The sequence below is a fragment of the Hylemonella sp. GW821-FHT12C09 genome (assembly GCF_058807395.1).
In genome coordinates this window covers 382123-493738 of sequence record NZ_JBXAQQ010000001.1, presented here as the reverse complement: position 1 = coordinate 493738, position 111616 = coordinate 382123, and the positions used below count along the sequence as shown (strand labels likewise).

Annotated in this window: 106 protein-coding genes and 1 pseudogene (2 of these 107 running past the window's edge); 41 read left to right on the top strand and 66 right to left on the bottom strand. The window is 67.0% G+C overall.

Translation table 11 applies throughout. The features are described 5' to 3' along the window. From AC1RRP_RS02465 to AC1RRP_RS02445, 5 genes are all read right to left on the bottom strand, one after another. A protein-coding gene (locus tag AC1RRP_RS02465; RefSeq protein WP_493032906.1) for an SPOR domain-containing protein crosses the window boundary here: on the bottom strand, positions 1-379 show its beginning. The gene continues 2270 nt to the left of window position 1, outside the view; 379 of the gene's 2649 nt are visible here — the first part of the coding sequence; the start codon lies at positions 377-379; its stop codon lies beyond the left edge, outside the window. A 74-nt stretch (positions 380-453) separates the two neighbouring features. Next, a complete protein-coding gene (locus tag AC1RRP_RS02460; RefSeq protein ID WP_493032904.1) occupies positions 454-1803 on the bottom strand; it encodes a cytochrome c3 family protein in 1350 nt (449 codons plus the stop codon). Positions 1804-1819: 16 nt separating this feature from the next. Then, entirely contained in the window at positions 1820-3646 is a 1827-nt protein-coding gene (locus AC1RRP_RS02455; protein ID WP_493032902.1) for a cytochrome c3 family protein, read from the bottom strand. A gap of 54 nt (positions 3647-3700) precedes the next feature. Further along, complete coding sequence (locus AC1RRP_RS02450) at positions 3701-4600, bottom strand: hypothetical protein (RefSeq protein ID WP_493032900.1); 900 nt, start codon at positions 4598-4600, stop codon at positions 3701-3703. A 218-nt stretch (positions 4601-4818) separates the two neighbouring features. Beyond that, the gene (locus AC1RRP_RS02445; RefSeq protein WP_493032899.1) at positions 4819-4989 is read right to left on the bottom strand and encodes a hypothetical protein; all 171 of its coding nucleotides are present in this window, start codon (positions 4987-4989) and stop codon (positions 4819-4821) included. Positions 4990-5104: 115 nt separating this feature from the next. On the opposite strand from AC1RRP_RS02445, the gene AC1RRP_RS02440 reads away from it, so the two are divergent. The 3 genes from AC1RRP_RS02440 to AC1RRP_RS02430 all read left to right on the top strand — a co-directional run bounded on the left by AC1RRP_RS02440 (position 5105) and on the right by AC1RRP_RS02430 (position 8961). Beyond that, positions 5105-6568, top strand: coding sequence for a phosphomannomutase/phosphoglucomutase (locus AC1RRP_RS02440; RefSeq protein WP_493032897.1), 1464 nt, complete (start codon positions 5105-5107; stop codon positions 6566-6568). A gap of 105 nt (positions 6569-6673) precedes the next feature. Continuing rightward, the gene (waaC, locus tag AC1RRP_RS02435) at positions 6674-7687 is read left to right on the top strand and encodes a lipopolysaccharide heptosyltransferase I (protein ID WP_493032895.1); all 1014 of its coding nucleotides are present in this window, start codon (positions 6674-6676) and stop codon (positions 7685-7687) included. After that, positions 7687-8961, top strand: a complete 1275-nt coding sequence (locus AC1RRP_RS02430) for a 3-deoxy-D-manno-octulosonic acid transferase (protein WP_493032893.1) — start codon at positions 7687-7689, stop codon at positions 8959-8961. The genes waaC and AC1RRP_RS02430 overlap by 1 nt, the downstream gene beginning before the upstream one ends. Here the strand turns inward: AC1RRP_RS02430 and AC1RRP_RS02425 are convergent. The 6 genes from AC1RRP_RS02425 to AC1RRP_RS02400 are packed head-to-tail and all read right to left on the bottom strand — an operon-like array spanning position 8949 to position 16451. Beyond that, positions 8949-10328: a TolC family outer membrane protein gene (locus AC1RRP_RS02425; protein ID WP_493032891.1), complete on the bottom strand. Its 1380-nt coding sequence runs from the start codon at positions 10326-10328 to the stop codon at positions 8949-8951. The genes AC1RRP_RS02430 and AC1RRP_RS02425 overlap by 13 nt on opposite strands. A 43-nt stretch (positions 10329-10371) precedes the next feature. Then, on the bottom strand, positions 10372-10716 hold the full coding sequence (locus tag AC1RRP_RS02420) for a rhodanese-like domain-containing protein (RefSeq protein WP_493032889.1): 345 nt from the start codon (positions 10714-10716) through the stop codon (positions 10372-10374). 23 nt (positions 10717-10739) lie between these two features. Further along, a complete protein-coding gene (locus AC1RRP_RS02415; protein ID WP_493032887.1) occupies positions 10740-11405 on the bottom strand; it encodes a protein-L-isoaspartate O-methyltransferase family protein in 666 nt (221 codons plus the stop codon). 42 nt (positions 11406-11447) lie between these two features. Beyond that, complete coding sequence (locus AC1RRP_RS02410) at positions 11448-14594, bottom strand: efflux RND transporter permease subunit (protein WP_493032885.1); 3147 nt, start codon at positions 14592-14594, stop codon at positions 11448-11450. 3 nt (positions 14595-14597) lie between these two features. Next, positions 14598-15752: an efflux RND transporter periplasmic adaptor subunit gene (locus AC1RRP_RS02405; RefSeq protein WP_493032883.1), complete on the bottom strand. Its 1155-nt coding sequence runs from the start codon at positions 15750-15752 to the stop codon at positions 14598-14600. Between the two features lie 6 nt (positions 15753-15758). Next, positions 15759-16451 (bottom strand): TetR/AcrR family transcriptional regulator, encoded by a 693-nt coding sequence (locus AC1RRP_RS02400; protein ID WP_493032881.1) that lies wholly within the window; start codon positions 16449-16451, stop codon positions 15759-15761. A 173-nt stretch (positions 16452-16624) separates the two neighbouring features. Here AC1RRP_RS02400 and msrA point away from each other — a divergent pair, with 173 nt between their 5' ends. The 7 genes from msrA to AC1RRP_RS02365 all read left to right on the top strand — a co-directional run bounded on the left by msrA (position 16625) and on the right by AC1RRP_RS02365 (position 23215). Further along, positions 16625-17179 (top strand): peptide-methionine (S)-S-oxide reductase MsrA, encoded by a 555-nt coding sequence (gene msrA, locus AC1RRP_RS02395; RefSeq protein ID WP_493032879.1) that lies wholly within the window; start codon positions 16625-16627, stop codon positions 17177-17179. Continuing rightward, positions 17176-17826: an ABC transporter ATP-binding protein gene (locus tag AC1RRP_RS02390; RefSeq protein ID WP_493032877.1), complete on the top strand. Its 651-nt coding sequence runs from the start codon at positions 17176-17178 to the stop codon at positions 17824-17826. The genes msrA and AC1RRP_RS02390 overlap by 4 nt, the downstream gene beginning before the upstream one ends. A gap of 82 nt (positions 17827-17908) precedes the next feature. Then, positions 17909-19120, top strand: coding sequence for an FtsX-like permease family protein (locus AC1RRP_RS02385; RefSeq protein ID WP_493032875.1), 1212 nt, complete (start codon positions 17909-17911; stop codon positions 19118-19120). Between the two features lie 3 nt (positions 19121-19123). Then, a complete protein-coding gene (locus AC1RRP_RS02380; protein ID WP_493032873.1) occupies positions 19124-19627 on the top strand; it encodes a DUF3299 domain-containing protein in 504 nt (167 codons plus the stop codon). 19 nt (positions 19628-19646) lie between these two features. Then, a complete protein-coding gene (locus AC1RRP_RS02375) occupies positions 19647-20024 on the top strand; it encodes a hypothetical protein (RefSeq protein ID WP_493032871.1) in 378 nt (125 codons plus the stop codon). Positions 20025-20095: 71 nt separating this feature from the next. After that, positions 20096-22111: a TonB-dependent receptor gene (locus tag AC1RRP_RS02370; protein ID WP_493032869.1), complete on the top strand. Its 2016-nt coding sequence runs from the start codon at positions 20096-20098 to the stop codon at positions 22109-22111. 165 nt (positions 22112-22276) lie between these two features. After that, the gene (locus tag AC1RRP_RS02365) at positions 22277-23215 is read left to right on the top strand and encodes an AEC family transporter (RefSeq protein WP_493032867.1); all 939 of its coding nucleotides are present in this window, start codon (positions 22277-22279) and stop codon (positions 23213-23215) included. A 9-nt stretch (positions 23216-23224) separates the two neighbouring features. Here AC1RRP_RS02365 and pdxH read toward each other — a convergent pair whose 3' ends face one another. Next, complete coding sequence (gene pdxH / locus AC1RRP_RS02360; protein WP_493032865.1) at positions 23225-23863, bottom strand: pyridoxamine 5'-phosphate oxidase; 639 nt, start codon at positions 23861-23863, stop codon at positions 23225-23227. A gap of 190 nt (positions 23864-24053) precedes the next feature. On the opposite strand from pdxH, the gene AC1RRP_RS02355 reads away from it, so the two are divergent. The 4 genes from AC1RRP_RS02355 (at position 24054) to AC1RRP_RS02340 (ending at position 28396) form a co-directional block, all read left to right on the top strand. After that, positions 24054-24521, top strand: a complete 468-nt coding sequence (locus tag AC1RRP_RS02355) for a (2Fe-2S)-binding protein (RefSeq protein ID WP_493032863.1) — start codon at positions 24054-24056, stop codon at positions 24519-24521. Positions 24522-24532: 11 nt separating this feature from the next. After that, positions 24533-26671: a xanthine dehydrogenase family protein molybdopterin-binding subunit gene (locus tag AC1RRP_RS02350; protein ID WP_493032861.1), complete on the top strand. Its 2139-nt coding sequence runs from the start codon at positions 24533-24535 to the stop codon at positions 26669-26671. Positions 26672-26861: 190 nt separating this feature from the next. Further along, positions 26862-27863, top strand: coding sequence for an XdhC family protein (locus AC1RRP_RS02345; RefSeq protein ID WP_493032859.1), 1002 nt, complete (start codon positions 26862-26864; stop codon positions 27861-27863). Further along, entirely contained in the window at positions 27860-28396 is a 537-nt protein-coding gene (locus AC1RRP_RS02340) for a nucleotidyltransferase family protein (protein ID WP_493032857.1), read from the top strand. Before AC1RRP_RS02345 ends, AC1RRP_RS02340 begins: the two co-directional genes overlap by 4 nt. Before the next feature lie 7 nt (positions 28397-28403). Here the strand turns inward: AC1RRP_RS02340 and AC1RRP_RS02335 are convergent, their stop codons facing one another. From AC1RRP_RS02335 to gloA, 4 genes are all read right to left on the bottom strand, one after another. Next, entirely contained in the window at positions 28404-28916 is a 513-nt protein-coding gene (locus AC1RRP_RS02335) for a superoxide dismutase family protein (protein WP_493032855.1), read from the bottom strand. Positions 28917-29027: 111 nt separating this feature from the next. Continuing rightward, positions 29028-29591, bottom strand: a complete 564-nt coding sequence (locus tag AC1RRP_RS02330; protein ID WP_493032853.1) for a gamma-glutamylcyclotransferase — start codon at positions 29589-29591, stop codon at positions 29028-29030. A gap of 44 nt (positions 29592-29635) precedes the next feature. Next, positions 29636-31594 (bottom strand): putative bifunctional diguanylate cyclase/phosphodiesterase, encoded by a 1959-nt coding sequence (locus AC1RRP_RS02325; RefSeq protein WP_493032851.1) that lies wholly within the window; start codon positions 31592-31594, stop codon positions 29636-29638. A gap of 180 nt (positions 31595-31774) precedes the next feature. After that, complete coding sequence (gene gloA, locus AC1RRP_RS02320; protein ID WP_493032849.1) at positions 31775-32161, bottom strand: lactoylglutathione lyase; 387 nt, start codon at positions 32159-32161, stop codon at positions 31775-31777. 104 nt (positions 32162-32265) lie between these two features. Here gloA and AC1RRP_RS02315 point away from each other — a divergent pair, with 104 nt between their 5' ends. Beyond that, entirely contained in the window at positions 32266-32649 is a 384-nt protein-coding gene (locus tag AC1RRP_RS02315) for a cupin domain-containing protein (protein ID WP_493032847.1), read from the top strand. 133 nt (positions 32650-32782) lie between these two features. Here AC1RRP_RS02315 and AC1RRP_RS02310 read toward each other — a convergent pair whose 3' ends face one another. Next, positions 32783-34441 carry a DEAD/DEAH box helicase gene (locus AC1RRP_RS02310; RefSeq protein WP_493032845.1) on the bottom strand — a complete coding sequence of 553 codons (1659 nt, stop codon included), beginning with the start codon at positions 34439-34441 and terminating at the stop codon, positions 32783-32785. A 350-nt stretch (positions 34442-34791) separates the two neighbouring features. Between AC1RRP_RS02310 and AC1RRP_RS02305 the strand changes: the two genes are divergently transcribed. Genes AC1RRP_RS02305 through AC1RRP_RS02295 form a run of 3 tightly spaced genes read left to right on the top strand, consistent with a single transcriptional unit; the run spans position 34792 to position 40980 of the window. Beyond that, positions 34792-37086, top strand: coding sequence for a DUF1631 family protein (locus AC1RRP_RS02305; RefSeq protein WP_493032843.1), 2295 nt, complete (start codon positions 34792-34794; stop codon positions 37084-37086). A 54-nt stretch (positions 37087-37140) separates the two neighbouring features. Beyond that, positions 37141-38802, top strand: coding sequence for an energy-dependent translational throttle protein EttA (ettA, locus tag AC1RRP_RS02300; RefSeq protein WP_493032841.1), 1662 nt, complete (start codon positions 37141-37143; stop codon positions 38800-38802). 39 nt (positions 38803-38841) lie between these two features. After that, positions 38842-40980, top strand: a complete 2139-nt coding sequence (locus AC1RRP_RS02295; RefSeq protein ID WP_493032839.1) for a DUF1631 family protein — start codon at positions 38842-38844, stop codon at positions 40978-40980. 87 nt (positions 40981-41067) lie between these two features. Here the strand turns inward: AC1RRP_RS02295 and AC1RRP_RS02290 are convergent, their stop codons facing one another. The 4 genes from AC1RRP_RS02290 to AC1RRP_RS02275 form a co-directional block, all read right to left on the bottom strand. Continuing rightward, the gene (locus tag AC1RRP_RS02290; protein ID WP_493032838.1) at positions 41068-42378 is read right to left on the bottom strand and encodes a TAXI family TRAP transporter solute-binding subunit; all 1311 of its coding nucleotides are present in this window, start codon (positions 42376-42378) and stop codon (positions 41068-41070) included. Between the two features lie 9 nt (positions 42379-42387). Next, on the bottom strand, positions 42388-43392 hold the full coding sequence (locus AC1RRP_RS02285) for a P1 family peptidase (RefSeq protein WP_493032836.1): 1005 nt from the start codon (positions 43390-43392) through the stop codon (positions 42388-42390). A 22-nt stretch (positions 43393-43414) separates the two neighbouring features. Continuing rightward, positions 43415-43852: a septal ring lytic transglycosylase RlpA family protein gene (locus AC1RRP_RS02280; protein WP_493032835.1), complete on the bottom strand. Its 438-nt coding sequence runs from the start codon at positions 43850-43852 to the stop codon at positions 43415-43417. Positions 43853-43984: 132 nt separating this feature from the next. Then, positions 43985-44362 (bottom strand): diacylglycerol kinase, encoded by a 378-nt coding sequence (locus tag AC1RRP_RS02275; RefSeq protein WP_493032833.1) that lies wholly within the window; start codon positions 44360-44362, stop codon positions 43985-43987. Between the two features lie 145 nt (positions 44363-44507). Here AC1RRP_RS02275 and AC1RRP_RS02270 point away from each other — a divergent pair, with 145 nt between their 5' ends. Beyond that, complete coding sequence (locus AC1RRP_RS02270; RefSeq protein ID WP_493032831.1) at positions 44508-45596, top strand: PA0069 family radical SAM protein; 1089 nt, start codon at positions 44508-44510, stop codon at positions 45594-45596. Positions 45597-45620: 24 nt separating this feature from the next. Here AC1RRP_RS02270 and AC1RRP_RS02265 read toward each other — a convergent pair whose 3' ends face one another. The 7 genes from AC1RRP_RS02265 to AC1RRP_RS02235 all read right to left on the bottom strand — a co-directional run bounded on the left by AC1RRP_RS02265 (position 45621) and on the right by AC1RRP_RS02235 (position 50552). Then, positions 45621-45965, bottom strand: a complete 345-nt coding sequence (locus tag AC1RRP_RS02265; protein WP_493032829.1) for a copper-binding protein — start codon at positions 45963-45965, stop codon at positions 45621-45623. Positions 45966-45995: 30 nt separating this feature from the next. After that, positions 45996-46469, bottom strand: a complete 474-nt coding sequence (locus tag AC1RRP_RS02260; RefSeq protein WP_493032827.1) for a DUF411 domain-containing protein — start codon at positions 46467-46469, stop codon at positions 45996-45998. Next, entirely contained in the window at positions 46466-46954 is a 489-nt protein-coding gene (locus AC1RRP_RS02255) for a cupredoxin domain-containing protein (RefSeq protein WP_493032825.1), read from the bottom strand. The genes AC1RRP_RS02260 and AC1RRP_RS02255 overlap by 4 nt, the downstream gene beginning before the upstream one ends. A 7-nt stretch (positions 46955-46961) precedes the next feature. Beyond that, complete coding sequence (locus AC1RRP_RS02250) at positions 46962-48344, bottom strand: multicopper oxidase family protein (protein ID WP_493032824.1); 1383 nt, start codon at positions 48342-48344, stop codon at positions 46962-46964. Between the two features lie 2 nt (positions 48345-48346). After that, positions 48347-49762, bottom strand: a complete 1416-nt coding sequence (locus AC1RRP_RS02245; RefSeq protein ID WP_493032822.1) for a TolC family protein — start codon at positions 49760-49762, stop codon at positions 48347-48349. Further along, complete coding sequence (locus AC1RRP_RS02240) at positions 49759-50055, bottom strand: hypothetical protein (RefSeq protein ID WP_493032820.1); 297 nt, start codon at positions 50053-50055, stop codon at positions 49759-49761. Before AC1RRP_RS02240 ends, AC1RRP_RS02245 begins: the two co-directional genes overlap by 4 nt. Positions 50056-50144: 89 nt before the next feature. Beyond that, a complete protein-coding gene (locus AC1RRP_RS02235; protein ID WP_493032818.1) occupies positions 50145-50552 on the bottom strand; it encodes a hypothetical protein in 408 nt (135 codons plus the stop codon). An 89-nt stretch (positions 50553-50641) separates the two neighbouring features. Between AC1RRP_RS02235 and AC1RRP_RS02230 the strand changes: the two genes are divergently transcribed. The 6 genes from AC1RRP_RS02230 to AC1RRP_RS02205 all read left to right on the top strand — a co-directional run bounded on the left by AC1RRP_RS02230 (position 50642) and on the right by AC1RRP_RS02205 (position 57661). Then, a complete protein-coding gene (locus AC1RRP_RS02230) occupies positions 50642-52471 on the top strand; it encodes a hybrid sensor histidine kinase/response regulator (protein WP_493032816.1) in 1830 nt (609 codons plus the stop codon). Beyond that, the gene (locus AC1RRP_RS02225) at positions 52468-53100 is read left to right on the top strand and encodes a response regulator (RefSeq protein WP_493032814.1); all 633 of its coding nucleotides are present in this window, start codon (positions 52468-52470) and stop codon (positions 53098-53100) included. The genes AC1RRP_RS02230 and AC1RRP_RS02225 overlap by 4 nt, the downstream gene beginning before the upstream one ends. 111 nt (positions 53101-53211) lie before the next feature. Then, positions 53212-53580 (top strand): response regulator, encoded by a 369-nt coding sequence (locus AC1RRP_RS02220; RefSeq protein WP_493032812.1) that lies wholly within the window; start codon positions 53212-53214, stop codon positions 53578-53580. Positions 53581-53611: 31 nt separating this feature from the next. After that, complete coding sequence (locus tag AC1RRP_RS02215) at positions 53612-54139, top strand: chemotaxis protein CheW (RefSeq protein WP_493032810.1); 528 nt, start codon at positions 53612-53614, stop codon at positions 54137-54139. 2 nt (positions 54140-54141) lie between these two features. Continuing rightward, the gene (locus AC1RRP_RS02210) at positions 54142-55881 is read left to right on the top strand and encodes a methyl-accepting chemotaxis protein (protein WP_493032808.1); all 1740 of its coding nucleotides are present in this window, start codon (positions 54142-54144) and stop codon (positions 55879-55881) included. Between the two features lie 175 nt (positions 55882-56056). After that, a complete protein-coding gene (locus AC1RRP_RS02205; protein WP_493032806.1) occupies positions 56057-57661 on the top strand; it encodes a methyl-accepting chemotaxis protein in 1605 nt (534 codons plus the stop codon). Here AC1RRP_RS02205 and AC1RRP_RS02200 read toward each other — a convergent pair. The 13 genes from AC1RRP_RS02200 to AC1RRP_RS02140 all read right to left on the bottom strand — a co-directional run bounded on the left by AC1RRP_RS02200 (position 57658) and on the right by AC1RRP_RS02140 (position 69194). Further along, positions 57658-60426, bottom strand: coding sequence for a bifunctional diguanylate cyclase/phosphodiesterase (locus AC1RRP_RS02200; RefSeq protein ID WP_493032804.1), 2769 nt, complete (start codon positions 60424-60426; stop codon positions 57658-57660). The genes AC1RRP_RS02205 and AC1RRP_RS02200 overlap by 4 nt on opposite strands. Before the next feature lie 24 nt (positions 60427-60450). Further along, on the bottom strand, positions 60451-61218 hold the full coding sequence (gene soxA, locus AC1RRP_RS02195) for a sulfur oxidation c-type cytochrome SoxA (protein ID WP_493032802.1): 768 nt from the start codon (positions 61216-61218) through the stop codon (positions 60451-60453). Then, positions 61215-61538, bottom strand: coding sequence for a thiosulfate oxidation carrier complex protein SoxZ (gene soxZ, locus AC1RRP_RS02190; protein WP_493032800.1), 324 nt, complete (start codon positions 61536-61538; stop codon positions 61215-61217). The genes soxA and soxZ overlap by 4 nt, the downstream gene beginning before the upstream one ends. Continuing rightward, positions 61535-61990 (bottom strand): SoxY-related AACIE arm protein, encoded by a 456-nt coding sequence (locus AC1RRP_RS02185; protein ID WP_493032798.1) that lies wholly within the window; start codon positions 61988-61990, stop codon positions 61535-61537. The genes soxZ and AC1RRP_RS02185 overlap by 4 nt, the downstream gene beginning before the upstream one ends. A gap of 1 nt (position 61991) precedes the next feature. Further along, positions 61992-62420, bottom strand: a complete 429-nt coding sequence (gene soxX / locus AC1RRP_RS02180) for a sulfur oxidation c-type cytochrome SoxX (RefSeq protein ID WP_493032796.1) — start codon at positions 62418-62420, stop codon at positions 61992-61994. Further along, the gene (locus AC1RRP_RS02175; protein WP_493032794.1) at positions 62417-64618 is read right to left on the bottom strand and encodes a xanthine dehydrogenase family protein molybdopterin-binding subunit; all 2202 of its coding nucleotides are present in this window, start codon (positions 64616-64618) and stop codon (positions 62417-62419) included. Before AC1RRP_RS02175 ends, soxX begins: the two co-directional genes overlap by 4 nt. Continuing rightward, a complete protein-coding gene (locus tag AC1RRP_RS02170) occupies positions 64615-65118 on the bottom strand; it encodes a (2Fe-2S)-binding protein (RefSeq protein WP_493032792.1) in 504 nt (167 codons plus the stop codon). Before AC1RRP_RS02170 ends, AC1RRP_RS02175 begins: the two co-directional genes overlap by 4 nt. Before the next feature lie 110 nt (positions 65119-65228). Further along, complete coding sequence (locus AC1RRP_RS02165; RefSeq protein WP_493032790.1) at positions 65229-65678, bottom strand: RrF2 family transcriptional regulator; 450 nt, start codon at positions 65676-65678, stop codon at positions 65229-65231. Positions 65679-65781: 103 nt separating this feature from the next. Further along, on the bottom strand, positions 65782-67011 hold the full coding sequence (locus AC1RRP_RS02160) for an NnrS family protein (protein WP_493032788.1): 1230 nt from the start codon (positions 67009-67011) through the stop codon (positions 65782-65784). Then, positions 67008-67418: a group III truncated hemoglobin gene (locus AC1RRP_RS02155; RefSeq protein ID WP_493032786.1), complete on the bottom strand. Its 411-nt coding sequence runs from the start codon at positions 67416-67418 to the stop codon at positions 67008-67010. The genes AC1RRP_RS02160 and AC1RRP_RS02155 overlap by 4 nt, the downstream gene beginning before the upstream one ends. A gap of 77 nt (positions 67419-67495) precedes the next feature. After that, positions 67496-67780, bottom strand: coding sequence for a hypothetical protein (locus tag AC1RRP_RS02150; protein ID WP_493032785.1), 285 nt, complete (start codon positions 67778-67780; stop codon positions 67496-67498). Beyond that, positions 67777-68172, bottom strand: coding sequence for a hypothetical protein (locus AC1RRP_RS02145; RefSeq protein WP_493032783.1), 396 nt, complete (start codon positions 68170-68172; stop codon positions 67777-67779). The genes AC1RRP_RS02150 and AC1RRP_RS02145 overlap by 4 nt, the downstream gene beginning before the upstream one ends. A 59-nt stretch (positions 68173-68231) precedes the next feature. Next, positions 68232-69194, bottom strand: coding sequence for a Bug family tripartite tricarboxylate transporter substrate binding protein (locus AC1RRP_RS02140; RefSeq protein WP_493032781.1), 963 nt, complete (start codon positions 69192-69194; stop codon positions 68232-68234). 212 nt (positions 69195-69406) lie between these two features. Here AC1RRP_RS02140 and AC1RRP_RS02135 point away from each other — a divergent pair, with 212 nt between their 5' ends. The 6 genes from AC1RRP_RS02135 to AC1RRP_RS02110 all read left to right on the top strand — a co-directional run bounded on the left by AC1RRP_RS02135 (position 69407) and on the right by AC1RRP_RS02110 (position 75793). Next, positions 69407-71113 (top strand): long-chain fatty acid--CoA ligase, encoded by a 1707-nt coding sequence (locus tag AC1RRP_RS02135; RefSeq protein ID WP_493032779.1) that lies wholly within the window; start codon positions 69407-69409, stop codon positions 71111-71113. 15 nt (positions 71114-71128) lie between these two features. Further along, positions 71129-72022 (top strand): ion transporter, encoded by an 894-nt coding sequence (locus AC1RRP_RS02130; RefSeq protein WP_493032777.1) that lies wholly within the window; start codon positions 71129-71131, stop codon positions 72020-72022. A gap of 95 nt (positions 72023-72117) precedes the next feature. Continuing rightward, on the top strand, positions 72118-72600 hold the full coding sequence (locus AC1RRP_RS02125; protein WP_493032775.1) for a type IV pilin protein: 483 nt from the start codon (positions 72118-72120) through the stop codon (positions 72598-72600). Positions 72601-72652: 52 nt separating this feature from the next. Beyond that, positions 72653-73402, top strand: a complete 750-nt coding sequence (locus AC1RRP_RS02120) for a 2OG-Fe dioxygenase family protein (protein WP_493032773.1) — start codon at positions 72653-72655, stop codon at positions 73400-73402. A gap of 19 nt (positions 73403-73421) precedes the next feature. After that, on the top strand, positions 73422-73859 hold the full coding sequence (locus AC1RRP_RS02115; RefSeq protein WP_493032771.1) for a universal stress protein: 438 nt from the start codon (positions 73422-73424) through the stop codon (positions 73857-73859). 284 nt (positions 73860-74143) lie between these two features. Beyond that, complete coding sequence (locus AC1RRP_RS02110; RefSeq protein ID WP_493032769.1) at positions 74144-75793, top strand: methyl-accepting chemotaxis protein; 1650 nt, start codon at positions 74144-74146, stop codon at positions 75791-75793. Positions 75794-75800: 7 nt separating this feature from the next. Here AC1RRP_RS02110 and AC1RRP_RS02105 read toward each other — a convergent pair whose 3' ends face one another. The 10 genes from AC1RRP_RS02105 to AC1RRP_RS02060 all read right to left on the bottom strand — a co-directional run bounded on the left by AC1RRP_RS02105 (position 75801) and on the right by AC1RRP_RS02060 (position 86357). Next, the gene (locus AC1RRP_RS02105; RefSeq protein WP_493032767.1) at positions 75801-76340 is read right to left on the bottom strand and encodes a hemerythrin domain-containing protein; all 540 of its coding nucleotides are present in this window, start codon (positions 76338-76340) and stop codon (positions 75801-75803) included. 3 nt (positions 76341-76343) lie between these two features. After that, positions 76344-76781, bottom strand: coding sequence for a PAS domain-containing protein (locus tag AC1RRP_RS02100; protein ID WP_493032765.1), 438 nt, complete (start codon positions 76779-76781; stop codon positions 76344-76346). 158 nt (positions 76782-76939) lie between these two features. After that, a complete protein-coding gene (locus AC1RRP_RS02095) occupies positions 76940-77845 on the bottom strand; it encodes a sugar phosphate isomerase/epimerase family protein (protein ID WP_493032763.1) in 906 nt (301 codons plus the stop codon). Continuing rightward, positions 77842-78762: a VOC family protein gene (locus tag AC1RRP_RS02090; RefSeq protein ID WP_493032761.1), complete on the bottom strand. Its 921-nt coding sequence runs from the start codon at positions 78760-78762 to the stop codon at positions 77842-77844. The genes AC1RRP_RS02095 and AC1RRP_RS02090 overlap by 4 nt, the downstream gene beginning before the upstream one ends. Positions 78763-78795: 33 nt before the next feature. Next, positions 78796-79656 (bottom strand): shikimate dehydrogenase family protein, encoded by an 861-nt coding sequence (locus AC1RRP_RS02085; protein WP_493032759.1) that lies wholly within the window; start codon positions 79654-79656, stop codon positions 78796-78798. A 19-nt stretch (positions 79657-79675) separates the two neighbouring features. After that, positions 79676-80674: a TRAP transporter substrate-binding protein gene (locus AC1RRP_RS02080; protein WP_493032757.1), complete on the bottom strand. Its 999-nt coding sequence runs from the start codon at positions 80672-80674 to the stop codon at positions 79676-79678. Positions 80675-80759: 85 nt separating this feature from the next. After that, positions 80760-82037: a TRAP transporter large permease subunit gene (locus AC1RRP_RS02075; protein ID WP_493032755.1), complete on the bottom strand. Its 1278-nt coding sequence runs from the start codon at positions 82035-82037 to the stop codon at positions 80760-80762. Beyond that, positions 82034-82606 (bottom strand): TRAP transporter small permease, encoded by a 573-nt coding sequence (locus tag AC1RRP_RS02070; RefSeq protein ID WP_493032753.1) that lies wholly within the window; start codon positions 82604-82606, stop codon positions 82034-82036. Before AC1RRP_RS02070 ends, AC1RRP_RS02075 begins: the two co-directional genes overlap by 4 nt. 91 nt (positions 82607-82697) lie before the next feature. Continuing rightward, positions 82698-83387, bottom strand: coding sequence for a TetR/AcrR family transcriptional regulator (locus AC1RRP_RS02065; protein WP_493032751.1), 690 nt, complete (start codon positions 83385-83387; stop codon positions 82698-82700). 78 nt (positions 83388-83465) lie between these two features. Further along, on the bottom strand, positions 83466-86357 hold the full coding sequence (locus AC1RRP_RS02060; protein ID WP_493032749.1) for an adenosylcobalamin-dependent ribonucleoside-diphosphate reductase: 2892 nt from the start codon (positions 86355-86357) through the stop codon (positions 83466-83468). A gap of 417 nt (positions 86358-86774) precedes the next feature. On the opposite strand from AC1RRP_RS02060, the gene AC1RRP_RS02055 reads away from it, so the two are divergent. Beyond that, entirely contained in the window at positions 86775-87161 is a 387-nt protein-coding gene (locus tag AC1RRP_RS02055) for a ribonucleotide reductase subunit alpha (RefSeq protein ID WP_493032747.1), read from the top strand. Positions 87162-87499: 338 nt separating this feature from the next. Here AC1RRP_RS02055 and AC1RRP_RS02050 read toward each other — a convergent pair whose 3' ends face one another. Further along, positions 87500-88201 carry an integron integrase gene (locus tag AC1RRP_RS02050; RefSeq protein WP_493032745.1) on the bottom strand — a complete coding sequence of 234 codons (702 nt, stop codon included), beginning with the start codon at positions 88199-88201 and terminating at the stop codon, positions 87500-87502. Positions 88202-88511: 310 nt separating this feature from the next. Here AC1RRP_RS02050 and AC1RRP_RS02045 point away from each other — a divergent pair, with 310 nt between their 5' ends. The 8 genes and pseudogenes from AC1RRP_RS02045 (at position 88512) to AC1RRP_RS02010 (ending at position 92292) form a co-directional block, all read left to right on the top strand. Beyond that, positions 88512-88997: a hypothetical protein gene (locus tag AC1RRP_RS02045; RefSeq protein WP_493032743.1), complete on the top strand. Its 486-nt coding sequence runs from the start codon at positions 88512-88514 to the stop codon at positions 88995-88997. A 285-nt stretch (positions 88998-89282) separates the two neighbouring features. Beyond that, entirely contained in the window at positions 89283-89744 is a 462-nt protein-coding gene (locus AC1RRP_RS02040; protein ID WP_493032741.1) for a methyltransferase family protein, read from the top strand. A gap of 35 nt (positions 89745-89779) precedes the next feature. Next, positions 89780-90304, top strand: coding sequence for a DUF7482 domain-containing protein (locus AC1RRP_RS02035; protein ID WP_493032740.1), 525 nt, complete (start codon positions 89780-89782; stop codon positions 90302-90304). Positions 90305-90380: 76 nt separating this feature from the next. Beyond that, complete coding sequence (locus AC1RRP_RS02030) at positions 90381-90827, top strand: SRPBCC family protein (RefSeq protein WP_493032738.1); 447 nt, start codon at positions 90381-90383, stop codon at positions 90825-90827. Then, positions 90824-91276, top strand: a complete 453-nt coding sequence (locus tag AC1RRP_RS02025) for a hypothetical protein (protein ID WP_493032736.1) — start codon at positions 90824-90826, stop codon at positions 91274-91276. Before AC1RRP_RS02030 ends, AC1RRP_RS02025 begins: the two co-directional genes overlap by 4 nt. A gap of 14 nt (positions 91277-91290) precedes the next feature. Beyond that, a pseudogene (locus AC1RRP_RS02020) lies at positions 91291-91410 on the top strand (GFA family protein); the annotation flags it as partial. 37 nt (positions 91411-91447) lie between these two features. Beyond that, complete coding sequence (locus AC1RRP_RS02015; protein WP_493032734.1) at positions 91448-91867, top strand: PaaI family thioesterase; 420 nt, start codon at positions 91448-91450, stop codon at positions 91865-91867. Between the two features lie 26 nt (positions 91868-91893). Beyond that, a complete protein-coding gene (locus AC1RRP_RS02010) occupies positions 91894-92292 on the top strand; it encodes a hypothetical protein (protein WP_493032732.1) in 399 nt (132 codons plus the stop codon). A 4-nt stretch (positions 92293-92296) separates the two neighbouring features. Here AC1RRP_RS02010 and AC1RRP_RS02005 read toward each other — a convergent pair whose 3' ends face one another. The 13 genes from AC1RRP_RS02005 to AC1RRP_RS01945 all read right to left on the bottom strand — a co-directional run bounded on the left by AC1RRP_RS02005 (position 92297) and on the right by AC1RRP_RS01945 (position 110226). After that, positions 92297-93520 carry an NAD(P)H-dependent flavin oxidoreductase gene (locus tag AC1RRP_RS02005; protein WP_493032730.1) on the bottom strand — a complete coding sequence of 408 codons (1224 nt, stop codon included), beginning with the start codon at positions 93518-93520 and terminating at the stop codon, positions 92297-92299. Positions 93521-93609: 89 nt separating this feature from the next. Next, positions 93610-95151, bottom strand: coding sequence for a methyl-accepting chemotaxis protein (locus AC1RRP_RS02000; protein WP_493032728.1), 1542 nt, complete (start codon positions 95149-95151; stop codon positions 93610-93612). A 125-nt stretch (positions 95152-95276) separates the two neighbouring features. Next, entirely contained in the window at positions 95277-95702 is a 426-nt protein-coding gene (locus tag AC1RRP_RS01995) for a bacteriohemerythrin (RefSeq protein WP_493032726.1), read from the bottom strand. A gap of 12 nt (positions 95703-95714) precedes the next feature. Further along, positions 95715-97319 (bottom strand): methyl-accepting chemotaxis protein, encoded by a 1605-nt coding sequence (locus AC1RRP_RS01990; RefSeq protein WP_493032724.1) that lies wholly within the window; start codon positions 97317-97319, stop codon positions 95715-95717. Positions 97320-97337: 18 nt separating this feature from the next. Continuing rightward, positions 97338-98111: a carbonic anhydrase gene (locus tag AC1RRP_RS01985; protein WP_493032722.1), complete on the bottom strand. Its 774-nt coding sequence runs from the start codon at positions 98109-98111 to the stop codon at positions 97338-97340. A gap of 168 nt (positions 98112-98279) precedes the next feature. After that, the gene (locus AC1RRP_RS01980; RefSeq protein WP_493032720.1) at positions 98280-99107 is read right to left on the bottom strand and encodes a peptidylprolyl isomerase; all 828 of its coding nucleotides are present in this window, start codon (positions 99105-99107) and stop codon (positions 98280-98282) included. Positions 99108-99117: 10 nt separating this feature from the next. Then, on the bottom strand, positions 99118-99852 hold the full coding sequence (narI, locus tag AC1RRP_RS01975; protein ID WP_493032719.1) for a respiratory nitrate reductase subunit gamma: 735 nt from the start codon (positions 99850-99852) through the stop codon (positions 99118-99120). 2 nt (positions 99853-99854) lie between these two features. Next, complete coding sequence (gene narJ, locus AC1RRP_RS01970; RefSeq protein ID WP_493032717.1) at positions 99855-100535, bottom strand: nitrate reductase molybdenum cofactor assembly chaperone; 681 nt, start codon at positions 100533-100535, stop codon at positions 99855-99857. Positions 100536-100691: 156 nt separating this feature from the next. Then, positions 100692-102215, bottom strand: a complete 1524-nt coding sequence (gene narH, locus AC1RRP_RS01965; protein WP_493032715.1) for a nitrate reductase subunit beta — start codon at positions 102213-102215, stop codon at positions 100692-100694. Positions 102216-102226: 11 nt separating this feature from the next. Next, on the bottom strand, positions 102227-106024 hold the full coding sequence (locus tag AC1RRP_RS01960) for a nitrate reductase subunit alpha (protein ID WP_493032713.1): 3798 nt from the start codon (positions 106022-106024) through the stop codon (positions 102227-102229). 169 nt (positions 106025-106193) lie between these two features. After that, on the bottom strand, positions 106194-107837 hold the full coding sequence (locus tag AC1RRP_RS01955; protein WP_493032711.1) for an MFS transporter: 1644 nt from the start codon (positions 107835-107837) through the stop codon (positions 106194-106196). 25 nt (positions 107838-107862) lie between these two features. After that, positions 107863-109119, bottom strand: a complete 1257-nt coding sequence (locus AC1RRP_RS01950; protein WP_493032709.1) for an MFS transporter — start codon at positions 109117-109119, stop codon at positions 107863-107865. Positions 109120-109311: 192 nt separating this feature from the next. Then, positions 109312-110226 (bottom strand): LysR family transcriptional regulator, encoded by a 915-nt coding sequence (locus tag AC1RRP_RS01945; RefSeq protein ID WP_493032707.1) that lies wholly within the window; start codon positions 110224-110226, stop codon positions 109312-109314. A gap of 83 nt (positions 110227-110309) precedes the next feature. Between AC1RRP_RS01945 and AC1RRP_RS01940 the strand changes: the two genes are divergently transcribed. Next, complete coding sequence (locus AC1RRP_RS01940; RefSeq protein ID WP_493032705.1) at positions 110310-111308, top strand: sodium-dependent bicarbonate transport family permease; 999 nt, start codon at positions 110310-110312, stop codon at positions 111306-111308. Between the two features lie 49 nt (positions 111309-111357). On the opposite strand, the gene AC1RRP_RS01935 is transcribed toward AC1RRP_RS01940, so the two are convergent. Then, on the bottom strand, positions 111358-111616 hold the final stretch of the coding sequence (locus AC1RRP_RS01935; RefSeq protein ID WP_493032703.1) for a sensor domain-containing diguanylate cyclase. It continues 1334 nt past the right edge of the window; the window shows 259 of its 1593 coding nt (coding positions 1335-1593); the start codon falls outside the window, past its right edge — the gene reads right to left on this strand; the stop codon is at positions 111358-111360.

Here is a 111616-nt window from a genome sequence, read left to right as displayed (position 1 = left end):
CCCGTCCTGCGCGCACACGATAGCGGGTGTCTTCACCAAAACGCAGCAGAAGGCGACGGCTGACATTGTCGCGAGCGACGTCCTCGTCCGTCAGCAGCATGTTGGGCAGGCCACGCAGGCCGGTGATGTGGCGTTCGCTGGTGATCTGGTTGAGCCGCTCCGAGGTTGGCAGCACGCCGTAGTAGATCTGCACGGACTGGCCATTGCTGCTCGACACGGTCCGCTGAAGCTGCACGGGGGTGACGAAGCGCACCTGCACGACGGCATGTTCGCCTTCGCGGCGCAGTTCGATCTCTTCCAGCAGTTGGGCCTGCGCGGTGCCCAGCAAAGCCGCCTGCAGGCAGGCGGCCAGGACCCAGCGTATGTTTTTTCTTGTCATGGCGATGATAAAAGGGACTTGCAATGCCCTATCGACCTGCGGATCGGGTCGGGGCAAGGAAATCAGTCAGGCGGTCAGTTCCAGTTGCGGTAGGTGGTGCCGGTGTTCCCCAGCGGCCGGTGGCAGCCGGAGTCCGAGCAGTCGGTCTTGCCGGCCGCGGAGCCGCCGCGATGGGCCAGCGTCATCTTCTGCATGTTGCCCAGATAGTTGGTGCCGGTGGCATGACATGCGATGCACAAGCCGGAGCCTTTGCCCAGGCTGCCGTTGTGATTCATCTGCGTGGTCGTCACGGACCAGTTGGTGGTCCTGTGGCAGGCGCTGCAGTCCATCGATGCTCCGTTCAGGAGCTGGACCAGGGGGATGTGGTTGCCCGGCTTGGTCGTGAGGCCGTAGGCGGCGCTGCTGTGGCAGGTGTTGCACTGGCTCGTGACGGTGACGTTGGCGTGGAAACGGCCGGGAAACCAGCTGGTGTACCCGTTCTTGTGGCAGGTGTCGCAGTTGGCACCGGCAGATGCGCCGATCAGCTGGTAGGGAATATGGTTGGCGGGTTTGCCCATGCCTGACAGGTAACTGCCGGTGTGGCAGGTCGCGCACTGGCCGGTGACAGGTTGCTGGGTGTGGTTCCAGCTGTGGGGGGTGAACGCCGGACGGGTGGGGCTGTGGCAGGCAAAGCAGTTCACTGTGGTCGGCATGTGGTTGCCCGGCTTGCCGGTGGCGCTGCCGCCGTTGTGGCAGCTGGCGCAGTTGGTTCCCGCATTGAACGTGCCGTGGTCGGGCTTGGAGGCCGGCAGCCAGGCCGTGGTGCGGTGGCAATCGATGCAGTTGCCCGCCGTGGCGATGTGGTTGCCAGGCTTGCCTGTGGCCGTGCTGCCGTTGTGGCAGCTGGAACAGACCGTGGCCGTCGTGAACATGCTGTGGTCGGGTTTGCCGGCCGGCAACCAGGCCGTGGTGCGGTGGCAGGTGCCGCAGGATGCCGTGGTCGGGATGTGGCCGCCCGGCTTGCCGGTGGCCGTCATGCCGTTGTGGCAGGTGCCACAGGAGTTTGGCGCGATGCCCATGTGGTTGAAGCGCGCACCAGAGAACGTCACGGTGTTGTGGCAGCTGTCGCAGGGCAGCTGGGTCTGGACATGCTGCATGGGCTTGATCGTGTTCTGGCCCGCCAGGCGCGAACCACTGGTGTGGCAACTCTGGCAGTCACGCGGCGTGCCGCGAAAAATGCCGTTGACGTGGCAGTTTTCGCAGCGCTGGGACGAGTGAACGCCCGAGAGGGGAAAGCCGGTTTTCACGTGATCGAAGGTGCGGATGGCGCTCTGGGCATGCACCGCTGTCAGACCCAGCCCCAGCGCGCAGGCCAGCACGATGCTGGCCCCTAGACGCCAGAGACCTGGCAGGCGGCGATGGGGGTCCTTGTTGTAATTCATCATGGGACACATCCTCTCTTCATCGATTCCTGGTGGCCCAGGGGTTGGGGTCTGGCGCAAGATCCAGCGCGCTGATGCGGTTCCTGAAGTTCTTCCAGTTGTCCGTGCTGTGGCACTGTTCGCAACGCATCCCGAACTGACCGTCGTGCACGTCTTCCTTGCGGTGGCAGCCGACGCAGCTGCTGCCCAGCAAGGCGGCCTCCTTGCCGCGGGGCGCAGGTTCGCGGTGGCAGCTCTCGCAGGCCACCTTGCGGTGCGCGCCGTCGAGCGTGTAGCCGGTGCGCACCTTGTGGTCAAAGCTCCAGAGTCCCCAGGCGCGGGTGTTGTGGCAGTTCTCGCACTTCACGCCGAACCTCAGCTGGTGCTTGTCGTCCTTCTTGTGGCAACCATAACAATCGCGCGGCGCATCCTTGTAACGCGCTGTTTCATGGCATTTTTTGCAGGACGTGATGACGTGCTTGCCGGTCAGCGGGAAGCGGGACTGGCCGTGGTCGAAGCGCGTGTCTTTCCAGGAGCGGTCGTTATGGCAGGACTCGCACTTGGTGCCCTCCTGGCCCTCGTGCTTGTCGTTCTTCTTGTGACAGCTGTAGCAGTCCAGCGCTGTCTTTCGGAAGCTGCGCAGGTCCTTGTGGCAGGACTCGCATTTGAGGGTCTTCTCTGCGTGGGCATTGCGCAGCTTGAATTCGGTCTTGTCGTGGTCGAAGCGGCCGGTGGTGTTCTTCCAGTCCTTTTCCGCATGGCAGTCAGCGCATTTCTCGCCCAGGGTGCGATCGTGCTTGTCGTCCTTCTTGTGGCAGCCATAGCAGGCCTTGGGGGCTTCCTTGAACATCACGCTCTTGTGGCAGTCCTTGCACTCCACCTTGACGTGCTTGCCCAGCAAGGGGAAGTCGGTCTTGTCGTGGTCGAACTTGGCTTTCTCCTTCCAGTCGCGCTCGGTATGGCAGCTGCCGCAGTTCTTGCCCAGGCTTTCCTTGTGCTTGTCGTCCTTCTTGTGGCAGGCGTAGCAGTCCTGGCTCAGCTTGACCTTGTACAGGTGGCCGGTATGGCAGCTGGCACAGGTGGCGATGCGGTGCTTGGCGCGCAGGACGTACCTGGTGTCGATGTCGTGGTTGAAGGTGTTTTCCTTCCACGATCTGGCGTTATGGCAGGACTCGCACTTCTCGCCGAACTGGCCCTTGTGGCCGTTCCGGCTGTCATCGTCCTTCTTGTGGCAGGCCACGCAGGCCAGCGGGGTCTCCTTGTACCGGTTGTCCTTGTGGCAGTCGGCGCACCTGGCAAGCGCATGCTTGTCTTTCAGGGCAAAGCGCGTCTTGTCGTGGTCAAAGCGTGCTTCCTTCCAGTTCTTCTCGGTGTGGCAGTCGACGCACTTCGCGCCGAGCGAGCCCTTGTGGACGTCGTCCTTCTTGTGGCAGTCGTTGCAGCCCTGCGCCGCCTCGCTGTACTTCTTGCCGCTCACGTGGCACTTGTCGCACTCCACTTCCTGGTGCTTGCCGCGCAGACTGAAGTCGGTCTGCATGTGGTCGAACTTCTTCTTGTCGAATTCGGCGATGCGGACATCCCGGCCCTTGTGGTCGGTGTGGCAGCTGCGACAGGCCTGAGGTTTCATCTTGCCGTGGTAGCCGGCCTTGCCGCGGACATCGGCACCGACATCCTTGTGGCAGTCCATGCAACGGCCGTCCTGTGCCTTTCGGTCGAAGCGCACGTGGCATTGCGAGCACTCGTCCTCGTACTTGGCATGGGCCTGGATGACCTTGCCGGGGGCAATCACCGATTCGATGCTCTGTGCCTGGACGCTGGCGGGCAGCCAGACCAGCACCCAGGCGCAGGCCAGCAAGCACAAATACACGGGCGGGTATCTGAGTCGGCCGAGCTGGAGCATGCTGCCGTGCATGGGGGGGGCTCAGTAGGCGTGGACCGCGACCACGTGCACGATGGCACTGATGACCAGCAGGTACACGAAAGGAATGTGCGCCACGTGCCAGAGCGAGAACAGGCGATCGTAGGCGGTGTACTGGGCCACCCGGACCACGGCCGTCAGATAACGCCGCACCAGCTTGCGTGACATGGCTTCGCGCCGCATCAGGTCCGCATGGCTCCACTGGCCGTGCCGTGCCAGCTTGCGGATCGGCATGCGCAGGCCGTGCACACAACGCCGGTAGACGATCCATTGCTTGATGGGCAGCCAGAAAACCTGGCGGAAATAGGTCAGCCAACCGGCCGGGGCCTGCAACTCCGCCTGCTCGAAGGCCTTCAGATCGGCTTCCACCGTGGGTGCGAAGGCCAGGCGGGAGCGCACCTCGTCCTGGTCCAGCTTGGCGCGCGCCTGGAGTTCCTTGAACCCTGTCAGTTCACCGCGCAGGCCGCGGTGCACCCGGGCATAGATGAAACGGCCGACGACGCCGCTCAAAGCGACGATGATCATGCTGTAGAGCGCCACCCCGGCATTGAGCGAGCCGATACGGAAGGTCGAATGCAGGAGGATCAGCAGCGGGCCGCCCACGCCGAGCGTCATGTGCAGCAGGAACCACCACTTGACCCGCCCCCAGTTCTGGGCCAACTTGAAATGCTTGCGCAAGGGATAGCTGAACAGCAACAGCATCATGCTGCCGCCTGTTACGCCGAGCCAATAGCCCACGTCGTCGCCGGCCTCGAAATAACCGCGCTGGCTGATGAACCAGGTCAGCCAGACCAGGGCAGCCAGGAGCAGATAGACGAGGGTATCGCCAGCCAGCAGGTTGCCGGTTTTGGGAACCTTCTCCGGTGTTCTGCCGCTTGTGGCCGTGTTTTGTAATGCACCCATGGGAAACCTCGCATTCGCCCGGGGGCTAGGGACGAATTCCATCTCAGTATGTAAGGTCTTTGATGTTAAAAGATCTGGGGCATCTCTTCGCGATCCGAGGCCTTGAATCGCGTATCAAATTGTTCTTTTGGCCGGGAACTGTTGCGCCTTTTTGTTAAATGCGAATTGCTCCGGAAAGTCAGGATCAAGTCAGGTCGGATGCATGGACAGGCAGGTCCTCAGGATGCCAGCTCTCCCAAGGCCTGTCGCACCTTCTTCTTGTCTTCCTGCCGCAGCGTCTTGCCTGGTTTGCGATGTGAACCGGCCTTGCGTTGCATGACCGGCGCGACCAGAGGGTTGCGTGGTTTATGGTGTTTCAGCTTGAGTTTGGTCTTGCGCGCAGAGTTCATGGCCGGTTCCTGAGTGGGCGGTGGACTTCATTATGGTGAGTGCCATGTGCCGCCTACAATGAGCCAACCCGGAGGCATCGTCGCCTGTCCGGTCGACTACCGACAGCATCCCACCATGCAAGTTTCTGCCTCGATCTTCAAGGCCTATGACATCCGCGGCATCGTGCCGTCCACCCTCGACGACAAGCTGGCCCTGGCCCTGGGGCGCGCTTTCGGCAGCGCCGCGCGCCGGGCCGGTGAAACACGAGTGGCCGTCGGGCGCGACGGCCGCCTGAGTGGTCCAGCCCTGAGCGCTGCCTTGATCCGCGGCTTGATGGAAGCGGGCATCGAGGTCATCGATGTCGGCATGGTCACCACGCCGATGCTGTATTTCGCCGCCAGCACCGTCTGCAGCAGCGGCATCCAGGTCACGGGCAGTCACAATCCGGCCGACTACAACGGCTTCAAGATGGTGCTGGCCGGTCGCGCCATCTATGGCGAGGAAATCCAGGACCTGCGCCGGACCATGGAAGCCGAGTCCTGGACTTTGCAGGCCGGTGTGAGCGGCGCCGGGCCGTCCCAAGCCGCGAAGGCCCCCTCGGGGGGCAGCGCAGCACATGAAATGGCAAGCGTGGGGGCCGGTTCGGTGCGCAACCTCAACGTCTATGCGCCCTACCGCGACCGCATCATCGGCGACGTGAAGCTCGCGCGCCCCATGAAGATCGTGGTGGATTCCGGCAACGGCGTCGCCGGTGCTTCGGCGCCGGCCATCTTGCGCGCACTGGGCTGCGTGGTCACCGAACTGCACAGTGACGTCGACGGCACCTTCCCGAACCACCATCCCGACCCGAGCAAGCCCGAGAACCTGCGCGATGTGATCGCTGCGCTCAAGAGCAGTGATGCCGAGCTGGGCCTGGCCTTCGACGGCGACGGCGATCGCCTGGGCATCGTGACCAAGGACGGCAGCAACATCTACCCGGACCGCCAGATGATGCTGTTCGCACAGGACGTGCTGTCGCGCGTGCCCGGTGGCACCATCGTCTACGACGTCAAGTGCTCGCAGCGCCTGGCGCCGGCGATCGAAGCCGCAGGTGGCCAGCCCCTGATGTTCAAGACCGGCCACTCGCTGATCAAGGCCAGGATGAAGGAGATCGATTCCCCGCTGGGCGGCGAGATGAGCGGCCATATCTTCTTCAAGGAACGCTGGTTCGGTTTCGACGACGGCACTTACGCCGCCTGCCGCCTGCTGGAGATCCTCAGCCGCTCGAAGGATGCCAGCGCTGTGCTCAACGCCTTGCCCACCAGCCACTCCACGCCCGAAATCAACGTCAAGTGCGCCGAGGGCGAGCCGCACCTATTGGTGGCCCAACTGGTGGCCAAGGCCTCGTTCGCCGCCCCCGCGAAGGTCAACACCATCGACGGCGTGCGCGTGGACTGGCCCGACGGCTTCGGCCTGATCCGCGCCTCCAACACCACACCGGTGCTGGTGCTGCGTTTCGAAGGGCATACGGCCGCGGCGCTGCAGCGCATCGAGGGCGAGATGCTGACCCTGCTGCGCAGTGTCAAGCCCGATGCTTCCTTTGCCGAAGCTGCGCACTAGCATGAGGCAGAAGCTGAGGCGCGAGCGTCGCCGGGCCGCCCCAAGACGCGAGGGCCCCCTCGGGGGGCAGCGCAGTACACGCAGTGACAAGCGTGGGGGCCACATTTGAACATCCTCATCGTCAAGCTCTCTTCGCTGGGAGATGTGGTGCACACCATGCCGGCGGTGCAGGACATCCGGCGGGCGCTGCCGCAGGCGCAGATCGACTGGGTGGTCGAGAAAGGCTTCGCGCCGCTGGTACGGCGCTGTGCCGGTGTGCGTCGGGTGATCCCCTGTGAACTGCGGCGCTGGCGCAAGGCGCCCTTCGCGGCGACCACGCGTGCCGAATGGGCTGCGTTCAGGAGCGAGCTGCAGCGCGAGGCCTACGACGCCGTGATCGACCTTCAGGGTTTGACCAAGTCGGCCCTGGCGGCCTGGCTGGCACGTCTGGCACCCGCCGGACAGCGTTACGCCCTGGCCAACCGCACCGAGGGTTCGGGGTACGAGGCGCCGACGCGCTGGGTGGCCGACGTGGCCATCCGCATCGAACCGCATGTTCACGCGGTGCAGCGCTCGCGTGAACTGTGCGCCCGGGCGCTGGGCTACAGCGTGCCGGCGCAGGAGGTCTTCGGCCTGCAGCCGCATCAGGGGCAGGGTGAGATTTCGCCTGAAAAGATCGCCATCGGCATGCTCTCGGCACGCCCCTGCGTGGCCCTGGTGCACGGCACCTCGCGTGCCGACAAGCAATGGCCGGCCGCGCACTGGCTGGCACTGGCACAGCGGCTGGACGCCGCTGGTTATGACGTGGCCCTGCTGCACGGCACTGACGAGGAGCAGCGCCGCAGCGAGGCCCTGGCGCGCGGGATGTCCCATGCCGTGGTCTGGCCGCGCCTGGCGCTGGACGCGTTGACCGATGCCCTGGCCAGCTGCGCCGGCGTGATCGGCGTGGACAGCGGGCTGAGCCACATCGCCGTGGCGCTGGACCTGCCCCACGTGCAGATCTACAACTTCGATACCGCCTGGCGCACCGGGCCCCAGGGCCGCGCCCGCCAGCGCTGCGTTTATGCGCAGCCCGTACCTGCGGTGGAGGCCGTCTGGCTGGCCTGGGCCCAGGTGCAGCCATCCGGCGGGAACGCCTGATGGCGCGCTTGCTCTATTCCCTGCTGGCCTGGCTGGTGCAGCCTCTGCTGCGGCGCAAGTTGATGCGCCGTGGCCGCCAGGAGCCGGGTTATCTGGTCGCTGTGGAGGAGCGCTTCGGGCAGTACGCCATGCCGGCCTTGCCGGACGATGGTCGCACGCTCTGGGTGCATGCGGTCTCGCTAGGCGAGACGCGTGCGGCGGCCGTGCTGCTGGCCACACTGCGCGAGCAGTGGCCGGCGTATCGACTGCTGCTCACGCACGGGACGGCCACCGGCCGCGCCGAGGGCGTGGGTCTGTTGCGCGAGGGTGACTTGCAGGTCTGGTTGCCCTGGGACACGTCTGCGGCCGTGCAGTCCTTTCTCGACCATTTCCATCCGCGCCTGGGCATCCTGCTGGAGACCGAGGTCTGGCCCAATCTGGCGGCTGGTTGCGAACGTGCCGGCGTGCCATTGGTGCTGGCCAATGCGCGCCTGAGCGAGAAATCGCTGCGCAAGGCGCAAAGACTGGCCTGGTTGTCCGTGCCGGTCTACCGCAGCCTCGCTGCGGTGTGGGCACAGACACAGGACGACGCGTCGCGCCTGGCCGCCATCGGTGCGCCGGTACAGGGGGTGTTCGGCAACCTGAAATTCGATGCCACGCCCGATGCCGGGCAGATGGCGCGCGGTCAGGCCTGGCGCACGGCACTGGGTCGTCCGGTCATCATGTTCGCGAGTTCGCGCGAGGGCGAGGAGGCCGAACTATTGCAGTGTCTGCGCCAGGCCGGCGAGGGCGCGCGCATGGTCCAGTGGCTGATCGTGCCGCGCCATCCGCAGCGCTTCGACGAGGTGGCCGAGCTGGTGGGCCGCCACGGCTTCAGCCTCGCGCGGCGCAGCCAGTGGGGCGGCGCACCGGGTCTGGTCGAGATGTCGACGGACGTCTGGCTGGGCGATACGCTGGGCGAGATGGCGCTGTACTACGGCCTGAGTGATGCGGCCTTGCTGGGGGGCAGCTTCGCGCCGCTGGGCGGACAGAACCTGATTGAGGCCGCCGCCTGTGCCTGCCCGGTGTTCATGGGACCGCACACCTTCAATTTCGACGAGGCCGCCAGCCTGGCGCAGGAGGCCGGTGCGGCCCAGCGCTGCAGCGACCTGGCTTGCGCTGTGGCGGCGGCGCAGCAACTGGTGCAGCAGCCCTTGCGCCAGCAGGCCATGGCACGCGAGGCCAGCCGGTTCGCCAAGGCACACCGTGGCGCCGCACTGCGCACACGAGAGGCGCTGGCGGTTTACCTGGGTTGAGTGCTTGCGGGGACAGCCGGTGCCGTGGTGGCCGGTGCTGCCGGCGCCAGCAGGGCATTCACCCCCTGAAGGTCTTCGCTCTTGAGCGTGCCGTTGGCCTGGCGCAGCTTGAGGCTGCCCACCAGTACGTCGTAACGCGCCTTGGCCAGATCGCGTTTGGTCTGGTAGAGCTGGCTTTGCGAATTCAGCACGTCGATGTTGATGCGCACGCCGACCTGGTAGCCCAGCTTGTTGGCGTCCAGGGCGCTCTGGCTGGAGGCTTCGGCCGCCTCCAGGGCCTTCACCTGTCCCAGGCCCGAGACCACGCCGAAATAGGCGCTGCGGGTGCCCTGCGCCACATTGCGCTGCGCCGCGTCCAGATCGGAGCGGGCCTTGTCTTCCAGGGCCAGGGTTTCCTTGAGGCGGTTCTGCGTGGCGAAACCGGCAAACAGCGGCAGGACGAATTGAACGCCTACCGTCGTGTTGTAGGTTCGCGAATCGGTCGGCGACAGCGCGGTGCCGCCGACGTTGCGGTTCACGCTATGGCTGGCCGTGAGGTCCAGCGTGGGCTTGTGGCCTGCCTTGGCCTTGTCGGTCTCCAGCGTGGCCACTTCCAGGCCGATGCGCGCCTGGCGGATCGCCGGATGCTGCTCCTGGCTCTGCTGCACCCAGGTGTTCACATCATCGGGCGTCAGCGCGGGCAGGGTGGTGGCCGGGGCCAGCGGATAGGGCGCCGTGTCGGCCTTGCCCACCAGCTGGTTCAGGGCCAGCTTCTTCACGCGCAGGTCGTTGTCGGCGGCGATTTCCTGGGCCGTGACCAGGTCGAAGCGGGCCTGCGCCTCGCGCGTGTCGGTGATGGTGGCGGTGCCCACCTCGAAGTTGCGGCGTGCCGACGCCAGTTGCTCGGCCACGGCCGTCTTCTGGGCCTGCACGAAGGTCAGGCTGTCCTGCGAGGCGAGCACGTCGAAGTAGGCCTGGCTGACGCGCACGATCAGGTCCTGCTCGGAGCTAAGTAGCTGGGCTTCGGCCAGATCGGTCTGGAGGGTGCCCTGCTGGTAGCTGGCGAAGTTGGCCGCGCGGTACAGCGGCTGGGTGGCATTGACGCCGACGTTCTGGTTCTCGAAGCTGCGGTCGCTCGTCGTGCCGGCGGCCTCGGTGCGCAGCTGTGTGGTGGACGCGCCCGCCGTCAAGTTGACCGTGGGCAGGAGGGCGGCCTTGGCCTGGTCGGCCTTGGACAGATTGGCTTCGTATTGCGATTTGGCCGCCTGGTAGGCCGCATCATGGCCGCGTGCCGCGTCGTAGAGTTCCAGCAGGCTCTGGGCGTGCACGGGCAAGGCCAGCGCGGCGCCGATGGCCACGGTCAGGGGCAGCAGTCGGTAGGTTTTCATGGTGGCGGGTACTCCAGGGGATAGGCGGGAAATGCGGTTGTACTCAGTAGCGCGGCACGGTCGGGTCGACCTGCAGCGACCAGGCATTGATGCCGCCGCTGATGTTGGCCACTTGCTTGAACCCCTGGTGTTCCAGGAACTGGGCCACGCGCATGCTGCGCCCGCCGTGATGGCACAGGCAGGCTACCGGGCGCGACGGGTCGAGTTCGTGGAGCCGCGGCGGAATCACCCCCATGGGGATGGTCACCAGATCGTAGGACGGGTCCGGCTTGATGCTGGCGTGTTGCAGTTCGGACGGTTCACGCACATCCAGGATGAGCGGGCGCCCATGGGCCTGGGCCTTGGCAACCCAGTCCTGGAGATCGCCGGGGTGGATGTGTTCGATCATGGTGCTTGTCGTCGGTGGGCGCCTCAGAAGTTGAAGCGGGAATGTTCGGGGAAGCTCAGCAGGCGCGGCGCCAGCGTGTCCCAGCCCTGGCTGGTCAGGTATTCGACCGCGCTGGTGCGCTGGATCAGCGTGGCGCGCATCACCGGCGCGTCACCCACGATCGCCATCAGGCGTCCGCCGGTCTTGAGCAGCTCCAGCAGCTTGTGCGGCACCTCGGCGACCGAGCCGCTGAGCACGATGACATCGAAGGGCGCCTCGACCGGCAGGCCCCTGGCGCCGTCGGCCTGGCGCACTTCCACGTTGGAGATGCCGGCTTTCTGCAGATTGGCGCGCGCCAGGGTGGCCAGTTCGGGATCGATCTCCAGCGAGATCACGCGCTGGGCACGTTGTGCCAGCAGGGCGGCCATGTAGCCGGAGCCGGTGCCGATCTCCAGCACCTTTTCATGTTTCTGAACGGCCAGGTCCTGCAGCATGCGGGCTTCGACCTTGGGCGCCAGCATGCACTGGCCCGCTTCGCCGCCGTTGCGCAGGGGCAGCTCCATGTCGGCGAACGCCAGGGCCTTGTGCGCGACAGGCACAAAGTCTTCGCGGCGCACGATGGAGAGGATGTCCAGCACAGCGGCGTCGAGCACGTTCCAGGGGCGGATCTGCTGCTCGATCATGTTGAAACGGGCTTGTTCGAAGTTCATTTCTTATACTCCATGGGGTATTGTAGGGGATCCTGGAAAATTTTACTTGGCGGGCGCCTTTTCGCCGCGCCAGCGCCTCAGCAGCCACTGGCTGAAGTCGTCCATATAGCAGTAGACCACAGGCACCACCACCAGCGTCAGCAGGGAAGAGGTGATGACCCCGCCGATCACGGCCTGGCCCATCGGGGCGCGCTGCTCGGAGCCTTCGGTCAGGGCAAAGGCCAGTGGCACCATGCCGAAGATCATGGCCAGGGTGGTCATCAGGATGGGGCGCAAGCGCACCCGCGCCGCCATCAGCAGGGCCTCGGCGCGCTCCATGCCTTCCTCCCTGGCCCGGATGGCAAAGTCCACCAGCAGGATGGCGTTCTTGGTCACCAGGCCCATGAGCATCACCACACCGATGATGGAGAACATCGAGAGGGTGGAGCGGAACATCAGCAGCGCCAGCACCACGCCGATCAGCGTGAGCGGCAGCGAGGTCATGAGCGCCAGCGGCTGGAAGAAGCTCTTGAACTGGCTGGCCAGGATCATGTAGATGAAGATGACGGCCATGGCCAGTGCCGAGATCGCGTAGCCGAAGGACTCCTGCATGTTCTTGGTCGAGCCGCCGAACTGGTAGCGGTAACCCGGCGGGAAGGCGATGCTGTCCAGCGCCTTGCGGATGTCGGCCGAGATCTCGCCGGCCGAGCGGTTGTAGACGTTGGCGTTGATGGCCACTTCGCGCATCAGGTCGCGCCGGTTGATCTGGTTGGAGCCGGTGTCCTCCCGCAGTTGCGCCACCTGGTTCAGGCGCACCACGCGCGACGTACCGTCGGTGTTGCTGCCCATGGCGAAGGGCAGTCGCTCCAGGTCACCCATGCTGTTGCGTGACTCCGGGGCCAGGCGTACGTTGACGTCGTAGGTCTGGTCGTCGCTGGCGCGCCAGTTGCCCACGGTCTGGCCGGCGACCAGGGTGCGCAGCGAGGTGGCGATCTGGTTCACGTTCAGGCCCAGGTCGGCGGCTGCCTCGCGCCTGACCTGCACGGCGATGGTCGGTTTGCCCGGCTTGACGCTGGAATCGAGGTCGACCAGGCCGGGAACGTCGCGCACCTTCTCCATCACCAGCAGGCTCAGGCGTTCGAGTTCCGCCAGGTCATTGCCCTGCAGCGAGAACTCGATCTGCTTCTGCCCGCCCACCGGGTCGAGCAGGCCCACGTGCGTCACCGTCAGACCCGGCACCTGGCGCAGGCGCTCGCGCAAGACCGCAGACATTTCGTCGACGTTGCGCTGCCGGTCCTTGCGGTCGACCAGGCGCACGTAGACGCTCGCGTAGTTCTTGCCGAGCGCGTTGCCCGTGTTGAGCGTGGCCAGCGAGTAGCGCACCTCGGGGAAGGTGCGCAGGATATCCTGCACCTGGCGCGCCTTGGTCTCGGTGGCCTCGATGGAGGAACCCACCGGGGTGTAGAAGCTGACCGTGGTTTCCGAGAAGTCGGCCTTGGGCACGAACTCGGTGCCCAGCAGCGGCACCATCACGATGCTGAGCACGAAGATGGCGAAGGCGATGCCCAGCGTGGCCAGCTTGTGGGCCAGCGACCAGCGCAGGATGGACTGGTAGCTCTCGGCCAGGCTCTCGGTGGCCTGGTCGAACCAGCCGGTCACGCGGCCGATGGTCTTGTCATAGAGGTTGCGGGGTTCGGTCTTCTGGCCATGCGCGTGGATGCTGGGGTCGTGCCACAGGCTGGAGAGCATGGGGTCGAGCGTGAAACTCACGAACATGGAGATCAGCACCGCCGCCACGATGGTGATGCCGAACTCGTGGAAGAACTTGCCGATGATGCCGCCCATGAAACCGATGGGCATGAACACCGCGACGATGGAGAAGGTGGTGGCCAGCACAGCCAGGCCGATCTCCTGCGTGCCGTCCAGCGAGGCCTGGTAGGGCGCCTTGCCCATCTGCACATGGCGCACGATGTTCTCGCGCACCACGATGGCGTCGTCGATCAGCAGGCCCACGCACAGGGAGAGCGCCATCAGCGTGATCATGTTGATGGTGAAACCGAACCAGTACATGAAGAGAAAGGTGCCGATCAGCGCAATCGGCAGCGTCAGGCCCGTGATGACGGTGGAGCGCCAGGAGTTCAGGAACAGGAAGACGATCAGCACGGTCAGCAGGGCACCCTCGATCAGGGTGCGGCGCACGTTGTCCACCGCCACGCGGATCGGGCGCGAGCCGTCGAAGATGGGTTCCAGCCGCACGCCCGCCGGCAGCTGGCCCTTGAGCTCGGCCACGGTGCGCGTCAGGCCGTCGATGACGGCGATGGTGTTCTCGTCCTGCGCCTTCTGCACCGACATCAGCAGCGTGCGCTGGCCGTTGTGCAGCGCCAGGGTCTCGACCTCCTGCGGGCCATCCTGCACCGTGGCGACCTGTGCCAGTCGGATCGGCGTGTTGCCCTTGCGCGTGACGATGATGCGGCCGAAATCCTCGGGGCGCTGCATGCGCGCATCGATCTGCACCACCAGCTCCTGCGCGCTGGAGCGCACCGCGCCCACCGGCAGTTCCTGGTTCTCGCTTTTCACGGCGGCCACCACCTGCTCGGGCGTGATGCCGTAGGCCTCCAGCGCCTCGGGGCGCAGGTAGAGGTTGATCTCGCGCTTGGTCGCGCCCACCAGGGTCACGGCGCCGACGCCGCGCACGTTCTCCAGGCGCTTCTTGAGCACCTGGTCGGCCCAGCTGGTCAGCTCCACGGCACTGAGCGCCTTGCCCGCCTGGTCATCGGGCAGCACGGCCAGCGACCAGATGGCGCGGCTGGCCGGGTCGAAGCGCAGCACGCGCGGCTCCTTGACCTCGGTGCGCAGGCTGGGGCGGATGGAAGCGACCTTCTCGCGCACGTCCTCGGCCGCCTTGCGGCCGTCGATGTGCAGCTGGAATTCGATGATGACCAGCGACTGGTTTTCGTAGCTGCGCGAGGTCAGGGCATTGATGCCGGCGATGGAGTTGACGCCCTCCTCGATCTTCTTGGTGACCTCGCTCTCCACGATCTCGGGCGAGGCGCCGGGGTACTCGGTGCTGATCACCACCACCGGAAAGTCGACGTTGGGGAACTGGTCGACCTGCAGGCGCTGGTAGGAGAACAGGCCCAGCACCACGAAGGCCAGCATGACCATGGTGGCGAAGACCGGGTTCTTGAGACTGACTTGGGTGAACCACATGGCTCAGCGTCCCTGGCTGCCGGCAGCGGCCGGTGCTGCCGCCGTGGTGCGCACCGCCGTGCCTTCACGCAAGGGGCCGACCGCGCCCGCCAGCACCGTGCTGCCCTCGGCCAGACCGGCGATCGCCACCATGTCCTGGCCGCCGGCCTGGCCACGCGCACCCAGCGTGACGCTGACGTGGCGCACCTGCTGGTTCTCGACCACCTGCACGTAGGGCTGGGGTTTGTCGCTGCGCACGGCCTGCAGCGGCACGGCCAGCGTCTTGAGCTTCTCGGTGCCCAGCGCGCCCTGCACGAACAGGCCCTGGCGCAGACCGGGCGCCGGCTTGAGCTGCAGGTAGACCAGCACGCTGCGGCTGCCCGCCTGGGTGCTGGGGTTGATGCGTGCCACGCGTGCCGGCACCGGCTGGGCGTGGCCTTCGACCTGCAGCAGGGCCTGCTGGCCTACGCGCACGCCCACCGAATCGGCGGCGCTGAGCGCGGCCTCGATCTCCATGCGCGACAGGTCGACGATCTCGACGATGCGCGTGTCCACCGCCACGCGCTCGCCCGGCTGGGCCAGGCGCTGCGAGATGAAACCGGCCATGGGGGCCTTGAGCACCGTGTCGGCCATGCTCTTGCGCGCCACATCCGCGGCGGCCCCGGCGGCCTCGAAGCTGGCGCGCGCGCCGTTCAGGTTGGCCAGGGAGGTGTCCAGCGCGGTCTTGGAGATGAAGCCCTGGTCGACCAGGGCCTTGTTGTTGTCGTACTGGCGCTGCGCGATGTCGATCTGCGCCCGGGCCGCGTCGGCCTGCAACTGGGCCTGGCGCAGCCGGGCCTCGTACTCGGCCGGGTCGATGCGTGCAATGACCTGGCCGGCTTTCACGGCGTCACCTTCACGCACGCTCAGGCCCTGCAATTCGCCCGGTACGCGGGCCTTCACAAAGGCCGTGTTGGCCGCCTTGAGCGTGCCCGAGACCGGCAAGCCGCGCAGCAGCTCCTGCATCTGCAGCGGCAGCAGGTCGCCCGCAGCCAGTTCGATCACGGTCTGCGTTCCGCGCGCGGTCTGTTCGGCCAGCGCCGCCTGCTGGACCTTGCGTGCGCCCAGGGCGCGCAGCACGGCGACGGCCAGCAGGGCCACGACCAGGGCCACCAGCCCCCATTTGATCCAGCGTTTCATCGTGTTCTACTTTCCATTCACAAGAGGGTTGGCCGCGGCACCGGTCGGGCACAGGCCGTAGAGCAGGGTCTGCACCTGCAGTTCGAGGTATTTCTCAGGGTCCAGGATGGCCGAAGGGCTGGCGCAGGCGCCGAAGGAGTGCTTCCAGGACATGAGGAAGATCATGGGGGCCAGCACCACATAGATGGCGTGCTCCATGTCTACGGGGCGAAATTCACCGCGGTCCACGCCGCGCTGCAGGATGCGCCGGACCAGTTCGTGGCCGGGCTCGATGACTTCCTGCTGGTAGAAGGCCGCGAGTTCGGGGAAGTTGCTGGCTTCGCTCATCATGAGCTTGGTGATGCCCGCCGCCGGGGTATTGCCCACGCGCTGCCACCACATCATCAGGGCGTAACGCAGCATGTCGGGGGTGCTGCCGGGGAAGGTTTCGAACTCGGCGTTCCACTCGTCGAACCGGCCGACCAGGTTCTCGCGCACCACGGCCTTGAACAGCTCTTCCTTGCTGGCGAAGTAGAGAAACAGCGTGCCCTTGGAGACGCCGGCGCGCCGTGCCACTTCCTCGGAGCGCGTTGCTGCATAACCCTTCTCGACGAAGAGTTCCAGCGCGGCGGCCAGCAACTCGCCCGGACGGGCTTCCTTGCGCCGTTCGCGTTTGGCTTGCACCTTGGCGCAGGTGTCGGAAAGCAGCTTGGTGATCATGAACAGGCGTTAATGACTGACGGGTTATTAATGTAATCCCGCAGGGCCGGGTCCGTCAAGCCGTATCCTGCCCTTGCCATGTGAGGCGGGGCCCCGGCATGGGTAAAGCCGGAGTAAAGGGCGGGGCAGGGCACCTTGATTAAGATGCAGGCTCTTCCTAGCCTGTGAGTGCCATGTCCCTCGATCATCCCATTCTCGTCCTCGGCGGCGGCTGTTTCTGGTGCACCGAGGCGGTCTTCGACCGGGTGCGTGGTGTGCTCGACGTCGAGAGCGGCTACAGCAACGGTCATGTGCAGCGGCCCAGCTACGAGCAGGTCTGCAGCGGCAGCACCGGGCACAACGAGGTCGTGCGCCTGGCCTACGATCCATCGCAGGTGAGCGTGCGCCAACTGCTGGGCATCTTCTTTGCCACCCACGACCCGACCAGCCTGAACCGTCAGGGCAATGACGTGGGAACCCAGTACCGCAGCGCCGTGTATTTCACGACGCCGGCGCAGGAGCAGGAGGCCCGCCTGCTGATCGCCGAGCTCGAACAGGGCGCCATCTTCAAGGGGCCCATCGTCACCGAGGTGCTGCCGCTGGCCAACTACTGGCCGGCCGAGGGCTACCACCAGGACTATTACGCGCAGCATCCCGAGCAGGGTTATTGCGCCTACGTGGTTGGCCCCAAGGTGGCCAAGTTCCGCAAGCAGTTCAGCGAACTGCTCAAGCCGGAGGCCGGCGCGTGATCGTCACGCGGGGCCTGGCCTGCCAGTACCCCGGCGGCGCGGCCCTGCGCTTCCCCGATGTGGCCGTGCCCCAGGGCGGCACCCTGCTGCTGCGCGGGCGTTCGGGCAGCGGCAAGTCGAGCTGGCTGGCGCTGGCGGCCGGCCTGATGGCGCCCAGCGCCGGCGAGATCGCCGTGGCCGGCCAGGCGCTGCGCGCGCTCAGCCCGGTGCAGCGAGATGCCTGGCGCGCGCGCCACCTCGGGTTCCTGCCGCAGAAACTGCACCTGAGCGCGGCGCTCACCGTCGCGGGCAACCTGGAACTGGTCTACTTTGCCGCCGGCCTGCCGGTGGACCGCGCTGCCATCGCCGCCGCCTTGCTGGCCCTGGGCGTGGCCGAACTGGCCGAACGCCGGCCGCGGCAGCTGTCGGGCGGGCAGGCCCAGCGCGTGGCGCTGGCGCGCGCCATCCTGCTGAACCCCCAGGTCATCCTGGCCGATGAGCCCACGGCCAGCCTGGACGATGTGGCCGCGCGCGAAGCGCTGGCCCTGCTGATGGGCACGGCGCAAGGCTGCGGCGCCACGCTGGTGATCGCCACGCACGATGCGCGCGTGGTGGTGGCCATGCCCCAGGCGCAGGTGCTGGACCTGGACCGGCTGCCGGAGACATGATGCTGCCCCCAAGCTCACTTTGTTCGCGGCCCCCCCAGGGGGCGCAGGTCTCCCTTGGGGCGGCCCAGCGGGAGACCGTGGCATGAAATTGCTGCAACTCTCCTGGCGCTACCTGTGGGCGCGGCCGCTGGCCACGGTGCTCAACCTGCTCCTGCTCACGCTGGGCCTGGCCGCCATCACCCTGGTGCTTCTGACACGCGCGCAGCTCGACCGTGCCTTCGAGCGTGACCTGGCCGGCATCGACGCCGTGGTCGGGGCCAAAGGCAGTCCGCTGCAGCTCATCCTTTCGGGTGTGTTCCACCTGGACGTGCCGCCGGGCAACATCCTGTTGCGCGATGCCCAGGCCCTGGCCAGGGACGCGCGCGTGGCCCAGCTCATTCCCCTGAGCCTGGGCGACAGCTACCGCGGCTTTCGCATCGTCGGCACCACGCACGACTATCCCGCGCACTACGGCGCGCAACTGTCGCAGGGGCGGCTCTGGCAGCAGCCCATGGAGGTGGTGCTGGGCCACCAGGCGGCGCAGGCCACCGGCCTGCAGCCGGGCCAGCCCTTTGCCGGGGCGCACGGCCTGGCCGATGGGGGCGCTGCGGCGACGCATGCCGCGCACCCCTATGTGGTCAGCGGCGTGCTGGCGCCCTGCGCCTGCGTGCTGGACCGGCTGCTGCTGACAGCCACCGAATCGGTCTGGGAAGTGCACGAGGTGGCCCACGGCAAGGACGACGACCATGACGCGGCGCACGAGGACGAGAAGCGCGAGATCACGCTGGCCCTGGTGCGCTACCGCAGCCCGCTGGCCGCGGCCACCTTCCCGCGCCATGTGAACACCCAGACCAATATGCAGGCGGCGGCACCGGCGCTGGAGATCACGCGCCTGCTGCGCATGGTGGGTGTGGGCACCGACGTGTTGCGCGGTTTTGCGCTGGTCTTGCTGCTGTCGGCGGGCTTGAGTGTCTTCATCGCCCTGTGGAGCGCGGTGCGCGAGCGGCGCGCCGACCTGGCCCTGCTGCGCATGCTGGGGGCGCCACCGCGCCGCCTGGCCGCGCTGCTGCTGTGCGAGGCGTTCTGGCTGGCCGCGCTGGCCACCGGGCTGGGCCTGCTGGGCGGGCATGGCTTGACAGGCCTGCTAGGCTATCTGCTGGCGGCCGAGCAATCGCTGCCCATGACGGGCTGGCTCTGGCTGGGCGTGGAACTCTGGGTGCCCGCCCTGGCTCTGACCGTGGCGGTGCTGGCGGCCTTGTTGCCGGCACTGGGTGCCTACCGCATGGAAGCGGGACAACTCTTGAATTCGAGATAAATCATGCGCAAGCTTCTCCTGGTCCTTGTTCTTTCGCTCGCCTCCGTGGCACAGGCCCAGCTGGATGCGCCCATCGCCGGCGGCATCCCCAGCGGCAGCGGTGCCGGCGTGCACAGCCCGCAAAGCCCGATTGCGCCCCTGAAGGAGCGCTCCGACGTGCTGCCCTGGTCCTTCCTGACCAACGTCAAGACCAAGGTCGAGAAGAACCGCGTGCTGCCGGTGTTCCCGCCCGAGATCCTGGTGCTGGACGGGAAACAGCAGCGCGTGCAGGGTTTCATGATGCCGCTGGAGCCGGGTGAGAAACAGGCGCACTTCCTGCTCAGTTCGGTGCCGCTGTCCTGCTCCTTCTGCCTGCCCGGCGGACCCGAGAGCATGATCGAAGTGAAAACGAAAACGCCGATCCGCTATGGCATGGAGCCGCTGGTGGTACAGGGTCGCCTGGCCGTCTTGCACGATGACCAATACGGCCTGTACTACCGCATCACCGATGCCGTGCCGGTGAAATAGTCACAATCCAAGTCCAGCCATGCCACGCGCCCGCTCTTTGCATCAACACACGCTCCGGTCCCTGCCGGGCGTGGTGCTGCTCGTGCTGGCGCTGTTGTGGGCCCAGCTGCTGGGGCTGGCGCACGGTGTCCTGCATGCCCATGTGGCGCACGGCAGCCCGGCCGTCGGGGCGCAGGCCCAGCCCGCGCAGGATCTGTTGGCCCACCTGCTGGCCCCGGCCAGCGACGAAAGCGAATGCCGCCTGTATGACCAGCTGGGTCAGGGCGGTCCGCTGTTGCCGGTGCTCGCAGCACCGGCCCTGGCCCTGCCGCTGGTGCCGGCCTGGGTCGTGCTGCAGTCGCTGCAGCAGCGCCCCTGCGCCGCCTTTGCGGCGCGCGCACCCCCCACGTCCCGCTGAACCTCCGTAGCCGATCCGCCGCGTCGCCCTGGGGCCGCGCGGTGTTTTCTGTTGGATTCAACGAGACGACGATGAAACACGAACACAAGACCCCTGTATTTTTCCGCCGCAGCACGCTGGCGACGCTGACGCTCCTGGCCTGCAGTGCCTGGGCCCAGGAAAGCGCCACGCTGGCGCCCGTGGTGGTGACGGGCAACCCGCTGGGTGCCACCGAGCTGATCGCCCCGACCGAGCAGCTCTCGGGCACCGAGCTGCTGCTGCGCAGCCAGCCCACCCTGGGTGAAACGCTCAACGGCCTGCCCGGTCTGAGCAGCACCTACTTTGGCCCCAACGCGAGCCGGCCCGTGATCCGCGGCCTGGACGGTGACCGCATCCGCATCCTCAACAACGGCGGGGCCAGCGAAGACCTGTCCAGCCTGAGCTATGACCACGCGGTGACGCTGGACCCGCTGCTGATCGAACGGGTCGAGGTGCTGCGCGGCCCGGGCGTGCTGCAGTACGGCGGCAGCGCCGTGGGCGGTGTGGTCAATGTGATCGACGGGCGCATCCAGCGCGAGCCGCTGTTTGACGCGAAGGGTGGTGTGGCTGGAAAGCTCGACGCCGGTGTGGCCACCGGCAACCGGGAGCGGGGCGGCACCGTGCTGCTGGACGGCGGCAACGAACGCTACTCCCTCCACGTCGACGCCATGTCGCGCAAGACCGAGGACGTGGCCGTGCCCATCGATCTGTCCTGCACGCGCGGCGGTGTCACGAGCACGGCGCGCCGCATCTGCAACTCGGCCAGCGAGAGCACGGGCGGGGCGCTGGGGGGCACGCTGTATTTTGATCGCGGTTACCTGGGCGCCTCGCTCTCCACCTACGACACCCGCTACGGTTCGGTGGCCGAAGACGAGGTGGACATCCGCATGCGCTCCAGCCGCCTGGCGCTGGAAGGCGAACTGCGTGAGCTGGGCGGGTGGTTGCAAAGCCTCAAGGCCCAGTTCAGCCGCAACGACTACCAGCACACCGAGTTCAATGCCGGCGTGCCCGGCACCCTCTTCAAGACCCAGGGTAACGACCTGCGCCTGCAGGCCCGCCATGCCCGGCTGGGCGCGCTCGACGGTGTGCTTGGCCTGCAGTTCGATGACAGCGAGTTCTCGGCCGACGGCACGGAAGCCTACGCGCCCTACAGCCGCACGCGCAGCAGCGCGGCCTTCACGCACGAGGAGCTGGCCACCACCTGGGGCAAGCTCAGTGCCGGGGCGCGGCTGGAGGCTGTGCAGGTGGAGTCCTACGGCACACCCGGTGTGGCGCGTTTCACGCCGGCAACGCGGAGCTTCAACCCGGGCAGTTATGCCCTGGGCGCGCTGTGGAACGTGGCGACCGAGTGGCAGCTCACGTCCAACCTGTCGTGGAACGAGCGTGCGCCCAAGCATTACGAGCTCTACGCCAACGGCGAGCACGTGGCGACCAAGGCCGAGGAGATCGGCAACCCGGAACTGGGCAAGGAGCGCTCGACCAACTTCGACCTGGGTGCCGCCTGGAAACGCGGGGCCCACCGTGCCCAGCTGCAGCTGTTCCAGCACCAGTTCAGCAACTACATCTCGCTCGAAGGGACCGATCTTTCGACCTCTCCGCCGCAGTACACCTACACCCAGGTGCAGGCGCGTTTCATCGGTGCCGAGGCCAGCGGCAATGTGCGCCTGCTGGACGCCCAGCACAAGCTCGACCTGACCCTGCGCGCGGACACCGTGCGGGCCGAGAACACCAGCACCGGCCAGCCCCTGCCGCGCATCGCGCCGCAGCGCCTGGGCGCCACGCTGGTGTGGAGCCGCGCGGCCTGGGGGGCGCGACTGGGGGTGGACCGCTACGCCGCGCAGGACCGTGTGCCCGAAGGCCAGCTGGCAACCGGGGGTTACACGCTGTGGAATGCGGCGCTCAGTCTGCGTGACAAGGTAAGCGGTTTGCCGGCGCTCTGGTATGCGCGCCTGGACAACATCGGCGACACGCTGGCTTATTCGTCCTCGTCGATCCTGACGCAGACGGCGCCGGGGAGGGTGCCCTTGCCGGGGCGGAGTCTCAAGGTCGGGCTGCAACTGAGCTTCTAAGCTTCTGCTGTTGATCTGCACCTGAGCTTGCCTGCCAGCCGGGTCTCGGCCCGGCGGCCGACTCACTTTTCTTGCTTCGCTGTATAGACCGGAGACCCGGCAATGCCAGCGCAGGCAGGGCGCTGCCAGAAGAAGCCCAAGGCAATGAACTAGCATAGAGCCCCCATGAACCACCCCGTCTTCTCCGCCCTGGTCCCCGTCGTGCTGCTCGTGGCCCTGGGTTATGTGGCTGGCCGCATGCGCTGGATGCGCGCCGAATCCGTCAAGGACCTTTCCAATCTGGTGTTCCTGGTCCTGACACCCGCCCTGATGTTCCGCACCATGGGCAAGGTGGATGTGAAGCAGCTGGAGCTGCTGCCGCTGGCGACCTACTTTGTGGCGGTGTTCATCCTCTTTGGCGTGAACCTGCTGTGGCAGGGCCTGAACCGGCGTGCCGCGGTGCTGGCCCTGGCCTCGACCTTCAGCAACACGGTGATGATAGGCATCGCCTTCATCGGCCTGGCCTACGGCGAGGCCGGCCTGGTGGTGCTGCTGGCCCTGCTGTCCCTGCACGCCGTGGTGCTGCTGACGGCGGGTACCGTGATCCTGGAGCTGGCGGTGGCGCGCGAGGCGGCCTCGGCCGAGCCGCGAGCCATGTGGCGCACGGTGCTCAGCGCGGTGCGCAACGCCGTGATCCACCCGGTGCCCCTGCCCATCATGGCGGGCCTGCTGTTCGCGCAGACCGGCTGGGCCATTCCCGAGGTGGTGGACCGGCCCCTGCAGTGGCTGGGCAATGCGTTTGGTCCGCTGGCCCTGCTGCTGGTGGGCGTGACGCTGGCGGGGACCACCGTGGGCCCGCATCTGCGTGGCGCGCTGAGCCTCACGCTGGTGAAGAACCTGTTGATGCCGGCCCTGGTGGCGGGCCTGGGCCTGCTCATGGGCCTGTCGGGCCTGCCCCTGGTGGTCATGATCGTGACGGCGGCCCTGCCCATGGGGGCCAACGTCTTTCTGTTCTCGCAGCGTTACGCCGTGGCGGAAGAGCTCGTGACGGCCAGCGTCATTGTTTCCAACGCGGTGGCACTGCTGACCTTGCCGCTGATGATGTGGCTGGTCGGCCTGCTCTGAGCTGAGGGTTCAGGGGGCCAGGCGCTCGCGCGTCCACCCGCCTTGTCCCTCGGGCAGGTAGCGCAGGCGGTCGTGCAGGCGGCTGGGCCGGCCCTGCCAGAACTCCCAGCGCTCGGGCACCAGCCGGTAGCCGCCCCAGTGCGGCGGGCGCGGCGGCTTGAGCAGGAACTGCGCGGCGTACTTCGCGGCATTGACCACCAGCACGCCACGGCCGCTGATGACCTGGCTTTGCGGGCTGGCCCAGGCGCCGATGCGTGAATCGAGCGGGCGGCTGTGGAAATATTCGTCGCTTTCCTCGGCGCTGACCTGTTCCACCCGGCCCTCGATGCGTACCACGCGCTCCAGTTCGACCCAGTGGAATTGCAGTGCAGCAAACGGGTTGCCGGCCAGCTCCCGGCCCTTGCGGCTGTCGTAGTTGCTGTACCAGACGATGCCGCGCGCGTCATAACCCTTGATCAAGACCACCCGCGTGGAGGGTCGCAGGTCGCTGCCGACGGTGGCCACGGTCATGGCGTTGGGCTCGGGGACTTCGGTCTGGATCGCTTCATGCAGCCACTGGTCAAACTGCTGCAGCGGATCGGCATGCGAAGCGTCCTCGCTGAGTTCGGCGCGTTCGTAGCTTTTGCGGAGATTGGCAATCGAGGACATAGGGACAACAGTATAGGCAGGACCCCGAGCGGGGCTGGCCGGTCACGGGCCCTGTCGCAAATTGCAACTATCCCGCACCGGCCTAGGGCTAACCCGCATGGTGGTGCGGTGGCATGTGACTACGCTGAAACGCTGTCATTCCAACACGGCCGGCACGCTTCATGTCCGGCTTATATAGAGGAGCCTGAAGATGAGTACCACGATGAACGTCAACGGCAAGGCGGTCACCGCCCGGTCCGAGCCCGATACCCCCCTGCTGTGGGTGATCCGCGATGAACTGGGCCTGAGCGGCACCAAGTTCGGCTGCGGCGCGGCCCTGTGCGGCGCCTGCACCGTGCATGTGAACGGTCAGCCGGTGCGCTCCTGCCAGACGCCGGTGGCATCGGTGGCCGGCAAGAAGGTGGCCACGGTGGAAAGCCTCTCGAAGAACAACAGCCATCCGCTGCAGCAGGCCTGGATCAAGCACGATGTGCCGCAGTGCGGCTACTGCCAGTCCGGCCAGCTCATGAGCGCGGCCGCCCTGCTCACCAAGAACAAGAACCCGAGTGATGCGGACATCGATGCCGCCATGAGCGGCAACATCTGCCGCTGCGGCACCTATCCCCGCATCAGGGCCGCCATCAAGGATGCCGCTGCCACCATGCGCAAGACCGTCTGAGGAGACACACCATGAGCACACATCAAACCTCCCGTCGTGATTTCCTGAAGTCCACCACGCTGGCCACCGGCGGCCTGCTGATGGGTTTTGCCCTGCCGGGCGCCAAGGTCGAGGCCCAGGCCGCCGGCACCGTCTACACCCCCAATGCCTGGGTGCACATCGCCGACGACAACACCATCACGCTGATTTCGGCGCGTTCCGAAATGGGCCAGGGGGTCTACACCTCCATGCCCATGCTGATCGCCGAGGAGCTCAACGTCGACATCAGGCAGATCAAGGTCGACATCGCGCCGCCGGCCGCCGTCTACGTCAACGCCCTGCTGGGCGCACAGATCACCGGCGGCTCGACCTCGGTGCGGGACGGCTGGGAGAAGCTGCGCGTGGGCGGGGCCCAGGTGCGCGAGATGCTGATCTCCGCCGCCGCCGACGAATGGAAGGTGGACCGCAGCAAGCTCAAGGCCGAGAACGGCATGGTGCTGGGCCCCAAGGGCAAGAAGGCGACGTATGGTTCGCTCGCTGCGGCCGCGGCCAGGCTGCCGGTGCCCGAGAAGGTGGCGCTCAAGGACCCGAAGGACTTCAAGATCGTGGGCAAGCGCGTCAAGCGCCTGGACACACCGGCCAAGGTCAACGGCACGGCGGAGTTCGGTATCGATGTCAAGCTGCCGGGCATGGTCTACGCCAGCCTGGAGCAGTGCCCCGTGATCGGCGGCACGGTCAAGAGCTTTGACGCGTCCAAAGCCAAGGGCATGCCGGGCGTGATCGACGTGGTGCAGATCAGTGACGGCGTGGCCGTGGTGGCCGACAGCTACTGGCATGCGGTCAAGGCGCGCCAGGCCCTGAGCGTGGTGTGGGACGAGGGGGCCGGGGCCGCGCTGGACCACAACACGGTGCTGGCCAGCACGCGCGCGGCGGCCGACAGCGGCAAGATGCTGCCCATCGCCAAGCCCGCCGGCAACGTGGCCGACGCCATGAAGGGCGCGGCCAAGGTGCTCAAGGCCGAATACATCACGCCCATGCAGGCGCATGCGCCGCTGGAGCCCATGAACTTCACGGCCCATTTCGAGAACGGCAAGATCCTGCTGATCGGCCCGACCCAGTTCCAGCAGGGCGCGCACGGCGCCGTGGCCGGTGCCCTGGGGCTCAAACCCGAGGACGTCACGCTCAAGACCACCTTCCTCGGGGGCGGCTTTGGCCGCCGCCTGGAGCTGGACTTCGTGATCCAGGCCGCGCAGATTTCCAAGGCCGTGGGCAAGCCCGTCAAGCTGCTGTGGACGCGCGAAGACGACATGACCCACGACTACTACCGTCCCCTGGGCCTGAACCAGGTGCAGGCCGGGCTGGACGCCAGGGGCATGCCGGTGGCCCTGTCGCACAAGGTCACCTCGCAGTCCATCACGCAGCGCGCCTTCGGCCTGCCCAAGGAGACGCTGGACCCTTTCATGGCCGAGGCCGCCGTGGGGCCCTATGCCATCGCCAACACGCAGCACGACCTGGTCATCCACGACAGTGGCATGCGCGTGGGCTACTGGCGCGCCGTGAGCCACAACATGAACGCCTTTGCCAACGAGAGCTTCATGGACGAGCTGGCCGCCTCCGCCGGCAAGGACCCTTACCAGTACCGCATGGCGCTGCTGAAAGACAAGCCGCGTTTTGCCCGTGTGCTCAAGCTCGCGGCCGACAAGGCCGGCTGGGGCAAGCCGCTGCCCAAGGGGCGTGCGCGTGGCATCGCGCTGATGGAGGGCTACGACACCTATATGGCCCAGGTGGCCGAGGTGTCGGTCAAGGATGGCGTGGTCAAGGTGCACCGCGTGACCGTGGCGGCCGATCTGGGCCGCATGGTGAACCCGGATACGGTGGAAGCCCAGATCCAGTCCAGCATCGTGTTCGGCATGTCGGCCGGCCTGATGCAGGAAATCACCCTGGCCCAGGGCCGGGTGCAGCAGACCAATTACAACAACTATGCGGTGGTGCGCATGCACGAGTCGCCGAAGATTGATATCGTGCTGGTTCCGAGCAAGGAAAAACCCGGCGGCATCGGCGAGCCGGCCACCGCCCTGGTGGTGCCGGCCATTGCGAATGCCGTGGCGGCCGCCACCGGCAAGCGCGTGCGCAAACTGCCTTTGACGCCGGAGGCGATCCGCGCGGCCTGAGAACTTGTGATGAATCTACTGCGCAACCCGATCGCGGCGTTGGGCGGTGCTCGGAATCCTCACGTACAGGAAGTACGTTCCGGTTCCTGTGCTCCGTCCGCCTTGCGCTCGGGCCGCTCGCTACGATTTCTTCACAAGTTCTGAGCGTTCGTGAGACCATTGGCTGAAGGACAAGAGGAGAGGACGGACGATGGAAAGTCTCGATCTGCGCGTGCTGGCCGATGCGCTGGCCTGGAAACGCGCCGGCCATGCCGTGTCGCTGGTCACGGTGGTGCAGACCTGGGGCAGCGCGCCGCGCCCGCCCGGGGCGCTGCTGGCCGTGCGCGAGGACGGCGTGGTCAGCGGCTCGGTCTCGGGAGGTTGTGTCGAGGACGACCTGATCGCCCGCGCCAAGGCGGCCCTGGCCGCAGGCCGGCAGGACCCGGCCGCGGCCCGGCCTTCCCTGATCGTCTATGGTGTGAACAAGGACGAGGCGGCGCGTTTCGGCCTGCCCTGTGGCGGCACCCTGCGCCTGGTGCAGGAGCCCCTGCAGGAGACCGCCTGGGTCGAACAGCTGCTGGCGCAAACCGCCGAGCACCGCCTGGTCGCGCGCACGCTGGACCTGGCCACGGGCCGCGTCACGCTGGCCGATGCCGTGCGCGGCCAGTCCATGGTCTTCGACGAGCAGAGCCTGAGCACGGTGTTCGGCCCGAAGTGGCGCCTGCTGCTGATCGGTGCCGGCCAGCTCTCGCAGGCGGTGGCCAGCATGGCCAGCCTGCTCGATTTCGAGGTGCTGGTCTGCGACCCGCGTGAGGAATACGCGGCCACGCTGGACCTGGCCGGCGTGCAGCGGGTGCCGGGCATGCCTGACGACGTGGTGCGCGAGATGCTGCCCGATGCGCACACCGCCATCGTCGCGCTCACGCACGATCCCAAGCTCGACGACATGGCCCTGCTCGAAGCTCTCAAGTCGGCGGCCTTCTACGTCGGCGCGCTCGGTTCACGCCGTAACCAGGCCACGCGCAAGCAGCGCCTGGCCGAGCATTTCGACCTCAGCGCCGAAGAACTGGCCCGCCTGCACGGCCCGGTGGGCCTGGACATAGGCGGGCGCACGCCGGCCGAGATCGCCGTGTCCATCCTGGCCGAGATCGTGCAGGTCAAGAATGCGGCCAGGCAGCGTGTGGCCTCGACGCCGGGCTGCATCACGGCATGAAACCCGTGGTGCTGGTGCTGGCGTCGGGCCGGGGCGAGCGCTTCCTGGCTTCCGGCGGGAGCACGCACAAGCTGCAGGCCCGGCTGGGTGACAAGACCGTGCTGCAGCACACGCTGGACGCCGTGCGCGCCAGCGGCCTGCCCATGCACCTGGAGGACGCGCCGCACCCCGGCATGGGCGACTCGATCGCCGCGGCCGTGCGGGCCACGGCCGACGCCGAGGGCTGGCTCATCCTGCCGGCCGATCTTCCCCTGCTGCTGCCCGAAACGCTGCGCCGTATTGCGGGCGCGCCGATCGATCAGACGGTGGTGCGACCGGTCTACCAGGGCCGGCACGGCCATCCCGTGCGTTTTGGCCGTGGCTGTGCTCAGGCGCTCATGGCGCTCGGCGGTGAGCAGGGTGCCGCGGCCGTGGTGCGCCGCCATCGCCTGTGGACCGTCGAGGTGGACGACCCAGGCTGTGTGATGGATGTCGATACCGTGCAGGCGCTGGCGCAGGCGCAGCAAGTCCTGCACTCCCGCAGCGCTCCCTGACCCCGGATCACTGGCGCGCGATCACCGCGCAGGCCAGGCGCGGGCCGGCGTTGCCGGTGGGCTGCGTTGTGTAGTCGTCCGGGTCGCGGTGCACGATCAGGCCGCGGCCGACGATGTCGGCGTTGCCGCTGCCCACCGCGATGCTGCCGGACTCGAAGCTGAAGCGCGCCACGCCCATGGCGTCGGCTTTCAGGCTGGGCAGGTCACCGACATGGTGCTCGGCGCCGCCATGCGCGCCATGCTTGAGCCCGCCCGGGTTGAAGTGGCCACCGGTGCTCATGCCGTCGCCGCTGGAACAGTCGCCCTTGTCGTGTACGTGAAAGCCATGTTCGGCGCCGGGCTTGAGCCCGCGCACTTCGCCGCTGACGAGCACCTTGCCGCCCTGCTGGACGAAGCGCACATCACCGCTGGTGGTGCTGCCGCGCGTGGGCTGGAGCTGGGCGCTGGCCGTGGGGCCGGCGGGCGTGGCGCAGCCGGCCAAGAGGGCCGCCAGGGCCAGGAAAGGAAGGGTACGCGTCATGGGGTGTCTCCGATGTGTTGAAGGGCTCGGTTCACTCTAACCCTGGGGTCGACATGGCGCTGCACGTCGCTGGCCTGACCCTGCTGACATCACAGGCTCTGGGGCCGGGCCTCAGCGGCGCGTGGCGTCCGGCGCGTGGTGGGCCAGCAGCCGTTCGAGTTCGCGGTCGTGGATGCCGTGGGCCCGCAGGCTCACATAGGTCTGGTGCGCATAGTCATGCGTACTGCCGTAACGGCCGCAGGCCTGCGCAAAGATCTGGCGGTACTGTTCCGGGCTCAGCGCCCCGGTGTAGTTGGGGCTGCGGCGCGACAGCGTGAAGGCCAGGGCCGAAACAGGGCCGTGTGGCGTCTCGCAGCGCAGCCAGCGCGGGTCGTAGACCCCCGTGGGCATCTCGCGCTCCCACAGCGTGCCCAGCACGGCCGGTGCCTGCTGCCGGTGCACCCGGAACACCACACCATGACAACTGCCGCCCGTGAGCAGGCCGAAGACCAGGCCGGGGTTGTCCGGCGTGCCGCGGTTCACCCGGCTCCACATCTTGAGTGCGCGGTGCCAGCCGCGCACATGGGCCGGCCGTCGTTCCTCGAAATCGAAGTCGGGCCGCCAGATCAGCGAGGCGTAGCCGAAGATCCAGAGATCGCCGTGCCCGCCCCATTGGTTCAGCGTGGTGGCCAACATGGGGGCTGGATCACGCAGGGGCGGGGGGAGCTTGAAGGTCGGGTTCACAAGGGACCGAAGAGGCTGGAACTGCGCTGCGTGACCCGCAACCAAGCATCCAGGGCTTGCGGCTGCGCGTAGAAAAATCCTTGCATGGCGTGGCAGCCGCGGGCGGCCAGGAAGTCGGCCTGCGCACGCGTCTCCACACCCTCGGCGACCACCTTGAGGCCCAGGTGCCGGGCCATGGAGAGGATCATCTCGACGATGGCGGTGTCGCCCGGGTCCTGTGGTGTGTCCTGGATGAAACTGCGATCGATCTTGAGTTCGTGCAGCGGCAGGCGCTTGAGGTAGGCGAGGCTGGAGTAACCGGTGCCGAAGTCGTCGACCGAGAAGCGGATGCCGCGCGCGGCCAGCGCGTCCATGCGCGGGATGGTGTGCTCCAGGTTTTCGAGCAGCAGGCCTTCGGTGACCTCGAAGACCAGCAGGTCGGCCCGGGCGCCGCTGCGTTCGAGCACGGCCAGGACCTGCTCGACGAAATCGGCCTGGTGGAACTGGCGCGGGCTGACGTTGAGCGAGACCGGGATGGCGTGTCCTGCGGCCAGCAACTGCCGCTGGGTGAGGCAGGCCTGTTCCAGCACCCAATGACCCAGACGCAGGATCAGGCTGCTCTCCTCGGCGATGGGGATGAAGCGCGCCGGCGATACGGCCCCGTGCAGCGGGTGCGTCCAGCGCAGCAGCACTTCCACCCCGACCACCGTGCCGGTGGCATCCCACTGGGACTGCAGGTGCAGCGCCAGCTGCTGCCGGTCGATGGCCAGCGCCAGCTCACTTTCCAGCGCCAGCTGCGCTTCCACCTCCTGCTGCATCGCCGCTTCAAAGAAGGCGACACGGTTGCGGCCCGCGGCCTTGGCGCGGTACATGGCCGTGTCGGCGTTGCGCAGCAGGTCTTCGGTGCGCTGCGGGGCCGGCCCCAGCACGACCACGCCGATGCTGGCACTGGCGCTGTAGGGCTGGCCGTCGAGGATGAAGGGCTGCTCGAAGGCTTCGCGCACCTTGCCCGCCACGACCCTGGCGACGCGTGCATCGCTGTCATGTTCCTGCGCCGGGCGGGTCGAGAGGATCACGAACTCGTCGCCGCCCAGGCGGGCCACGGTGTCTTCTTCGCGCATCAGGCTGCCCAGGCGCTGCGCCACGGCCAGCAGCAGGGCATCGCCGGCGGCGTGACCGCGTGCGTCGTTGATGTTCTTGAAACGGTCCAGGTCCAGGTAAAGCAGCACGCCGCTCATCGGGCTGCGCCGGGCGGCGGCCAGGGCCAGGCCCAGGCGGTCCATCAGCATGCGGCGGTTGGGCAGGCCGGTGAGCTCGTCGAAATAGGCCAGGCGGTTGAGTGCGGAGGCGGTGCGCTGCAGTTCCTCATTCACGCGTTTCAGGTCCTCCTGGCCTTGCGCCAGCGAGTGCGAGATGACCAGCTGGCGTTCGAGCGATCGTTCGAGCTGGTTGAGCAGCACAGCGCAGGAGATCGTGATGATCGCGTTGATGAAGACGAAGTTGATCGTGATGACGACCCACTCGACGAAGGGGCGGGTCTCGAAGCCCGGCACATGCAGGTCGGCATTCGCAAGGTAACCCAGGCTCATCAGGGTCAGGGCGTTCAGCACCAGCGCCAGCAGGGCCGGACGCAGGCCGAGCAGCAGCGCGGCCATGACGGGGAAGGCCATCAGGTAGATCTGGCTGACCGGTCCGATATGCATCAGGAACCAGACGCCCAGCAGGTAGATCAGGGCCAGCAGGTTCCAGGCGCGGAAGCGGTAGGGCAGGCTCTTGCGGCGCCACAGGACCAGCACCCAGGCCAGGGCCGCGATGTCGATCCAGGCAATCGCCCACAGCTCATGGCGCAGGGCCAGCCAGACGCTGGGCACGGCCGTCAGTCCGCCCAGCACCGCGATGAACATCAGGATGGTCGAGAGGATGCGGGCGCGCCAGTCGTGCAGCACTTCGGGCTCCACCGGGGGGGCGGAGAGCATGCCGCGCAGCTTCGCAAACGGTCTCAAGGTACAGGACCTCGCTGGGGAGGGTTCACGTCGATGCGGACCGACCGGCCCGCATGACTGCATCCTAGCGTGTGTTGGTCCTGACGGGCCGACGCCAGGCCGGATGTTTCGCGACTTATGACGGAAAAGTCACGCCCCGCGTGGGCGGCGGGTTCAGGCGTCGCGCTGGATCAGTTCGATCTTGTAGCCGTCCGGGTCGGTGATGAAAGCGATCAGTGTGTCCCCGCCCTTGACCGGGCCGGGCTCGCGCGTGATGTTGCCGCCCTTGGCACGGATCTGCTCGCAGGTGGCGTAGATGTCGTCCACGCCCAGGGCCACATGGCCATAGGCCCCGCCCATGTCGTAGGTGTCGATGCCGTAGTTGTAGGTCAGCTCAAGCTCGGCCTGTTCGGGGTTGCTCGCGTAGCCGACGAAGGCCAGTGCGTACTTCTGCTCGGGGCGGTCGGTGGTGCGCAGCAGCTTCATGCCCATGATGCGGGTATAGAAGTCGATGGAGCGTTGCATGTCGCCGACGCGCAGCATGGTGTGCAGGAATCTCATGGCAGTGGTGTAGCGGGGTTGAAACGGCATGGAGCATACCGCTTCCCCAGCGCACCCGTGCCGCTGGGGAATAATCGCGGCTGGACTGTTCAGCGGAAATCTTCATGGCCACCTTCAACCAAGTCATCCTCTATACCGATACCGACGGCCGCGCCCGTTTTCGCGAGGAGCAGCTGCCGCTGGGGCTAGGTACGCCGCAGTCCATGTTGTCCGAGGTGTTTGCCTCGGGCGGTTACCAGTTGCGCCACAGCCCGGTGGGTTTTCGCAGCAGCTTTCACTGCACCGGGGCGCCGCAGTGGTGTTTCATCCTGCAGGGGCAGATGGAAATCGGCTTGCAGGGCGGTGTGTCGCGTGTCTTCGGGCCCGGCCAGCACTTCTACTCTGCCGATCTGCTGCCCGAAGGCGCCACCTTCGATCCGGCCGTGCACGGCCACTGGAGCCGCCAGGTCGGCCCGGACCCGCTGGTGACGCTGTTCGTGCGCGGCTGATTCAGCGTCACCAGGCCCTGCACCGGGACGGTGTCGTTCAGCGCCTGGCACCTGTGCGGGTGCCGCGCTGGCCGCCACTCAGAAAAAAACGGCCCCGCAGGGCCGTTTTTTTTGTACCGGATGTTGGCGCGCTTCAGTGGCTGATGCGGCCGTAGTTGGTGCGCAGCGGATCGACGCCACCGGGGACCCTGTCGCCGCCACCACCACCACCCTGGCCACCCGAGCGGCCACGTCCGCCCCCACCACCACCGCCGCGACGGCGTCCACCCTGGCTCAGGGCATCGGTACCGGTGCGCAGCGGATCAGGCTGGCCGCCGTTGCCGCCGCCCTGGCCCTGGCCGCGCGGGCCGTTGCCGCTGCGGCGCGGCTCGCTGTTGCGACCCTGGCCCTGACCTTGAGCGCGTTGACCCTGGGGTTTGGCCTGGCCGCTGCGCGGCTGGTTCTGCCCACCGCCGCTGCGCTGGCCCTGTCCCTGGCCGCCGCCCTTGCTGCGTTCGCCCTGGCCGGCCTTGTTGTCGCGCATGCGCTGCATCATCTCGGAACGCGCAGCCTTGGCCGCTGCGGCCATGACTTCGCGGCTCGGAGGCTTGCCGGCGCCACCCCAGATGGTCTGGCGACCCATGGCGATGGGTTCGGCGCGCTCATCCGGCTCGGGGCCGAAGCCTTCGACCACCTGCACTTCGATCTTCTGCTTGGTGAAGCGCTCGATGTCGGCCATGAAGCCTTCCTCGTCGAGGCAGACCAGGTTGACGGCAGCGCCATCGGCACCCGCGCGGCCGGTGCGGCCGATGCGGTGCACATAGTCTTCGCTGACGTTGGGGATCTCGTAGTTCACCACGTGCGGCAGCTCGTCGATGTCGATGCCGCGTGCGGCGATGTCGGTGGCCACCAGGGCGCGCACGTCACCGCTCTTGAAGCCGGCCAGCGCCTGGGTGCGGGCCCCCTGGCTCTTGTTGCCGTGCAGCGCCATGGCGGTGATGCCGTTCTTTTCGAGGTACTCGGCCACGTTGTTGGCGCCGAACTTGGTGCGCACGAAGACCAGCACCTGGCTCCAGTTGTGCTGCTGAATGATGTGGGCCAGCAGGGCTTTCTTCTTGCCGCGGCCCACCGGGTGGATGACCTGGGTGATGCGCTGCACCGTGGTGTTGCGCGGCGTGACCTGCACGCTCTGCGGGTTCTTGAGCAGGCCGTTGGCCAGTTCACGGATCTCGTCGCTGAAGGTGGCCGAGAACAGCAGGCTCTGCTTGTCCTTGGGCACCAGGGCCAGCACCTTCTTCACGTCATGGATGAAGCCCATGTCCAGCATGCGGTCGGCTTCGTCGAGCACCAGGGTCTGCACGGTGGACAGGTCCAGGAAACCCTGCTGCTGCAGGTCCAGCAGGCGGCCCGGGGTGGCCACCAGGATGTCCACGCCCTTCTTGAGGCGGTTGATCTGCGGGTTCATGCCCACACCGCCGAAGACGACGGTGGAGCTCAGCTGCAGGTACTTGCCGTAGGTCTGGACCGATTCCTCGACCTGGGCGGCGAGTTCGCGCGTGGGGGTGAGCACCAGGGCGCGGATGCCGGTGCCGCCCCATTTGTTCTGCGCGCTGCGGCTCATGGTCAGGCGATGCAGCAGGGGCAGGGTGAAGGCGGCGGTCTTGCCGGTGCCGGTCTGGGCGCCGCCGAGCAGGTCGTGGCCCTCGAGCACCAGCGGAATCGCCTGGGCCTGGATGGCCGTGGGGGTCTCATAGCCCTGCTCGCGCACAGCCTTCAGGATGGCCGGAGCCAATTTCAGATCTTCAAAGTTCATGGTGATGGCGCCCATCCGGGCGCTGGGATATCGGCCAGTACAGGTACCTGGGGTACCTGGCCAGTCAAAGGCAGATAGGGTTCAAGGGTGAGACCGTCGGTCCGCGGGACGCGGTGACAAAGCCCCCAGCAGTGTGCTGATGTTGCGCGCAACTGAACGGCAACGGACATCATTGTCGCATGCTTCGGCGGATGATGCTTGCCAGGCGCCGTTATTTGACGGAAATTGTTCCTTCTCGCCATTTTTGTCATACCCGTAACAAAATGTTGTCAAGGTGTGGGCGCTGTCATGGACTCGGTAGAAAATGTAACAAGCACCGTGCACGAGCCCGGGCAATGAGCAAAGAATCCATGAAAAAGTTTCGCATGCGGCGTCTGGGCGTGTCGGATGATCCGACCCTTGAGAAGCCGTCCCTGCACGATTGCATCGAGGCGGTGCTGGAGCAGTCCGGCCCGCTGATCGATGACGTGATCAAGGGCCTGGATCTGGCCATGCATCAGGTCGGCGGCAAGGTTTCCAAGGTCAACGAACGCGGCCTGAGCCTGCCCATCGTCGAGGAATTGCGCCGCCAGGCCGAGGCCGTGCGCGCCACCTTCGGCGTGCAACTGCGCCTGGCGATCTACCGCAGCGGCAGCCATGCCAGCGACCCGGAGGCGCTGGTGCGCTTCGAGGACATCCAGCTGCTCGACGAAGGCCAGCTCGACGCCAACATCGAGTTCGCCATGGCGCAGCAGGAGATCCAGATGGCGGTGGACGAGGTGATGCCGCCGCTCAATGCCCTGATCAGCAGCCTGATGGGCTGGATGTCGGTGCAGGCCCACCTCAACCCCCTGCGCCCGGAGACCTTTGCCCGCGCCTTGCGCGAGACCCTGCTGCAGCACGTGCCCAGCGAGCAGGCGCGCACCGCGCTGATCACCCCGGCCGCCGGCATCCTGGGCCACAGCCTGCGCACGCTCTACAAGGAGCTGGGCGACTGGCTGCGTTCGCAAGGGATCGAGCCCGTGGTGCCGCTGCTGACCTCCGCCGCGCCGGCGCCGGGCGGCACGCCGGCCGAGCACCCGGTCACCCGCACCATGCTGACGCTGGACAAGCTGCGTCGCCTGCTGACGACGGAGATCGATCTCAACGGGGGGAGCAACCGGGGCAAGGATTTCCTGCACACGGTGCCGGCCTCCATGGTGGCGCTGGAAGACCTGCGCATGGTCGAGCCCATGATCAAGCGCCTGAGCGAACGCGCCCTCAAGGACGCCAAGGCCGCGGCCAAGGGCAAGAGCACCAACATGAACCGCGAGCTCGGCCAGCAGCTGGGCGAAGAGGTCGTGCGTCTCATGATGGAAAACCTGGGCAAGGACCAGCGCCTGTTGCCGCCGGTGCGGGCCCAGGTCAAGGAGCTGGAGCCGCTGTTGTTGCGCCTGGCCCAGGCCGACCCGCGTTTCTTCACCGAGCGCAAACACCCGGCGCGCCAGTTCCTGGACCGCATCACGCACCAGAGCCTGGGTTACAAGACCGAGAATGACGAGCGTTTCCAGCGCTTTCTGAAGATGGTGTCATCGTCGGTGCTTGAGCTGCTGGGCAGCGACGGTCACCCCGAGTCCTTTGCCCGGGCGCTGACCATGCTCGATGCCCAGTGGTCGCGGGTGGACCTGGCGCTGCGGGCCAAGCAGGAAGATGCGGCGCGCGCGCTGATGCATGCCGAACAGCGCAACATGCTGGCGCAGCGGCTCGCGGCAGACTTCCAGGAACGCCTGCGCGACAAGAAGGTTCCGGATTTTGTGGCCGCCTTCCTGTGCGGCCCCTGGGCCCAGGTGGTGGCCGAATCGCAGCTGCGCAACCCCGACGGTACGACCGACGGACAGGGCTACCTGGACCTGGTGGATGACCTGATCTGGAGCGTGCAGGGCAAGCTGGCGCGACGCAACCGCGATCGCCTGGTGCAGCTGGTGCCCAATCTGCTGGTCAAGCTGCGTCATGGCCTGCTGCTCATCGACTACCCGCCGGAGCGCATCCCGCGTTTCCTGGACCAGCTGATCGCCCTGCACGAGAAAGCCTTTGAGCCGCCCAAGGTGCAGCCTGCCCCGGCGCCTGCGCCGGCCTCACCGGCTCCCCCGGCTCAGCCCATGGTGCTGCCCGAGGAGCTGGGCGGTCCGGTCGAAGGCCTGGAAGTCACCGAACTCGATGGCTTCCCCGACGAGCTGCCCCAGGAATTTTCGCAGGAGTCGGACGAGGAAAGCACCGGCTTCGGCGTGATCGAGGCCGCCGCCTCTGACCAGATCTGGATGGCCGGCCACGAGGCCGACGAGGCCGGCTACCTGCCCGAGGGTGATGTCATGCCGGGTGCGGCGCCTGCTGGCGCACCGGTGTCCGGCGCCTGGAACGCCGCCGAGCTGGCCATCGGCTGCTGGGTCGAGCTGCAGCTCAAGGGCGAGTGGGTGCGCGCCCAGCTGACCTGGGCCAGCCCGCACGGCACCCTTTTCATGTTCATCTCGGGCAAGGGGCTGGCGCACTCCATGTCGCGCCGCACCATGGAACAGCTGCGCACGCGCGGCCTCATGCGCATCGTGTCCGAGCGCCACATGGTGGACAACGCGCTGGACGCCGTGGCCCAGACGGCGCTGCTCAACGCCCGCAACCAGTCCAAAACCTGAGGGAGCCCGGCAGGCGGGGATAATGCGGGTTTTACCCCGCAGAATCCACCGTCCATGGCCCAATACGTCTTTTCCATGAACCGCCTCGGCAAGATCGTGCCGCCGAAGCGTTACATCCTCAAGGACATCTCCCTGTCCTTCTTCCCCGGTGCCAAGATCGGCGTGCTCGGCCTCAACGGCTCGGGCAAGTCCACGCTGCTCAAGATCATGGCCGGCGTCGACAAGGAGTTCGAGGGCGAGGCCATTCCCATGGCCGGCCTGAAGATCGGCTACCTGCCGCAGGAACCGCAGCTCGACCCCAATGAAACCGTGCGCCAGGCCGTCGAGGGCGGCATGGGCGAATCCAAGGCTGCGCAGGCCCGTCTGGAAGAGGTGTACGCGGCCTATGCCGACGAGAACGCCGATTTCGACGCCCTGGCCGCCGAGCAGGCCAAGCTCGAAGCCATCATCGCCACCGCCGGCGACGGCGGTGACCACCAGCTGGAAATCGCCGCCGACGCGCTGCGACTGCCGCCCTGGGATGCCGTGATCGGCAAGCTTTCCGGTGGCGAAAAGCGCCGGGTGGCGCTGTGCCGCCTGCTGCTGTCCAAACCCGACATGCTGCTGCTCGACGAGCCCACCAACCACCTGGACGCCGAATCGGTGGACTGGCTGGAGCAGTTCCTGCAGCGTTACTCCGGCACGGTGGTGGCCATCACCCACGACCGCTACTTCCTGGACAACGCGGCCGAATGGATCCTGGAAATGGACCGCGGCTCGGGCATCCCCTACAAGGGCAACTACAGCGAATGGCTGCAGCAGAAGCAGGCCCGCCTGGAGCAGGAGCAGAAGGGCGAAGAGTCCCGCGCCAAGGCGCTGAAGAAGGAACTGGAATGGTCGCGCCAGAACCCCAAGGCGCGCCAGGCCAAGAGCAAGGCCCGCCTGGCCCGCTTCGAGGAACTGTCCGACTACGAATACCAGAAGCGCAACGAGACGCAGGAAATCTTCATCCCCGTGGCCGACCGCCTGGGCAATGAAGTGATCGAGTTCAAGAACGTCAGCAAGTCCTTCGGCGACCGCCTGCTGATCGACAACCTGAGCTTCAAGGTGCCTGCGGGTGCCATCGTCGGCATCATCGGCCCCAACGGTGCCGGCAAGTCCACGCTGTTCAAGCTGATCGCGGGCAAGGAACAGCCCGACAGCGGCGAGGTCAAGATCGGCCAGACCGTGAAAATGGCCTTTGTCGACCAGACCCGAGATGATCTGTCCAACGAGAAGACGGTGTGGGAAGACGTTTCCGGCGGCCTGGACATCCTGACCGTGGGCAAGTTCCAGATGGCCAGCCGCGCCTATTGCGGCCGCTTCAACTTCAACGGCGGCGACCAGCAGAAACGCGTGGGCACGCTCTCGGGCGGTGAGCGCGGCCGCCTGCACCTGGCCAAGACCCTGATCGCCGGCGGCAACACCCTGCTGCTGGACGAGCCCTCCAACGATCTGGACGTGGAAACCCTGCGCGCGCTGGAAGACGCGCTGCTGGAGTTTGCCGGCTCGGTCATGGTCATCAGCCATGACCGCTGGTTCCTGGACCGCATCTGCACCCACATCCTGGCCGCCGAAGGCGACAGCCAGTGGACCTTCTTCGACGGCAACTACCAGGAGTACGAAGCCGACAAGAAGAAACGCCTGGGTGAAGAGGGCGCCAAACCGCATCGCGTGCGCTTCAAGGCCCTCAAATAGGGTACAAAGCGGCATCGTCCATCTGCGGAAGCTGCACACATGAGCACACGTCCACAACCGGTCGCCCGCAGTGCCCAGCTCGACGGCCTGATGCGCGAGGCCTCGCGCCGGGGCCTCGACATCATGGACGGCGTGCTGCGCCGGACCCGCGAGACCCTGCAGCAGCAGATCGACCAGACGCGCGACCTGCTGGCGCGCGATGCCCGTTCCCGCGTGGTCTCGGTCCTGGTGCAGTCCGCGCCGGAGATGCGCGCACGTTTCCCCGAGACCCTGCAACGCGCCTTCGAGCGTGAACTGGGCGACAACCCCGTGACCACCACCCTGGACGCGGGCCCTGCCAGCATCAAGTTCGAGCAGCTGGAGCTCATGGACGAGCAGGAGGTGCAGATGCGCATCAGCGCGGTGCGCGGCCTGCAGCAGGCACTGCAGGATTCCGAGCACGAGCTGACCGAACTCAACACCCTGGTCAGCGCCCTCCTGGGTTTCGACCAGGTGCGCCCGGAACGCAACCCCTTCCGGCCCGAGGTGTATGTCGATGCCCTGCAGGGCCTGATCAGCGAGATGCAGGGCGACAGCGCCGCGCAGACACAGTGCCGTCAGATCATGGTGCCCTTGCTGGGCAAGGGCCTGCGTCCGGTTTACCAGGAACTGCTGGCCTACCTGAAGATGCAGAAGGTCCAGCCGGTGGGTTATGTCATCCAGCGTACGGCTTCCTCCGGCGCGGGACAGGCGCCCGCCCAGGTCTCGCCCGTTCGGGGTGCCATGGCGAGCGGGCCGGCACCGATGCCACCGTCGCAGGGCGGACTTGCGCAGCAGGTCTATGCCGGCCAGCTGACCGTGCAGCAGTTGCACGGCCTCGTCTCGGGTGCGACGCCTGGTGCCGACCAGCTGGTGCAGGAAGTGGTCAAGCTCATCCTCGCCAGCATCACCGGCGATGAGCGCATCCTGCCGCCGGTGCGCGAGCTCATTGCCGGGCTCAAGCCGGCCTTGCTGCAGCTGGCCCGCAGCGACCTGCATTTCTTCAGCGACAAGCAGCATCCGGCACGCCAGCTGCTCGAGGAACTGGCGCAGCACAGCTTTGCGTACGACCGGGTCGAGGCCGAGGGTTTCGCCGAATTCCTGGCCGACATGCGCGACACGCTGGCTCGCCTGAACCCGGCCGCGGGTGCGTCCGAGACCTTCGCGCGCGTGCTGGTGCGCCTGCGCCACATCTGGTCGCAGGCCGAACAACGCCGCCAGGTGCAGCAGCAGGCCGCGGTGCAGGCGCTGCAACAGGCCGAGAAACGCAACCAGCTGGCGCGCCAGATTGCCGCACACATCCGCAAGCAGCCGGGCGCGGTGCTGGTGCCCGACCTCGTGGTGGACTTCGCCTGCGGTCCCTGGGCCCAGGTCATGGCGCAGGCCCAGATCGAGGGCAAGGTCGAGCAGCCCGGCGCACCCGACCACGTGGCCCTGCTCGAAGACCTGTTCTGGAGCGTGCGACCTGACCAGGTGCGCCAGCAGCCAGGGCAGCTGGTCAAGATCATTCCGCAACTGGTGCAGGGCCTGCGCCAGGGGCTGCAGAGCATCCACTACCCTCCCGACCAGCTGCAGCAGTTCCTCGACCAGCTCTTCGCCCTGCACCAGGGAGGCCTGGACAGCGGCGCCGCACGCAGCCCGAAGCCGGCGGCCCCACCCGTGGCCAAGACCTGGCTGGCGCCCGAGGAGGCGCGCGATTCCGGCTTCATGGACGACCTGGGGGCGGAGGATGCCCCCGATTTTTCTGCCACGGTGCCGGCCGGGTTTCCGGCCGAATTCCCGGCGACCGAGCCCATGGGCCTGGTGGCAGGGGAGGGCGATGATGGACAGCTGCCGCCCGACGAGGCTGCGGCATCGGCGCTGCCAGCGCTCTCGCTGGACCAGCTGCAGCCGGGGCACTGGGTCGAGTTGCTGGTCAGCGGGCAGTGGATGCGCCTGCAACTGGCCTGGCTGAGCGACAACGCGAACCTGTGCCTGTTCTCCAGCGCAGGGGGCGCCAACCACTCCATGACACGACGCATGTTCGACCGCCTGGTCGCGCGGGAACACCTGCGCCTGGTGGCACAGGGGCCGGTGGTCGAGCGCGCCTTCGATGCCGTGGCCGAACTGGCCATGCGCAACAGCGTCTACATGGACATCCAGGCCGATCCGCCGGCCTGAGAACTTGCGAGTGAATCCACGGCGCTGCGTCCGTCTTGCGCCCGGGTCGCTCGCTGCGATTTCTTCGCAAGTTCCGGGTGGCGATGGTCAGCTCAGCCGTTTGCGCACCATCTCGATATAGTTGCGCAGCGCGTAGAGCTCGTCGGCATACGACAAAGGCACCTTCACCCTGGCCGCGCGCCCTTCCAATTGGTTCAGCGCCTGCAGCAGCTCCTCGCGGCTGCCGTCGCCGGACTGCATGCGTTCCTCGATCTGGCGCAGTTGCCCGTACCAGCGGAACACGCGGGAGCGGATGCGGAATTCGTACAGCGGCGGCACGATGCGGCTCAGCGGCAGCAGGATGGCGATGATGATGCCCAGTGCCAGCCACATGCGTTCCAGCAGATTGGCCAGCGTGAAAGACAGGTAACGCTGCAGCAGCGGCACGCCGTTCTTGAGCGTGCGCTCGGCTTCCTGGGCCAGCGGAAACTCGGTCTGCCCGGCGTTCGGGAATTCGCGGGCCCGGTTGAACCAGCCCGCCGGTCCGTGCAGCTTGAGTGCGGCCTGCGAGAACAGCTGCAGCAGGGCCGGGTGCACGTCGGGTGTGGCCAGCAGGGTGGTGGTGGTGGCGATCAGGCGCACATCCTGCGCCGGAATGTCCCGCGCCAGGTCCACCACGCCACGCGGCAAGGTGACCGGTGTGAGAAAGGTGAAGCGGCGCGCATAGGCTTCACTCTGGCTGAAGTCCATCAGCCGCACGTCCGGCGTCTGCAGCAGCATCTGCACCATCAGCGATTCGGGTGCCGAAGCCAGCACCAGTGCGTCGATCTCGCCGGCCAGCAGCGCCATCACCGCCGGCGTCTGATCCAGGCGCGAGAGCCGCATGCTGGCCGGGGCGATGCGGTTGGCCTCGAACAGTCGCTCCATCAGGCGCGGCACGCCGCTGCCCTCGGCGCCCACGTTCAGGCGCAGGCCCTTGAGTTCCCCCAGCGCGCTCAGCTTGCCCTGGCGGTTCACCTTGCGCGCGGCGTCGGCGCGGTAGAACAGCCAGACCGGCTCGACGAACAGGCTGCCCAGCGATTCGAGTTCGTCGTCTTCGCTCGGGGCGGCCGTGCCGCCTTGCACGAAGCCGATGTCCACCTCTCCCGCGCGCAGCAGGGCCAGGTTGTCAGCCGCGCCCTGGCTGGGCCGGAGCTGGACCTGGATGCCATAGGCCGCCAGGGACTGGGCATAACGCTTGCCCAGCTCGTCATAGGCACTTTGCGCGGGCCCGGTGGCCAGCGTGATGCGCCGCGGCGGCATCGGGTCCAGCCACCAGTAGGCCAGCGTCAGCAGCAAGAGGGCCAGCAGCACGAAGGGCGCAGCCGAGGCCCAGAGGTCGCGCAAGGAGAGCAGGGTGTGGCGCAGGGCAGCAGGCATGGGGGTGCTTCAGCTGGCGGCGAACTCGGCCGCACTGGGCCAGTGCTGCTCGCCGACTGTCAGGCCCTGTGCCGCATGCACCGCATTGACCACGGCGCGTGCTGTCGCCTCGGCCGCCAGGGTGGCCAGCAGCAGCATGTCGGCTTCCTTGCCGCTGGTCCCGGTGCCCAGCGCAAACAGCGTGTCGCCGTCGAGCATGGTGTGCACAGGGTTGATGCTGCGCGCCAGCCCGTCGTGCGCCACCTGGGCCAGGCGCTGGGCCTGGGTCTTGCTCAGCACGGCGTCGGTGGCGATCACGCCGATGGTGGTGTTGTTGCCCGCCAGCAGGTGTTGCGGCAGGTGCCCGTCCAGCATCGCGTCGCGCGTGTTCTGCAGGGCATGGCCGTCGGCCGTGCGGGCGCCGGCGATCACCTGCCCGGTGGCCGGCTCCAGCACGTCGCCCACTGCGTTGCAGACCACCAGCGCGCCCACAGTGAAACCGCTGGCGCTGACCGAGGCCGTGCCCACGCCGCCTTTCATGGCGCGCGCCATGCCCAGCAGCTTGCCTACCAGCGCCCCGCTGCCTGCGCCCACATTGCCCTGGGCCGGCGTGCTGTGGCTGGCGGCCATGCAGGCCCGGTGGCCGGATGCGGCGTCGGGGCGGATGCGTCCATCGCCCACACCCAGGTCGAACACCACGGCCGCCGGCACGATGGGCACCAGGCCGTGGCCGGTGTCCAGGCCGATCTCGTTTTCTTCCAGCCAGCGCATCACGCCGCCGGCGGCGTCCAGGCCCCAGGCGCTGCCGCCGGCCAGCAGCACGGCGTGAACGTGGGGCACCAGGTTGCCTGGGTGCAGCAGATCGGTTTCGCGTGTGCCGGGCGCGGCGCCACGCACGTCGACGCCGCCGATGGCACCCTCACGTGCGATCACGACGCTGCAACCGGTGGGACGACGTGGATCGGAGTCATGACCGACTTCGATGCCGGCCACGTCGGTGATGGCGCCCGGGTAGGGCAAGTGCTGGAAAGTCATGCGCCGATTATGCGCATCCTGCCTAGTCGACGACCTGGATGCGTACCGGCACCACGCCGGCGTTGATGCTGGCGATGGCCTTGAAGGCCGAACTGGAGAGGTCGATGATGCGTCCCTTCACGAAAGGCCCGCGGTCGTTCACGCGCACCATCACGCTCTTGCCGGTCTGCGTGTTGGTGACCTTGAGCCGCGTGCCAAAGGGCAGGGTGCGGTGTGCGGCCGTCAGCTTGGCCTGGTCGAACAGCTCGCCGTTGGCGGTCTTGCGGCCGTGGAACTCATTGCCGTAATAAGAAGCCTGGCCCGTTTCGCTGTGCCCGCTGGCAGCGGATGCGCCACCACCGCTGCCGGATTTGGGCGTGCTGCTGCAGCCGGCCAGGGCCAGCAGGACCGCGGCGCAGAGCCAGCCGGCCAGCAGGCGCAGCGGCGGTGGGGGGAGGACTGTGGCAGGGTTCTGGGACATGGGGCGCTCCGTGGTCGCGGTTCACTATACCGAGCCGTGCGCCGGGATGTCCCTGCCCAGGGCCCTGTCGCGACGGATTGCCGCATGGACGCGACAGACGGCGCTGCTCTGTGGCGCGGGCCCGGTACCGGCTCAGGCGAACCGTGACCAGAGATGGGGGCCGAAGACCAGCAGCCCGATGAGCAGGGCCCCGATGGCGGCGATCAGCACGGCGGCCGCGGCCACGTCCTTGGCCTGCAGGATCAGGGGGTGGAATTCCTGCGTGACGGCATCGGCCAGGAACTCCAGCGCGGTGTTGAGGGCCTCGGCCATCCAGACCAGCGTCATGGCCAGCACCAGCCAGCACCAGTCGGCCCGCGACAGCCCCAGGACCAGACCGGCCGCCACCACCACGACCGTGGCCACGGTATGGAGCCATGCGTTGTGCTGGGTCAGCAGCAGGGTGCGCAGGCCAGCCAGTGCATAACGAAAGCTGTGCAGGCGCGCGGCGAAGCTGAAGGGCTGATGCATGGTGCGGGATCGTTCTATACTGTATTTATGTACAGTTATGTTTCCGGGCAAGTTCCGACGCTACGGTCCGTCACTCTAACGAGCCGGTGGGCGGGCCCGCTCGGGACTTACCCGCGCGTGCGCAGCCCGCAGGGCAGGCCTGACCATGGCTGACTTCAAGATTCCCCTGCAGACCCTCAAGGGGCGGGGCGCGGCCACGCGCAACGCGCACCGCTTCGAGCAGGATGCCCGCGCGGCGTTTGACGACGGCTGGTCGACCTGGGACGAGGCCTGGTCGGCGGAGGCGCCGAAACTGCAGACGGAAGTCCGCTGGGAGGACGCCCGCAGCGCGCTGGTCGGCAACGATTCGCCCGACATCGCCTTCGACCAGTCGATCAACCCCTACCGCGGGTGCGAGCATGGCTGCAGTTACTGCTACGCCCGGCCCACGCACAGCTACCTGGGCCTGTCGCCGGGGCTGGATTTCGAGCGCGTGATCATCGCCAAGCGCGGCCTGGCTGAACTGTTGCGTCAGGAACTTTCGGCCCGGGCCTACCAGCCCAGCATGATCGTCATCGGTTCGGTCACCGATGCCTACCAGCCGGTGGAGCGTGAGCTGAAGATCACGCGCTCGCTCATCGAGGTGCTGCGCGAGGCGCGCCATCCCTTCTCCATCATCACCAAGTCCAGCGGCGTGGAGCGCGACCTGGACCTGATCGCACCCATGGCGCAGGAGCATCTGGCGGCGGTGTATGTGACCATCACCACGCTGGACGGCGAACTCGCGCGCCGGCTGGAGCCGCGCGCCGCCTCACCGCAGCGCCGCCTGCGCACCATCCGTGCCCTGGCCGAGGCCGGCGTGCCGGTGGGCGTGAGCGTGGCGCCGCAGATTCCCTTCATCAACGAAGACATGGAGCAGGTGCTGGAAGCGGCCGCGGCGGCCGGCGCCCAAAGTGCCTTCTACACCGTGCTGCGCCTGCCCTGGGAACTCAACGAAGTGTTCCAGCAGTGGCTCAGCCTGCACTACCCGCAGCGCGCGGCGCGCGTGATGGCGCGCATCCAGGAGATGCGCGGCGGCAAGGACTACGACAGCAACTACGCCACGCGCATGAAAGGCAGCGGCCTGTGGGCCGACCTGATACGCCAGCGCTTCCACAAGGCCTGCGCCCGCCACGGCCTGAACCGCGGGCGGGTGGAACTTGACCTCTCGCTGTTCCGCCCCGGTCTGGCGCGCGGGCAGGGCAGCCTGTTCTAGCGGGCGTGCCTTGCGCCGTACGCCTTACTTCTGTACCGGTTCGATGGTCAGCACCGTGTAGGCGCCCTTGATCTGCTCGGCGGTGAAGCGCACGTTGTCGCCGGCCTTGACCTTGTCCAGCAAGGCGGGGTCCTGGACCTGGAACACCATGGTCATCGGCCCCATGTCGAGGTTGGGGATCTCGCCGTGCCTCAGGGTGATCTTCTTCGCCGACTTGTCCACCGTACGCACGACGGCTTCGACCTGGGGCCGGGCGTTGCTGCTCGGGCTGGCGCCATCGTGGCCATGCGTCTTGCCGGTTTCGTGGGCCAGGAGGGGGCCGCTGAGGGCCAGCAGCAGGGAGAGGGTCAGGGTGGAGAGCTGGTTCATGGGGGGTCTCATCTTCAGGCGGGTTATCGATTATCGGTAGGACTGGAACACACGGGCCGTGCCACCGCGTTGCACCAGCAGCACGTCGTAGGGGTCCTTCAGGCCGCCGTACTCGGGGCCGTCCATGCCGGGTGAACCCACGGGCATGCCGGGCACGGCCAGGCCGACGGCGACGGGCTTGTCTTTGAGCAGGCGCTGGATCTCGCGTGCCGGCACATGGCCTTCGAGCACATAACCGTTCACCAGGGCGGTGTGGCAGGAGCCGAACTTCTCGGCCAGGCCCAGGCGCTGGCGGACCTCGTTCTTGCGGTCATTGCTCACGTCATTCGTCTTCACGTCGAAGCCGCTGGCCTGCAGGTGCTTGATCCAGTCCTTGCAGCAGCCGCAGTTGGCCGTTTTCCAGACCTCGACCATGGGGCGCGGGGGCTGGGCGGCCAGGCCCAGGCCTGCCAGCGTTGCGGCCGCCAGGGCGACCGAGGTGTGCAAGAGTTTGCGTCGATTCATGGTTGACTCCTTGTGACGGTGATGCTGCCCTTCATGCCGGCCTGGAAGTGGCCGGCGATCAGGCACGCGAATTCGAACTGGCCGGCGCGGTTGAAGGTCCAGACGATCTCGCCGCGCTGGCCGGGCTTGACGTGCGTCATATAGGGCTCGTCGTGCTCCATGCCCGGATGCTTGATCATCTGCTCGGCGTGGGCGGCGAGCTCCGCGGGGGTGCCGATGACCAGTTCGTGCAGCAGCTGCCCCTTGTTCTGGATGCGCAGGCGCACGGTCTCGCCCTGCTTCACCTCGATGCGGTCGGGCGCGAAACGCATGTTGTCGGTCATGACCAGGGTGATGGTGCGCCTGACGTCTTTGGCGTCGCCGGCGATGCCCCAGTCCTTCTGCTCCTTGACCACGGGCGCATGGGTGTCGGCTTTGTCGCCATGGGCCCAGGCCGGGCTGGCGCCCAGCAGGATGGCGCCCAGTATGTAAACAAGGTGTTTCATGGTGTCCTCAGTGATGTGTGTCGTGTGACGTGGGCTTGACCGCCTTGACTTCGACGGCGCCCTGGCCGCTGTCTGGAGCGGCAGCACGGGGTGCTGCGGGGGGCGCGCCGGTCCACTCGTAGGCCTGAGTGCCGGCAGGTTGCTGGAACCAGCCCGGGTCGCTGTAGTCGCCGGCCTTCTGGGTGCGGCGTACCTTGAGCATCGAGAACATGCCGCCCATCTCCACCGGGCCGTAGGGGCCGGTGCCGGTCATCATGGGCAGGGTGTTCTCGGGCAGGGGCATTTCCATCTCGCCCATGTCGGCCATGCCGCGCTCGCCCATGACCATGTAGTCGGGCACCAGCTTCTGCAGCTTCTGCACCAGGCCGCGGTGGTCCACCCCGATCATGGTCGGCACGGCGTGGCCCATGGGGTTCATGGTGTGGTGGCTCTTGTGGCAGTGGAAGGCCCAGTCGCCTTCCTCGTCGGCGACGAACTCCACCTGCCGCATCTGGCCCACGGCCACGTCGGTGGTCACCTCCGGTGCGCGTGCCGCCATCGGCCAGGGGCCGCCATCGCTGCCCGTCACCACGAACTCGTGGCCGTGCAGGTGGATGGGGTGGTTGGTCATGGTCAGGTTGCCCACACGGATGCGCACCTTGTCGCCCAGGCGCACGTTGAGCGTGTCGATGCCGGGGAAGGCGCGGCTGTTCCAGGTCCAGAGGTTGAAGTCGAGCATGGTGTTGATCTTCGGTGTCGCGCTGCCGGGCTCGATGTCGAAGGCATTGAGCAGGAAGCAGAAGTCGCGCTGCACTTCGCTGATCAGCGGATGTTTCGTCTTCGGGTGCGTGACCCAGAAGCCCATCATGCCCATGGCCATCTGCGTCATCTCGTCGGCATGCGGGTGGTACATGAAGGTGCCGGGCCGCCGCGCCACGAACTCGTAGACAAAGGTCTTGCCCACGGGGATCTGTGGCTGGTTCAGCCCGCCCACGCCATCCATGCCGTTGGGCAGTCGCTGGCCATGCCAGTGGATGGTGGTGTGCTCGGGCAGCCGGTTGGTGACGAAGATGCGCACGCGGTCGCCTTCCACCACCTCGATGGTCGGCCCCGGGCTCTGGCCGTTGTAGCCCCACAGGTGGGCCTTCATGCCCGGCGCGATCTCGCGCACCACGGGCTCGGCCACCAGGTGGAATTCCTTGACGCCGTTGTTCATGCGCCATGGGCAGGTCCAGCCGTTGAGCGTGACCACCGGGTTGTAGGGGCGGCCGCTCGCGGGCTGCAGCGGGGGGGCGGTGTCTGGCGTCTCGCGTTGCACCGGTTCGGGCAGCGCGGCCATGGCCACCTTGCTGACCGAGGCCGCGGCCACGGCAGTGAGGGCGGCGCCGCCGAAAAAATGACGTCGGTTCATGTTCAATGTCCTCGTGCGGCCGGGGCCGCAGCGGCGTTGCCGCGCAGTTGGGTGAGCGCGCCAGGCGAGGTCGCGGTCAGGGTGAGTTGCAGGTCGGCGTCGGCCAGCCAGAAGTCGCGCTGGGCTTCCAGCGCCTGGTTCACGCTCAGGCTTTGCTGGCGAATCTCGCCCAGCAGGTCCCAGACGCTGGAGAGCATGCCGTTGTAGCGCAGCAGCATCTCGTCCCCGATGAAACGCCGCAGCGGCACCACCTCTTCGCGGTAGTGGCGTGCCAGGTCATAGGCGGTGCGCCAGCCGATGTAGGCTTCGCGCGCCTCGCTGCGCGCCAGCACGGCCACATTGCGCACGCGCACGGCCGACTGCAGGTAGAGCGCCTCGGCCCGCGCATTGCGTGCGCTGCCCCAGTCGAAGATCGGCAGCGGCAGCTCCAGCTCCCAGCCGTGCTTCTGTTCGCGCTCGCCGGCGCCATCCACGGTGCTGGTGTGCTTGTAGGCCAGCGTCATGCCGTCCAGGTACCCCGTGGCCTTCACCAGGCCCAGGGCGTCGGCGACCCAGCCGGTCTCGGTGACGGCCAGGCGCACGTCCAGGCGCTCGCGCAGCGCACGGGCTTCCACGTCGTTCTGCGCCGGTGGCCTGGCGGGCAGCTCGGGCAGGCGGGGGCTGAGGGTGAACTGCGCCTGCGCGCCCCACAGTCCCAGCAGGCGTGTGAGCTTCTCGCGCTCGCCGTGGGCGCGCTGCTGCGCGCGTGCCACCTGGGCTGCAGCGTCGGCCACCAGCACCTGTTCGCGCGCCTGTTGCAGTTTGCTGAAGTTGCCCACGCGGGTCATGCGCCGCGCCAGCTCGGCGCCGGCTTCGGCAGCGTCCTGGACGTCACGCAGATAACGCAGGCTCTGCTCGGCCGCCACGGCGTTGATCCAGGCCTTGCGCACCTCCGTGGCCAGGCGCGCGATGTCCTGGGCCGCCTGCAGCTTGGCCAGTTCATGCTGGCGGCTCTGCCACTCGCTCTTCCAGGGCAGGAAGAGCAGGCCCACCAGATCAAAGCGCAGCGCGCGTTCGATCTCGCGCTTGTCGCCTTCGGCCAGCTCGGCGATGGAGAAGTGCGGGTTGGGCACACGGCCGGCCTGCACACGCAGCGCGTCGCTGAGGTCCAGCGTGATCAGTGCCTGCTGCACGGCGGGGCTGCCCAGCAGCGCGATGCGCACGGCGTTTTCGGCACTGAGCGGCTGCCTGAGCAGTTCGGCCACCACGGCTTCGTGGTCCTTGCCGGGGCGTTGCAGGTCCACCGCCACACCGGCGGTGCGGCCCTCGGTGAGTTGCTGCACGTCGGCCAGGTTCTTTTCGGGCGCCAGCGTGGCGCAGCCGGAGAGCAGCAAGGCGGCCAGGGCCAGGCTGCTATGGCGCAAGTGGCGGCGTTTCATCGCGGTGCCTCCTGCGACGGCATCGCTGCCGCAGGGGCTGGTGGCTGCGCCTTTTCCCACTTGACGATGTCCCTGTGGCCGCGCGGGTACTGGCCGACCGCCGCATTGGCGGCCTTCCAGTCCTGCACCTCCTGGACCAGCGCGCTCGCCCCCACGGGCTTCAGGGGCTGGTAGGCGACGGCCGGAACCGGCACATCCGCCGCGGCGGCTGCGGCCGCCTGCTGCGGCAGGGTCTGGGACGGGCCCAGCACAGGCCAGCCCAGCACCGCCAGCAGCATCCATTTCTTGTTCATGAAAGACTCCTCGACAACCTGAAAAACAGGGTTCGCGTACGCAGCGCTGCGGCCATCGGCCGGCTGCGGACGCACCTCGGGTATGAGGGTCAGGAAATGGGCGGTTTGAAGCCGGGGACGGGTTCAGCGCTGGCGTACGGGCGCGCGTGCGATGGCGGCAGAGCCGTGGGCAGCTCGGCGGTACTGGCTGGCACGGGGGCGCTGGCCAGGACGACCGAATGGCAGATCTGGCAGACCGTGCAGCCGGAGCAGTCGGCCTGGGCATGGACGCTGGCCTGCCCGGCAGGGTGGCCCATGTCCTCGTGCGCAGCGTCGTGGCCGTGGTGTAGCTGCGCCTCATGGCATTCGCCGTGAACGGCCGCCGCCGCCGGGGCGGTCGGGAGGGCCTGCCCCAGCCGCTCCATGGCCATGACGTCACCGACCCAGCCGCGCAGGGGCAGCAGGGCGATCATCAGGGCCAGGAAGAGGGCGCGCATGGCGGTAGGGGGTCGGACCATGGCTGAATGATACGGGCTAAGGGAAGAAAGTTCCGATCGTGAAAAAATGGACAGCGCGACCGTCAGCCTTGCGACATACTCGAATACCCATGACCCAGACACAGACTTCCAAGGCACGCATCCTGGTGGTGGACGACACCCCCGAGATCCGCCTGCTGGTGACGACCATCCTGGAGCAGGCCGGCTACGAGGCCCAGCAGGCGGCCGGCGGGGAGCGCGCGCTGGAGAGGGTGAAGCAGGAGCCGCCCGACCTCGTCCTGCTGGATGTGATGATGCCCGGCCTGGACGGCTACGAGGTCTGCGCGCGGCTCAAATCGGACGAAACCACCCGCGCCATCCCCGTCATCTTTCTCAGTGCCCTGGACGATAGCGAGGCGCAGACCCGCGGTTTCGAGGCCGGGGCGGCCGATTTCGTGACCAAGCCCATCAGCGTCCCCGTGCTGCTGGCGCGGGTCAACACCCACCTGGCCCTGTACGCGCAGCGGCGCAGCCTGGAAGGCAAGTTCCGCGACGTGATCGAATTTGCACCGGATGCCATCATCCTGTCCGATCAGGAGGGGAACATCGTGCAGGCCAACGCCCGCACCCTGGCGTTGTTCGCTTATGACCGAGACGAATTGCTGGGCCTTCCGGTGGAGATGCTGTTGACCCCGGAGGCGCGCGCCGGGACACGTGAGAGCCGAGCATCGGTGCTCGGGCAACCCCGGGGGGCGCGCATCGAATCACACACGCGTTGCCAGCGCAAGGATGGCAGCGAGTTTGTGGCGGACGTCAGCGTCAGCGCCTTGCAGGCCAGCCGCGGGCCCCTGCTGCTGGCCATGGTGCGCGACGCCACGAACCGGATCGCGCAGGAGGAGAAGTTGCGCGAGGCGGCGCGTTATGCCCGCAGCCTGATCGAGACCAGCATGGACCCGATGGTGCTGATCGACCTGACCGGCAAGGTGCAGGATGCCAACGATGCGGCCTGCCAGATCACGGGACTTTCCCGCGATGCGCTGATCGGCAGTGACGCGCCCAGCCGGTTCACGCAGCCCGAGAAGCTATATGAAGGCTACAAGCAGGTCATGGCCGAGGGGCAGGCGCTCAACTACCAGCTCACCATCCAGCACGCCAGTGGCCGGACTTACGACGTGCTGTGCAACGCCAGGGCCTTTCGCAATGAGCAAGGCGAGGTGGTCGGCCTGTTTGCCACGGCGCACGACGTCACCGAGAGCCGCCGCATCCAGCAGGAAATCAGCATGTCACGCCAGCGCCTGCGCGAGATGGCGGCGCTGGGCGAGGCCATGCGCGAATACGAGCGCAAGAACATCGCGCGGGAGGTCCACGACGAGCTGGGCCAGGTGCTGACGGCGCTGCGCATGGACCTGACCTTCGCGGAGATGCGCCACGGCAGCCCATCGTTCGAGGTGACGGACAAGCTCCGGGAAATGCGCGGCCTGGTGGACCGCGCCATCCAGGGCGTGCGCAATGTGGCGGCCAATCTGCGGCCCGCCGCGCTGGACATGGGGCTGGTGCCGGCCATCGAGTGGCTGTGCAGCGAGCTGACCCGGCATGCCGCCATTCCCTGCGAGTTTCGTGGCGCCCCGCTGTCGGTCGAACTGCCCGAAGACAGGGCCATCGGCCTGTTCCGCATCGTGCAGGAATCGCTGACCAACATCACGCGCTACGCGCGAGCCAGCCAGGTGCTGGTGACGCTGCAGGAGCAGGGCGCTGATCTGGTGCTGGAGGTGGTCGACGACGGCCAGGGCTTCGACCCGGTGCAGGTCCGCTCGCGCCGCTCCTTCGGCCTGCTGGGCATGGAAGAGCGGGCGCTGGCCCTGGGCGGTCGCGTCGACATCAGCAGTGCGCCGGACCAGGGCGCGCGCGTGCGCGTGGTGGTGCCCCTGCACCAGGCCAGCCAGTGGCGGGGGTACACATGATCAAGCTGATGCTCGCCGACGATCACGCCATTGTGCGCAGTGGCCTGAAACAGCTCTTCACGCTGGCCCCGGACATCGAGGTCGTGGCCGAGGCCGTCGATGGCGCCACGGTGCTGGATGCGCTGCGCCGCCAGCAGCCCGACCTGCTCCTGCTGGACCTCAACATGCCGGGCCTGAGCGGCCCCGACCTCATCGCCCGCATCCGCTCGCACTGGGGCGAGCTGCCCATCCTGGTGCTGAGCATGCACAACGAGCCGCAGGTGGCCGCGCGGGTGCTCAAGGCCGGTGCCAGCGGTTATGTCACCAAGGACAGCGAGATGGAGGTGCTGCTGGGTGCGATCCGCAAAGTGGCCGGGGGCGGCAAGTACATCGTGCCCGAGCTGGCCGAGAAACTGGTCTTTGACGTCTCCCTGGGCAGCGACAAGCTGCCCCACCAGTCCTTGTCGGACCGGGAGCTGGATGTGCTGCGCCTGCTGGTGGCGGGCAAGGGCGTGAACGAGATCGCCGGCCAGCTCTGCATCAGCAACAAGACGGTCAGCACGCACATGGCGCGCCTGCTGGAGAAGATGAACCTCGGCGGCACCGCCGAACTGGTGCGCTACGCCATGCAGCACGGGCTGCTGGACTGAGATCCCGATGGCCGGCGGGTAGGAATCGCCCTACACCGGCCAGCCGATTCCGACAGCCGAACCGGGCGCCTCCGATGGCGGCGCCGGCCTTGCGCCGGCACCATCGCGGTCATGAAGCTGCTCGTCGTCGACGACTCCGAACTGATCCGCTCCCGCCTGGTCGGGCTGATCGAGCGCATACCGGGTATCCAGCCGGTAGCGATCGCAGACAGCCTGCATCAGGCCTTGTACGTGGGTTCCTACTTCCAGCCCGACCTGATCGTGCTGGACCTGAACCTGCCTGACGGCAATGCCGTGCGCATCATCCCGCTGCTCAAGCGCATGCGGGAAGGCCTGCGCATCGCTGTGCTGACCAATGCCGCCGATGACTACAACCGGCAACATTGCGCACAGGCGGGTGCCGACTGGTTCTTCGACAAATCCACCGAATTCGAGCCACTGCTGGCGCTGCTGCATGAGCAGGCGGCAACCACCCACTGAGATCTTCACCCTCAACCTTCAGGAGATTGCCATGAGCATCGAACTGACCTCTGCGACGCAAACGGTGCCTACCGGCACACAGACTTCCATCCGCGAGTTTCTCGCCTTCAAGCTGGGCCGCGAAGAGTACGGCGTGGACATCCTGCGTGTGCAGGAAATCCGCTCCTTCGAGCAGCCCACGCGCATGGCCAATGCGCCGGCCTTCATCCTGGGGGTGGTGAACCTGCGCGGCACCATCGTGCCCATCATCGACATGCGCATCAGGTTCCGCATGGACGAGGTGAAGTACGACAGCTTCACCGTGGTGATCGTGCTCAACATCGGCCGGCAGGTCGTGGGCATGGTGGTGGACGCCGTGTCCGACGTGATCACGCTGGCGCCCGAGCAACTGCGCCCGGTGCCGGAATTCTCCGGCACCATCGACAACAACCACGTGCTGGCCATCGGCTCCGTGGCCGATCGCATGCTGATCCTGCTCGACATCGAGCGCGTCATGAGCAGCGCCGAGATGGGGCTGATCTCTCAGCCGGAACACATGAATACATGTAAAGGAGCATGAAAATGGAATTCGTCAGAAGCGTGAGGATCGGTAGCCGGCTGGGACTGGCCTTTGGCTTGATGCTGCTGCTGCTGGTCAGTCTGGCCGGCAGCGGGCTTTACAGCATGAGTAATCTTCACAAAGAACTTCGCGAGATCGTCGAGATCAACAATATGGAAACCAATCACGTGGTGGCAATGCGTCTCAACGTGAATCGTGTCAGCCAAGCCATGCGCGACATCGTGTTGGTGCCGGACGAGGCGGAAAGGAAGAAGATACAGGAGCGGATCGTCCAGCACCGCATCGAATACGACGCGACCGAGACCAAGCTTGGCAAGATGTTCGATGAGCTGAAAGAAACGACGGATCGGGAGAAGTCCTTGTTTGCTCGTATCAAGCAGCTCAAAGAGCAGAGCCGCCCGATCAACAGCAAGGTTATCGAGTTGAGCTTGGCCAACAAGACGGACGAGGCGATGAAGGTGTTGCTCCAGGACGCGCTGTTGCCACAGAACCAATGGTTGACGGCCTTGAATGAGCTGACCGCCTTCGAGGAACAGCTCAACCATGCGGCCTATGCGCGGTCTGAGCAGACCTACAAGACAGCGCGACTCGTCATGGTGAGTATGAGCGGCGTAGCCCTGGTGCTGGGCTTACTGGCCGCGTTGTTGATCACGCGCTCCATCGTCAGACCCATCAACGATGCTGTCGATATGGCCGAGACCGTAGCGGCCGGCGACCTGTCTGCACGCATTGAGGTGAGCGGCCAGGATGAACCTGGGCAACTGCTGTCGGCCATGAAGCGCATGCAGGGCAGCTTGGTTCGGCTGGTGGCGAGCGTGCGCCAGGGTTCCGAGTCAGTTGCCACAGCCAGCGCAGAGATTGCCCAGGGGAATCAGGACCTGTCGTCTCGCACCGAAAGCCAGGCCAGCGCGCTGGAAGAGACGGCCGCCTCGATGGAGGAGCTGGGCTCCACCGTCAAGCAGAACGCCGACAACGCCAGACAAGCCAACCAGCTGGCGCAAAGCGCGAGCATCGTGGCCGTCAAGGGCGGCGAGGTGGTGGCGCAGGTGGTGGACACCATGAAAGGCATCAATGATTCGAGCAAGAAGATCGCCGACATCATCAGCGTGATCGACGGCATCGCCTTCCAGACCAACATCCTGGCGCTCAACGCCGCGGTGGAAGCGGCGCGGGCCGGTGAGCAGGGCCGCGGCTTCGCCGTGGTGGCCAGCGAAGTGCGTTCGCTCGCGGGTCGCAGCGCGGAAGCGGCCAAGGAGATCAAGACACTCATCACCGACAGCGTGGGCCGGGTGGAACAGGGCACGGCCCTGGTGGATCAGGCCGGCGCCACCATGGCGGAAGTCGTCGGCAGCATCCGCCGGGTGACCGACATCATGGGCGAGATCAGCGCGGCCAGTGTAGAGCAGAGCGCCGGCGTATCGCAAGTCGGCGAAGCCGTCACCCATATGGACCAGGCCACCCAGCAGAACGCCGCGCTCGTGGAGGAGATGGCCGCCGCCGCGTCCAGCCTGAACAGCCAGGCGCAGGACTTGGTGCAGGCTGTGGCGGTGTTCAAGCTGGCGCAAGGGCAGGAGACCCGGGGAGCGCTGCATCGCCCGGCCACCGTGAGCCACGTGTCCGCTACCCGTCCCGCGGCCAGGCCCACGAGCAAACCTGCGCCGGTCGCCCTGTCGGCACCTGTCCCTGGCAAGCCGGTTCCCGCGAAGGCCGAGGTGGCGGGCGGCGACTGGGAAAGCTTTTGAAGCCAGGCGCGGTGCCTGTCCGCGAGCCTTGATCTGAATCAAGTGACGTGCAGGCGGCGATCCCGGTGTGATTTTGTGCATTGACCTGCCATCGCGCGGCATTTAAGCTGAATGTATGTATTCGGCGCGTGACAGCGCGCCGGTGCGGACGACCACTGAGGGCAGGAGTTTTTTCATGAGTTACAGCGAATCCAGCGCCCCGGCGCATACCCAGGCCCATTCGGCCCAGGCCCTGCTGGGCGACAAGGTCATGCTGGCGGCCATCGTCCTGAGTGCCGCGGCCTCGGTCATGCTGGGCTTGAGCTTTGTCGAATCGGGCCAGGCTTGGATCACTTCGGGCGTGCTGCTGGCGGCCGCGTGGGGGATCTATGCCACGGCCAAGGGCAGCCTGACCTCGCGGCTGGCGCTGGCCGTGATCCAGTCCCTCTTTGTGGCCTTGCACATCGACTTGGCGCGCGGCATGACCGAACTCCACTTCGGTGTGTTCGTCACCCTGGCCTTGCTGCTGGTCTACCTGGACTGGCGGCCCATCGTGCTGTCGGCCGTGACCTTTGCCGTGCACCACGTGCTGTTCGACCGCCTGCAGGCGGCCGGTTTTGGCCTGTACTGCCTGACGCAGCCCAATTTCGGTGTCGTCGTGATCCATGCGGTTTATGTCGTGATCCAGACCGCGCTGGAGGTGGTGCTGGCGGTGAGCATGGGGCGCACGGCGCGCCAGGGCTTGGAACTTGGCCATCTTGTGGCGGCCGTGGACCGGCCCGACGGCATCGCCCTGGACAGCGTAGGCACCGTGCCGGTGTCCACGCCGGTGGCGCAGACGCTCAAGACCACCCTCGATCGCATGGCGTCGACCGTGGCTTCTGTGCGCAGTTCTGCCAGCAGCATGGACGTGGCCTGCGCCGAGATCGCCTCAGGCAATCACGATCTCTCGGCCCGCACCGAAAGCCAGGCCAGCGCCCTGCAGCAGACCGCGGCCTCGATGGAGGAGCTGTCCTCCACCGTCAAGCAGAACGCTGACAACGCCAGACAAGCCAACCAGCTGGCACAGAACGCCAGCACCGTGGCCGTCAAGGGCGGCGAGGTGGTGGCGCAGGTGGTGGACACCATGAAGGGCATCAATGATTCGAGCAAGAAGATCGCCGACATCATCAGCGTGATCGACGGCATCGCCTTCCAGACCAACATCCTGGCGCTCAATGCCGCGGTGGAAGCGGCGCGGGCCGGTGAGCAGGGCCGCGGCTTCGCCGTGGTGGCCTCCGAGGTGCGCTCGCTGGCCGGACGCAGTGCCGACGCCGCCAAGGAGATCAAGACCCTGATCACCGACAGCGTGAGCCGGGTGGAGCAGGGCAGCACCCTGGTGGACCAGGCCGGCAGCACCATGAGCGAAGTGGTGGCCAGTATCCGGCGCGTGACCGACATCATGGGTGAGATCAGCGCGGCCAGCAGCGAGCAGAACAAGGGCGTGTCGCAAGTGGGTGAAGCCGTCACGCAGATCGACCAGGCCACGCAGCAGAATGCCGCGCTGGTGGAAGAGATGGCGGCGGCGGCCAGCAGCCTCAAGAGCCAGGCCCAGGAACTGGTGCAGGCGGTCAGCGTGTTCAAGGTGTCGCAGGCCCAGTCCTCCGCCGTCGCCCCGGCCTCGGCGCCGCGCTACAACCCGCCCGCACCCCGTGCGGCGGCGGTACCGCACCGCGTGGCCGCCGCACCGGCCCCGGTCGCCCGGCCCGCGCTGGCCCCGGCCGCCAAACCGGCGGGTGGCGATGACTGGGAGAGTTTCTAAGCCGCTGCCTTGAGCAGGCGCTCGATGTCCTGGGCCGGAACCGGCTGCGAGTACAGGTAACCCTGAGCGGCATCGCAGCCAAAGGCCAGCAGGCGGTGGCGGATGTCGTCGGTTTCCACGCCTTCGGCGATGGTCTTGAGGTTCAGGCTGCGTGCCATCTGGATGACGGCGCGCACGATGGCCTCGTCGTCCGGATCGGTGGCCAGGTCGCGCACGAAACTCTGGTCGATCTTGAGCTTGTCGATGTCCAGGCGCTTGAGGTAAGACAGGCTGGAGTAGCCGGTACCGAAATCGTCGATGGCCAGCTTCACCCCCAGCTGCTTGAGCTGACGCACGCTGGTGAGCACGCTCTCCACGTTCTGCAGCAGGATGGACTCGGTCAGCTCAAGCTCCAGCAGCTGCGGTGCCAGGCCGGATTCGGCCAGCGCGCCTGACACGGACTGCTCCACATTGCCGCGCTTGAACTGGATGGCCGAGAGGTTGACCGACATGGTCAGCGCAGGCAGGCCGGCCTGCTGCCACAACACGGCCTGCCCGCAGGCCTGGCGCAACACCCAGTCACCGATGGGCACGATCAGGCCGCTTTCCTCGGCCACGCCGATGAAGCGGCCGGGCGCCACCAGGCCCAGCTCGGGGTGCAACCAGCGGATCAGCGCTTCCACGCCCGTCAGGCGACCGCTGACCAGGTCGTACTGGGGTTGGTAGTAGAGAACGAATTCCTGCCGCTCCAGCGCACGGCGCAGGCCGTTGCGCATGAGCAGGTGCTCGCCGGCTTCGGCATCCATCGTGAGGTCGAAGAAATGGTAGGTGTTGCGGCCGGACTCCTTGGAGCGGTACATGGCGAGGTCGGCCTTCTTGCGCAGGGTCTCGAAGTCGCGTCCGTCGTCCGGTGCGATGGCCACGCCCAGGGAGGCGGATGAGGCCAGGTCCTGGTTGCCGATCCGCAGGGGTTCCTGCAACCGCTCCATGATCTTCATGACGATGGCCAGGACGACTTCGCTGTCGGGCAGGTCGCGCAAGACCAGGAGGAACTCGTCGCCCCCCTGGCGGCTGATGGTGTCGCTGTCGCGCACGCAGCTGCGCAGGCGGCGCGCCACCTCCTTGAGGAACTCGTCGCCCGCCGCGTGGCCCAGGGTGTCGTTGATGGACTTGAAGTTGTCCAGGTCCAGGTAGACCAGGGCCACCTTGGTGTGGCTGCGCTCGGCCTGGGCCATGGCCTGCTCGAAGCGGTCCTGCACCAGCAGGCGGTTGGGCAGGCCGGTCAGGGTGTCGTGGTAGGCCAGGTACTCGATGCGCTGCTCTGCGCTTTGGCGGTCGGTGATGTCCGAGCCGATGCCGCGGTAGCCGGTGAAGACACCTTGTGCGTCGAACATGGGCACGCCGCTGATGGAGAAGGTTCGCAGCTCGCCCTGCACGGCGCGGACCTGGTAGACGAAGTTGCGGAAGGGTTCGTGGCGGTCGAGCATGGCGCGGTGCTCTGCCCATTGCGCATCGCTGACGCCGACGATGGGCATGTCCCAGCGCGTCCAGCCCAGGTAGGTGTCCACCCCGGTCTTTTCCAGGCCCCGCGACATCAGGGTGAAGCGGTAGCGGGTGTCCTGCTCCCAGTACCAGTCGGTCGACATTTCCGCCAGGCTGCGAAAGCGCGTTTCGCTGTCCTGCAGGTACTGGCGCTGCACGTCCTGCGCCTGGACCATGGTGTTGAAGGTCTGGACCAGAGCACCGATTTCGCCGCTGGCGGTCAGACGGAGCTGACGGGCCTCGCCTTGCTTGTGCTGCAGTTCACGCACATGCTGTGTCAGTGCGCCCAGCGGGGCCAGGGCCTTGCGCATGACCAGCCAGATCAGCAACACGACCACCGCCGTGCCCGCCGCGATGGCCAGCAGCAGGAAGTCGCGTGCCTGCTCCAGCGATTCGGTGGCCTCGCTGACGGGCAGGTTCATGCTGAGGATCCATGGCACGGTGCTCAGGTGCTTGAAGCTGCTCACCACTTCTTCGCCGCGCGAGTTCACGGTTGTGTCGCTGCCTTCAAAACCTGCCACGGCGCGATCGACCAGCGGGTTGAGTCCCGGCAGGACGATGGGCTGGAGGATGCGCTGGGGATTGCGGTTGGAGATGAAGATCCGGTCTTTGGTGAAGAGCGAAACGTAGCCGGTCTGGCCCAGCTTGAAGTCATGGAGGTCGGAGAGGAAGTTGCGCCCCAGCAGTTCGATGCTGCCATGCAGTCGGCCGACCATCTCGCCCTGGGCATCGAGCAGGGGCAGCGCCATGGTGATGACAGGTCGTCCCCCGGCCCGCACCGAGGCAAAGGGCTTGGAGATATAAGGTTGGCGGGTTTCGCTCACCACCTTGAAGACTTCCAGGCTGGACACATCCCGTCCGCGCCGACCGGGCAGGTAGGGGGATTCGGCCACGACGCGGCCCCGCGCATCGATGATCAGGATGCCATTGGTGAAGAACGTCTTCAGGTAGCTCTTCTGATCCAGAAAATCCTGCGCCACTTGCGCGTTCTGCAGGGCCTGTGGCGGCACTTGCTCAGCCACCTGGGTCAACAAGGTCTGGCTCTGGCGTATCTTGTCGTCGATGTTGTCGGCCAGGGTGGTCGCCAGGACGAACTGCTCGTGGTACAGGTTCTGGCGAAAACTCTGGTCGAAATGGCGCAGGACCAGCCAGGTCAGCAGGCTGGCAAAGCCCACGAAGAGCAGGGCAACGGCCAGCACGACGCGGGTCTTGAGGCTGGACTGTCGAAACCGGTTCAGAGGCATGGCCTATATATACCGCGATTCCGCTCAGGGTCTGACGCCGGGGGCCTCCAAAGGCAGGCCGCGGGCGCGGACTCCGAGGAAAAGTTCCAGTTCCACCAGTTCAGTGGCGCCCTGCGGCCAGGCCTGGGCGCGTACGCCACTCAGGCAGTTGCGCAGGCGGCGCTGCAGCGAACCCAGGCCCTGCCATTCGAGCCGGTACTGCGGGTAGCTGGTGGGATGCCCCTGCGGGATGGTGGTGCCGCCCAGGCGCTGGCCCCAGCGCTGCTCATGGCACTGCGCACAGGACAGATCGAGCTGACCCAGGCGTTGCGCATACAGCTGGCGGCCGCGCTCGATGTGGGGTTGCAGCCGCACATCCGCGGGCGGGGTGATGGGCAGGCCGCGTGACTGCAGGGCCACCAGGCTTTCCAGCGCCAGCAGCTCCTCGCTCTCCAGCTTCCAGGGGGTGGCCTGCTGTTGCGACTGCCGGCAGCGGTTGATGCGCTGCGCCAGGTTGATGGGCCCCTGCGTGGGTGTGTCGAAGGCCGGGTAGCGCGTCGCCACGCCACGCAGGCTGGTCACCTCACCATGGCAGCTGGCGCAGGATTTGTTGCTGGCGCCTGCGCTCTGCTGCCACAGGCTCGCCCCCTGCTGGACCCAGAGCATGGCCGGGTTGCGCGCGTCGTCGCGCTGCATGGCCTGTACGGCGGGCCCCATGAAATCGAAGTCGGAGCGGCGCTGGGCCTCGGGGATCTGCGCGTGCAGGGTGGGGGCCAGCAGCAGCGCCAACAGCAGTGCGCTGTACCGCTTCATGTGACGCTGATCGCCACGCTCTCGCTGTGACGCAGGCCCTGGTCCCCTTCCCAGGTGAAACGCAGCGTGCCGCTGGCCGTGGCCATGGTGTGAAAGGCGATCAGCGGGTTCGCGGCGATGGCGGCGGACAGCTCGGCGCTGAACACCAGTTCCTCGTTGTAGTGGCAACTGAAACGCTCGATGATGTTGCGCGGCAAACGCTGGCCGTCGGCGCCGGGACGAAAGCCGCTTTCCATCGGGTGCCCGATGATGGTGCTGATCTCGATCACCTCGCCGCGGCGCGCGGTCCTGGGAACCTTGATGAGGGTGCGCAGGCTCATTCCAGCTCCTCCAGGCAGGCCGCCAGCGTGACGATCACCTCGATCGTGTGCTGCCAGTAGCTGCCGTCACTCATGCGCGCCACCGCACTGAGCTTCTGCGTGGTGGCCAGGCGCATGCGCGTGGCCACGCTGGCGCGGCCGGCGCGCGGGCCCAGCGTGAAACGCACCACGTCGGGCTGCGGGTTCTTCTGGTTGAAGACGGCGATGGCCACCACATGGTCGGCCGCCGTCATGGGGCTGTCCACCTGCACGGCCAGCGGCACGGTGTTGCCGTTGTCCACCAGGGGGGCGATGTCCAGTTTCACCCGCCCGGCCTGCACCGCAGCGCCGCCGGTCCAGGCGCGGATGGCCTCGTCCAGCTGGTCAGCGGCGTGGGCCGGGCGCAGCAGCAGCCAGCCGCCCAGGCCGGCGCCGGTGTGCAGCAACTGGCGACGTGTGGTGGCAGGGCTCATTTCAATCCTTCAGCGTGGCGAGATAGGCCACCACGTCCTCGATCTGCTGGGCATTCAGGATGGGCTTGCCTTCCCAGGCGCGGCCCACGCGCGTGAGTCCTTCGCTCCGGTAGTAGGCCGGCATGATGCTGTCCGGGTTGAGGCGGCGCGGGTCGACCAGGCGCAGGCGCAGCTGTGCTGCGGTCCAGCGTTGGCCGGCGCCTGCCAGATCGGGGGCCAGAGTGCCCTGGAAGCGCTCCTCGGGAATCGGCCCCGCATGGCAGAGCAGGCACAGGCCGGCCTGGCGGCTGGCGACGATGGCCCGGCCACGCGCCGCATCGCCCACGGCGCCTTCCAGCGCCGCCGGAAGGCCCTCGCCAGCCACGGTCACGGCGCCCGCCCCCAGGGGCAGGGCCAGGGCCGTGGCGGCCGCGAGCCGGCGCAGCATCATGCCCGCCGCAAGTCCTGGCTCTTGATCGGCAGTTCGCGGATGCGTTTGCCGGTCGCGGCAAAGATGGCGTTGAGCACGGCCGGTGCCGCCACCGCGATGGTGGGCTCGCCCACGCCGCCCCAGAAGCCGCCCGAGGGCAGCACGATGGTTTCCACCGGCGGCATTTCGGCCAGGCGCATCACGGGGTAGCTGTCGAAGTTCTTCTGCTCGACGGCACCGTCCTTGACGGTGATCTCGCCATACAGGGCGGCCGACAGGCCATAGACGAAGGAGCCCTCCACCTGCGCCTCGATCTGCTGCGGATTGACGGCGTGGCCCGGGTCGGTGGCCGCCACGATGCGGTGGACCTTGAGCTTGCCCTCGGCGCTGACCGACACTTCGGCGCAGGCCGCCACGTAGCTGCCAAAGCCCATGGTCTGCGCCAGGCCGCGGAACACGCCGGCCGGGGCCGGTTTGTCCCAGCCCACGCGCTCGGCCACGGCGTTGAGCACGGCCAAGTGCTTGGGGTGCTTGTCCATGAGCTTGCGGCGCAGGGCCAGCGGGTCCTGGCCGGTGGCGTGCGCGATCTCGTCGAGGAAACACTCGAGGTAGATCGTGTTCTGGTTCAGGTTCACGCCGCGCCAGAAGCCGGCCGGCACATGCGGGTTGCGCATGGCGTGGTCGATCAGCAGGTTGGGGAAGCTGTAGCCGATCGAGGCCTCGGGGCCGGAGGGCGCCAGCCCCTGGTAGACCACCATGTCCTTGCCGTCGCGCATGGACTGCGGCGCCACCGTGGCCAGGATGGACTGGCCCGAGATGCGCATGTGCAGGCCGCTGATGTTGCCCTGCGCGTCCAGGCCGGCGGTGAGCTTGGCGCTGGTGATCGGGTGGTAGTAGCAGTGTTGCATGTCTTCTTCGCGCGACCAGATCAGCTTGATCGGTGTGCCCGGCATGGCCTTGGCCAGCTGTACCGCCTGCGTGACGAAGTCGCTGCGCCCGCGCCGCCCGAAGCCGCCGCCGAGGTAGAGCTTGTAGACCTCGCACTGCGCCGGCGGCAGGCCCGCGGCTTCGGCCGCGGCGGCCAGGGCCGCCTCGCCGTTCTGCGTGGGCACCCAGACGTCGCAGTGCTCGGGCGTCCAGCGCGCCGTGGCGTTCATGGGCTCCATGGTCGCGTGGTTCTGGTGGGGGTAGCTGTAGATCGCCTCGATCCTGCGCGGCGCGGCGCTGATGGCCGCGGCGGCGTCGCCATTGCTGTTGCCCACCGAGGTCGCCGGTACCGACAGATCGAGTCCGCCCTTGACCATGGCGGCGATGTCGGCCTGCGAGATCGCCGCGTTGGGGCCGTAGTCCCACTCGATCGTCAGTGCATCCAGCGCGGTCTTGGCGCGCCACCAGGTGTCGGCCACCACGGCGACGGCGCTGGGGCCGACCTGCACCACCTTCTTCACGCCGGCGCGCCGCAGGATGGCGGCCGCGTTGAAGCTCTTGACCTTGCCGCCGAAGACCGGGCAGTCCCGGATGGCGGCGTTGAGCATGCCGGGCAGGCGCAGGTCGATGCCGTAGTCCTGTGCACCCGTGGTCTTCTTGAAGGTGTCGAGCCGTGCCATGCGCTGGCCGGCGATCTTCCAGGTAGATGGGTCCTTGAGCGGCACGCTGGCCGGATCGGGCGGCGTGAGCTGCCCGGCGGCCGCGGCCACCCGGCCGTAGAGGGTCTTGCGGCCCGTGGGCGTGTGCGTGATCACGCCGGCGGCGACGCTGCATTCGGCGGCGGGCACGCCCCAGGCGTTGGCCGCAGCCTGCACCAGCATCACGCGCGCGATGGCGCCGCCCTTGCGCACGTAGTCATGCGACTCGCGGATGCCGCGGCTGCCGCCGGTGGAGAAGTTGCCCCAGATGCGTTTGCGTGCCAGGTTCTGGCCCGGCGTGGGGTACTCGGTGGTGACGCGCGACCAGCTGCATTCCAGTTCTTCGGCCACCAGCTGGGCCAGGCCCGTCAGCGTGCCCTGGCCCATTTCGGAGCGTGCGATGCGGATGACCACGGTGTCGTCGGGCTTGATCACCACCCAGGCATTGATCTCGGGCGCGTCGGCACGCATCGCACTGGTCTGGGCCTGCGCCAGGGGCACGTGGAAGCCCACCATCAGGCCGCCGGCAGCCGCACCTGCGCTGGACAGGAAACCACGGCGCGAGAGTTCGGGGTTCAGCAAAGAGGTGCTCATGTTGCGCTCCCTTCGGGATGCTGGATGTCCAGCCCCGCCTTGCGGGCGCCGCCCCCGCGCGCCGCGGTGTGGATGGCGGCGCGCACCCGGTTGTAGGTGCCGCAGCGGCAGATGTTGGTGACGGCCGCGTCAATGTCGGCATCGCTGGGCTGGGGACGGGTCTTGAGCAGGGCGGAGACGGCCATGATCATGCCGCTCTGGCAGAAGCCGCACTGCGGCACGTCCAGTGCCTGCCAGGCGCGTTGCACCGGGTGCGTGCCGTTGCGCGACAGACCCTCGATGGTCACCACGGTCTGGGTGGCCTTGACGGCGCGCAGCGGCATCACGCAGCTGCGCACCGCGTTGCCGTCGATGTGCACGGTGCAGGCGCCACACTGCGCGATGCCGCAACCGTATTTGGTGCCCGTGAGGTTGAGCTGCTCGCGCAGCACCCACAGCAGGGGGGTGTCGGGGGCCGCGTCGAATTCGCGGTCCTTGCCGTTGACGTTGAGTTTCGCCATCGTATGTCTCCTCGAAGGTGTGGCGTGCTGGGCCGGGTGATGCCGGGCCATGCTGTTTTATATGCCATTTCGCGCCAGCGTGCAGCGCGACGAGGGAGACAGGACGGGATTCAGGCAGCCTTGATGGCCAGTGTGCGACGGCGGGACTTGCTGGCTACGGGTTTACCCGGAATCAGATCGGCCAGGGTGTGCGCATCCAGATGCGCCATGAAGCCCTGGAGTGCGCCGCGCATCACGGTCGTGAGCCGGCACCCGCGTGTGATGGTGCATTCGTTGCCGGGGCCGAAGCACTCGACCAGCTTGAAGTCGCTTTCCATGCTGCGCACCACCTCGCCCAGGTTGATGGCCTCGGGTGGCGCGCCCAGGCGCATGCCGCCGCCCTTGCCGCGCACGGTCTCGATCCAGCCGGCCAGGGCCAGCTGGTGCGTGATCTTCATCAGATGCGCTTCGGAGATGCCGTGCACCGTGGCGATTTCCGCAATGGTGCACAGGCGGTCGGGCTGCTGCGCCAGGTACATCAGCAGGCGCAGCGCGTAATCGGTCATGCTGGTCAGGCGCATGGAACGCAGTCTTTCTGGTTGTCGGCACGTTCGTCGAGCGCCTTCATTTTAGTCGTCCCATCCGCCGGCATCTGGCGGGTGCGGGTTTCGGTGACGACTGGGCTCATGCCCGTTGGCCCAGCGTGACGGTGGCGACTTGTGGCTGGTGGTCCGGCCGCGGGCGGATCATCCACGGAAAGAAGCGCCAGAGATAGAGCGCGAGAGCCGCGATCCAGCACAGTGCCGCGCCCTGCAAGAGCGGCATCACGGGGCCCGACGGGAACAGGCCGGCCAGACGCAGCGCCACAGCGAGGGCCATCAGCCAATAGCTGGCCACCATGCTGCGGTCCGTCGCCAGCGGCCGGCCCAGATGGCCCAGTGCCGTGCGCGTGACCATGCCGATGATCATCAGCGAGAAGCCGCCCATGGCGATCACGTGCACATGCACGGCATTGCGCAGCGGCGCACCGGCGGCCTGGGCCGCGGCCACGAGCAGGCCGGCGCCCAGGCCCGCATACCCGGCGTACAGGATCCACAGCAGCGGCCGGCCGCGCACTGCCAGGGGCTTCCAGCCCAGCAACTGCCACAGTGGCATGGCGCCACACACCAGCAGGGCCAGCGCCAGTGGCCACCGCCATTGCAGCAGCACGAACAACACGGCCAGCGCGCCAGCACCGAGCTGCACCAGACCGCTGCGTTCGTGCATGGGGATGGTCAGGCCCGGCACGGCACGCATGGCGAAGAAGGGGATGACGCGCCGCCCCACCAGCAGGGCGACGACGGCCATGCACAACAGGCCGGCGTTGAAGCGCTGCATCAGCAGGGTGTGATCGCCGCCCAGCGCGGCCAGCAGGTACAGCACGTCGGTGACGCCCAGGGCCAGCAGCAGCAGCGGCACGGCGTAGTTGCGCCGGTTGCGGGTACCGTAGATCGCGCGTGCCATGGCGGCGGCCGACAGCAGGAAGAACGCCCCCTCGGCGCCGAAGCCGAGCCAGAACAGGGCGTGGCTGGGGAACAGCAGACCGATGCGCGCCAGCAGCCACAGCGCGCAGACGGCCAGCAGCGTGCCCGGTGGCGTGGGGTTCACGCCGGTCCAGTTGGCCCCGGCCGTCATCAGGAAGCCCACCGCGATGGTGGCGACGAAGCCCCACATCATCTCGTGCGCGTGCCAGGCCACCCCACCCAGCGGCCCGCGCAGCCACTGCGGTGCAAAGATCCAGAATGCCACCGCCACCAGGGCCCAGGCGGTGCCGGCCAGGTAGAGCGGGCGAAAGCCCATGTCCAGGAAAGCCCGTAGCGAAGGCCGGGGGCGGGCCGATGCGGCCGGTTCGTCGATCTGCAGCAGCGTGCTCATGGGGTCAGCTCCTGCAGCCCCGTGCTCGTCTCGGTGGCCGGGTGGGCCAGCTGGTAGCCGTACCACAGGCTGCCGGCGATGCGGTGCGCCAGATGGCTCACCCGCTCCCGCAGCGCTGAGTTGGGCAGTGTGGCGGCCGTCTCATCAAACAGCTGCAGCCAGTGCTGGAACAGCGCCGCCGTCAGTCCGGGCAGTGCCGCGTGCAGGGGCATGGGCGTGCCGTGAAAGCGCCGCGTGCCGCGCAGCGCCGACGACCAGAAGTCGCACAGCTTGGCCTCGTGGGCGGGCCAGTCATGGATGCGTGCGTTGAAGATGGGGCCCAGCTGCGCATCGCGGCGCACGCGCGCATAGAAACGTTGCACCAGCGTGGCGATCTCTTCTTCGCTGCAAAGTTGCGGGTCGGGCATGGCGATCTCTTTAAGATGTAAAACATATAGATCTTAACGAGAAAGTCCTCCCCCGTCGAACCCTGACGGGCACAGGGTCATGAGCGGGTGCTGGCGCGCAGCTGCTGCGCGGCCTTGTCCAGCCAGAGCTGCAGGCTGTCCAGCAGATCGATCTGGCTGAAGGAGCAGCTTTCCTCGGCGAACAGCGCACTCGACTCCAGGCGGTCGAGCAGGTCCAGCAGCACCTGGGTGTAGCGCGGCGGCAGGGCATCCAGCAGGGCCTGCTGGGCGCGGGCCTGCCGGCTGAACTCGGCCGGGCGGATGCTGCTGCGGCGCAGGGCGTCGAGTCCGCTCTGCAGGGGGGCGAGCAGGGCGTGGGTCATCGCTTGTAGCGGACCATGGTCCGGTTCAGGCCGGTGCGCGCGCATTCATACTGACCGGCTTCGCAGGGTGCACGGTAGTTCAGGCGGCCGGCGTGCAGCAGCCAGTGGGTGCCGAGCGTGCAGGCCAGGCCCAGCAGGGCGACGGCCAGCGCCTCGCCGGGCCGGCGCGTGAACAGGGCATAGGGCGCGCACAGGGCCAGGCTGAGGACGGCGGCGGCGATGACCAGCGAACCCATGTCCGGGTTGCCGAAGTGTTTCCACTCGGCGAACAGCAGGTAGGCAGCATCCGCCGCCGCGACCAGCACGATCAGGATGGCCAGGACGGTCTGCCAGATGGCGCCCGGCGCAGCTGTCCTGCCCTGGGGGGCGTCCTTTTTCTTGTCTTTGCTCACGCGGGTCCTCGGCAGGGGGTCGTCAGGTGGTGCGGGTCGGCCGCCCAGGGCGGAAGTCTTCAGTCCAGCCTGGCGCCGGATTTTTGCACGGCGGCGGCCCAGCGCGGCATCTCGGCGCCCAGGAACCTGGCGAAGTCATCGGCGCCCAGGAAGGCCGGGTCGGCCCCCTGGCTGATCATGCGGCTGCGCAGTTCGGGCTGGGTCATCACCTGGCGGAAGGCTTCGCTGAGTTTGGCCACCACGTCCTTGGGGGTGCCGGCGGGCGCCAGAAAGCCGTAGAAGCCCACGACTTCGAAACCCTTGAGTCCGCTTTCGATGACGGTCGGGATGTCGGGCAGGGCGGGGTTGCGCTCGCGGCTGGTCACGGCCAGCGCGCGCACCTTGCCCTGCTTGTGGTACGCCGCAGCCTGCGGAATGCTCTCGGCCATGAACTGCACCTGGCCGCCCATCAGATCGGTGAAGGCCGGCGCACTGCCGCGGTAGGGGATGTGCACCATGAAGAGCCCGGTGGCGTTCTTGAACATCTCCGGCACCAGATGGCTGATGCCGCCATTACCGGCCGAGCCGTAGTTGACCTGGCCGGGCCGCGCACGCGCGTAGTCCATGAACTCGCGCAGGTTGTTCACCGGCACCTTGGGGTTGACCAGCAGGGCCAGGGGCTGCATGGCGGTGCGGGCAATGGGCACGAAGTCCTTGAGCGTGCCGTAGGGCAGCTTGCTGTAGAGCGCCGGGTTGATGACCATGGTGCCCGTGTTGGCCAGCAGCAGGGTGTGGCCGTCGGGCGCGGCCTTCATGACCTCCTGCGCACCCACCGTGCCGCCGGCGCCAGCCTTGTAGTCGATCAGGACGGGCTGGCCCAGCACGGCCTGCAGCCGGTCGCTGAGCAGGCGGGCGTGCTGGTCCAGCGGGCCGCCGGCCGGGAAGCCGATCACGATGCGCACGGGCTTGCCGGGAAAGGTCTGGGCTGCGGCCGCCAGTGAGAGCAACAGGCCCGAGAGCAGGAGGCCGAGGTTCTTGCGCATGGTGAACTCCGTCAGTGATGAAGGGTCGGTGCCGGCAGGGGTGCTGCCTGCCCCCTTGGTGCATGGCCCTATCGTAACGACCGGAACCGGGCCGCGACATCCGGGTAAGTCTTGAGGGCCTGGGGTCGCATGCGCGACCGGGTATCGGGTGCGACCCGGATGCCGGATCGATGCGCCCGCGTTAGGCTGGCCGCCAGGAGGTAGAGATTTCCATGCGTTCCCACTACAAGTTCTGGCCCCACCGTCTGCCGCATGCGATCACGCCGCCGGCCACCTCGCTGTGGGACAACCTGGCCGTGAGCGCACGGCGCTACCCGGACAAGCCCGCCCTCGTCTTCTTCGGTCGCACCTGGTCCTACGCCGAGGTGCTGCAACAGGCCGAACGCCTGGCGGCCTTCCTGCACGGGCTGGGCGTGCGCAAGGGCGACCGCGTGGTGCTGAACCTGCAGAACTGCCCGCAGCTGGTCATTGCGCACTTCGCCATCCTGCGCGCCAATGCCGTGGTGGTGCCGGTCAACCCCATGAACCGCAGCGAGGAGCTCAAGCACTACATCAGCGACCCGCAGGCGAAGGTGGCCATCACCAGCGCGGACCTAGCCGCCGGTCTGACGCGCGCCAGCGACGAACTGCCGCCGGGCCAGGGCCTGGCGCACCTGGTGGTGACGCAGTTCGCCGAGGGCTTCGACCCGGCGCGCTCTGGCAAGGAGGCGCCCCCCGAGACCTGGCGCGACTGGCTGCTCACGCCGCACGCGCTGCCCCTGCTCCAGGGCGGGCAGGTGCATGCCTGGGCGCAGGCCCTGGCGTCGCCCGCGCCGCTGCCGGCGCTGCAGGTGGGGCCGGGGGACCTGGCCCTGCTGCCCTACACCAGCGGCACCACGGGCCTGCCCAAGGGCTGCATGCACACGCACGCCAGCATCATGCACAACGCCGTGGCCAGCGGCCTCTGGGGCAATGGCACGGCCGAAAACGTGACGCTGGCCGTGGTGCCCATGTTCCACATCACCGGCATGGTCAGCGTGATGCACGCGAGCATCTACGTCGGGGCCACGCTGGTCGTGATGCCGCGCTGGGACCGCGACCTCGCGGGGCGGCTGATCTCGGCGCGCCGCGTGACGCACTGGACCAACATCCCGACCATGGTGATCGACCTGCTGGCCAGCCCGAGCTTCGAGCAGTACGACCTCTCCAGCCTGGTCAACATCGGCGGCGGCGGCGCGGCCATGCCGCAGGCGGTGGCGCAGCGCCTGTACGAACAGTTCGGCCTGCGTTACGTGGAAGGCTACGGTCTGACCGAGACGGCGGCACCCTCGCACACCAATCCGCCGGACGCCCCCAAGCAGCAATGCCTGGGCATCCCTTTCATGAGCACCGATGCGCGCGTGATCGACCCCCTGACCCTGCAGGAGATGCCCCAGGGTGAGCAGGGCGAGATCATCATCCACGGCCCCGAGGTCTTCCAGGGCTACTGGCGCCAGCCCGAGGCCACGGCGCGGGCCTTCATCGAACTGGAGGGCAAGCGCTTCTTCCGCAGTGGCGACATGGGCCGCATCGACGAGGACGGCTACTTCTTCATGACCGACCGCCTCAAGCGCATGATCAACGCCTCGGGCTTCAAGGTCTGGCCGGCCGAGGTGGAGGCGCTGATGTTCCGCCACCCGGCCATCCAGGAGGCCTGCATCATCGCCACCAAAGACAGCTACCGGGGTGAATCGGTCAAGGCCGTGGTGGTGCTGCGCGCGAGTCACCGGGGGCAGGTCAGCGGGCAGGACATCATGGCCTGGTGCCGCGAGCACATGGCCGTCTACAAGGTGCCGCGTGTGGTGCAGTTCGTCGACGCCCTGCCCAAGAGCGGCACCGGCAAGGTGATGTGGCGCGCCCTGCAGGAGGCCGAACAGGCACAATCGCCCCCATCGTCCTGAGCCGGCCCGACCTCCATGAGTACCGACACCCCTGCTGCCAGCAGCACGCATGAAGACGACGCAGCGCGTCCCCAGACCGGCTGGCGTCTGCAGCTCTACACCGTCATCTTCGAGTCCGACACCCGGGCCGGGCGCCTGTTCGATATCTGGCTCATCGTCTTCATCCTGGCCAGCGTGCTGGCCGTGGTGCTGGGCAGCTTGCCGGGCCTGCCCGCCGGTCAGCGCAACATCCTCGACCGCCTCGAATGGCTGTTCACCGCGCTTTTCACCCTGGAGTACCTGGCGCGCCTGGCCTGCGTGCGCCAGCCGCTGCGTTATGCGCTGAGCTTCTACGGCATCATCGACCTGCTGGCCCTGCTGCCCACCTGGCTGGCGCTGCTGGTGCCCGAGGTGCATGCGCTGATCGACGTGCGCGTGCTGCGCCTGCTGCGGGTGTTCCGCATCTTCAAGCTCACCGCCTACCTGGCCGAGTTCCAGGCCCTGGGCGCCGCGCTGCGCGCCAGCCGGCGCAAGGTGCTGGTCTTCATCTCGGCCGTGCTGATGATCGTGGTGGTCATGGGTACGCTGATGTATGTGGTGGAGGGGCCGGCCAACGGCTTTACCAGCATCCCCACCGCGGTCTACTGGGCCATCACCACCATGACCACGGTGGGTTTCGGCGACATCACGCCCAAGACCGATCTGGGCCGTTTCATCGCCTCCTTCATGATGCTGCTGGGCTGGGGCACCCTGGCCGTGCCCACCGGCATCGTCACCGCCGAGATGACGGCGCGCCGCCTGGGCAGCCAGCCGGTCTCGCGCACCTGCCCCGAGTGCCTGAAAGAGGGCCATGCCCCCGAGGCGCACTACTGCCTGCACTGCGGCACGGCCCTGCCGCAACGGCTGCAGGACGGGGAGGGTGTCAAATAAGTCACGCCGCCGGCCGCTTTTTTGCTATCAAATTTGTACCTGTCGGCTGGACTGGGGCACAATCCGGTCATCTTTCCCAGGAATACGGAGTCCCCATGAAAAAGTCGCAAAAAGGTTTCACGCTGATCGAACTGGTCATCGTCATCACCATCATCGGCATCCTGGCCGCTATTGCCTTGCCGCGTTACATCGCCGTCCAGCGCGATGCGCGCGTGGCCAAGATGCAGGGCATCTATGGTTCGATCCGCTCGGCGGCCGCCTTGGCCCGCGCACGTTGTGAGCTCGATTTGGCGGCGGTGCCGGCCGGTACCTGCACGGCAGCGGCGGGTACGGCCAATATGGATGGTTCAAATATCCCGATGGTTAACCGTTACCCGGCAGCCACGGCTGCTGGTATCGCTACTGCGGCGGGTATTGATACGGTCACACCTGCCAACGATGGATTGGTCATCGTGGCCGGCCCCCCCATCCTGTTCCAGGCTGTCGGTGCTACGGCCGCAGCGACCTGCCAAGTCAGTTATACAGCCGCAGTTGCGGGTGCTGCACCCGCGATCGCTTTGGCCACCGGCGGCTGCTGATCCACACCCCGGTTCCCGCAAGGGGCTGGTCACGGCAGGCACAATGCCTGTCATGACCAGCCCCTTGTTTTTGCCCCCCGTCATCCCGCCCGGCGCACTGGACGCCACCCTGCAGCGCCAGGGCCATGCCGTGCTCGACGCCGCCGGCGTCTGCGCCCTGAGCGCCTGCCGGCTCGATGAACTTCTGGCCCTGCGCAGCCATTGGGATGAGCTGCCCCCGGACAACTTCCTGAAGGACGGCGGGCGTTACCGCCGCCGTCGCCATTCCTGCTTCGTGCTCGACGGTGAGCAGTTCACCCAGGTGCCGCACCGCGCCCACTGGCAGCCGCTGGAATACAACGCCTTGCACGGCGGCATGCAGCGCCTGTTCGAGCCCATGGCCCCGGCCATGCTGCAACAGCCGGCCTGGGCGCAGCTGCTGCGCTGGCTGGGGCGTGTGGCCTCGGCGCTCAAGGGGCAGCAGCCCTGGTACATCGAGGCGCATCCTTTCCGTATCGACACCACCGACGGCATCGGCCGGCCCACGCCCGAGGGCGCGCACCGCGATGGTGTGGACCTGGTGGCGGTGTTCCTGGTGGCGCGGCGTGGCGTGAAGGGCGGCGAGACCCGCGTGTTCGAGGCCGTGGGCCCCAATGGCCAGCGCTTCACGCTGAGCGAACCCTGGTCGCTGCTGCTGCTGGACGATGCGCGCGTGGTCCACGAGACCACGCCCATCCAGCCGGTGGCGCAGCCGGCCTACCGTGATACGCTGGTCATCACGCTGCGCGCCGGCGCCTTCCAGGGCGAAGACACAGTCAGCTGATACAACACAAGGAGTCGCCATGTTCAAGCACATCCTGGTCCCGGTCGATGGGTCGCCCACAGCGCAGAAAGCGGTCGAGCAGGCCGCGGGCCTGGCCCGGGCGTTCGGCAGCCGGGTCACGGCCATCTACGTGATCGACCCCTACCCCTTCACGGGCCTGGGCAGCGACTTCGCCTACGGCCAGGCCGAGTACCTGAGCGCCGCCACGGTCGAGGCCAAGGAGGCCACCGAGGCGGCGCAGGCCACCCTGGTCCAGGCCGGCGTGTCGGCCACCACACAGGTGATCGAGGCGCATGCGCCCTGGCGCGGCATCCTGGACACGGCCAAGGCCGTGGGGGCCGACCTCATCGTCATGGGTTCGCACGGCCGGCGTGGGCTGGAGAAGGTGGTGCTGGGCAGCGTGGCCCAGCGTGTGCTCTCGCATGCCCACCTCCCGGTGTTCATCGTGCGCGACTGACCTGCGTCTGGCCCGTCACCTCCGGTCGTAAGCTTACATACCATGCATGCTTATCTTTTGCAAGTTGGCGCATGCGCTGCGGGGTATGGCCTGTCGCATCCGCGCATCGGCGCTCCCGGGGCCTGCCGTCCACCGACGGCACTAGTTGTCGACTCCTGAGAATATTTGAGCGCAGGCCGCGCCGGTCGCTTCATCGGGTGCCAGTCGCGCCGATAATTTTTCCGTGATGTCGCCTCGGGCGATCCCCCTCAACAAGCGAACCAAAAAACAGAGGAGTTGCCTTGATGAGCAACAGTGCCACGCTGGCCACGCCTTCCCTGTCGACGAACGCACGCGTCGGTCACGAAGGATTCTTCACCTTTCACGGCTTCTGGGCCCCGGGTGTTCGGCTGTTCCGCCAGATGCGTTTCATGTCCAAGGCCCTGGTGATCTCCCTGGCCTTTGTGCTGCCCCTGCTGGTCATGCTGGGTTTCCAGGTCAACAACCAGTACCTCAAGACCATGCGCGACCGCGAGGCCGCCACGCGCCAGCATGTCGAGATCGCGCACGGGCTGCTGGTCTGGGCACAGGCCCAGGAAAAGGATGGCAAGCTCAGCCGCGAACAGGCCCAGGAACTGGCGCGCAATGCAGTCAGCCGGCTGCGCTACGAACGCGAGGAATACTTCTGGATCAACGACATGCACCCGCGTGTCGTCATGCACCCGATCAAGCCCGAACTCAACGGCCAGGATGTCTCGGACCTCAAGGACCCGAACGGCCTCAAGTTGTTCCAGGCCTTCGTCGCCAAGGTGCGGGCCGAGGGCAAGGGTTTTGTGAGTTACCAGTGGCCCAAGCCGGGCGAGAGCCGGCCCGTGGACAAGATCTCCTATGTGCTGGGCTTCGAGCCCTGGGGCTGGGTGATCGGCTCCGGCATCTACGTCAACGATGTGCAGAACGAACTCAGGCAGCAGGTGCTGCTCGATGCGGGCATCACCCTGTGCGCCCTGCTGTTCGCCGGTTACCTCTTCTTCTGTTTCTACCGGGTGATGGATGGCGGCCTGCGTGAAACACGCCGCCACCTGCGGGCCATGACCAGCGGCGACCTGACCACGACCCCCTCGCCCTGGGGGCGCGACGAGGCGGCGCAGCTGATGATCGAGCTGCGTTACATGCAGGACTCGCTGCGCGACATGGTGGTGCAGGTGCGCCACGCCAGCGACGAGATCGTGCGCTCCAGCACCGAGTCGGCCCATGGCGCCACCGACCTGTCCGCGCGCACCGAGCAGGCCGCCGCCAGCCTGGAGGAGTCGGCCGCGTCGATGGAGCAGATCTCGGCCACCGTCAAGACCACGCAGTCACACACCGAAGAGGCCTCGGGCGAGGCCCGGCGCAACGCCGAGTCTGCCGCCCAGGGCGGGCGCATCATGCAGGAGGTGGTGAGCACCATGGAGCGCATCCGCCAGTCCTCGGCCGAGATCGCCGAGATCATCGGCACCATCGACGGCATCGCCTTCCAGACCAACATCCTGGCGCTCAACGCCGCGGTGGAGGCGGCGCGCGCCGGCGAACAGGGCAAGGGGTTTGCCGTGGTGGCTGGCGAGGTGCGCATGCTGGCACAGCGCAGCGCCGAGGCCGCGCGCGAGATCAAGAAGCTGATCGGCGGCAGCGTCGAGCAGGTGGCCATCGGCGCCGGCGTGGTGCAGCGCGCGGGCACCACCATCGAGGAGATCGTGGTGTCGGCCCGTCGCGTCAGCGAACTGCTGGCCTCGATCGCGATCAGCGCGCGCGAGGAACGGGTGGGCATCGGCCAGGTGGGCGAGGCGATCCAGGAACTGGACCGCATGACCCAGCAGAACGCCGCCCTCGTGGAGGAGACGGTGGGTACGGCCCATACCCTGAACGAACAGGCGCGGCACCTGGCGGACCAGGTGGCCCGTTTCCGCCTGCCGGCCTGAAGGCGCCTCAGCTCCGGCGCCGGGCCTGCATCTCGGCGCCCATGGCGCCCAGCGTGGCCGCGCTCATGGCAGCGCGTGCCGCGGGAAACACCAGGCCTTCCTCGGCTTCGATGTGTCCCGCATAGAGGCCTCGAAAGCGGGTGATGGCCTCCAGGGTGCCGGCGGCGACCTGTTCCTGGCAAGCCGGTTCGCGCCAGCGCAGCACTGCCTCGCGCAGCCCGGCCCACAAGGCCTCCATCTGCCGGTGGTCCGCCTGCAGGCGCTGCACCGTGGCGCGCAGCGCAACATCGCCCTGCGCGAGCAACAGCGGGAAGACGTGTTGCTCTTCGTCCTGGTGGTGCAGCGGCGCGGCGAGGTCGAAATACCGCAGCACATCGGCCGCGGCCGAGCGGGTCTGCGCGTCGTGGCCTTTGTCATCGAGGTAGTCCACCAGCCGGCCTAGCAGATCCAGGCTGCGTTGCACGCGCTCGTGGCAGGCGGCCAGCATCTCGTAGGGTGCCTCGAAACCCACGGCCGGGGCGTCGAAGCCGGGCAGGGCGGTGCCCATGGGCTAGGGCTTGGCCGTCAGGTCGGCCAGCTGCTTGCGCAGCGCCTTTTCGTCGTTGAAACGCCTGGTGGCGTCGCGCGCCACGGCCATGGAGCCCAGCATCTTGCCGGCTTCGTCGCGCACCATCTCGAAGCTCATGTCCACGTAGATGAACTCCTCGCTCTTGTGCAGCGAGCGCGTGATCATGGAGGTGCGGCCCGGCTTGACGCCGCCGCGCTCCAGCGCCTGGTTGAAGCCGTCCCAGTGCGCCTTGCGCATGCGTTCGGGGATGATGAGGTCCAGGCTCTGGCCCACGGCTTCGGCCGCACTCCAGCCGAAGACCTTCTCGGCCCCGCCGTTCCAGACGCGGATGATGCCTTCGAGGTCGCAGAAGATCAGGGCCTCCGGCATGTTGCGCAGGATATGGGCGGCCGAGGATGCAAGTGTGGGGGGGGAGGACATGGCTGTACTAAAGAAGTATCTGATGAATATCTTAAGGATGGCTATAGCGTAGCCCAAGCGGCGCCATCAGCCAATACTCCGGGAGAACTATGCTTCCGGCCAGGGCTATTGGCGTCGGCGGTCCCGGCCGCGGCCGGCTTCCCGGGCCCCTGCCCTGCTCAGCGCGCTCGCAGCCTGAGCTGGTTGGGCAGGGGCAGCGAGCGGCGCAGGATGTCGTCGGCCAGCCAGAGCGCCGACTTGCGGGCGCGCTCGGCCACCATGGGCAGGGGCATCTGCACGAAGTCGTCGTTGAAGACCTCGAAGCTGTAGTCGCCGGCATAACCGAGCCGGTCGAGCTTCTGTACCAGGTCGATCAGCTCTGGGGTGTGCACGCCCTCGCGCGGAAAGACGCGGTAGGTGCGCGCCGTGGCCATGCGTTCCTCGAAGGTGGGCGTCTCGCGCCACATGAAGTCGGACAGCTGGACCAGGAAGATCTTGCCCGGGTCCAGGTCCAGGATGGCGTCCAGCGGAGTCTTGGCGGCCAGGATGTGGTACGAGTCGATGCAGACCCCCAGGTTGGGCGCATCGGCGCGGCAGACCACGTCCCAGGCCGTGGTGTACTCGTTGATGGTGCGGCCCCAGGACAGGCCTTCGTAGGCGATGCGGATGCCGTGGGGAACAGCCAGCATGGCCAGCTTGCGCAGGTCGCGCGCGATGTGGTCCAGGTCCTGCGATGCATGGGCCGAGGTGGAGGAACAGGCCAGCAGCACGTCGCAGCCGAGTTCGGCGCACATCTCCAGCATGGTCTTGGCGATGTCGACCTTGTACTCGTGCAGGTGGCCGCTCAGGCCCTCGAAGTCCCGCAGCACCTGGAAACCCGTGCCCCGCAGTCCGCTCGCGCGTACTTCCTGCGCAGCAGCCTTCCAGCCGCCCGGGTGGCCGACCAGGTCGTTGGCCTTGAGCATGACCTGGCTGAAGCCGGCGTCCTGCATGGCCTGCAGCTTGGCCTGCAGCGGACCGGCCAGGGTGATGGTGTCCATCCCGAAACCGCGGATGGCTTCCTCCATGCTGCGCCGGTCGTTCATGCCGGCTCCGCAGCGGAATGCACAAGCTCGAACACCACGCTGCCCAGATAGGTCTTGGTAATGGCGCCGCGCTGCCCGCTGTGGGTGGCCGGGCTCTCGATGAACTCGACCCCATGGGCGCGCAGGGCCTGCACCGCGGCCAGCACATCGGGCACTCCGAGGCCGATGCGCTGCAGCTGTTCACGCGGATCGGGCGCGTCCACCGCCGGTTCGACCAGCTGAATCATGAAAGCGTGCGAGGCCTGCAGCGCCGGTGTACGCATGAGCTTGCCCGAGGGCATGATGCCGAAGCGCTGCTCGTCGGGGATCAGCGTCGCACCCAGCAGGGTCTGGTAGAACTCGATCCAGTCGTAACTGCGGCCGATGCCGATGTACTGGACGATGCCGAAGAAGTTCAGCTTCGCCAGCACGGGCGGCTGGGCTGTCGCGCCGGGGATCGGAATGAAGTCGACGTCGTAGATCGAGAAGTCCTGGTAACGGTCGATCAGGTAGATGCGGCTGCCGCCCACGCCGTGGATGGCGGGGATGTTGAGTTCCATCGCGTCGGGGTGGCCGGGCACTTCCCAGCCGCCGCGTTCCAGCACGTACTCGCGTGCGGCGCGCGCACTGCGCACCCGCAGCGCGATGGCGCTGATGCCGGGGTGGTCGGCGCCGTGGCTGGCGCCCAGTGCGTCCAGCGGGTGGGCGTTGACCACGATGTTCAGCGGGCCCTGGCGGTAGAGCGTGACTTCACGCGAACGGTGGCGCGCCACGGGCCGAAAACCCATCATCTCCAGCACCTGGCCCAGGGCCTGGGGCTTGAGCGTGGCGTACTCGATGAATTCGATGCCGTCCAGCCCGATCGGGTTGGACGCATCGCTGAAGGAGTCCTGCAGCGGTTCGCGCGCATGTTCGGGGTTCAGCAACAGGTCGCTCATGGGCTTCTCCGGCAGGGGGGTGTGGTGGGCTGGTCAATCGTGCAAGCGGGCCACGGTGCGCAGCTGGTCGGCCGTCGCGGTCGGGTAGCCGAAAAATTCCAGATAGGCCGGGATCATCTCGAACAGCATGTCCGAACCGATCTGGACGCGGCAGCCGCGCGCCTGCGCAGCGCTGAGAAAGGCGGTCATCTCGGTGCGCATGACGACTTCGCCGACGAAGGTATGGGGGGACAGGCGCTCGACGTCCACGGGCAGCGGATCGCCGGGGTTCATGCCCAGCGGCGTGCCGTTGACGACCAGGTCGAACCCGGCGGGGTCCTTGCTGCCGGTCGTGACCTTGAGTCGCGGGTATTCGGTGCGCAGGCGCTGGGCCAGGGCCAAGGCGGAAGCGTCCTGCACGTCGAAGAGCGCGAGCTCGGCCACATCGGCCGCGGCCAGCGAGGCGGCAATGGCCGAGCCCACACCGCCACACCCGACCACCAGGGCCCGCGCACCTTCCAGAGCCAGGCCCTTGCGGCGCACACCGCGCACAAAACCTTCGCCGTCGAACATGTCGCCGACCAGGCGGCCATCGGGCAGGCGCTTGACGGCATTGCAGGCACCGGCCACACGCGCGGTGCGCGTGACTTCGTCGAGCAGGCCCACGGTGCTCACCTTGTGCGGCATCGTGATCAGCGCGCCCCGGATGTTCTCCAGGCGGAACAGGTTACGCAGCACCTCGGCGAACGCATCGGGCCTGCAGCCCATGGGCACCACCACCGCATTGACCCCGACCGACTCGAAGTAAGGGTTGTAGATCAGCGGTGCCTTGAAGCTGTGCGTGGGGAAGCCCAGATGGGCGATCAGCTCCGTATCGCCATTGATCAGGGCGCCCTGGAAAGCTCGTGCGTTCATCGCGGTGCTGCGTTTCTCTTTACTTGCGGATGCGGGCGAGCTCGGCCATCATGGCGTTGACGGTCGCTTCACCCACGGTGGCGGAGTGCTTGGCGATCACGGGTTTCATCTTCTCGCGCAGCTTGGCCACCTCGGCCGGCGGCAGTTCGGTGACCTGCATGCCGTTCTGCTTGAGCGTGGCCAGCAGGCTGCCGGCCAGGGCGCGCGACTGCTCGCGCTGGAACCTGATGGACTCGTTGACGGCGTCCTGCACGACCTTCTTCTCGTCGGCCGACAGACCGTCCCAGACCTTCTTGCTCATCACGATGGACTGCGGGTTGTACTGGTGGTTGCTCAGGACCAGGTGCTTCTGCACTTCATAGAGCTTGGCGCCATTGATGGTGGCGACCGGGTTTTCCTGGCCGTCCACGGCCTTCTGCTCCAGCGCGGCATACAGCTCGGGGAAGGGCAGCGGGGTGGGGTTGGCGCCGAGGGCCGAGACCCAGTCCACATTGATCGGGTTGGGGATCACGCGCAGCTTCAGGCCGGCAATGTCTTCCACCTTGTTGATGGGGCGCTTGCTGTTGCTGATGTGGCGAAAGCCCAGCTCGTAGTAACCCAGGCCGACCAGGCCCTTCTCCTCCAGCTTGGCGTGCAGGTTCTTGCCGAAGGTACCGTCGACCACGGCGTCGGCTTCGGCCGGGTTGGCGAACAGGAAGGGGAAGTCGTAGATGGCGAAGTCCTTGACCAGGCTGGCGAAGATGCCGGAGTTCATGGAGGCCATCTCCAGCGTGCCGCCTTGCAGGGCCGACACATTGGCCTGGTCGCTGCCCAGCGCGCCGCCCGGATAGACGGTGACCTTGAGCTTGCCCCCGGACCTGGCTTCGACGATCTCGGCAAACTTGTCCATGCCCAGCACGATGGGGTGGCCCTTGGCGTTCTGGTTGACGAACTTGAGGGTCTTGGTCTGGGCCTGGGCCAGGCCGAAGGCCGTGACACAGATGGCGGCCACCAGGGTCTTGAGGACGAGTCGTTTCATGGTTTGTCTCCGTGGATATCTGCGGGACGCCCTTGTCAAGAACGGCTGCGGTGGCGTGCCCTGAAACCGCAGTCGTGTGAAAACATCAGTAGAACCAGCGGGCCGGCACCATCACCAGCGACGGGAACAGCACCAGCAGGAACATCAGCACGAACTGCGCGAGCATGAAAGGCCACACGCCCTTGGTGACCTCGTCCATGCTGATCTTGCCCACGCCGGCCACCGTGCTCAGCACGGTGCCCACCGGCGGGGTGATCAGGCCGATCGCGTTGTTGATCATGAAGAGCACGCCGAAGTACACCGGGTCGATGCCCGCGGCCTTGATCAGGGGCATGAACACCGGCGTGAGGATGACGATGGTGGGCGTCATGTCCATGGCTGTACCCACCAGCATGGTGATGAGCATGATCACGATCAGCAGCAGGGTGGGCTGGTCCAGCAGGGGCTTGAGCAGCGCGATCAGCTCGCCCGGCAGGTTGGCCACGGTGATCAGCCAGGCCGAGACCATGGCGGCGGCCACCAGGAACATGATCACGGCCGTGGTCTGGGCGGCGGCCAGGAAGAGACCGAAGAGCTGGTTGAGCTTGAGTTCCCTGTAGACCAGGGTGGAGATCAGCAGGGCGTAGACCGCGGCGACCACGGCCGCTTCGGTCGGCGTGAAGACGCCGAACTTCAGCCCCACGATCACGATCACCGGCAGGCCCAGGGCCAGGGTGGCATCTTTCAGGGCGCTCAGCACCTGCGCACGGCTGGCGCGCGGCGTGAGCGTGGCGTCGCTCCTGCGCGAGAGCCACCACCAGGTCAGCGCCAGGGTCAGGCCCAGCATGAGGCCCGGCACGATGCCGGCCAGGAAGAGCTTGGAGATCGAGACATTGGCCGTCACCCCGAAGATGACGAAACCGATGCTGGGCGGGATGATGGGCGCGATGATGCTGCCCGCGGCGATCAGGCCGGCCGAGCGGGCCTTGTCATAACCGGCGCGGTGCATGACGGGCAGCAGCAGGGCGGCCAGGGCGGCGGCGTCGGCCACGGCCGAGCCCGAGAGCGCGCCCATGATGACGGCGGCCATGATGCCCACGTAACCCAGGCCGCCGCGCAGGTGGCCCACCAGGGAGGTGGCGAAGGCCACGATGCGCTTGGACAGGCCGCCGGCGTTCATGATCTCGCCGGCCAGCATGAAGAAGGGCACGGCCAGCAGGGGGAAGCTGTTGGCACCCTCGATCATGTTCTGTGCCAGGATCTGGGCGTCGAACATATTGAGGTGCCACATCAGCGCGGCGCCGGTGACCAGCAGCGAGAAGGCGATGGGCACGCCCAGGGCCATGGCGCCCAGCAGGGCGGCCAGGAAGATGGCGATGGTCATGTGCGCTCCTTGGCTTGTGCGGCTTCCTTGCCCGGGGCGACCGGGCTCAGGCCGTGCGGCATGTCGTCGGAGCCGACGATGCCGATCAGCTCCGCATCCGGCAGCTGGCCGGTGAAGAACTTCCACAGTTCATGGGCGATGACCAGCGCCGCCAGCACGGAAAACAGCAGGCCTGAGCCATAGAGCCAGGCCATCGAGACCTCCATGACGGCGCTGGTGGACTGCAGGTTGATGAGGGTCTGCTGGCGGGCGCCGTCGAACATGAACCAGCACATGGCCAGCATCAGCCCGTGCGCCAGCACGAAGCAGACCTTGCGGCCCGCCGCAGGCAGGCGCGAGACCAGGGCGTCGGTGCCCAGGTGGGCGTGCTGGATCAGGCCGACCACGGCACCCAGGAAAGTCATCCAGACGAAGAGCCAGCGCGACAGCTCTTCCGACATGGTGATGCTGGAGTTGAAACCGTAGCGCAGCACCACATTGCCGAAGACCATGAGCACCATCAGGCCCAGGCAGAGCACCATCAGCCCGCCGAAGACGCGGCCGATGAAGTTGATGAAGGTTTGAATCACAAGGGGTCTCCTTGTCCTTATTTTGTACGAACTGGTTAGTTTTTTGTTAAGGGAAAACCCTGACGCCTGCGCCGTCGGGGATGCTCCGGAGTCAGATCTTGCGCACGAAACGCACGATCATTTCCACCACGTTCTCGCGCCGCTGGGCGATGTAGGCCCGCGAGGTCATGTCCAGCTTGAAGATGATGCCGAAGGTGTGCCGGTTGGACACATTGAAGAAGCTCAAGGCCGAGATCGAGGCATGGATGTCGACGGCATCCAGGCCCTTGCGGAACTGGCCGGCCTTGACACCGCGCTCGTAGAGGTTGCGGATCGCGGCAATGGCCGGCACGTTGAGTTCCTGGATGCGCTGGCTTTGCGCCAGGTACTGGCCGCGGTGGATGTTCTCGGACATCACCAGGCGGATGTAGCTCTCGTGGTGCAGGTGGTGGTCGAAGGTGAAGGCCACCAGGCGGCGCAGGCCCTCCTCGGGTTCCAGGTCCTGCAGCTTGAGTTCGGACTCGACGTCGCGCACCCGGCGGTAGGCTTCCTCCAGCACGGCCAGGTACAGGCCTTCCTTGCTGCCGAAGTAGTAATAGATCATGCGCTTGCTGGTGCGCGTGGCTTCGGCGATCTCGTCGATACGCGCGCCTGCCAGGCCCTTCTCGCCGAACTCGGTCTCGGCCACCTGCAGGATGTTGGCCCGGGTGCGCTCGGGGTCGTTGGTGCGGCTGGGCGCCTTGCGCGCCGGCGCCGCCGCGCGGGTCGTTCGTACGCGGGCCTTTTGTACTGGTTCGTTCATTCGCGAAGTATAGGCCGCCCACGCCTGCCGCCGCAACACGGGGGCCTGCTGCCGGTCAGCAGGTCTGGCGGCGGCGCCTCAGCCGCACTGCCCCACGTAGCCGCAGGCGGTGCAGAAGTCGCAACCGTCCTTCTTGATCACCGTGGGGTTGCCGCATTCGGGGCAGGGGCGCCCGGCCATGGCGGCGGGCTCCTCGCCTTCGGCGTGTTCGCCCGGGCTCTCCAGCACGCCCATCTCGCGCAGCGGGAAACCCTGCTCGTCCAGCACGCCCAGCATGGCGTAGCGGTGGATGATGAGGCGCGCCATATAGGCCACGGTGGAGGGCCAGGTCTGCTGGCGGCGCTCGCCGTGCGGCAGGCCCGGCACGAAGGCCATGAACTGGCCCAGGGGCTCGGCGTAGTTGAGCAGCTTGCGCAGCTTCATGCCGATCCAGGCCGGGTCCACCACGCGCATGTCCAGCGAGAGAATGCGCGCCAGCCCGTCGAGCGCACGCGGGTAGTTGCCCGAGAAGCCCACCGCGCAAGGCCGCGTGACGCTGCCGCCTTCGGGCGCGGGCAGGGTGACTTCCTTGAGCGTGAGCGTGAAGACTTCGCCCGTGGCCGGGTTGTCGATGTCCACCGCCCAGGCCAGCGTGCCCGAGGGGCCGGTCAGCGGCTCCTCGCGGCTGAACATGGCGTCCAGCACCGGCGTGGCCGGTGCCTGCACGCGTTCGCGCCACACGCCGAGTTGTTCGCAGCGCCAGCGCACCACCGCGGCCGTGGCGGCCACCACGCCGGGGAAGAGGCGGCGTTCGCCGTGCGGCGGGAAGGGCATCTCGAAGGAGCGCTCCTCGGCCACCGTGGCCAGCGCATCGAGCTTGAGCCTGAGCCAAGCCGGGTCGTTGGAGCGCAGGTCCATGGACAGGGTCTTGGCCAGCGCACCCAGGCCGCGCGGTTGCTCGGCACCGTTGACCCAGACCTCGAAGGGCTGGGGCGGCCCGCCTTCCTCGCCCGGCAGTTCACCCACGAAGAGCGCGAACTCGCCGTAGGGGTGGTGCACCATGAAGCTCCAGGCCAGGTTGCCGCCGGGCAGCTCGGGCCGGCCCGGCCAGCGCAGCGAGGACAGCACCGGCGCGGGCAGGCGCTCCAGCGCCAGGCGCTGGTTGGCGTCGTCCAGTTGCAGCGGTGCGGCGGGCGTGGGTGTGACGCTGAGCACCGAGCCCAGCACGCTGTTGGGCCGGTAGGTCGCCAGGCCCTTGAGGCCGGCTTGCCAGGCCTGCAGGTACAAGTCCTGGAAGTCGGCGTAGGGGTAATCGGCCGGCACGTTGACCGTCTTGGAGATGGCCGTGTCGATATAGGGCGCCACCGCCGCCACCATGCTCGCGTGCGCCTGCGCGCTCATCTCCAGCGCGGTGACAAAAGCAGGGGTCAGTGGCGCGGCCGCGCCCTTGAGGTGACGGTACAGGCGCCACGCGTGGTCTTCCACCGCGTATTCCTTGAAGCTGCCGTCGGGCATGCGCTTCTTGCGCGTGTAGTGCCAGCTGAAGGCCGGCTCGATGCCATTGCTCGCGTTGTCGGCAAAAGCCAGGCTGATGGTGCCCGTGGGCGCGATCGACAGCAGGTGCGAATTGCGCAGGCCGTGCGCACGGATCCTGTCCTTGAGCGCCGCGGGCAGGCGCGAGGCGAAGCGCGGGCTGCTGAGGTACATGTCGGCGTTGAAGAGCGGGAAGGCACCGCGTTCGCGCGCCAGCTCGCAAGAAGCCTCGTAGGAGGCGTCGCGCAGCGCTTCCGAAATCTTGCGCGCCATCTCACGTGCTTCCGCCGTGTCGTAGCGCAGATTCAGCATCACCAGCGCATCACCCAGGCCGGTGTAGCCCAGGCCCACACGGCGCTTGCTGCGCATCTCCTGTTCCTGCTGCGGCAGCGGCCAGACGGTGGCGTCCAGCACGTTGTCGAGCATGCGCACCGCGGTGCGGCACAGCTCGGCAAAACCGGCGAAGTCGAAGTGGGTTTTTTCCTCGAACGGTTCGCGCACGAAGCGCGTGAGGTCGATGGAGCCCAGGCAGCAGCAGCCATAGGGCGGTAAAGGTTGTTCAGCGCAGGGGTTCGTGCTGGCGATGCTCTCGCAGTAGGACAGGTTGTTGTCGCGGTTGATCGTGTCCAGGAACAGCACACCGGGTTCGGCGTGGTCGTAGGTGGAGCGCATCACTTGTTCCCACAGGTCGCGCGCGCGCAGCTTGCGGTAGACCCACAGGCCCGTGTCCTTGCTCAGGTAGGCGCCCTCGGCCTTCTGGGCCGCGCCGGCCTCGGCGTGGTGCACCAGCTCGATCTCGCCATCGGCCACCACGGCCTGCATGAAGGCGTCCGTCACGCCGACCGAGATGTTGAAGTTGCGCAGGTCACCGGAGTCCTTGGCGTGGATGAACTCCTCGATGTCCGGGTGGTCGCAGCGCAGCACACCCATCTGCGCGCCGCGCCGGCTGCCGGCTGATTCCACCGTCTCGCAGGAGCGGTCGTACACGTGCATATAGCTCACCGGGCCCGAGGCGCTGCTCTGCGTGCTGCCCACCCAGGCGCCGCGCGGGCGGATGCGCGAGAAGTCGTAGCCCACGCCGCCGCCGCGGCGCATGGTCTCGGCCGCTTCCATCAGCGCCACGTAGATGCCGGGGTGGCCCTCGTCGTCGTGCGCGATGGAGTCGCCCACTGGCTGCACGAAGCAGTTGATCAACGTCGCGGTCAGATCGGTACCCGCCGCCGACTGGATGCGCCCGGCCGGCAGGAAACCCTGCTGCAGCGCGTGCAGGAAACGGCCTTCCCAGTGCGTGCGCTGGTCGGGCGCTTCCTGGGCGGCCAGGGCGCGCGCCACGCGCTGGTTCACCTGCAGGATGCTCTGTTCATCGCCCTTGGCGTATTTCTCCAGCAGCACCTCCTCGCTGATGCTCTGCGGGGCCAGGGCCTGGAGGGCCGGTGTCGGGTGCGTTGTGTCGCTCATGCATGACTCCACGTTGTACTGAACGGGATGCTAGGGAAGTGCCGCTTGGAGGGTTTGCGGCAAATCAAACCCAGGCGCCATCCCCTTCGGGCGTTGTTTCGAGGGGAAGACACTTGCCAGTGTGGCACCGTCTTGAGGAAAATCAAGCCATGACTATTAGTGATGCTCTTCATAACTCGCACCGTGCGCGGCGTGGATTTTGCGGGATGAGCCGCAAGGCGCAAAACCCAAGGCAAGCCTGGACGGCTTGCCTGGTTTTGCAACGCCGCGGATCGCCCGCAAAACCACGCCCCTTCGGGTTCGAACCAAAACGGGCCCTTTGCCCACCAAACCCCTTGCGTGTGCTGCCGGCACACGCTGCATGGTGTTGGTGGTCAAATCATCCCGTTTTGGACTCGAACGCGCATGGAGGGAGTTATGAAGAACATCACTAACTTTGATGACCTGCTGGCCACCGCGCGCCAGCAACGCGAGCCGCAGCGCCTGCTCTTCGTTTTTGCCGCCGCCGAACTGCCCGAGGGCAGCACCCCAGAGCAGGCCGCCCGTTTTGAGGCAGGTCAAGGCGGGGCACTGGTGCCGCAGATGTGCGTGGACAAGACGCCCGAGGAAATTGCCTCGTTCGCGGCCCTGGCCGGTGAAGCGCAACAGTTTGGCCAGGCCTGGAAGCTGGTCTTCGTGGCTGCCATGAACGACGGCCAGGACGCCGAGGCGCCGCTGCAGCGCATGGTGGAAGACATCAAGCGCGGGGCCATCGGCAACTACATCCCCTTCAATGCGCGGGGCGAGGCGGTGCAGCTGGGCTGAGGTACGGCGGCGCATGGGTATTCAAACGGCCATGTGACCCAGCGCATCGAGCGGGCTGGCCGTGCCGCCTGCTGCCACCTTGAGCACATGGGTGTAGATCATGGTGGTGCTCACGTCGCTGTGCCCCGGGGCCTGTCAGAGCTGATTTCTCAAGGTGCGTTGCGGATCAGAAAGGTCATGCGGTAGGCGCGGAGTCGCAGCCGGAGTCTTCCTCCGGCAAGGCTTCGCAACACCCCGCATGGCCTTTCTGGCCGCAACCCGCAGGTAACGTATTGGAAACCGCGCCACTCGTTGTTGTGCTCCTAGCCCAGACGTGCAGTCTGGGTGTCGTCGCACGCCTAGATTGGCGCGGTCTCCAATACGTTCGCACTTGAGAAATCAGTTCTGACAGGCCCTCGCTCCTGCACCGTGCGGATGTCGGTGCCCGCCTGCAGCAGGTGCGTGGCAAAGCTGTGGCGCAGGGTATGCACAGAAACGGGTTTGTGGATACCGGCCGCGGCGCAGGCCAATTTGATGGCACGTTGCAGGCGTTCCTCATACAGATGGTGTCGGCGTTCGATACGGGAGCGCGGGTCCACCGACAAGGCTGGCGCCGGAAACAGCCAGAACCATGCCCAACGCCGCCCCAGGTCGGGAGACTTCACGGCCAAGGCATCCGGCACATAGACCCCGGGCACACCCCGATCACGGTCATGCTCCCATAGACCGCGCGCGGCCGCCAACTGCGCCTTGAGCGGCATGCCCAGGCTGCGCGGCAGCATCACGACCCGGTCTTTCCCGCCTTTGCCGTCACGCACGAGCAGCACATGGCGATCGAAATCAACGTCCTTGACGCGCAGACTCAAACCTTCCGCAAGCCGCATGCCCGTGCCATAAAGAAGTTTGGCGAGCAAGGGAACGGTGCCGTCCATTGCACCCAGCAGGGCAGCGACCTCAGCCTGGGTGAGCACAGAGGGAATGCGTTCTGGGCGTGTTGGCCGCTGCAGATCATCGAGCCTGGGCAGGTTGATGTGCAGCACCTCGCGGTAAAGGAACAGCAAGGCGCTGAGCGCCTGATAAAAAATGCACCCAATACAGGTAGGCTTGCTCGGTGCGCAAGCTATAGTGTTTGTAACGCAGCACCTCGCGCAACTGATCCAGCAAGCGCGGCGACTGCGGAATAGGGAGGTCGGGTTTCATGGCTGACATGAATACTGTACACATAAACAGTATGAAAGCGCAAGCCCCGCATGGCAAGGCCTTGCGGGGATCTGGCTGCGACGGCCATGGCCGAGCCCCTCAGGTGTTATTCCGTCGGATATCCTGGCCTCGCCAGATTAGGCGACGGCCTACATTACGTTAGGTCTCTCGATGAAGCGCGGAGTTCTCACCCTTTCAGTCGCACTCAGTTGCGCGCTATCGGCTGCAATCGGGTTTTGGTTTGGTTTTCGCGAAGCCTTTCAGCTTGGAGTGGCTGCGGACTTCCTCCCGCGGGGCTCTATCGCAACCGCGCAACTGAAGGCGCTAAAGGCGGGAAACACGGCCAACGTCACTACTGCGCTTGAATTCGACGTGGACACAGGGCTGATCTGGGGGAACGAGGTATTTCGCCATCCTTTGCGTAGCTACATCGGTCCGCTCTGGGGCTACGATATTTACCCTGAATACGAGAAGTACGCGACACGTTTGGCCGACTACCGCAAAACTCATCCTTCATTGATGAAGGCCGAAGCCTTTGAAACGGCTGTGACCGAGAGTGAGGAACATCGGCAGTTCAATCGGGAGCTTGCGCAAAGTGCGCGCGAAAACATCGCTACCATCAATTCAATGGTGGAACGGTATGCGACCAAACGCTAAGAACACGAGACCTAACTTGTCGTATATGGACTCCCCCTCAACAGCACGAGGCTGATCGATTGGTGGTCTTGGGGTAAAGCGCCTGCAGTCGACTATCCGGCATCTGAGGTGGGATCATGGAAGTCCCGTGCCGACATGGAATCTGCGTCACCGTTGCGCCAATCAATACAAGCGGCGGCATAAGAGCCGGACACGCTGCCAGCTGATATAAACAGTGCTCTGGATGTGTTGCTGGAGCTCCGCCTCATGGATGCCCGGCCCTGCGGTTTTGCACTTTGAATGATCATGCGGTTTCTTGAAACCAGAATCCCCGCCCCTTTTGTTGCCATCGCCATTGCCGCGGGCATGTGGCTGCTGCCCCGCGCGCAGGCCCTGCCAGATGCCATCGATGTGCTGCGCCTGGCCACCATCGATCTCAGCATGAACCTGAGTGCGGTCGTGGCGCTGGCGGCCTTTGCCGGGTTCTGGAAGGCCCGCACCACGATCAATCCGCTCCAGCCCGATCGCGCATCGGTGCTGGTCACGCACGGCATCTATCGCTTCACGCGCAATCCCATGTACCTCAGCCTGCTGCTGCTGCTGGTGGCCTATGCCGGCCAGCTGGGCTCCTGGCAGGCCTTCGCCGGGCCGGCCGTGTACGTGGCCTACATCACCCGCTTCCAGATCGTTCCCGAGGAGCGCATCCTGGCGTCGAAATTCGGCGACGCGTTTGAACAGTACAAGCGCCGTGTGCGCCGATGGATCTGAGACCTGTTTCCCAGGTCAACCAACTGGAACATGCCATGACACGCCAGCTGCTCCCTGTTTTGCTTGCCGCCGGTCTGCTGCTTGCTGCCTGCGCCGGACCCGCGCCCGGGGTGGGCTCCACGCAAACCACGCTGCTCCTGAACCGCGCCTGGGTCGACGGCCGGCGGGTGGAGTACGTGACCACCGACATCTCGGACGCCGGCATGGCGCGGGAGGCGGGTGCGAATTTCGTGCCGCGCCTGGCCCAGGCCATCCCGGCGCCGGGCCGCCCGTCCCTGGTGGAGCGGGTCTACAAGTTCCCGGGCCAGGAGCAGATCAGCGTCTTCCAGTCGGCACCCCTACCCACGGGTGCGGGCAACGCCGACCGCAGCTACAGCCCGTTGTGGCGCATCGTCATGGTGCGCTGGCTCCAGCCCGCCGCCGTGCGCGAGCTGCGTTCCGAAGAAGAGGTGCTGGCCGCCCAGGAGCGTGGCGAGCTGGCGTTGCAGATCACCGACATCGTGGCCAACTGCCCCATCACGCGTTCGGTGGACGGGCTGACGCTCAGGGGCGTGCGCTGAGCCTGTCGAAACCGGCCCGGCCCGTTCGTCGTACAGTCTGAGGGACTTCCTCGGATTTTGACGAAGGGAACGACATATGAGTACCAACACCGTCCGCCTGCACCGTGTGCTGCGCGCCCCGCCCGAGCGGGTCTACCGCGCGTTCATTGACCCCGATGCCATGGTCAAGTGGCTGCCGCCGCACGGCTTCACCTGCAAGGTGCACCACCTGGACGCCAAGGTGGGCGGCAGCTACCGCATGTCCTTCACCAATTTCAGCAACGGGCAGAGCCACGCCTTCGGCGGCACCTACCTGGAGCTGGTGCCGGGCGAGCGCCTGGTGCACACCGATGTCTTCGACGACCCCAACCTGCCCGGGGAGATGCGCGTGACGGTCACGTTCAAGGCCGTGTTCTGCGGCACCGAGCTCAACGTGGTGCAGGAGGGCATTCCGGCCGTCATTCCCGCCGAGGCCTGTTACCTGGGCTGGCAGGAATCGCTGACCCTGTTGACCCAGCTGGTCGAGGCGGAGATCCCCGGGTGAGCCTGCGCAGCCCCCTGGCCCTGATGCTGACGCTGCTGCTCGGGGCCTGTGCCTCGGCACAGGCGCCTGCCGGGCTGAGCCCTTTCAGCACCGACGGCTGCAGCCTGTTTCCCGACCGTTCGCAGCTTTCGGGCGCCGACTGGTGCCGCTGCTGCGTGGCGCACGACCTGGTCTACTGGCGCGGCGGCACGGCCGAGGAGCGGCTGGAGGCTGACCAGGCGCTGCGGGCCTGCGTGCAGCAGGCGACGGGCAACACCGCCCTGGCCGAATTGATGTACGCCGGGGTGCGCACGGGCGGCGGGCCGTATTTCTACACCCGCTATCGCTGGGCCTACGGCTGGCCTTACGGGCGGGGCTACGAGCCGCTGTCGCCCGAAGAGCGGGAGCGGGCTGCGGCATTGCAGGCGAACTACCTGGCGACCCATGCCGCGCCGACCTGCGAGCCATGAGGTTTGCGCAAGTTGGCATGCACCCTGGCACGGACCCGCAGGGCCGTGCGATGGCGGCCGTCAACCTGCGCTGCCTGGAAGGCTTCGACCTGGCCAGCGTGCCGGTGCAGCACTACGACGGCAAGTCACACTGAGGGCGGGTTCGCCCCATCCACGTCTACAGGAGTCTTCATGAATCCCCACGAGTTCAACCAGCGTGCCGCGGCCATGCTGCCCGGCCACCTGGGCATCGTCATCATCCGTGTGGAGCCGGGCGAGGTGCACGCCGAGATGCGGGTGCGGCACGAGCTGATGGCGCCCAACGGTTTCCTGCACGCCGGCAGCCTGGTGACGCTGGCCGACACCAGCGCGGGCTGCGGCTGCCTGGCCAGCCTGCCCGAGGGGGCCAACGGCTTCACCACCATCGAGCTCAAGTCCAACCACCTGGGCACGGTGCGCGACGGGGTCGTGCTGAGCGTGGCCAAGGCCGTGCACCTGGGCCGCACCACCCAGGTCTGGGACGCCACCGTGACACACCGCGAGAGCGGCAAGACGCTGGCGCTGTTCCGCTGCACGCAGATGGTGCTGTACCCCAAGGCGAGTGGCGGCTGAGCCGATTCCGGACACGAGGTGTAGTGATGGCAACAGGCTGGCTTTCCGTGCTGCGACTGGTTCCCTGGGGCGAGGTGATCCGCAACGCCCCCAAGGTGGCTGAAGGGGCGAAGGGTCTCTGGGACAAGGTCTCGGGCCGGCCGCCGCCGCCGCCGCCCGTGGACGACCAGGTGCAGGGCCAGCTGCAGGCCGAGGCCCACGCGATCGCGAAGCTGCGGGCGGAACTGCTGGCCACCGAAACCGCGGTGTCCGAGCTGCAGGCGCAGATGCTGGCGGCCACCGAACTCATCAACGACCTGGCCGACCAGAACGCCCAGCTGGTGCAAGGCGTGGAAGCCCTGCGCCGGCGCCTGGCCTGGCTGGCCGGCGCTTTCATGTTGCTGGGCGCGGGCGTGGCGGCGGCGTTGCTGTTCCTGCGCGCCTGATACCTCAGGCTGCGGCCAGCGCCTCCTGGCGCGTCAGCAGGCGTTCCATCAGGTCGCGTACGCTGCGGATCTGCGCGCCGAAGGGCAGGGCGCCCACGCCGCGGAAGAACAGGCCTTTCTTGACATCGCCGCGCAGCGCGGCGGCGAGCTGGTTGTCGATGCAGAACTGGCCCCAGCCGGGCAGGCCGTCGCGCAGGCCGCACTGGGCCAGGCAGTCGAAGCTCTTGGTGCAGCGGTTCTTGTGGTGCACCACGGCCTGCAGCTTGTGCTCGATCTTCAGGTAGGCGCGCAGCCAGGGGGTGGCCACCGCGCGTGCGGGCAGGCCGGCCACGCTGGTGAACTCCAGCATTTCGTCTTCTTTCGCCTCGGCGAGGATGCGCTTGAACTCGGGGTGCGCGTCGCCCTCGCTGGTGACGGCAAAGGGCGTGCCCAACTGCACACCCGCGGCGCCCAGGGCTTGCAGACGCGCGATGTCGGCATGCGTGCGGATGCCGCCGGCGGCGATCAGCGGGATCTCCTGCTCGATGCCGGCGCTGCGCAGGAAGGAGAGCGACTGCGGAATCACGTTCTCGAAGTCGAAGCGCGGGTCGTTGAGGTCGGCGATCTTGGCCGCGCCCAGGTGGCCGCCGGCCAGACGCGGGTGTTCGATGACGATGGCGTCGGGCAGGCGCTTCTTGCGCTCCCACTTCTTCACGATGAGCTGCACACCGCGCGCGTCGGACAGGATGGGGATGAGTGCGGCCTTGGGGTGGTCCTGGGCCAGGTCGGGCAGGTCCAGCGGCAGGCCGGCGCCCACGACCACGGCATCGATGCCGGCTTCCAGGGCGGTGGTGACGGAATGTGCGTATTCGCTCACGGCGCGCATCACGTTGATGGCCAGCAGGCCGCGGCCTTGCGAGAGTTCGCGTGCGGCCTGGATCTCGCGGCGCAGGGCGACCAGGTTGGCGGCGTCGATGGCGATCCTGGCGTCCTCGCCGGCTTCCAGGTGGCCGGTGGCGGCCATCAGGTCCGGGTGGTGGCGGCGCAGGTCCACGGACGAGAGTGTGCCCACGCCGCCGAGCGCAGCGACGCTGCCGGCCAGGCCGTGCGCCGAAACACCGATGCCCATGCCGCCCTGCACCAGCGGCAGCAGGGTGCGCCCGCCCAGGTTCAGCGGACGCAGGCCGCTGCGTGCCAGCCAGAGGGCACTTTCGGCGGGAATGTGGGGCAGGGGGAGGGGAGCGTTCATGACGGGCAGGCCGCCACCGCGGCCGGGAAAAAGACCAGCCGCCAGCTTAGTGACGATGCCCGCGCCGTGTCTTGCGCTGTGTCAAGAAATCAGCGCAGGCGCAGCGGCGCGCCGCCCAGGCGGTAGCCGCCCACGTTGCCGGCCAGTTGGCGGGCCTGCTGCGCCAGGGCCTGGGCCGAGGTGGCCGAGCGGTCCAGCACGGCGGCATTGTGGCTGACCATCTGTTCCAGCTGGGCGATGGCGTCCTGCAGCTGGCTGAAACCCTGGTCCTGCGCCTGGCCGTCGCGTGTGATCTGCGCCATGGTCTCGGCCACCTGGCGCACCTGGCCCACCACCTCCTGCATGGTGCGGCCGGCCTGCTCGACCAGCTTGCCGCCTTCGGCTACGCTGCCGACCGAGGCATCGATGAGCTGCTTGATCTCCTTGGCCGCAGCGGCGCTGCGCCCGGCCAATGAGCGCACCTCGCTGGCCACCACGGCAAAACCGCGGCCCTGTTCGCCGGCACGCGCCGCCTCCACCGCGGCATTGAGCGCGAGGATGTTGGTCTGGAAGGCGATGCCGTCGATCACGCCGATGATGTCGGCGATGCGGGCGGACGACTTGCGGATGTCCTGCATGGTGTCCACCACCTTGCCGACCACGGCGCCGCCGCGCTCGGCCACCTGGGCCGCTTCGGCCGCCAGAGCCTGGGCCTGGCGTCCGCTGTCATGGCTGTGTTTCAGGGTGCCGGCGAGGGCCTGCATGCTGCTCTGGGCCTGTTCCACGCGTGCCGCTTGCGGGCCGCGCCGGTCTTCGGCCGGTTCGGGGGCGGCCAAGGCACGGGTGCTGCTGGCCAATGCCTCGGCGTCCTGGTGCACCTGCGCGATCAGCTGTTGCACGCCTTGCTGGATGCGCACCAGGGCCGCCTGGACCTGGCCGCTTTCGTCGTGCGTGCGCGCTTCGATCGGGGTGTCGAGCTCACCGGCAGCCAGCTGCTGCGCCGCGCGCAGGTTCTCGCGCAGGCCGCGCGCGAGCGGCAGCAGCAGCCACAGGCCCCAGAGCGTGGCGAGCAGCACGGCGGCGCCGCCGCAGTAGAGCAGCAGCGCGCGCGCGGCGGCGATGCTGCCGCGCTCCACGCTCTTGCGCTGCAGGGCGGTCAGGGTCTGGATGGACTCCTGCAGCGCGTTGAGCGCGGGCAGGGTCTCGCCGATGAACAGCAGCGAGGCCTCGGGCCGCAGGTTTTCCTCGACCAGCTTGACCACACGCTCGGCCGATTCCGCATGGGCGGCGCGGTGGCGCTTGAGATCGGTCAGCACCTGGGCGTCGCTGCGCGCGCCCAGGCGTTCCAGCGTGGCCAGGGCCTGGTCGATCTGCCGGTTGGCAGCCGTCTGCTGCTCGCGGATCTGGCCGGTAGGCGCAGCGATGGGGGCGGTGATCTGCTGCTGGGTCAGGCGCGAGAGCTGTCCGGTGCTGGCCGTGATCTGCAAGGCGGCCTCGGTCTGGGCGCGGTCGCCGGCGCTCATGCGTTCGCTGGCAATGCCGACCTGCTGCAGCTGCTGCAGGGCCAGCCCGGTGAGGCCCGCCAGTAGCAGCAGGGGCAGGCCCAGGGCCAGCGTCAGGCGGGTCCGGATTTTCCAGTCAGCGATGCGCATGCGGGGTGTCTCCTTGCACCGCCGCGGCGCGGGAGCCGGTGGCGGTGGTCGATGCCATGGAACAGCGTGGTGCCCATTGTGGCATCAGCCCGCGCGCCCGGTCCACCCCACCCGGGGGGCAGGTCTCAACCGCGCGGAGAGGTCGGCGCGCGGGGCTGCCGGCGCATGAATTCCAGCAGTTCGCGATCGTTGCGGCGGATGTGGATCGACAGCCAGTCGCGCAGCACGGTGGAGAGCTGCGCGGCCACCGCGATGCTGCCTTCCTGGTAGCGGCGCTGCAGCCTGCCCAGCTGGTCGATGAAGGCCTGGTGGCCGATCTTGTGGCGCTCCAGGTTGGGGAAGCCGGCTTCGGCCATGAGGCCTTCTTCCTTGCGCAGGTGATCGTCCGTGTAGCGGATCAGTTCGTCCAGGATCCGGCCCACCACTTCGCGGCCGCGGCCTTCGGTGGTGGCATCGTGCAGCTCGTTGACCAGGCGCACGAGATGCTTGTGGTCGTCATCGATCGGGCCGTCGTCGATGACCATGTCCTGGGCCCATGCAAAGTAAGCCATGACGCTGTCTCCTCAGGCCGCCAGGGCCAGGGGCGCGGGGGCCGACAGACGCGCCGGGCCCGGCCGCTGGCTCGGGTCCAGCCGGAACACGCTGACCACCTGCACCAGCCCCTGGGCCTGGTGCTCCAGGGACTGCGCGGCGGCGGCGGCTTCCTCCACCAGTGCGGCGTTCTGCTGCGTGACCTGGTCCATCTGGCCAATGGCCTGGTTGATCTGTTCGACACCGGTGGACTGCTCGCGGCTGGCCGTGCGGATCTCGCCCATCAGGTCGGCCACGCGGCGCACGTGCACCACGATCTCGTCCATGGTGCTGCCGGCCTGTTCGACCAGCTTGCAGCCCTCGCTGACGTTGCCCACCGATTCCTCGATGAGCAGCTTGATTTCCTTGGCCGCCGTGGCGCTGCGCCCGGCCAGGCTGCGCACCTCGCTGGCGACCACGGCGAAACCGCGGCCCTGCTCACCAGCGCGCGCCGCTTCCACCGCGGCGTTGAGCGCCAGGATGTTGGTCTGAAAGGCGATGCCGTCGATCAGGCCGATGATGTCGGAGATCTTGCGCGAGGAGGTGTTGATGGCTTCCATGGTGTGCACCACCTTGCCCACCACGTCGCCGCCCTTGACGGCCACCTGCGCGGCCGATTCGGCCAGCTCGTTGGCGTGGCGGCCGCTTTCGTAGTTGTTCTTGATGGTGGCGGAGAGCTGCTCCATGGACGCCGCGGTCTGCTCCAGCGCACTGGCCTGCTCCTCGGTGCGCGAGGACAGGTCCAGGTTGCCGGCGGCGATCTGGCTGGTGGCGGTGGACATGCTTTCCGAGCCCTGGCGCACCTCCTGCACGATGCGCGCCAGGCTGTCGTTCATCTCCTGCAGGGCCTGCAGCAGCTGGCCGGTCTCGTCGCGGCTCTCGACGCGGATATGGCTGCCCAGGTTGCCGCTGGCCACCGTGCGGGCCACCTGCACGGCCTCACCGAGGGGGCGTGTGATGGAGCGCGTGATCCACCAGGCGCACAGCACGCCCAGCAACAGGCCCAGCAGGCCCGTTGCCGCCATGAGGGCCTGGGCCGAGTCGATGCCGCGCCGCACTTCGTCACTGCTGGCCACGACGATCTTCTTCTGCAGTTCGGTCAGCTGGTCGATCGGCGCCTGCAGGGCGTCGAGCAGGGGCAGGGTCTCGGTGTTCATCACACGCGTGGCTTCCTCCCGGTTGCCTTCTTCCATGAGCCGGGCCACCTTGCCAAACGAGGCGACGTACTGGCCGCGCGTTTCCTTCAGGCGGGCCAGCAGCGCCTTGCCTTCGGGCAGGTAGATGAGCTGGTCCAGCGTCGCCAGCGCCACGTCGATGGTCTTCTTGTTCTCGGCGATGCGCTCCTTGATCCGGGCCAGCTGTGACACGTCGCCCACGATGATCAGCTCCATGGTGCGGCGCGCATTGGCCCGGGTGGTGGCGTTGATCACGTTGGCGGCCTCGGCCTTGACCCAGTCTTTCTCGATGATGCGGCGGTTGACCTCGCCGATCTGGCTGAAGCGCAGCAGGGCGAGCAGGATGACAGCGAGCAGCATCACGATGAGCAGGCCGAAGCCCAGGCTCAGCCGGGTGCCGATTTTCATGTGGACGATGGACATGGTGGTTCTCCGGAAGACTCAGCTGGATCGGGCCTTGGCGTAACTGCCGTCGATTTCATTGAACAGGGGGCTGGCGATGTTGTCGTCCGTGTCCGCGTAGGGGCCGGTGCCGCTGTGCGTGGCACTGGAGGCCGGCACGAACTGGCCGGTCTTCACGTCGAATACATGCACTTCGCCGTCTTCGATCACGTAGTGCCAGCCGTGCAGGGCCAGCTGGCCGGCTTCCACGCGCTCGCGCACCATGGGGTAGCCCATCAGGCGCTCCAGCTGCAGGATCACGGCGCGCTGTTCGGTACGGCGCAGCGCTTCGGGCGACATCTGAACGGGCAGCACGGCCTCGCGCCCGAGGTCCAGCCAGGCGGCCAGGTTGATGGCTTCCTTCGGCACGCCCTCGTAGAGCGCGCGGATGCCACCGCAGTGGCTGTGGCCGCAGACGACGATGCGCGAGACCTTGAGGCTGAGCACGGCGAACTCGATGGCTGCGGCCGTGCCGTGGTAACCCGTCCAGCGCCGCGCGGCAGCCAGGTAGACGCCCTCGGGGGACATGTCGCCCGAGGGGAGGTTGAGCATGCCGTCGTGGGGCGGCACGAAGGCCGCCACATTGCGCACGATGAAGAGGTCACCCGGTCCCGTGCCGGTGAGCAGGTAGGGCACCAGCCGAGAGTCGGAGCAGCCGATGAAGAGGATGGTGGGGTGCTGGCCGCGCTCCACCAGATCCTGGAACTGGTCCTGGATGCCGGGGAAGGTCTGGTCGTGAAATCGCCGCAGACGCTTCAGCAGTTCATCGGGCATAAATGAACTCGTCCGGGTTAGTTCGGCCGGTTTGCCCCAAGATGCGTCGCTTGAGGTGGTCCGGACCGGGAACGCCGCGGAACCGGCTTTGCCGGGCTGCTGGCGTTGCCCCCTGCAAGGGGGGTGGCGGAGCAACACGCAGTGCGCGCAGCCTGGGGGTGTGCCATGTCATTGGACCAGTGGGGTGTCGGCGGCGTCCAGTTCCACGCCCTCCAGCTCGGCCTGTCCGGCCAGCAGGGCCAGGTACTGGCGCAGCGCGGTCACGTAGGTCTGCTGGCGCAGTGTCATGGCCACAGCGCCGTGCACGGATTCGAAAGGCTGGTCGGCACCAGCTTCGCGCTGGCGCACGTCCACCACGTGCAGGCCGAAGCGGCTGTGCACCAGACGCGGCAGCACGCCCACTTCGGGTTGGCCGAAGATCTCGCGCGCGAATTCGGGCGCGCAGTCCTGCGCCGTGAGCCAGCCCAGTTCGCCGCCTTCGGCGCCGCTGGGGCAGTTGGACAGCTTGCGGGCGGCTTCGACGAAGGGGTCGCCCGTGCCGTCGTGGCTGCGCACATCGAGCAGGGCGCCTTCGGCGCGCTTGCGCAGCGCCACGACATCGACGCCCGGTGTCACGGCAAACAGGATGTGGCGCACATGCGCGCGCTCGCCGATGCGGTAACGCGCGGCGTGCGCCGCGTGGTGGCGACGGCAGGCTTCGTCCGAGGGCTCGGGAATCTGCAGGCTTTGTTCGAGCAGTCGCTCGATGGCGTCGACCGCCGCTTCGCTGGGCACGCCGTCGGCCGCGCTGTCGGCCGCGGCCAGCAGGCCGACGCCTTGCGCGGCCTGGCGCAGCAGTTCAGTGCAGGCGCGCTGGCGCAATTCGTCGTCGCTGATCTTTTCATCGGCAAGGTGCAGGGCGACGCCGTTGACACGCGCGATGGCGACGGGGGTGACCACGGCGTTTTCCGCTTCGGCACTGGCGCAGCCGCAACTGGAGGAGCAGGGGGTCTTCATGGTGTTTTCCTCAGACGCGGGCGCCGGGCTGGCGCGGCAGGTTGTGGCCGGCGGGCAGGTTGAGCCGGCGGCTGCGCACGACCTGGTAGGGCCGCACCAGGTAGCTCACCGAGGCAAAACCGCTCCAGACATGCACCAGGCGCGTGAAGGGGAAGATCAGGAAGATGCTCATGCCTAGGAACATGTGCGCCTTGAAGACCCAGCTGGCTTCGAGCAGCAGCTCGGGCGCGCCACTGCGGAAGGTCACGATGCGCTGGGCCCATTCGGCCAGCATCATCATCATGCCGCCGTCCAGATGCTGGGCCGAGAGCGGGATGGTGGCCAGGCCCAGGGCGAACTGCAGCCACAGCAGGAGCAGCAGCAGGATATCGCTGGCCTTGCTGGTGGCGCGGATGCGCGGCTCGAACAGGCGGCGATGCAGCAGCAGCGTGACGCCGATGAAACCCAGCAGGCCGAACAGGCCGCCCGAGACCATGGCCAGCAGCTGCTTGGCGCCGGCCGTCATGAAGGGCTCGTAGAGGAAGTGCGGCGTCAGCATGCCCACGGTGTGACCGAAGAACAGGAACAGCACACCGACGTGGAACAGGTTGCTGCCCCAGCGCAGCTGGCCGGCCTTGAGCAGCTGCGAGGAATCGCTTTTCCAGGTGTACTGGTCGCGGTCGAAGCGGATCAGGCTGCCCAGCAGGAAGACCGTGAGACAGATGTAGGGATAGATCCCGAAGACGAACTGGTTGAGGTAGTTCATGGTCATGCTCCTGGCGCAGTGGGCTGCGCAACATTCCTGACGATGCGGATGGGCTGGGGCTGGCCGGGTTTGGCCTGGCCCTGGGTCGAACAGCCGTCGAAGGCCATGGGCTCTTCCCAGGCCTGGTCCAGCGGCTCGTCCTCCACCACCTTCACGGCCTGGGCCCGTTCGCCGGCGATCTCCAGCAGGGCGCCCAGCACGCTGGCGTAGGGACTCTCGCGCTTGACCAGGGCGCTGAAGATGGCGTTGAGGATGTGGGCGATCTCGCCCAGGAAGGCCTTGGCCTCCTTGGCCGGCTGGGTGGAGACGAACTCCAGCACCGCCGGCAGGTAGTCGGGCAGCTCGCCCTCGGCCAGGTACAGGCCCGCCTTTTCGTAGGTCTGGGCCAGGTCGATCATGGCCGGGCCGCGGTCGCGGCTGTCGCCGTGCACGTGCTCGAACAGGTGCAGCGAGGTGGCGCGGCCGCGGTCGAACAGTTGCACGTAGTCGGCTTCCATGTCGATGGGGTCACGCGTACGCATGGACCTGAGCAGCGCGTCCAGCTCGCCCAGGCGGGTGGCGCCCAGGGCCTGTTCGCTGTGCAGTGCGGCGCTCAGGTCGCCCAGGTGGCCGCGCAGTTCGGCGTCGGGGTAGCCTAGCAGGCGGGCCAGAACGCGCAGGGTCAGAGAAGATTGATTGGGCATGGAATTACTCCTTCGCCGAAAGAAGAAACAGGGATGCACCAGAGGCGCCAACCGGGAAACGCCGTGGAACCGGCTTGGCCGGGCCAATGGCGTTGCCCCCTGCAAGGGGGGTAGCGGAGCGACACGCAGTGCGCGCAGCTTGGGGGTGTGCCATGTCTAGACTCCTGCCTTGATGGGGATGGTGCGGCGTTTGCCGCTGCCGAAGAGGCTGGTTTCGCTGGCGCCGTCGGAGCAACCGTTGCCAAACGAGAAACCACAGCCGCCGCGCATGTCGAAGGTGTTCTCCGCGTACTCGCGGTGTGAACTCGGGATGACGAAGCGGTCCTCGTAGTTGGCGATCGCCATCACGTGGTACATGTCTTCCACCTCGGCCTGGGTCATCTGCACCTGGTCCAGCGCGCTGGTGTTGATGCGGCCTTCGACGTGCTTCTCGCGCTGGTAGGCGCGCATGGCCAGCATGCGTTCCAGGGCGCGCTCCACCGGCATGGTGTCGCCGGCGGTCAGCAGGTTGGCCAGGTACTTGACCGGGATGCGCAGCTGCTTGACGTCCGGGATCTCGCCGTTGATGCCGATGTCGCCGGCGTTGGCCGCCGCCGTGATGGGCGAGAGCGGCGGCACGTACCAGACCATGGGCAGGGTGCGGTACTCCGGGTGCAGCGGCAGGGCCACCTTCCACTCCACGGCCATCTTGTAGACCGGGCTCCTGCGCGCGGCGTCCATCCAGGCATCGGGGATGCCGTCGGCGCTGGCCTGCGCTATCACCTTCGGGTCGTTGGGGTCGAGGAAGATGTTGAGCTGGGCTTCGTAGAGGTCGCGGTCGTGTTCCACGCTGGCCGCTTCCTGGATGCGGTCGGCGTCATACAGCAGCACGCCGAGGTAGCGGATGCGGCCCACGCAGGTCTCGGAGCAGACGGTGGGTTGGCCGGCCTCGATGCGCGGGTAGCAGAAGATGCACTTCTCGGCCTTGCCCGATTCCCAGTTGTAGTAGATCTTCTTGTAGGGGCAGCCGCTCACGCACATGCGCCAGCCGCGGCACTTGTCCTGGTCGATCAGCACGATGCCGTCTTCCTCGCGCTTGTAGATCGAGCCCGAGGGGCACGAGGCGACGCAGGCCGGGTTCAGGCAGTGTTCGCACAGCCGCGGCAGGTACATCATGAAGGTGTTCTCGAACTGGCCGTAGATGTCCTTCTGCACGTCGTCGAAGTTCCTGTCCTTCGAGCGCTTGCTGAATTCACCGCCCAGGATTTCTTCCCAGTTCGGACCCCATTCGATCTTCTCCATGCGCTGGCCGGTGATCAGGCTGCGCGGACGTGCCGTGGGTGTGGCCTTCATCTCGGGCGCCGACTGCAGGTGCTCGTAGTCGAAGGTGAAGGGCTCGTAGTAGTCGTCGATCTGCGGCAGGTTGGGGTTGGCGAAGATCTTCATCAAGAGCTTCCACTTCGCCCCCTGGCGCGGTTCGATGCTGCCGTTCGATTTACGGACCCAGCCGCCGTTCCATTTGTCCTGGTTCTCCCATTCCTTGGGGTAGCCGATGCCGGGTTTGGTCTCGACGTTGTTGAACCAGGCGTATTCCATGCCTTTGCGACTGGTCCAGACGTTCTTGCAGGTGACCGAACAGGTGTGGCAACCGATGCACTTGTCCAGGTTGAGCACCATGCCGATTTGAGCGCGGATTTTCATGGTCTTGCTCCTTATGCGTGCACGTTGGCGTTGGTGGTCGCGGCCGGCGTGTCCAGCCAGTCCACCTTGTTCATCTTGCGCACCACGACGAACTCGTCGCGGTTGGTGCCGATGGTCCCGTAGTAGTTGAAGCCGTAGCTGAACTGCGCGTAGCCGCCGATCATGTGCGTGGGCTTCAACACGATGCGGGTCACCGAGTTGTGGATGCCGCCGCGTGCGCCGGTGATCTCCGAGCCGGGGGTGTTGATGATCTTCTCCTGCGCGTGGTACATCATGACCATGCCGTTGTTCACCCGCTGGCTCACCACCGCGCGCGCCGCAATGGCGCCGTTGATGTTGAACAGCTCGACCCAGTCGTTGTCCACGATGCCGGCGCTCCTGGCGTCGTCCTCGCTGAGCCAGATCACCGGGCCGCCGCGATTCAGCGTGAGCATCATCAGGTTGTCCGTGTAGGTGGAGTGGATACCCCACTTCTGGTGCGGCGTGATGAAGTTCAGCAGGATCTCGGTGTTGCCGTTGGGTTTGATGCCGTGGATGCCGGCCGTGGTCTTCAGGTCCACGGGCGGCTTGTAGCTGGACAGGTTTTCCCCGAAGGCGGTCATCCAGGGGTGGTCCAGGTAGAACTGCTGGCGGCCAGTGAGGGTGCGCCACGGTATGAGTTCGTGCACGTTGGTGTAGCCGGCGTTGTAGGACACGGTCTCGCTCTCGATGCCGCTCCAGGTCGGGCTGGAGATGATCTTGCGCGGCTGGGCCTGGATGTCGCGGAAACGGATCTTCTCGTCTTCGCGGTACAGGGCCAGGTGCTTGTGGTCGCGGCCGGTCTGCTTGGACAACGCTTCCCAGGCCTTGACGGCGACGTGGCCGTTGGTTTCCGGGGCCAGCTGCAGCACCACTTCGCAGGCGTCGATGTCGGTCTCGATCTTCGGCATGCCGCAGGTCGCGCCTTCGGCACGCACCACGCCGTTGAGTTCTCCGAGCTGCTTGACCTCGATCTGGGTGTTCCAGGCGATGCCCTTGCCGCCGTTGCCCACCTTGTTCATCAGCGGCCCTAAGGCCGTGAAGCGCTTGTAGAGGTTGGGGTAGTCGCGCTCGACCACGGCCATGTTGGGCGCGGTCTTGCCGGGGATGAGCTCGCACTCGCCCTTCTTCCATTCCTTGACGTCGAAGGGCTGGGCCAGTTCGGACGGGCTGTCGTGCATCAGCGGGGTGAGCACCATCTCGCGCTCCACCCCCAGGTGGCCCACGCAGAGTTCGCTGAACTTCTTGGCGAAACCCTTGTAGATGTCCCAGTCGCTCTTGCTCTGCCAGGCCGGGTCCACCGCGGTCGACAGCGGGTGGATGAAGGGGTGCATGTCGCTGGTGTTGAGGTCGTTCTTCTCGTACCAGGTAGCCGTGGGCAGCACGATGTCCGAGTACAGGCAGGTCGTGCTCATGCGGAAGTCCAGCGTGACCAGCAGGTCCAGCTTGCCTTCGGGGGCCTGGTCATGCCAGACCACTTCCTCGGGTTTGGCTTCGTCATGTCCGAGGTCCTTGCCCTGCACGCCGTGGCTGGTGCCCAGCAGGTGCTTGAGGAAGTACTCGTGTCCCTTGCCGCTGGAGCCCAGGATGTTGGAGCGCCAGACGAACATATTGCGCGGCCAGTTGGCCGGGTGGTCCGGGTCCTCGCAGCTCATCTTGAGCGTGCCGTCCTTCAGGCCCTTGACCGTGTAGTCCTTGGGGTCCATGCCGGCGGCGGTGGCGTCCTTCACGATCTGCATGGGGTTGGTCTGCAGCTGCGGGGCGCTGGGCAGCCAGCCCATGCGCTCGGCGCGCACGTTGTAGTCGATCATGCTGCCGCCGAAGACCTTCTTGTCGGCCAGCGGCGAAAGCACTTCGCCCATGGTCAGCTTCTCGTAGCGCCACTGGTCGGTGTGGGCGTAGAAGAAGCTGGTGCTGTTCATCTGGCGCGGCGGGCGGATCCAGTCCAGCGCAAAGGCCAGCGCGGTCCAGCCGGTCTGCGGACGCAGTTTTTCCTGGCCCACGTAGTGCGCCCAGCCGCCGCCGCTCTGGCCGATGCAGCCGCACATCATCAGCATGTTGATGATGCCGCGGTAGTTCATGTCGCTGTGGTACCAGTGGTTCATGGCCGCGCCGATGATGACCATGGACTTGCCCTTGGTCTTGTCGGCGTTGTCGGCAAACTGGCGTGCCACGGTGATGAGCTGCTGGCGCGGCACGCCGGTGATCTTTTCCTGCCAGGCCGGGGTGTAGGGGGTGTCCTCGTCGAAGTTCTTCGCAGCGAGCTCACCCGGCAGGCCGCGCGCGATGCCGTAGTTGGCCGCCTGCAGGTCGAACACGGTGGCCACCAGGGCTTCGCGCTTGTCGCCTTCCTTGCCCAGCGAGATGCGGGTCACCGGCACGGTGCGCACCAGCACGTTGCTGGCCGCGGCACCCGTGGTGTTGTTGGGGAAGTGCTCGCTTTCGATGCCGCCGAAGTAGGGGAAGCCGATCTTCGCGGTTTCGGTCTTGGCGCCGCCTTCGAGCGCGGAGAGCTTGAGCTTCACGTCGTTGCCGTGGCGCGCTTCCTTGGCCTCCAGGTTCCACTGGCCGGCGTCGGCGCGGCCGTCCGGGCCCCAGCGGAAGCCGATGGCGCCCTTGGGACAGACCACCTTGCCGTCTTCGTTGATGGCCACGGTCTTCCACTCGGGGTTGTTGGCCTGGCCCAGCTTGCCGTTGAAGTCGCTGGCGCGCACGTAGCGGTCGGGCACCAGGATGGTTTCGCCGTTCGGGGCCTTCTGCTCTTTCAGCATGACCAGCATGGGCAGGTCGGTGTAACGGCGCGCGTAGTCGTCGAAATACGCCGACGGCTTGTCGAAGTAGAACTCCTTCATGATGACGTGGCCCATGGCCATGGCCATGGCCGCATCGGTGCCCTGCTTGGGGTGCATCCAGATGTCGGCCAGCTTGGAGATCTCGGCGTAATCGGGTGTGACCGCCACGGTCTTGGCGCCCTTGTAGCGCACCTCGGTGAAGAAGTGGGCGTCGGGGGTGCGCGTCTGCGGCACGTTGGAGCCCCAGGCGATGATGTAGGTGGAGTTGTACCAGTCGGCCGACTCGGGCACGTCGGTCTGCTCGCCCCAGACCTGCGGGCTGGCGGGGGGGAGGTCGCAGTACCAGTCGTAGAAGCTCATGCACACGCCGCCCATCAGCGAGAGGTAGCGCGAGCCGGCGGCATAGGACACCATGGACATGGCCGGGATGGGCGAGAAGCCGATCACGCGGTCCGGGCCGTGTTTCTTGACGGTGTAGATGTTCGCCGCGGCGATCATCTCGTTGACTTCATCCCAGCTGGAGCGCACGAAACCGCCCAGGCCACGCACGCTCTGGTATTCCTTGCGTTTGGCGTTGCTGTCGGCGATGGAGGCCCAGGCCTCCACCGGCGCATGGACCAGCCGGGCCTCGCGCCAGAGCTTGAGCAGGCGCCCGCGCACCATGGGGTACTTCACGCGGTTGGCGGAATACAGGTACCAGCTGTAGCTGGCGCCACGCGCGCAGCCGCGCGGTTCGTGGTTGGGCATGTCCCAGCGGGTGCGGGGGTAGTCGGTCTGCTGGGTTTCCCAGGTGACGATGCCACCCTTGACGTAGATCTTCCACGAGCAGGAGCCCGTGCAGTTCACGCCGTGGGTGGATCGCACGATCTTGTCGTGGGCCCAGCGGTCGCGGTAGGCGTCTTCCCAGGTGCGGTCTTCACCGGTGGTGACGCCGTGGTCCTTGGAGAAGGGCTCTTTCGGTTGCGAGAAGTAGCTCAGTCGGTCGAGAAAATGGCTCATGGGGGTCTCCGTGGAGCTGAGGGATAAGGTGTTAGGTACGTGGTGCGAGCAGCCGTGAAGATTTCGTCGCGAGCGGGCCGAGGTGCGGCCGAGCCGCGCAGCCGTACACCCGTACGGCGAGCAGCACAGGCCGCAGATCGGTTCGCGCAGCAGAAAGATTCATGGTTGCTCAGGGGTTCTTCACGTAGGCGTTCGTGCGCAGGTAGAACCACCAGTTCAGCACCAGGCACAGGGCGTAGAAGACCGCGAAGCCGTACATGGCGTACTGCGGTGTGCCCGCCTTGATCTGGGCGCCGATCACCACCGGGGCCACGAAGGCGCCGTAGGCGGCGATGGCCGAAGTCCAGCCCAGCACCGGGCCGGCCTGGCTGCGGTCGAAGATCACGGCGATGGTGCGGAAGGTCGAGCCGTTGCCGATGCCGGTGGCAAAGAACAGCACGATGAACAGGCCGATGAAAGCCGTGAAGTACTGCTCGGGTGTGGCCGACTGGTAGGCCTGCAGCATCACGTAACCCACCGCACCCGAGGCCACCACCATCACGGCCGAGATGATCTGCGTGACGATGGAGCCGCCGACCTTGTCCGAGACCCAGCCGCCGATGGGCCGCACTGCGGCGCCGACGAAGGGGCCGATCCAGGCGTAGGTCAGCGCGCTGGGGGCGTTGGGGTTCTTGGCATGGACCCAGGCGTTGGTGGCCGCGTCGAAGATGTGCGTGCTGCCGAAGATCACCGTGATGGACAGCGGAAGCGCCATGGAGAAGCCGATAAAGCTGCCGAAGGTCACGATGTACAGCGCCGTCATGGACCAGGTGTGCTTGTCCTTGAAGATGGCGAACTGCTTGTCGATGTTTTCCTTCATGGTGCCGAAGGCCGTGAGCTTCATCACCAGCAGGGTGCTGACGATGATCAGCGGCATGGCCAGCCACATGTTCAGTACGCCCAGGCCGGTGGGCGCGGGCAGGTAGAGGTAGAGGCCCACACCGGCCGGCAGGAAGGACAGGGTGTAGAGCCAGACGATCTTGATGAAGGCGCTGATGGTGCTGCCCAGGCTGTTGTCCACGCCCGGCGTGACCGTCTTCAGGTTGTTCATGCCGAACCAGCACAGGATGGACAGCGGCACCAGCGAGAGTAGCCAGGCGAAGCCGGCGTTCTGGATGAAGGTGGGCGTGCCGGCGGCGATCTTGCCGAAGATCCAGCCGCTGTCCTTCACGAGCGTCATCGATTCACCGCCGAAGGCGCCGAAGATGCTGACCGTCATCACCAGCGGAATCACGATCTGCATGGTCGTCACACCGAAATTGCCCAGGCCGGCATTCAGGCCTAGCGCCGTGCCCTGCAGGCGCTTGGGGAAGAAGGTGCCGATGTTGGACATGGAACTGGCGAAGTTGCCGCCGCCCACGCCCGACCACAGGGCCATGAGCTGGAAGGCCCACAGCGGCCAGTCCTTATGCTGGAGTGCGATGCCGGTGCCGATGGCCGGGGCCAGCAGCATGGCGGTGGTCAGGAAGATGGTGTTGCGCCCGCCGGCCAGCCGGATCAGGAAGGACGCGGGGATGCGCATGGTGGCGCCCGCCAGGCCCGCGATGGCGGTCAGCGTGAAGAGTTCGGCCTGGGTGAAGGGAAAACCCAGGTTGAGCATCTGCACGGTGATGATGCCCCACATGCCCCAGATGGCGAAGCCGCAGAGCAGGGCCGGCACCGAGATCCAGAGGTTGCGGTAGGCGATCTTCTTGCCCGTGCTCTCCCAGAACTGTTCGTCCTCGGGACGCCAGTCGGTGATCGTGGCGCCCGATTCCTTGGGGGTGGTGTTCATGTCGTTTCCTTGGAATGAGTAAGGGTCAGCCCTTGAGGCTGAAAGCGGTGGCCTGCGAGCCCATGACCTGGGCGCGGCGCACCTCGGTCCAGTACATCCAGATCAGCGAGACCCAGACCACGCCGTACATGAGCATGAAGGCGCTGGAGCGGATGCCGGTGAGGTCGAGCAGCACGCCGAACAGGATGGGCAGCACGAAGCCACCCAGGCCGCCGGCCAGGCCGACGATGCCGCTGATGGTGCCGATATTGGTCGGGTAGTCGTCGCTGATGTACTTGAACACGCTGGCCTTGCCGAAGGCCCAGGCGATGCCCAGGATGAACATCAGGCCGGTGAAGGCGTAGACGTTGAGGCCGAAGTGGAAGGTCTGCGGGCCGTTGATGGTGGTGACGGTGAAGTCGAACTGCGGGTAGCTCAGCAGGAACAGGCAGATCCAGCTCACCCACATGACCCACCAGGTCACGGAGTGGGCGCCGTACTTGTCGGACAGCCAGCCGCCCACGGCGCGCAGCACACCACCCGGCAGGGAGAAGCAGGCCGCCAGCAGGGCGGCGGCGCGGATGTCCAGGCCGTATTCACCGACGTAGTACTGCACCATCCACAAGGAGAGTGCCACGTAGCCGCCGAACACGATGCTGTAGTACTGGCAGTACTTGATGACCTTGGGGTCCTTCAGGGCCTTGAGCTGGTCGCTGAACTTGGTGTTGCTGGGCACCAGGTGGGCCGGGTCGCTGTGGCTGAACAGCCAGAACACGATGACCGTGCCCAGCATGATGGCCGCGTAGACCTGCGGCACCATGGTCCAGCCGAAGGCCACGACCAGGGCCGGGGCGATGAACTTGTTGACGGCCGCGCCCGAGTTGCCGGCGCCGTACACGCCCATGGCGAAACCCTGGCGGTTCTTGGGGAACCAGCGGGCCACATAGGGGGTGCCCACCGAGAAGGAGCCGCCGGCCAGGCCGACGAAAAGGCCGATGGTCAGGAAGTGCCAGTATTCGGTGGCATAGGCCATCAGGTAGATCGCCGGCACGGTGCAGGCCATCAGGATGGTCATGACGATGCGGCCGCCGTAGCGGTCGGTCCAGATGCCCAGGGGCACGCGGATCAGCGAGCCGGTGAGCACCGGGGTGGCCGTGAGCAGGCCGAATTCGGTCGCGTTGAGGTTGAGTGCCTTCTTGATCGGAATGCCGATCACGCCGAACATCATCCACACCATGAAGCACACGGTGAAGGCCAGCGTGCTGACGATCAGCACCGAGAGGGCCTGTCTGTTTCTATCCATGTCACATCTCCTTTGAGGATGGATGGACTGTAGAAATCAGCAGCTTGCCCCGCCATCCTTCATAGGTAGCGGCAGGAGCGGTGGGCATCCTCCGAAAGAACTAGTCGGGCGGTTTAATCGCCCGGCGCTTGATGTGGATCAAACGGTGAGGTCGGCGGGTGGAGCGTCACGCGCCCCGCGTGATCCGCAGCGCTAGAGCGCGGTCGTGATGCCGCGCCAGCCACGCGCCTTGCGCTGGAGGTGGTCCAGAAAGGCCGCGGCGATCGGGGACAGCCGTTTGGCACGCAAATTCACCACGTGCCAGCTGGAGCTGATCGGAAAGCCCTGGACATCGAGCACGGCGACACCATGCTCCCGGTTCTGGCCGTGCAGCGCGTGCTGGGACAGCACCGAAATCCCCAGACCGCCGGCCACGGCCTCCTTGAGGGCCTCATTGCTGCCCAGTTCGAGGCGCACCTGCGGTGTGAAGCCCTTGGCCTTGAAGTGCTCGTCGACCGCCATGCGGGTGCCCGAACCCTGCTCGCGCAGCAGGAAACGATGCGCCTTCAGATCCTGCAGGCGGATGCGGCGGCGCGCGATCAGGGGGTCGCGCACGGGGGCCACGATCACCAGGGGGTTGGACATGAAGACATGGTCGTCGAGATCGAGGTCCGCCGGCGGCCTGGACATGATGTACAGGTCGTCCATGTTCTCGCGCAGGCGCTGCACCACGCCGTCGCGGTTGAGCACCTCCAGGGCGATCTCCACGTCCGGGTGGCGGCTGCAGAAGCCGCCCAGCAGACGCGGCACGAAATACTTGGCCGTGCTGACGACCGCGATGCGCAGCTTGCCGCGCGTCAGGCCCTTCATGGCGTCCACCTGCTGGGCGTAGTTGTCCCACTCGGTCGCCAGCGTGCGCGCCGTCTGCGCCAGTGCGACACCCGCCTCGGTGAGGTGGACCCTGCGGGCAATCACCTCGTACAGGGGCAGGCCGACCGACTCCGTGATCTCCTTGAGCTGCATCGAGGCGGTCGGCTGGGTCACATGCATGGTCCGCGCGGCAGCGCTGACGCTGCCCGTCTCGGCCAGGGCCAGGAAAAGGCGCAATTGGCGGAATGTCACGTTCATAGACTTTTCTCTATGTATTTGTATTTAAGAATCGATTTTACTTATTTGCCTGGATCCGTACCATGGGAGACACAGGAGTACCCATGCACAACTTGCTCGATCCCGCGATTCTCTTTTTTGTCTTTGGCGTGCTGGCGGGGACGCTCAAGTCCAACCTTGAAATCCCGCCGCCCATCGCGCGCTTTCTTTCGCTGTACCTGCTCATGGCGCTGGGGCTCAAGGGTGGCTTTGCCCTGGCGCACTCGGGCCTCACCACCGGCGTGGTGACCAGCCTGCTGGCGGCCGTCTCGCTGGCGATCCTCATCCCGATCCTGGGCTACCAGATCCTCAGGCGGTTCCTGCCGGGTTTCGATGCGGCTGCGGTGGCCGCAACCTATGGCTCGGTCAGCGCCGTCACCTTTGTCACCGCCGTGCAGTACCTGGAGCAGCAGCACATTGCCTACGGGGGGCACATGGCGGCAGCGCTGGCCCTGATGGAATCTCCGGCGATCATCCTGGCCGTTGTGCTGGCCAATACGCTGCGCCAGCGCCAGTCCCCGGGCGGTCAGCAGGTCCTGGGCGATGGCACCGCCAGCCTGGGCGGCCCGCGCGGACTGCGGCTGGGCAAGGTCCTGCACGAATCCTTCACCGATGGCGCCCAGCTGCTGCTGCTCGGGGCGATGGTCGTGGGCCTGCTGAGCGGCGATGCCGGCAAGACCGCGATGCAGCCCTTCTCCGGCGACCTGTTCAAGGGCATGCTGGCCTTCTTCCTGCTCGACATGGGACTCATGACTGCGCGCAACCTGCCGCAGCTCAAGGGCATCTCTCCCCTGCTGCTGGCCTACGCGGTGGTGGCACCGCTGGTGCATGCCAGCCTGGCGCTGGGGCTGGGCGCGCTGCTGGGCCTGCCGCTGGGCGACGTGATCCTGCTGATGGTGCTGTCCGCGAGCGCCTCGTACATCGCCGTGCCCGCCGTGCTCCGGTATGCCATCCCGGAAGCGCGCCCGCCGCTGTACTTCGGTCTCTCGCTGGGCCTGACCTTTCCGCTCAACATCATCCTGGGGATACCGCTGTACAGCGCCGTGGCGCATGCCGTGCTGTAGCCCTGTGACGAGGTCCGGGATGCCACCTGCCCTCGGGAGATGAAGGCCCCTAGGCGCCGGCGCCAGCCGATGCCACGCGGTTGCGACCGCCCGTCTTGGCCACGTAGAGCTGGTCGTCGGCCCGCTTGAGGGCGGCGTTTTCGTCCTTGTCCTGGGGGCTGGCGCCGGCCAGACCGATGCTCACGGTGATGCTGCCGGCGATGGGGTCGGCCCTGGATTGCACCGCCTGGCGGATCTTTTCCGCCACCTGCAGCGCAGCCTCCGGGGCGGTCTCCGGCAGCAGCAGGACGAATTCCTCGCCGCCAAAG

Bases quoted from the DNA above. Each gene is read 5' to 3' on its own strand.
- AC1RRP_RS02460 (WP_493032904.1), bottom strand. From the start codon at position 1,803: ATGATGAATTACAACAAGGACCCCCATCGCCGCCTGCCAGGTCTCTGG.
- AC1RRP_RS02450 (WP_493032900.1), bottom strand. From the start codon at position 4,600: ATGGGTGCATTACAAAACACGGCCACAAGCGGCAGAACACCGGAGAAG.
- AC1RRP_RS02445 (WP_493032899.1), bottom strand. From the start codon at position 4,989: ATGAACTCTGCGCGCAAGACCAAACTCAAGCTGAAACACCATAAACCA.
- AC1RRP_RS02440 (WP_493032897.1), top strand. From the start codon at position 5,105: ATGCAAGTTTCTGCCTCGATCTTCAAGGCCTATGACATCCGCGGCATC.
- AC1RRP_RS02430 (WP_493032893.1), top strand. From the start codon at position 7,687: ATGGCGCGCTTGCTCTATTCCCTGCTGGCCTGGCTGGTGCAGCCTCTG.
- AC1RRP_RS02425 (WP_493032891.1), bottom strand. From the start codon at position 10,328: ATGAAAACCTACCGACTGCTGCCCCTGACCGTGGCCATCGGCGCCGCG.
- AC1RRP_RS02420 (WP_493032889.1), bottom strand. From the start codon at position 10,716: ATGATCGAACACATCCACCCCGGCGATCTCCAGGACTGGGTTGCCAAG.
- AC1RRP_RS02415 (WP_493032887.1), bottom strand. From the start codon at position 11,405: ATGAACTTCGAACAAGCCCGTTTCAACATGATCGAGCAGCAGATCCGC.
- AC1RRP_RS02410 (WP_493032885.1), bottom strand. From the start codon at position 14,594: ATGTGGTTCACCCAAGTCAGTCTCAAGAACCCGGTCTTCGCCACCATG.
- AC1RRP_RS02405 (WP_493032883.1), bottom strand. From the start codon at position 15,752: ATGAAACGCTGGATCAAATGGGGGCTGGTGGCCCTGGTCGTGGCCCTG.
- AC1RRP_RS02400 (WP_493032881.1), bottom strand. From the start codon at position 16,451: ATGATCACCAAGCTGCTTTCCGACACCTGCGCCAAGGTGCAAGCCAAA.
- msrA (WP_493032879.1), top strand. From the start codon at position 16,625: ATGTCCCTCGATCATCCCATTCTCGTCCTCGGCGGCGGCTGTTTCTGG.
- AC1RRP_RS02385 (WP_493032875.1), top strand. From the start codon at position 17,909: ATGAAATTGCTGCAACTCTCCTGGCGCTACCTGTGGGCGCGGCCGCTG.
- AC1RRP_RS02380 (WP_493032873.1), top strand. From the start codon at position 19,124: ATGCGCAAGCTTCTCCTGGTCCTTGTTCTTTCGCTCGCCTCCGTGGCA.
- AC1RRP_RS02375 (WP_493032871.1), top strand. From the start codon at position 19,647: ATGCCACGCGCCCGCTCTTTGCATCAACACACGCTCCGGTCCCTGCCG.
- AC1RRP_RS02370 (WP_493032869.1), top strand. From the start codon at position 20,096: ATGAAACACGAACACAAGACCCCTGTATTTTTCCGCCGCAGCACGCTG.
- AC1RRP_RS02365 (WP_493032867.1), top strand. From the start codon at position 22,277: ATGAACCACCCCGTCTTCTCCGCCCTGGTCCCCGTCGTGCTGCTCGTG.
- pdxH (WP_493032865.1), bottom strand. From the start codon at position 23,863: ATGTCCTCGATTGCCAATCTCCGCAAAAGCTACGAACGCGCCGAACTC.
- AC1RRP_RS02355 (WP_493032863.1), top strand. From the start codon at position 24,054: ATGAGTACCACGATGAACGTCAACGGCAAGGCGGTCACCGCCCGGTCC.
- AC1RRP_RS02350 (WP_493032861.1), top strand. From the start codon at position 24,533: ATGAGCACACATCAAACCTCCCGTCGTGATTTCCTGAAGTCCACCACG.
- AC1RRP_RS02345 (WP_493032859.1), top strand. From the start codon at position 26,862: ATGGAAAGTCTCGATCTGCGCGTGCTGGCCGATGCGCTGGCCTGGAAA.
- AC1RRP_RS02340 (WP_493032857.1), top strand. From the start codon at position 27,860: ATGAAACCCGTGGTGCTGGTGCTGGCGTCGGGCCGGGGCGAGCGCTTC.
- AC1RRP_RS02335 (WP_493032855.1), bottom strand. From the start codon at position 28,916: ATGACGCGTACCCTTCCTTTCCTGGCCCTGGCGGCCCTCTTGGCCGGC.
- AC1RRP_RS02330 (WP_493032853.1), bottom strand. From the start codon at position 29,591: ATGTTGGCCACCACGCTGAACCAATGGGGCGGGCACGGCGATCTCTGG.
- AC1RRP_RS02325 (WP_493032851.1), bottom strand. From the start codon at position 31,594: ATGCTCTCCGCCCCCCCGGTGGAGCCCGAAGTGCTGCACGACTGGCGC.
- gloA (WP_493032849.1), bottom strand. From the start codon at position 32,161: ATGAGATTCCTGCACACCATGCTGCGCGTCGGCGACATGCAACGCTCC.
- AC1RRP_RS02315 (WP_493032847.1), top strand. From the start codon at position 32,266: ATGGCCACCTTCAACCAAGTCATCCTCTATACCGATACCGACGGCCGC.
- AC1RRP_RS02310 (WP_493032845.1), bottom strand. From the start codon at position 34,441: ATGAACTTTGAAGATCTGAAATTGGCTCCGGCCATCCTGAAGGCTGTG.
- AC1RRP_RS02305 (WP_493032843.1), top strand. From the start codon at position 34,792: ATGAAAAAGTTTCGCATGCGGCGTCTGGGCGTGTCGGATGATCCGACC.
- ettA (WP_493032841.1), top strand. From the start codon at position 37,141: ATGGCCCAATACGTCTTTTCCATGAACCGCCTCGGCAAGATCGTGCCG.
- AC1RRP_RS02295 (WP_493032839.1), top strand. From the start codon at position 38,842: ATGAGCACACGTCCACAACCGGTCGCCCGCAGTGCCCAGCTCGACGGC.
- AC1RRP_RS02290 (WP_493032838.1), bottom strand. From the start codon at position 42,378: ATGCCTGCTGCCCTGCGCCACACCCTGCTCTCCTTGCGCGACCTCTGG.
- AC1RRP_RS02285 (WP_493032836.1), bottom strand. From the start codon at position 43,392: ATGACTTTCCAGCACTTGCCCTACCCGGGCGCCATCACCGACGTGGCC.
- AC1RRP_RS02280 (WP_493032835.1), bottom strand. From the start codon at position 43,852: ATGTCCCAGAACCCTGCCACAGTCCTCCCCCCACCGCCGCTGCGCCTG.
- AC1RRP_RS02275 (WP_493032833.1), bottom strand. From the start codon at position 44,362: ATGCATCAGCCCTTCAGCTTCGCCGCGCGCCTGCACAGCTTTCGTTAT.
- AC1RRP_RS02270 (WP_493032831.1), top strand. From the start codon at position 44,508: ATGGCTGACTTCAAGATTCCCCTGCAGACCCTCAAGGGGCGGGGCGCG.
- AC1RRP_RS02265 (WP_493032829.1), bottom strand. From the start codon at position 45,965: ATGAACCAGCTCTCCACCCTGACCCTCTCCCTGCTGCTGGCCCTCAGC.
- AC1RRP_RS02260 (WP_493032827.1), bottom strand. From the start codon at position 46,469: ATGAATCGACGCAAACTCTTGCACACCTCGGTCGCCCTGGCGGCCGCA.
- AC1RRP_RS02255 (WP_493032825.1), bottom strand. From the start codon at position 46,954: ATGAAACACCTTGTTTACATACTGGGCGCCATCCTGCTGGGCGCCAGC.
- AC1RRP_RS02250 (WP_493032824.1), bottom strand. From the start codon at position 48,344: ATGAACCGACGTCATTTTTTCGGCGGCGCCGCCCTCACTGCCGTGGCC.
- AC1RRP_RS02245 (WP_493032822.1), bottom strand. From the start codon at position 49,762: ATGAAACGCCGCCACTTGCGCCATAGCAGCCTGGCCCTGGCCGCCTTG.
- AC1RRP_RS02240 (WP_493032820.1), bottom strand. From the start codon at position 50,055: ATGAACAAGAAATGGATGCTGCTGGCGGTGCTGGGCTGGCCTGTGCTG.
- AC1RRP_RS02235 (WP_493032818.1), bottom strand. From the start codon at position 50,552: ATGGTCCGACCCCCTACCGCCATGCGCGCCCTCTTCCTGGCCCTGATG.
- AC1RRP_RS02230 (WP_493032816.1), top strand. From the start codon at position 50,642: ATGACCCAGACACAGACTTCCAAGGCACGCATCCTGGTGGTGGACGAC.
- AC1RRP_RS02225 (WP_493032814.1), top strand. From the start codon at position 52,468: ATGATCAAGCTGATGCTCGCCGACGATCACGCCATTGTGCGCAGTGGC.
- AC1RRP_RS02220 (WP_493032812.1), top strand. From the start codon at position 53,212: ATGAAGCTGCTCGTCGTCGACGACTCCGAACTGATCCGCTCCCGCCTG.
- AC1RRP_RS02215 (WP_493032810.1), top strand. From the start codon at position 53,612: ATGAGCATCGAACTGACCTCTGCGACGCAAACGGTGCCTACCGGCACA.
- AC1RRP_RS02210 (WP_493032808.1), top strand. From the start codon at position 54,142: ATGGAATTCGTCAGAAGCGTGAGGATCGGTAGCCGGCTGGGACTGGCC.
- AC1RRP_RS02205 (WP_493032806.1), top strand. From the start codon at position 56,057: ATGAGTTACAGCGAATCCAGCGCCCCGGCGCATACCCAGGCCCATTCG.
- AC1RRP_RS02200 (WP_493032804.1), bottom strand. From the start codon at position 60,426: ATGCCTCTGAACCGGTTTCGACAGTCCAGCCTCAAGACCCGCGTCGTG.
- soxA (WP_493032802.1), bottom strand. From the start codon at position 61,218: ATGAAGCGGTACAGCGCACTGCTGTTGGCGCTGCTGCTGGCCCCCACC.
- soxZ (WP_493032800.1), bottom strand. From the start codon at position 61,538: ATGAGCCTGCGCACCCTCATCAAGGTTCCCAGGACCGCGCGCCGCGGC.
- AC1RRP_RS02185 (WP_493032798.1), bottom strand. From the start codon at position 61,990: ATGAGCCCTGCCACCACACGTCGCCAGTTGCTGCACACCGGCGCCGGC.
- soxX (WP_493032796.1), bottom strand. From the start codon at position 62,420: ATGATGCTGCGCCGGCTCGCGGCCGCCACGGCCCTGGCCCTGCCCCTG.
- AC1RRP_RS02175 (WP_493032794.1), bottom strand. From the start codon at position 64,618: ATGAGCACCTCTTTGCTGAACCCCGAACTCTCGCGCCGTGGTTTCCTG.
- AC1RRP_RS02170 (WP_493032792.1), bottom strand. From the start codon at position 65,118: ATGGCGAAACTCAACGTCAACGGCAAGGACCGCGAATTCGACGCGGCC.
- AC1RRP_RS02165 (WP_493032790.1), bottom strand. From the start codon at position 65,678: ATGCGCCTGACCAGCATGACCGATTACGCGCTGCGCCTGCTGATGTAC.
- AC1RRP_RS02160 (WP_493032788.1), bottom strand. From the start codon at position 67,011: ATGAGCACGCTGCTGCAGATCGACGAACCGGCCGCATCGGCCCGCCCC.
- AC1RRP_RS02155 (WP_493032786.1), bottom strand. From the start codon at position 67,418: ATGCCCGACCCGCAACTTTGCAGCGAAGAAGAGATCGCCACGCTGGTG.
- AC1RRP_RS02150 (WP_493032785.1), bottom strand. From the start codon at position 67,780: ATGACCCACGCCCTGCTCGCCCCCCTGCAGAGCGGACTCGACGCCCTG.
- AC1RRP_RS02140 (WP_493032781.1), bottom strand. From the start codon at position 69,194: ATGCGCAAGAACCTCGGCCTCCTGCTCTCGGGCCTGTTGCTCTCACTG.
- AC1RRP_RS02135 (WP_493032779.1), top strand. From the start codon at position 69,407: ATGCGTTCCCACTACAAGTTCTGGCCCCACCGTCTGCCGCATGCGATC.
- AC1RRP_RS02130 (WP_493032777.1), top strand. From the start codon at position 71,129: ATGAGTACCGACACCCCTGCTGCCAGCAGCACGCATGAAGACGACGCA.
- AC1RRP_RS02125 (WP_493032775.1), top strand. From the start codon at position 72,118: ATGAAAAAGTCGCAAAAAGGTTTCACGCTGATCGAACTGGTCATCGTC.
- AC1RRP_RS02120 (WP_493032773.1), top strand. From the start codon at position 72,653: ATGACCAGCCCCTTGTTTTTGCCCCCCGTCATCCCGCCCGGCGCACTG.
- AC1RRP_RS02115 (WP_493032771.1), top strand. From the start codon at position 73,422: ATGTTCAAGCACATCCTGGTCCCGGTCGATGGGTCGCCCACAGCGCAG.
- AC1RRP_RS02110 (WP_493032769.1), top strand. From the start codon at position 74,144: ATGAGCAACAGTGCCACGCTGGCCACGCCTTCCCTGTCGACGAACGCA.
- AC1RRP_RS02105 (WP_493032767.1), bottom strand. From the start codon at position 76,340: ATGGGCACCGCCCTGCCCGGCTTCGACGCCCCGGCCGTGGGTTTCGAG.
- AC1RRP_RS02100 (WP_493032765.1), bottom strand. From the start codon at position 76,781: ATGTCCTCCCCCCCCACACTTGCATCCTCGGCCGCCCATATCCTGCGC.
- AC1RRP_RS02095 (WP_493032763.1), bottom strand. From the start codon at position 77,845: ATGAACGACCGGCGCAGCATGGAGGAAGCCATCCGCGGTTTCGGGATG.
- AC1RRP_RS02090 (WP_493032761.1), bottom strand. From the start codon at position 78,762: ATGAGCGACCTGTTGCTGAACCCCGAACATGCGCGCGAACCGCTGCAG.
- AC1RRP_RS02085 (WP_493032759.1), bottom strand. From the start codon at position 79,656: ATGAACGCACGAGCTTTCCAGGGCGCCCTGATCAATGGCGATACGGAG.
- AC1RRP_RS02080 (WP_493032757.1), bottom strand. From the start codon at position 80,674: ATGAAACGACTCGTCCTCAAGACCCTGGTGGCCGCCATCTGTGTCACG.
- AC1RRP_RS02075 (WP_493032755.1), bottom strand. From the start codon at position 82,037: ATGACCATCGCCATCTTCCTGGCCGCCCTGCTGGGCGCCATGGCCCTG.
- AC1RRP_RS02065 (WP_493032751.1), bottom strand. From the start codon at position 83,387: ATGAACGAACCAGTACAAAAGGCCCGCGTACGAACGACCCGCGCGGCG.
- AC1RRP_RS02060 (WP_493032749.1), bottom strand. From the start codon at position 86,357: ATGAGCGACACAACGCACCCGACACCGGCCCTCCAGGCCCTGGCCCCG.
- AC1RRP_RS02055 (WP_493032747.1), top strand. From the start codon at position 86,775: ATGAAGAACATCACTAACTTTGATGACCTGCTGGCCACCGCGCGCCAG.
- AC1RRP_RS02045 (WP_493032743.1), top strand. From the start codon at position 88,512: ATGAAGCGCGGAGTTCTCACCCTTTCAGTCGCACTCAGTTGCGCGCTA.
- AC1RRP_RS02040 (WP_493032741.1), top strand. From the start codon at position 89,283: ATGCGGTTTCTTGAAACCAGAATCCCCGCCCCTTTTGTTGCCATCGCC.
- AC1RRP_RS02035 (WP_493032740.1), top strand. From the start codon at position 89,780: ATGACACGCCAGCTGCTCCCTGTTTTGCTTGCCGCCGGTCTGCTGCTT.
- AC1RRP_RS02030 (WP_493032738.1), top strand. From the start codon at position 90,381: ATGAGTACCAACACCGTCCGCCTGCACCGTGTGCTGCGCGCCCCGCCC.
- AC1RRP_RS02015 (WP_493032734.1), top strand. From the start codon at position 91,448: ATGAATCCCCACGAGTTCAACCAGCGTGCCGCGGCCATGCTGCCCGGC.
- AC1RRP_RS02010 (WP_493032732.1), top strand. From the start codon at position 91,894: ATGGCAACAGGCTGGCTTTCCGTGCTGCGACTGGTTCCCTGGGGCGAG.
- AC1RRP_RS02005 (WP_493032730.1), bottom strand. From the start codon at position 93,520: ATGAACGCTCCCCTCCCCCTGCCCCACATTCCCGCCGAAAGTGCCCTC.
- AC1RRP_RS02000 (WP_493032728.1), bottom strand. From the start codon at position 95,151: ATGCGCATCGCTGACTGGAAAATCCGGACCCGCCTGACGCTGGCCCTG.
- AC1RRP_RS01995 (WP_493032726.1), bottom strand. From the start codon at position 95,702: ATGGCTTACTTTGCATGGGCCCAGGACATGGTCATCGACGACGGCCCG.
- AC1RRP_RS01990 (WP_493032724.1), bottom strand. From the start codon at position 97,319: ATGTCCATCGTCCACATGAAAATCGGCACCCGGCTGAGCCTGGGCTTC.
- AC1RRP_RS01985 (WP_493032722.1), bottom strand. From the start codon at position 98,111: ATGCCCGATGAACTGCTGAAGCGTCTGCGGCGATTTCACGACCAGACC.
- AC1RRP_RS01980 (WP_493032720.1), bottom strand. From the start codon at position 99,107: ATGAAGACCCCCTGCTCCTCCAGTTGCGGCTGCGCCAGTGCCGAAGCG.
- narI (WP_493032719.1), bottom strand. From the start codon at position 99,852: ATGAACTACCTCAACCAGTTCGTCTTCGGGATCTATCCCTACATCTGT.
- narJ (WP_493032717.1), bottom strand. From the start codon at position 100,535: ATGCCCAATCAATCTTCTCTGACCCTGCGCGTTCTGGCCCGCCTGCTA.
- narH (WP_493032715.1), bottom strand. From the start codon at position 102,215: ATGAAAATCCGCGCTCAAATCGGCATGGTGCTCAACCTGGACAAGTGC.
- AC1RRP_RS01960 (WP_493032713.1), bottom strand. From the start codon at position 106,024: ATGAGCCATTTTCTCGACCGACTGAGCTACTTCTCGCAACCGAAAGAG.
- AC1RRP_RS01955 (WP_493032711.1), bottom strand. From the start codon at position 107,837: ATGAACACCACCCCCAAGGAATCGGGCGCCACGATCACCGACTGGCGT.
- AC1RRP_RS01950 (WP_493032709.1), bottom strand. From the start codon at position 109,119: ATGGATAGAAACAGACAGGCCCTCTCGGTGCTGATCGTCAGCACGCTG.
- AC1RRP_RS01945 (WP_493032707.1), bottom strand. From the start codon at position 110,226: ATGAACGTGACATTCCGCCAATTGCGCCTTTTCCTGGCCCTGGCCGAG.
- AC1RRP_RS01940 (WP_493032705.1), top strand. From the start codon at position 110,310: ATGCACAACTTGCTCGATCCCGCGATTCTCTTTTTTGTCTTTGGCGTG.